The organism is Corynebacterium sp. CCUG 51687 (assembly GCF_024453995.1).
Lineage (GTDB): Bacteria > Actinomycetota > Actinomycetes > Mycobacteriales > Mycobacteriaceae > Corynebacterium > Corynebacterium pseudogenitalium.
Window position 1 is genome coordinate 1 of sequence record NZ_JAGPYT010000001.1, and the last position, 115,343, is coordinate 115,343.

Genomic DNA, 115,343 nt, shown 5'->3' on the forward strand with positions numbered 1-115,343 from the left:
TCGCCGACTTCCTTCAGCCAGGTGGTGATAGTGCCTTCCGTGACGGATTCGCCCAGCTCAGGCATGGAGACATCGGTAGCGTCGCCGGAGGCTGGCTTGTCAGCCTTCTCTTCCTTCGGGGCTTCCTTCTTTTCTTCCTTGGGTTCTTCCTTTGGCTCTTCGGCCTTTGGAGCTTCCTTTTCAGCTGGCTTGGCGTCAGCGTCGCCGATGCGGGCGATGACTTCGCCGACCTCGACGGTGTCGTCTTCCTCAGCGAGGATCTCTACGAGGGTGCCTGCGACAGGGGAAGGAATCTCAGTATCGACCTTGTCGGTGGAGACCTCGAGCAGTGGCTCGTCGACCTCGACGGTGTCGCCGACTTCCTTCAGCCAGGTGGTGATAGTGCCTTCCGTGACGGATTCGCCCAGCTCAGGCATGGAGACATCGGTGGCGTCGCCGGAGGAAGGCTTGTCAGCCTTCTCTTCCTCCGGGGCTTCCTTTGGCTCCTCTTCTTCCTGAGGCTCCTCGTCCTTTGCCGAGTCCGATGCCGAGGCTTCGCCTTCTTCGCCGATAATCACAATCACGTCACCGACATCAACGGTGTCGTCTTCCTCGGCCTTAATCTCGAGGATTACACCGGCGACAGGGGAAGGAATCTCCGTGTCGACCTTATCGGTGGAAACCTCCAGCAATGGTTCGTCGACCTCTACCTTGTCGCCGACTTCCTTCAGCCAGGTGGTGATAGTGCCTTCCGTGACGGATTCGCCCAGCTCAGGCATCTCGACAGAGTGCGCCATAATTTAGTCTCCTCGCAGATACATTTTCGTAGAAGCTATACAGGTCAATAGCGTACCTGTCACCGAAGACTTTCGTGCCTTTCGGGGGCAACTAATTTGTTGAAGGCCACCAAACGCAGAATTGGGGCGTCGAGAAATATCCGTATGATGAGAGAAGTGTTTAACCTGTTCGGCAAGCGGAAGAAGCAGACCACCTTCAAACCCCCACGCGCGCCCGGCGAAACCATCCGGCCGGAAGACGCTGCCTACCTCCAGGAATGGGTTGCGAAGCGTGCCTTCGTTGAGGGGTTTGTTGAGCCGGAAACGATGGTCAACGAGATGTCCGTCGTGCTTGTCGATGAAGAGGGCAACTACACCCGCCGGCGCATCGGAGGTCCCAAAGGTATCGACGCCGTCGCTACGCTGCTGAATATATCTCTTTATGACGTCGAAGAGACCGGGTACCCGGACCGGATGCGTCGCAAGATGGAGCAAGAACGCATCCTGCGAAAGCGAGCGGAACAGAAAGAACGCCGCGCCAAGTTTGAGCGCGGCGAACATCCCTTTTCCTAAATCCGGCGACTAGTTGGCTTCAGCGATGCTGCGAAGCGTTGCAACGATCGTGCGCAACGGGGCGCCCGTCGCACGCTTCGGCGTGTAGCCGCGTGGCGAGCCACCGTTCCACGCCGGGCCGGCGACGTCGATGTGCACCCACTCGGTGTCCTCGCCGACGAAGCGGGACAGGTACAGGCCAGCGAACAGCATGCCGCCGGTACGGGCATTGTGGACGTTGCGGATATCGGCGACGGGGGACTTCAGCTCTTCTTCCTGTTCCTCCAGCAGCGGCATCGCCCAGGCCTGCTCGCCAACCTCGCGGCCCAGCGCAGCGACGCGGTCGCGGAACTCATCAGAGCCCATGACGCCGGCAGTGCGGTTGCCGAGGGCGACGAGCTGAGCGCCGGTCAGCGTGGACGTCTCAATCATGAAGTCAGGGTTATCTTCAGCCGCGCGTGCCATCGCGTCCGCCAGCACGAGGCGCCCTTCAGCGTCGGTGTTGAGTACCTCGCTGGTGATGCCGCCGTAGTGGCGAATCACGTCGCCCGGGCGGGTGGCAGTGCCGGATGGCATGTTCTCCGCGAGTGGCAGCCAGGCGTCGACCGCAACATCCAGGTTGAGGCGGGCAGCTGCAACAATTGCGCCGAACTGAGCAGCAGAGCCACCCATGTCGGAAATCATGTCCTCCATCTTTGCACCCGGCTTGAGGGAGATGCCGCCGGTATCGAAGGTGATGCCCTTGCCAACCAACGCGACAGAGGACTTCGACGCGGAAGGCGTCCACTTCAGGTGCACCAAGCGAGGTGCGCGGGCGGAGCCTTTGCCGACCGCGAGGATGCCGCCGAAGCCCTGCTCCTCAAGCTGCTTTTCGTCGAACACCTCGACCTCGAGTCCAACCTGCGTGCCGACGTTCTCGATGAGCTCCGCGTACACGGCAGGGTAGAGGTGGTTCGACGGCGTGTTCACAAGATCGCGCGCCAGCATGACCGACTCGGCGAGAATCACTGCCTGGTCGAATGCTTCCTTTTCGTCGTCCTTGCCTACAACGGTGACGTCGGTAAGCCCGTGCTCACCGTCGCAGCCGCACTGGCACGGGGCTTTGAAGCCCTTGTACTTGTACGCGCCGAGCAGCAGGCCTTCCACGACGGGGGTGACGCCGAACTCAGTCGAGATCACCGCAGACTCCGTGCCGTACAGTGTGCGAGCCAGGGAACCGACAGCGCGACGGACAGTCTCATCATCAATCTCATCGGCGTTGCCCAGGCCAAAAGCGATGACCAACTTCCCATCAACGACCACGCGGGTGATCTCGCCGGCGGTGCCCTTCGCGCCGACTGTCTCCAGCGCCTCGAGTGCACCCTTTGGTGCCAGAGAGGTCACTGGGACCTCAACCTTCGAGTCATCCGAGGTCACGGGTAGCAAGAGGGCAGCGGTGTCGCTCGGAGCGGACGTCGAAAAGTTGAGGGAGACGGAGTCGCCCCGGACCGGGAGCAGCGATTCAGGAACCGAAAAAGTCATGAGTACATGCGCCTTTCTTAAGATTATTGAACATCGCCAAGGGTACCTGGAATAAGGGACGCGTGGCGCGGGGCAAGCTATTTGTGCGTGGAAGAAAATATGGAATTCCGGTTCCAAAGAGTGGAATCGGGGAGTAGGGTGGTCTGCATGACTCAAGGCACACCATTTGAAATTATCCCGAATCCGAACAAGGCAACTGACGAAGAGCGCAATGCAGTGCTCGCAAACCCAGCCTTCGGGCAAGAGTTTACTGACCACATGGTCTCCATCGACTGGGACGAGGCCAACGGTTGGCATAACGCGCAGGTCCGCCCGTACGGGCCGATCTCGCTGGACCCGGCGACCAACGTCTTCCACTACGGGCAGGCGATCTTCGAAGGCCTGAAGGCATACCGCCACCACGACGGCTCGATCACGACGTTCCGCCCCGAGCAGAATGCGACGCGTTTTGCCCATTCCGCGCATCGCCTGGCAATGCCTGAGCTGCCGGAGGATCTGTTCATCGAGTCGCTGCAGCAGCTGGTGACGATTGATAAGGGCTGGGTCCCCGAAGCTGGCGGGGAAGCGGCGCTGTACCTGCGTCCATTTATGATTGGCACCGAGAAGACGCTCGGGGTGAAGCCCTCGAGCACCTACACCTATTACCTCATTGCATCCCCAGCTGGCGCCTACTTCTCCGGCGGCGTCAAGCCCGTCAGCGTGTGGATCTCCGAGGAATACGTCCGCGCGGCGCCCGGCGGCACCGGTGACGCCAAGTTCGCTGGCAACTACGCGGGTTCCCTGCTCGCGCAGGCCGAGGCAGAAGAAAAGGGCTGCGACCAGGTTGTCTGGCTCGACGCCATTGAGCGCAAGTACATCGAAGAGATGGGCGGCATGAACCTCATGTTCGTCGAGGGCAGCGGGAAGGACGCGAAGTTGATCACCCCAGCACTGTCCGGTTCCCTCCTGGCTGGCATCACCCGCAAATCGCTGCTGCAGGTTGCGGAAGACCTCGGCTACAGCACCGAGGAGCGCAAGATCACGGTGGAGCAGTGGCACAAGGGCGCTGAAAACGGCACCATCAGTGAGACGCTTGCATGCGGTACCGCAGCGGTGATCACTCCGGTCGGGCGCGTGCTGAGCCGCCACGGTGAGTTCACCGTAAACAACAATGAGGCCGGCACCATCACCATGCAGCTGCGCGAGCGCCTGCGCGGTATCCAGGACGGCTCGGTCGAAGACGTCCACGGCTGGAACCACACGCTCGTCCCAGCCGAGAACTAGAGGGATCTCAGGCCGGGGCGCCCTCTGGGGCCTCCGGCCCGAGCACTGTAGTAACGAGCTCAGAAGCCAGGTTGATTTGCGGCAGCGCTGCGAGCGCGCCCACTCCCTGGTTGAGCGACAAGTCCAGTGCCAGCACCGGAATGATATCGAGGGCCTGGAGCGCCAGCATCTGGGCGGGTTCCGGACTGAGCTGGCCCGCCATGATCCACTGCTTCGTGCCGGGTGCGAGGCGCTCGGCGGCGTAGGCGGCGACGGTGGCGTAGAGGCCGTCGAAAAGTACGGGGGTTCGACGAACCGCGGCCTGCGCGAACATACCGACAAGGAACGCGAAATCTGGCCCCGAAAGCTCGGCAAGGACGCGGGGGACGTCGTCACTAAAGGTGCGCACCCGGAACATGGCGTCCCGAATTGCCGCAACTTTCACTTTCCAGATGTTGTCGTCGATGCCCGAGCCGCGCCCGATGACCTTGACCGGCTCGGTGCGCGACAGTGCGCCATAGACGGCGGCGGCGACCGTCGAATTGCCGACGCCAATGTCTCCAGGAATGAACAGGTCAACTCCACTGTCTACGCCCTGGTCAACGACGCGAGCACCGTGCGCGACTGCCTGCTCGAACGCCTCGGGCGTCATGGCGGCTTGCCGGTCTATCGCGCCTGTCGGCAGCGTTAAGTAGTCATTAATCTGAATAATCGACGCGCCCGCGGCTTCCGCAGCAACGCGAGCGACACCGTTACCTGCCGCAATCTGCTTTACAGTGGTCCAGGCGGCGTCGTGTGGTTGCGCGGAAATACCGCGTGCTGCGACACCGTGGTTACCGGCGACAAGCACGCACTGCGGCTGACGGAACGCAACCGGGCACGTACGGTTTTGCACCGAGGCAGTCCACTCCGCAATCGTTCCCACGCGACCGAGACCGCGCCCCTCCGGGCTGCGCTGTAGTTCGCGGGCAAGCTCGCGGCGCAGGGTTTCGCTTGGATGCTCAATCGGGTCGAATGCAACAGCCATGAAACGTCCTTTGTCCGTTTAGTTCACGGTCTCGCCGATGCGCACCTGTGGCTTCGGCGAGCGCCACTTCCGCGGCTGCGACGCGCGCGAAAACGCGTACATACCAAGACCGAAACCGGTATCTGCAGTGCCCGGGAACTTCGCGCGCACAGCGTTGTTCGCACGCTTGCCGATCAGGAATGCCTCACCAAGAATCAGCACGATAAACACCATCGGCAAAATGGCGATGGCTCCGGCAATCTCGGGGTACCAAGAGCCGATAAAGAGGATGAGGAACAGCAGGATCGCCAGAGGCATCGCGTAGTTGTTCATGAATCGGCGCGAATCTACCCAGTCGCGGACGAAGCGGCGGGTCTCGCCGCGGTCGCGGTCCATGAGGTAGCGCTCGTCGCCAGCGTCCATCTTGGCTTGGACCTCGCGATTGTGCTTCTTCGCCTCTTCGCGCTGCTGCTTCTTGTATGCCTTCCACTCCTCCTTCGACATCGACTTCTTCAGCTCTTTGTTCTTCTGGTACTGCTGAGCAGGAGTCGTCGCGTTGGGGTCGCGGACCACGCCGCGCTTAATCTCCTGATCAAGGCGCTTCGGTGTCGGCCGACCCTTCGGAGGGGTGTAGCCCTTCGGGTACTTCTTTGCGGGTTCCGCGTCGGTTTCGGGAGTCTCCGCTCGATTCGCTGCGGCAGCAGCGGCGGCTGGAGCCTCATCAGATTTCTGCCAAGGAAGTTTCACGCTATACAGGCTACAAGGCCGTCCCCGAAAGTGGGGAATAAGCGCCCGCTCCCATACGCTGTAGACGATGACGGTGTGATGCGAGTACGCTAGTGCCACACTCCGAAGCACGCATCTTGCGTGAAGATATTCGCTAAGCAAGGAGAAAGAATGACTGCACCTACCTCTGCCACGGGCGTGACCCTTACTGAAGCAGCGGCTGCAAAGGCGAAGGCTCTGCTCGACCAGGAAGGCCGCGACGACCTTTCGCTTCGCATTGCTGTTCAGCCAGGTGGCTGCGCTGGCCTGCGCTACCAGCTGTACTTTGACGACCGCGAGCTCGACGGCGACAAGGCTGACGTTGTCGGGGGTGTGCGCCTCGTCGTGGACAAGATGAGCGTGCCGTACCTCACCGGTGCAACGATCGATTTCGCTGACACCATCGAGCAGCAGGGCTTCACCATCGATAACCCGAACGCTGGCTCGGCCTGCGCGTGCGGCGATAGCTTCAACTAAGCAGTAGCTTTTCGACGCCAACACCCCGCGCCCACCTCATGATTGAGGGGAGCGCGGGGTGTTTCGTCTGCGCGGACTATTTACAGCCGTACTCGGTGTCGAGCCACTGCTTGGCCTCCTCGAACGGCACATCGGTTTCGACGTCGGGCTGCACCGGATCTTCGGCGAACTCCTCGCCAGTGCGTGCCTTGTCCTTCGCGATAGTCAGCATCAGCAGGCTGCCGTCCGGGAAGTCGTACACCATGTTTGCCGACGCGTAGCCCGCAGTAGGGGACCCGAAACTGCGGGAGTGCTCGAGCCCCCGGAACGACAGCATCGTGGCCTCGCCCGACGAAGCAGTGTCGCCATCGACTAAGACCGCCACCGGCGCATCCCACTTCCCGCCAGAAGTCGTGATCGGGGTGCCGCCACCGGTCACCGAGTTCCCCTCAACCGTGACCTGCGTGGTGTTCGTCCGCGATACGAACTCGAGTGCCGTGCCGTCCGGCAACAGTGAGGAGAGGCCTGCGACCATTGGACCCATGTCGCCTCCGTCGTTGCCACGCAGGTCAACGACCGCCCCGCATGCCCCGGCATCACGTGCGGAAGCCAGGCCAGTCGCGAGCGTGTCTGCGTAGCCCTGCACATCATCGTGCCGATCGACGCCAGGCACGGTTGCCACCGCAACGCGGCCCTCGACGCTGACTGAGGCTTCCGACTTCTCTTCCATAGTCCAGCCGAGGTTAGGGTTACCAGGTTCAATCAGACGGGAGTGCTTCCCGCCAGCAGCTTTGACTGCGTCCTCGAGGGCGGGGTAAACGTCGTGAAGTGTATCAGCCTGCTTTGCGGCCTCCTTTGCGCGGGCCTTCGCCTCCTCGAACTCCTTCGAGTCGGCGTAGATGCCCTGCTCGGCGAGCGCGAGCACCGTCGCGCTGTACCGCTTTGGTGTTTGTGTCCCTGCGAATCGAGCAGTGCCTGTGAACATCGCGGTGAGCGTCGGACCGTAGACGAACGCCACGGCGCCGACTGCGAGGAGCAGCGCACTGAGCATCGCCACGATGGTGGTCAGTACTCGTTTCTTGGTCCACATGAGCAGGTCCTCCTTAAAGCTGAACCGGGTATTCCTTGTGCTCGATGCCCGGATCAATGCGATGCTCGACAAAAATGCCGTGCCAGATCATAAACGCAAGCACCGTCCAAAGGCGACGCGAATGATCGGAAACACCGTCACGGTGCTCCTTGAGCATCTCCAGCACCTGGTCCTTGGCGAAGATATGGTCGGTCTGCGAATCGCGGATAGTGTCCTGCGCCCAGCCAAAGAGCTCATCGCCGGCCAGCCAGTGGCGCATCGGAACAGGGAATCCCAGCTTCTTGCGGTGGAGAACATGCGGCGGAACGATCTGCTCCATCGCCTTACGCAACGAGTACTTGGTGGTGCCGTGCGCGATCTTCTGGTCGTACGGAATCGTCTGTGCGACCTCAAAGACCTCCTTATCCAGGAACGGCACGCGCAACTCCAGCGAGTTCGCCATGTTCATCTTGTCCGCCTTGACCAAGATATCGCCGCGCATCCAGGTAAACAGGTCCAAGTTTTGCATCCGGGCAACTGGATCCATCTCTGTCGATGTGGCGTAGATCGGCGCGGTGACCTCGCGGTGGTCCCACTCATGCTTCGCCCAAGGCAGCACACGCTGTAGTTGCTCGAAGTTAAAGGAACGAGCGTTACCGTAGTAACGGTCCTCCATTGGGGTCGTACCGCGTTCGAGTAAGCTCTTGCCCTTCATGCCTTCCGGCAGCACACGGCTTAGCCTGTTCAGTCCTCGTAGAAGAGGCGTCGGCAACTTCTCGAACGGCGCGAGCGACAGCGGTTCCTTATAGATGGTGTACCCGCCAAACAGCTCGTCGGCACCCTCACCCGAGAGCACCACCTTGACGTGCTTGCGGGCCTCCTGTGCGACGAAGAACAGCGGGACAAGCGAAGGGTCCGCAACCGGATCATCGAGGTACCACATGATCTTCGGCACCGCGTCCGCGTACTCTTCAGGCGAGACAATCTTCACGATGTGCTCAACGCCAATCGCCTCAGCGGACTCCGCAGCCACGTCTACCTCGGAGTAGCCCTCGCGCTCGAAGCCGGTGGTAAACGTCAACAAGTTTGGATTGTGCCTCTTCGCCAGGGCAGCAATCGCTGTCGAATCAATGCCGCCCGAGAGGAAGGAGCCGACGGTGACGTCCGCTCGCATATGCTTCTCGACGGAGTCTTCGAGCGCCTGAGCGATCCTGTCGTAAAGCTTCTGTTCTTGACCTTGTGGGACTTGCTGTGGTTTGAAGTGTGGTTTGAAGTAGCGCTCCGATGTGACTTCACCGCCAGGCGTCAGTGACACCGTGCAACCAGACTCCACGCGTCGAATGCTCTCGTGCAACGTTTCTGGTTCGGGAACATACTGCAGGTCAACGTAGTGCTCGATAGCTCGCCGATCTAACTCGAGACCAATCTCCAGCTCTGGAGCCATTTCTAGGATGGACTTCTTCTCGGAGGCGAACACGGTACCGACCGGGGTAGTGGCGTAAAACAAGGGCTTAATGCCGAATTGATCACGTGCCGCGAACATACGCTGTGTCTCGGTATCCCAAATGACAAACGCGAACATGCCACGCAGGTGTTCGACAACCTTCTCTCCCCAGTGGTGGAAGCCGACTACGATTGGCTCACCGTCCCCCGAGGTATTGAAATCGTAGCCTGCCTCCTGCAGTTCCTCGCGAAGCTCGATGTAGTTATAAATCTCGCCGTTGAACGTCAGCGCGTAGCGCCCCGGATTCTCCTTCGGGCCCCAGCGTAGGGGTTGGTGAGAATGCTCGAGATCGATAATGGCAAGGCGGTTGAAACCAAAAACGGCGTGGTCGTCGTTCCAGGTGCCGGCGGCATCAGGGCCACGGTGATACATGCAGGGCAACGCACGTTCCGCGGCTTCCACGAAGCTTGCGGCATTGCTGTTTGTGGTGAGTAGAGCCAACAGGCCACACATAGACTTGAAAACCTCTCCTATATATAAGGTGTACGCAGCCGTGCGGAGTGCTGGGCCACGAAGCATTTCTTCCAATCAACAATAGGGTTTTCTGTAGGAGATGCGCGAACCAACGAAACCAGCGCCAAAATGCGGAAATTCTTCATCCTTTATTCGGTCCCCAAAAGGGGGCCAACTTATGGTTGAGCAATTTGAGTGAAAAATAAAGCTCTTACCAGGACGTTTGTACCGTTTTATGCAAAACCCGTTGAGTGCACGGCTTTTGCATACACGGTAAAAGACGTCAGCTGACTACGAATGCTTACCTCGACTCAAAATCTAAAGAATTCAGAGGCGCTGCGCCTTATCCACTATTCTGACGGAGTAACAATGCTTGGGCGCACCTGTTTGTGCGTCCTGCCGTAAACAGCGAGTGTGGACAGGAAGGCAGACACACGTGGAAAAGGTAAAGGACCGCAACTTCGCGAAGAAAATCGCAGTTGCCGGATCGCTCCTGCTGGGCGGTCTCGCGCTGACGGGCTGTGAGGTTGCACCGCCAGAGGCGCTCTCGAAGGTGCTGGATATGGGTTGGCCAGATCCTGTTACCCCTGAGGGTGAGCAGATGTACAACTTCTGGGTATGGACCTGGGTTGCAGCATGGATTATCGGCATCATCATGTGGGGCTTGTTCCTCACTGCGATCTTCAAGTGGAACGCGAAGAGCCAGGAGAAGCGCGGCAAGTCTGAGTTCCCGAAGCAGCTCCAGTACAACGTGCCGCTGGAACTTGTACTGACGATCATTCCGATCGTCATTGTTATGGTGCTCTTCTTCTTCACCGTCCAGGCGCAGACGAAGACTACAGCCCTCGGCAAGGACCCGAAGGTGACGGTTGACGTAACCGCATACCAGTGGAACTGGAAGTTTGGCTACGCAAACGTTGACGGCGAGTTCACCTCTAACGGTCAGGCATATGACGGTGTTGACACCGAGCGTCAGGCCAAGGCCGAGGCAACGAAGTACGACGACGAAAACATTAAGAACCCGAACCCGATCCACGGCACTTCTACCGGTGACCTCTCGTACCTCAATTTCAATGAGATTGAGACTCTCGGTACTACCGAAGAGGTTCCGGTGCTCGTCCTGCCAACCGATCGTGCGATTGAGTTCCGCCTCGCGTCCGGTGACGTGAACCACGCATTCTGGGTTCCTGAATTCCTCTTCAAGCGTGATACCTACGCTCACCCAGAGGTGAACCAGCAGCAGCGTGCATTCCAGATTGAGAAGATCGATAAGACTGGCGCATTCGTTGGTCGCTGTGCCGAGATGTGCGGTACTTACCACTCGATGATGAACTTCGAGGTTCGTGCCGTGACCCCAGAAAAGTTTGCTCAGTACATTCAGTTCCGTATTGACAACCCTGAGGCGCCAAACTCCGATGCGCTCGCATCCATCGGCGAAGCGCCGTACGCCACCTCCACACGTCCGTTCGTGTCTGACCGCCACGGCACCCGCGACGGCAACAACACCAACGACCCTAACGCGACGGTATAGAAAGAGAAGGCAGAGAAATGGCAACTGGTTCAAAAGTTTTCTACGCAATCGGTACCTTCCTGGCGCTGATGGCAGTCTTCTACATGATCAGCACAGCGTGGATTGGTGAAGATGCTTACCTCTACGGGCTCGAATGGGTCGGTGGCGTTGGCTTGGTTCTCGCTACTGCGCTCTGCTTCATGCTCGCTGTCTACCTCGACATCACCGAGCGTCGCATGGACGTTGTTCCGGAAGACTGGGAAGAGGCAGAGGTTGAAGATGGCGCAGGCGTGCTCGGCTTCTTCTCGCCAAGCTCCATCTGGCCGTTCGCAATGTCTGGTGCGGTTATGTTCCTCGGACTCGGAATTGCATTCTGGCAGCTGTGGCTCGTCGTGTTTGGCGCAGTATTCCTCGTGTGGACCACTACGCAGCTGAATCTGCAGTACGGTATCCCGCGCGAGAAGCACTAAAGATTCGCTGACCTCCCCGCCTTCGGGAGGTGTCGGCGAAAACTGATCCCCTTCAGCTAAAGCTGAGGGGGATTTTTGCTTGCTATTTTCATCCTTTCGGTTGAACTCATTCGTAACACTTGGGGGTCATACGAAAGTAGGTCTGCAGCCGGAAACGGCAGCGGTGTAATGTGAGTCCCATCACTATTGGGAACTTTTGAAACACCGCAAAGAATCGATGAAAAAGAATCCTGGATTGCCTAAAAATCAGCCGAAAGTGAGCTGAATGAAGTCGAGAAAGTTGTGACCTGCATTGATGTAGTCGGATGAGTGGCTAGAAAAGTTCCCGGTATTGCAGAAAGTTATTTCCTTCGAGCGCTATTAGGCCAGAAAAGGCAGGTTAGCGCGAAATCTGCCGGAAAGTTTGTGGGTGAAAGGAGATGACTTTGACCCGAAAACAGGGGATAATCACATGCGTGACGACCGCAATTTCTAACCAAGGTATGGCGACACCGCAGAATCGTGTCCCGGCGCTGAACCGACCAAACATGGTCAGCGTTGGCACGATCGCGTTCCTCGCCCAAGAGTTGATGTTCTTTGCCGGTTTGTTCGCGATGTATTTCACCTCGCGTGCAAACGGTATGACCGCAGGCGACTGGGATAACCAGACGGCACACCTGAACGTGATGTTCGGCTTGATCATCACGATCGTGCTTGTGTCTTCTTCCGTGACTTCTCAGTTCGGCGTATTTGCAGCAGAAAGGGGTGACGTTTTTGGGCTCCGCAAATGGTTCACGGTAACTATCGCGCTTGGCGTTGTCTTCCTCGGACTCGTGGCTTTCGAGTGGGGAGAAATGATCATGCACGGCGTGACCATTCAGGCGAGTGTCTTCGGGTCAGTGTTCTTCATCATCACTGGCTTCCACATGGCGCACGTAACCGCCGGCATTATTGCCTTCGTGGTTGTGCTGCTCCGCGTATCTAAGTCGAAGTTCACTCCGGCACAAGCTACTGCAGCAATGGTGACCTCTTACTACTGGCACTTTGTTGACGTAATTTGGGTCGGCGTCTTCATTACTCTGTATATCGTTCAATAGGTATCTGATACGTAGAGTCGCCGTCGAAATGACGGAAGGCCATTTATCTGTATTAGACACTGACGCTCAAAGGGAACAAGATGGAAAAATCACCTAAGAAAAAGCGCAGTCGGCGCAAGGCGCAGCGCACCTTTGCTGGTGCAGCAGCCTTGACGCTCGGCCTCACGGGTGCGGGTTTCCTCGCATCGGCGCTTGCCCCGAACGCGCAGGTCGCTACTGCGCAAAAAGATGACCAGGCAATGATTCAAGAAGGCAAGGACATTTACGACGTCGCTTGCATCACTTGCCATGGCGCAAACCTCCAGGGTGTTGAAGGCCGCGGCCCGTCCCTGATCGGCACCGGCGAAGGTGCTGTGTACTTCCAGGTCAACTCCGGACGTATGCCGATGATGTCGAATGACGCTCAGGCTGAACGCAAGCGTCCTCGTTACACCGAGTCTCAAGCACTGGCGCTGGCAGCCTATGTTGCTGCCAACGGTGGGGGACCGGAGCTGGTGTACAACCCAGACGGATCACTCGCGAAGGAAGAGCTTCGCGGTAAGAACTACGATGGCCAGATTCAGGCTGGCGACGTCGCACGTGGCGGCGAGCTCTTCCGCTTGAACTGCGCGTCTTGCCACAACTTCACCGGCCGCGGTGGCGCACTGTCTTCTGGTAAGTATGCGCCGGAGTTGGACCCTGCGAATGAGCAGGAGATCTACCAGGCGATGCTGACTGGCCCGCAGAACATGCCAAAGTTCTCGGACCGCCAGCTCAGTGCCGACGAGAAGCGCGACATCATTGCGTTTATTAAGTCCTCGAAGGAAACCCCAAGCCCTGGCGGTTACGCCCTTGGTGGCCTTGGCCCAGTTTCTGAAGGTATGGCTATGTGGATGATCGGCGTAACGCTCGTTGCTGCCGCAGCTATCTGGATTGGATCGCGCTCATGAGTGAAGTAAACAAGAACTACACATCCCAAGATTTGGACCGCATGAATAATGCGGAGCTCGCTGCTCTGGGCACGGAACTCGACGACGTCACCGTTGCGTACCGCAAGGAGCGGTTCCCAGTTGATGGCGACCCACGCGAGAAGTCTTCCGAACTCGGAATCAACATTTGGTTGACTATTTCGGTGCTCTGCGGAATCGCGTTCCTCGGTGTCTACCTCTTCTGGCCATGGGAGCCACGCTTCCACGGCGATGAAGGACTCTGGGTTTACACGCTTTACACGCCACTGCTCGGCCTTACTTCTGGTGTCGGTTTTGCCGCCCTGGGTATCGCGATTGTCCAGTACGTGAAGAAGTTCATCCCTGAGGAGATCTCCGTACAGCGTCGTCACGACGGCCGTTCTTCCGAATTGGACCGTCGCACGACGACCGCTCTTCTGAATGATGCCTGGGAGACTTCCACCCTTGGTCGTCGTAAGGCAATGAAGGGTCTGCTTGGCACCGCTGGTGTTCTCGCCGGCCTCATGGTCGTTGCACCCCTCGGTGGCATGATCAAAAACCCGTGGAAGAAGCGCCACGACCTTAACTACTTAGGTGATGGCACGCTTTGGACACACGGGTGGACCATGCAGGAGAAGGGCGTCAAGGTTTACCTCGGTCGCGACACTGGTGCGATCGCCGAGCTGCACGAAGGTGTAGCTGGCTCGCACTACTCCACGGCAGGTGTTTCCCGCCTGGTGCGTATGCGTCCAGAAGACCTCGCTGCTGCTTCCATGGAGACGGTATTCCCGCTCTACCCGGAGGATGTCAACGATGGTGACATTTACGACCCAGAGCGCGACGTATACGAACACCACATGCACTCGCTGCATGGCCCTCGTAACGCAGTTATGCTGATCCGCCTTCGCTCTGAGGACGCACGCCGCGTCGTTGAGCGTGAAGGTCAGGAAGATTTCCACTACGGGGATTACTACGCATACTCCAAGATTTGTACGCACATTGGCTGCCCGACCTCGCTTTACGAAGCGCAGACGAACCGCATCCTTTGTCCGTGCCACCAGTCGCAGTTCGACGCACTGCAGTACGGCAAACCGATCTTCGGACCGGCCGCCCGTGCTCTGCCTCAGCTTCCTGTGACTGTTGACGAAGACGGTTACCTCATCGCCAACGGAAACTTCATCGAGCCCGTCGGCCCGGCATTCTGGGAGCGTAAATCCTAATGAGTACTAAACTTGCACAAGCCGCGGACAACGTTGATTCGCGGTACACGGTAGCCGGTTTCCTCCGGCCACAGTTGAATAAGGTCTTCCCGAGCCACTGGTCTTTCATGCTCGGTGAGATGGCGCTGTACAGCTTCATTATCTTGCTGCTGACAGGTATTTACCTCGCACTGTTCTTTGACCCTTCCATTACGAAGGTGATCTACGACGGCGGGTACCTACCGCTCAACGGCGTGGAAATGTCACGCGCCTACGCCACGGCTCTGAATATTTCATTCGAGGTCCGCGGTGGCCTGTTCGTTCGTCAGATGCACCACTGGGCTGCGCTGATGTTCATGATGGCGATGTTCGCCCACATGATGCGTATCTTCTTCACTGGCGCGTTCCGTCGCCCACGTGAGGCTAACTGGGTCATCGGCGTTACCCTGATTCTCATCGGCATGGCCGAAGGCTTCATGGGTTACTCCCTGCCAGACGACCTGCTCTCTGGTGTTGGCCTCCGTATTATGTCTGCCATTATTGTTGGTATCCCGATCATCGGTACCTGGATGCACTGGGCAATCTTCGGCGGCGACTTCCCGTCTGACCTGATGCTGGACCGCTTCTACATCCTGCACGTTCTGATCCTCCCGGGCGTGATCCTGGCTCTGATCGCAGCGCACCTGCTGCTCGTCTGGTTCCAGAAGCACACCCAGTTCCCAGGCCCCGGCCGTACGGAGAACAACGTTGTTGGCATCCGCATTATGCCGGTCTTCGCAGTCAAGGCGATCGGCTTCATGATGGTTGTCTTCGGTGTCCTCGCTGCTATGGCTGGTCTGACCACCATCAACGGCATTTGGAACATCGGCCCATACAACCCGTCGCAGGTCTCTGCCGGTTCGCAGCCTGACGTTTACATGCTGTGGACTGACGGCGCAGCTCGTGTCATGCCAGCGTGGGAGCTCTACCTCGGCCCGTACACCATTCCGGGTGCCTTCTGGGTTGCCCTCATGTGTGGCGTGATGGTCGTCCTGCTGATCAGCTACCCGTTCATCGAAGCGAAGGTGACCGGTGACACGGCGCACCACAACCTGCTGCAGCGCCCTCGTGACGTTCCAGTGCGTACCGGCCTCGGTGTGATGGCACTCGTGTTCTTCCTGTTGCTGACCGTTTCCGGTGGCAACGACCACGTTGCTCACTTCTTCCAGATCTCGCTGAATGCGATGACCTGGTTCGGTCGCATCGGTCTCATTGTCTTGCCGCCGTTCGCATACTGGCTGACCTACCGTATTTGTGTTGGTCTGCAGCGTTCCGACCGTGAGGTTCTGGAGCACGGTATCGAAACGGGCATCATCAAGAAGCTGCCTAACGGTGCGTTTGTGGAGATCCACCAGCCGCTTGGCCCAGTCGACGAGCATGGACACCCAGTGCCACTCGATTACGCTGGTGCTCCGGTTCCGAAGCGACTCAACCAGCTCGGCTTCGCTGACTCCGAGACCATCGGTAAATTCAAGCCTGCTGAGCTTGGCGTTTCCGAGCGCGTCCGGGACGCGCAGCGCGAGAACCACCATGAGGAGATCGAGACGTTGCGCAAGCTCGAGGAAACCAAACACCTCGATGACCGCAATGCTTCTGAATAGGCTCTAACACACTAGCGGTCGCTCAAGGCGCCCTGGTTGGTTGTACGAGAGTACAGCTGGCCAGGGCGTTTTTGTATGTCTGGTCAGTTCACTTTTGGAACTCAGCACCTTTATCTCGCCCGTGCTATGACACGAGCCCACTTCTGACCTCGTTCTGTTACGGCACTTGGTATAAATGCGGAGCAATGGCTCACCGCTTCACGTCTGAAGGCGGAGGAATTTGAAGCCATTTCGAAGCGTTATGGAAGCGTTACACAATATTAGTGAGTAATGTCACATAAGAGTGATTTAGTGCATTCTTACCAAATCGGCACTCTGTGCACAGGTGAGGAAGGTTCGCAAAAGCGCAGGTAGAAGGTCGTTCGTCAGGTTCGGTACATTGTGGCGCTCTGCTTGTAGTTCTCAGGAAAATTCGCGCGGAATGAGGGGAGGGAAAAATAACGGAACGATAACGGCCGTGTCGTTGGACAAAGATGTTTCCGTTTCGTAACCTAATCGAGACATTGCAGCAACAGCCGTTGAAAGCAAACAGTAAGTACATATAGCGCCTAATTCCCTGAGCCTTAGTGGCTTCGGGAAGCCGGGGACCCAAGCAGGATTTTCTCTCTGGGGTGAATGCGAACGAGAGCGGAGTTTTCCGTGGAAGTCGTAAGGCTGGTTCTCTAGCCCAACCCGTCAGCTAACTCGGTCGGCAAAAGAGAAGATATGGAGTTTTACAATTATGGCTAAGCACCGTCGTCAGGCACACAGCACTGCACGTAACGTCGCGGTAGTGACCGCAGTAGCTGCAGGTGCCTCGCTGCTCTCGCCAATCTCTGCAGAGGCGGCTGAGGTTCGCGTCCCGAACTCGCCGGTAGCTGTTCAGGTTCCAGGTATTGAGAACGTGCCGGGCATCGCTGCGATTCCTGGCATCGAGGCTTGGATCCCATCCCTGGCAGGTCAGAAGTCCAATGCTGATGTCCCAACGGCAATTGCACAGGTTCGTGCGGTTCCTGGCGTTAACAACGTACCTTCGTTTGGTGCATGGCTGGCAAACGTCGAGGCTCAGTTCAAGGCGCCAGTCGCGAAGGCATACTCCGCAAACGTTGCTGCGCCGGCAGTTGCTCCAGCGCCGCAGGTCTCCGCAGGTCAGCGCCTGGTCGATATTGCACGTACAAAGATTGGTGCTGCATACGTATACGGCGCTGCAGGCCCGAACGTGTTCGACTGCTCCGGTTTCACCTCCTGGGTATATGCGCAGGCTGGTAAGTCCATCCCTCGTACCTCGCAGGCGCAGGCGGCTGCGGGTACTCCGGTTCCGCTTGATCAGCTTCAGCCTGGTGACATCGTGGCTTACTACGGTGGCGCTTCCCACGTTGGTATCTACACCGGTAACGGCACTATCATTGATGCACTGAACACCAACGCTCCGGTCGCTGAGCGTCCACTGCACATGATGCCAGTGCACTCCGCTGTGCGCTTCTAAGCTCGGTATTTATCGGCCGATCCAAACGATTGTGGTGGGGGTCGGCAGAAGAATTACAAGATTGTAACTTTAAGCCCCTCTCGCTATATTGGTGATAGTTTTTCTTGCCAGTGAAGGGGCTTTAAGTGGCTAAACACTCTTTACATGCGCGTCATGTTGCAAATGGGCGTTCCTGGGGGAAGCGCGTGGCGCTGGGTGCATCGCTCTCTGTCGTTGTGGGCAGTAGCGTTGTTGCTCCGTCCGCAGTAGCGGATGATGTCGAGGAACTGATTCATCAGGTTGATGAGCTTTCGCATGAGGTCACCGCAAAGGTAGAAGAGCTCAAGGGCGTCGAGGATGATATTGCCGCGAAGTCGGAGGAACTTGAGCGCTTGCAGTCTGACGCGGCGGATGCGCGTACCCAAGTCCAAGCTGCGAAAATCGCTCGTGATGATCTCCAAAGGGAAGTAGACCGCCTCGCTGCGTCCCGGTACCGCAACGTCCAGGCCGATGTGATCCTTACAACGCTGGACTCTGGTAGTCCCCAGACTGCTATTGACCGTGCTGCGTACCTGGATTCGCTGTCCCGCAAGCAGCAAAGTGTGCTCCGCGAGTACGAAGGCGCTGCCCAGGACGCGGCAACGAAGGCGAATGCTGCAAACGTAGCCCTTGCGGAAGCGCAGTATCTCCGCAATGACCTTGATTCAAAGCGTTCGAAGCTCGAGCGTGAGCGCGAGGCGCTGCAGGGACAGATTGAGGAGATTGAGGCGCGCGTCGATAATTTGTCGCCGGAGGCGCGTTCGTTGTGGGAGGGACGTCTGCACCCCGTTGATGCTGGCTCGTTGCCTCCGGTGGGGGATGGGGTTGTCGGTGCCGCGCTCGCGCAGGTTGGCAAGCCTTATGGCTGGGGCGCGACGGGGCCGTCGGCGTTCGACTGCTCTGGGCTCATGGTGTGGGCTTACGGGCAGAACGGTAAGGCGATCCCGCGTACCTCGCAGGCTCAGCTTGCTGGTGGCATGCCGGTGAGCATGGGAGACCTGCAGCCAGGTGACATTGTCGGTTATTACCCGGGAGTGACGCACGTTGGCATGTATATCGGCGACGGCATGGTTGTGCATGCCTCTGACTACGGTATTCCGGTTCAGGTTGTCCCGTTGAATTCGATGCCGGTCCAGGGCGCTGTCCGTTATTAAGCACCATGACTGTTTTATTGGTGACGAATGATTTCCCACCGACTGTCGGTGGGATTCAGTCGTACTTGCGGGATTATGTGCAGGAGGTCGTTCACCGTCGGGGGGCGCAGAGCATCATTGTGTTTGCCTCGATGCAGGATAAGGCGGCTGCTCTCGCTTGGGATGTGGAACAGCCGTACACGATTATTCGTTGGCCTTTTCCGGTGATGTTGCCTACTCCTGCTGTCCGGAGGATGATGCAGCGAATTATCAGGGAACAGCACGTCGATACGGTGTGGTTTGGTGCTGCAGCTCCTCTTGGAGTGATGGGGGGTGCTGCGAAGCGTGCGGGTGCTTCGCGGGTTGTGGCGACGACGCATGGCCATGAGGTCGGGTGGTCAATGTTTCGCATTGGTCGTCGACTGCTGCGAACGATTGGCGGTAGTGCCGATGTAATCACGTACATTTCGGAGTACACACTGGGGCGATTCAAGGAAGCATTTGGTCCGAATCCTCAGTTCGTTGCGCTTCCCTCAGGCGTATCGACGTCCCGCTACGCGCCCGCAACGCAGCAGGAGAAGTTGGAGACCAGAGCTTCGTTCCGAATCGGCGCGGAGTCTCCGCTGATTGTGTGTGCGTCGCGTCTGGTGAAACGCAAAGGGCAAGACCGGTTGATCCGCGTCCTGCCTAGGGTGCGCGAGCAGGTGCTGGGTGCACAATTGGTGATTGTTGGGGAGGGGCCGTATGCCCGTCGGCTTCACGCGATGGCGGAGGGCGTCGACGGTGTCAGGTTCACCGGGCGGGTCAGCGACGATGACCTGTGTCGAATCGTTGCGGCTGCAGACGTGTTCGCGATGCCGGTTCGTACCCGCGGCGGAGGCCTCGACGTTGAGGGTCTCGGGATTGTGTTTCTCGAGGCCCAGGCGTGTGAGGTGCCGGTGGTCGCTGGTGATTCGGGCGGTGCGCCGGAAACGGTGACGGACCACAGCGGAGTGGTCGTCGATAAGAATGATGATGCACTTGTCGCGGCGTTGGTGCGTCTGCTGCGTGATCCCCTGCTGCGGGAATCGATGGGGGAGGCGGGTCGACGCCATGTGCAGCGGGAGTTTTCGTGGCAGGTGTTGGGGGAGCGGTGTGAGAAATTATTATTTTCTCAGGCTCTCGGCGACTAGCATGGTCATGTATGTCTACTGAATCCAAGCTGACTGTCGGTTTTGATATCGGCGGGACGAATACTCGCGCAGCAGTGGTTGATGACTCTGGGCGCATCGTTGCATCGATATCTACTGGTACTCCGCAGACTGGTGATGAGCTTATCGACGTCATCGTCGATATGGTGCGGCAGCTGCAGCGGGAGTACGTGGTTGATGCTGTCGGCTTGGCTATCGCCGGTTTTCTTGACCCGGACTGCGAGATCGTGCGGTTCGCCCCGCATTTGCCGTGGCGCAACGACCAGCCGGTTCGGGCGCAGCTTGAGGAGGCTCTGGGGCTACCAGTCCGCCTTGAGCACGACGCGAACGCGGCAGCCTGGGGTGAATACCGATTTGGCGCAGCAAAGGATGCGGATATCTGGGTGTTCTTTGCCGTCGGTACCGGTATCGGCGCAACGTTGATGATTGATGGCAAGATTTACCGCGGATCGTTCGGCACTGCCCCCGAGTTCGGGCACTTGACTGTTGTGCCAGATGGGCGCGTGTGTTCCTGCGGTAAGCAGGGCTGCTTGGAGCGGTACGCCTCGGGCACGTCGTTGGTGGACTGTGCTTTGGAGGTCGCAGCGCACGGCGGTTTTAAGAAGTGCGGTTTGTACCGGAAGGTCGTCGATAAGCGGGCGACGGGCCATGACGTGATGGAGGCTGCACGCGAGGGCGATGAGCTTGGCGTGAAGGCGCTTGCGAGTTTTGCGGAGTGGCTGGGCCGTGGTTTGTCGATAGTGGCTGACGTTATGGATCCGGGCCTGGTGGTTCTTGGCGGTGGCGTGAGCGCCGACGCAGATCTCTTTATGGAAGATGCCAAGGATTCGTTGCGTCGTAACATGGTTGGCTCCGGGTACCGCCCTGTTCCGGAGATTCTATGCGCAGAGCTGGGCCCGCAGGCAGGTATGATCGGTGTCGCAGACTTAGCTCGTGAGGATCTAGCAGGGAGACACCGTGCATAACAAGTGGTATTCGGCGTTTAAAGCGTTGCTAGGTCCAGCGCTGCTCGTGTGGAACCGTCCCACGATTGAAGGCGCGGAGCATGTGCCGGACGAAGGCGGCGTCATTCTTGTCTCGAACCACCAAGCGGTGATGGATTCGTTCTATCTGCCGCTGATGCTGCGTCGGCAAATCACGTTTCCGGCTAAGAGCGAGTACTTTACGCAACCTGGCTTGAGGGGCAGGTTCAAGCGGTTTTTCTTTACCGCTGTTGGTCAGATCCCTGTGCATCGCGGTGATTCGAATGCGGGCGCGAACCTGCAGCAGGCTGCGCGCGAGGTGATTGTTGATCGCAACGACGTGTTCGGTATCTACCCGGAAGGCACGCGTTCACCGGATGGTCGCATCTACAAGGGGCGCACCGGTATGGCTCGTGTCGCGATGGACACGGGAGCGCCGGTGATCTTGGTGGCCATGATTGGCACCCGCGAGGCGAACCCGATCGGGTCGGTACTTCCGCGCCCGGCGAAGGTCCGCATCAAGCTCAGCGAACCTATTGACCCGCACGCTTGGGCGACGGAGCACGGATTTGATCCGCACTCGCGGGAGGTGATGCGTCCGTTTACGGACTTCGTGATGCACAAGATGTCTGCGTTGTCCGGGTACCCGTACGTGGATGTGTATGCTTCGGACGTCAAAAAGCATCTGGAAGAGACGGGGCGCTATCCTGAGGGCGCCGAGCCCGAAGAGGATTAAGTAAGGACGTTTGATGGACCGGGACCTCGTTACTCGTATTGTGCTCGTGTGCTGCGCGGTGGGAGCGTATCTCGTCACGAGTGATCTTGAGATAGCCAGGAATGTGATTTCGCCGCTACTCGTACTGTTCGTTGCAGCGGTGATGTTTTGGCCACGCAAACCTGAGGGCCCGGAGGGTGAGGCGAACTAGTGCGTTACTTTTACGACACAGAGTTCATCGAAGACGGCTCGACCATTGAGCTAGTCTCCATCGGCATCGTCGCGGAGGACGGCCGTGAATACTACGCGGTGTCCAATGAGTTTGACGCCGCGCGTGCGAACCAGTGGGTGCGCGACAATGTCTTGGATAAACTGCCCGGTGCTGGTCACCCCGCATGGAAGTCGCGGGAGCAGATCCGCAGTGAGGTCTACGAGTTCTTGACGACGCCCCGCTCCGCCCCGGAGCTTTGGGCATGGGTGGGGGCGTACGATCACGTTGTGCTGGCGCAGCTGTGGGGTGACATGACCGGGTTGCCGAAGAACCTTCCGCGCTTTACTCGAGAGCTGAAGCAGTACTGGGAAATGGCGGGGCGGCCGAGGCTGCCACAGGTGCCGCGCGGGAACCACGATGCATTGGTAGATGCGCGCCATAACCTGAAGAAGTACCGCGTATGCGCGGAATATTTGCCGCTTGACCGGCTTGGCCGCGCGTCTAGATCGTGAGACGCGCGTTTCACACTTTGAGTCTGTGCAGGTATTCGCGCCGCAAAGTTGTGGTATTCGTCGCAGCTTCGTGCTAAACATTAAGTGTGAGTTGGACAGTAGATATCCCCAAAGAAGTTCTCCCCGATTTGCCACCACTCCCGGGAGACCTCAATGCACAGTTCCAGGACGCGTTGTCGCGTGACGCGAAGCAGCAGCCGAGCTGGGACCGTCATGAGGCTGAGTATGTGCGGAAGATTCTCGAATCTGTACCGCCGGTAGTTCTTGCCCCAGAGGTTGAAGAACTCAAGCAGAAAATGGCGAAGGTCGCTAACGGTGAAGCGTTTTTGCTTCAGGGTGGTGACTGCGCGGAGACATTTGAGTCCAACACAGAGCCTCATATCCGCGCGAACGTGCGTACACTCCTGCAGATGGCGGCAGTGTTGACGTACGGCGCGTCGATGCCCGTAGTGAAGCTCGGGCGTATCGCCGGGCAGTACGCAAAGCCACGTTCATCCGATCTCGACGGCAACGGCTTGCCGAATTACCGCGGTGACATCGTCAATGGCGTCGAACCGACTCCGGAGGCGCGTCGCCATGATCCCGCTCGCATGGTCCGCGCGTACGCAAATGCGTCTGCGGCTATGAACCTGGTTCGTGCACTTACTGCGTCCGGTACCGCAGACCTGCACAACATCAACACTTGGAACCGCGAGTTTGTGACCAACTCTCCGGCGGGTGCACGCTACGAGGCGCTCGGCCGTGAGATTTCGCGCTCGCTTGCGTTCATGGATGCTTGTGGCGTGAGCGACGAACACCTCCGGACCTCGGAGATTTACGCCTCCCACGAAGCTCTGCTTGTGGACTACGAGCGCGCAATGCTGCGCCTCGCCGAAGACGATCAGGGGGAGACGCGGCTGTATGACCTGTCCGCGCATCAGCTGTGGATCGGCGAGCGCACCCGCGATCTCGATGACTTCCATGTGAACTTCGCCGCGATGATCGATAACCCGATCGGCATCAAGTTGGGGCCGACGACCACTCCGGAAGAAGCCGTGGCGTACGCGGATAAGCTCGACCCGAATTTCGAGCCTGGCCGTTTGACGATGGTGATCCGGATGGGGCACGACAAGATTCGCGAAGTGTTGCCAGGCATCGTCAACGCCGTCGAGGCATCTCGCCATAAGGTGATTTGGCAAAGCGACCCGATGCACGGCAACACGTTTACGGCGTCAAATGGTTACAAGACCAGGCACTTTGACAAGATTCTGGATGAGGTCCAGGGCTTCTTCGAGGTGCACCGTCAGTTGGGCACGCACCCGGGTGGCATCCACATTGAGCTGACCGGCGAGGCGGTCACCGAGTGCCTCGGCGGTGCGCAGGACATCACTGACGTTGACCTGCCAGGCCGCTACGAATCTGCCTGCGACCCGCGCTTGAACACTGAGCAGGCACTCGAGTTGGCCTTCCTCGTAGCGGAGATGTTGCGCTACTAAGATTGCGCGCGGCGGTGGCGCCTTAGGGCATCGGTAGGAGGATCTGCGGAATCTCGCCGTACATGCCGGACCCGAGCCACCAGCCGCCCACCGCAACCAAGCCTGTGCAGATTGCGCTGAACACTAGGAAAACTGCCAGGCCGATTCCCGAGCGGTTGCTCACCGGCTTGCGAGGTCGCGCCGGGGAAAGCGGGGCTTGCGGTGGAGCCGGGGCTGGCACCTGTGGTGGTGGCGGTGCAGGCGCCGGGGGCTGGATTGTCGGCGCATCCACACGTGTTCTCGGGGAATCATCTGTTGAATTCGGCCGGAGGCGAAACTGCGTGGGGTGAGCTGCGGCACGATTCGCTGCGGAATGCCTTGGTACGGGTACCGCGTAGGGTGGTAGCTCAAGCGCGTCCGCTACGTCGTTGAGCGCAGCGAGGAACTCCGATGCATCATGGAAGCGGTCGTGGGGGTCGGTCGCGGTGGCGGTGGCCACGAGTTCGTCGAAAAGCTTTGGTACGCCTCCGATCCGAGAGCTGGGCGCGGGCACCACATCATGTAGCCGTGCGAAGGCGTGCGCGATGGGGGTATCGCCGTTGAAGGGCTGCTGGCCGGTGAGTAGCTCAAAGAGCACGATGCCTGCGGAATAGACGTCGGAGGCCTGCGTGATCGGTGAACCGTCCACTTGCTCGGGGGAGAGGTAGGCGACCGTACCTACGATCTGGTCGGTGGAATGCGTGATGTCTGAGACCGCACGCACAAGGCCGAAGTCCGCAAGCTTGACACTGTGATCGCTGTTAATCAGGATATTGTCCGGTTTGATATCGCGGTGCACCATTCCTTTTTGGTGCGCGACCGCGAGGCCAGTGAGCACAGCCCGCATTACCTCGGCGGCGGCGTGCGGCGGCATGGGACCGCGCTCGGCGAGCAGCTCACGCAGTGTTCCACCGGTGATGAGCTCCATGATTAAAAATACTTGGTTCGTGGGTTCGCCTTGGGCAGCGAAGTCGTACACGTTGACCAGGTTGGGGTGGGAAAGCTGGGCCATCGCCCGAGCTTCTCGACGAAACCTCTCACGAAACACGCTGTCATGCACATAGGACTCGTGCATCACCTTGGCGGCAACTTCACGGCCTAAACGCGTATCGACGCAGCGGTACACCGTCGCCATGCCACCGCGTGCGATGGGGCGATCGATGATGTACCGGTTGTCCAGCGTGTCTCCAACTGCGAGCTGTGCCATGCGCTCCAGTATGGCCCAAACGTGCTCTCGACGCGTAAACTGTCGGTCGTGAGTGCTCAACAGACTATTGATTCTTTGCTCGAACACGATGAACTGCTGACCTTCCCCGAAGTTGCGGAAACACTCGGCGTTCCAGTCACAAAAATCCACGACTATGTTCACGCCGACAAGCTCCTCGTTTACCGCAAGGACGGCGTGAATTACATTCCTGCGCTCCTGCTGGCGGACGGCGAAATGTCAAAGTTCATCAGCGGTGCAATCACCGTGCTTGCGGACGGCGGCTTTTCCCCCGAAGAGTCGCTCCAGTACCTATTCACCCCCGATGAATCACTGAGCGGCCGTCCAATCGACGCGCTGCACGGCCATGGTGCCCGCGAAGTTATTCGCCGAGCACAGGCGATGGCGTTTTAGCCTGCTTGAACGGCCACACCGCAAGCACTGCTGCAAAGGCCACGAACGGTGCCGCGACGAGGAACCAGGCATCGTAAAAGCGGTGGTTACCGCCGCCTGTAAACGCCAGCACGATGATCACGCTCGCACCCACGGCGACCTGTTGCACCCACCGCGGTGCCCGGAAAGTTCCCACGAGTGCCAAAATCGACGCGTAGTACCAGGGGAGCGTGACCGCATTCGTGATGAACGCGGCGACGTACGCGGCGGTCGTGCCCTGGACAGCGCGCACGTCGTTCGCTGCACCCGGTTTCGGGCGGAACCACCACCACACCACGGCTAACGCCACCAACATCAGGATGGAAGCGGCCGCGCGCACGACAACGAGCAGGCTGTTGTAGTAGAAGTGGTCGTCGAAAAGCTGGAAACCGGGAGTGAGTATCTCGGTGACCAGCGTGGGCCCTGCCAACGGGTTGATCACCTTCGAGTTGCCGGAGATCTCAGCCAGCCATCCCCACGACGCGCCAGACGCCGTGGTGACAACATAAAGCACCCCGCCTGTCAGCGCGATAGACCAAGCCGTGGCAAGGATGAACACGCCGCACTTCTTAAGCACAGATGCTGATGCACCCGCGAAATGGGCAACCATCAGCCACACGATGAAAGGCATCGCCACGGCAGCCGTGGCCTTGAGCGAGACCGCAACAGCCACCACAGCGATGGCGCCACTAAAAGTGGCGAAGGTTGCTGGGCGGCGTAGTGCCCACACGATGCCGACGCTGACGAGCCCCACCATCACGGCCTCGTTGTGCATGCCGCCAACCATATGCAGCAACATCAAGGGATTCGTCGCTCCAATCCAGAGCGCAAATGCACTGTCGCCGCCGAGCTGCTGCGCAATTTTCGGGACCGTGATGATAATCAGCGCGAAACCCGCCAGCGCTAGGAGCCGATATGCAACAATGCCAGCGCCGACACTATCGCCAGTTACCAGTGTGATCAGCTTGCCTAATCCCAGGTGCAGCGGACCGTACGGGGTGGTGGTGTTGCGCCAGTCGTGCGAGACTTCCCACAGCAGCGGGCCGGGGTTGACGGCCGCACCTTCTGAGTATGGGTCGAAGCCGTCGCGAAGCATGGCGCCTTGCATCAGATAGGAGTACACGTCGCGCGAGAGCATCGGTGCGCTCAGCGCGAGTGGTGCGGTCCACAGCCAGGTGGTGCGCCGTACCGTATCGAAGGTGGGACGCGTACGCCACAGCCACAGCCAGGCAAGCAACAACAAAACGATGCCGACGCTCATCGTGATGTCCATGAGCGCACGCCCGTGCCCGTACGTCAAATTGTCGACGCCCAACATACGCATCACGCCGCCACGGTTGCGGGTGGCGCCGGCCCCAAAGGAGCCAAGGGCCACCAAGAAACTTGCCAGCAGCCCTAGTCGTGTCGGCGAAAGGGACTTCATTGCTACATACGCCTAGCCGTGGCTTTGATAGCTAAGTCACGCATGAACTGCGCAACTGCATCATCAATCCCTGCGTCCGAAAGGTGCTGCAGGCCTGATTCAGTGAGGCGACCGATGCGCGCCTCTACTGCCTCGACGGCGCCACTTTCTTGAATAAGCTCTGCGAGTTCGGAAAGCTCCTCTGGCGATGCTGCGACACCAATCCCGTCGCGAAGGCGTTGCGCTGCGGCAGGATCGGACGCGTCCAAGTTTGCCAGCGCAGTGGCGAACAAGACGGTACGCTTGCCCTCACGGATATCGTCGCCAGCCGGCTTGCCGGTCACCTCAGGTTCACCGAAGACCCCAAGGATGTCATCGCGGAGCTGGTACGCAATGCCAATATCACGTCCGTAACCACGGAACGCGGCGATCGTTGCATCCGGTGCGCCGGCAATCGCGGCGCCAAGGTGGAGCGGCCGTTCAATCGTGTACGCAGCGGTCTTGTACCGATTCACCTTGTCTGCGAGCTCAACAGATTCGCTGCCCTTAGCCTCTAACATGATGTCCAGCAGCTGGCCGCCGATCACCTCAGTGCGCATCCCCAGCCACGGCTTCGCCGCGCGGTCGAGGGCATCATTCGTGAGCCCCGAGTATCGCCACATGTCTTCTGCCCACACCAGCGCAAGATCGCCAATCAAAATGGCCGAGTGCTCGCCGAACGAAGCGGCGTCACCACGGTAGCCTTCGTTGCGGTGCGTAGCCTCAACCGCGCGGTGCACTGTTGGGTTGCCGCGCCGGGTGTCGGAGGCGTCGATAATGTCGTCGTGGATGAGCGCACATGCCTGAATGAACTCGAGCGAGCTCACTGCGCGCAGCACTGCGTCGGGGTTCTCCTGGCTGTGGTCAAGCCCTCCTGCGCCGATGAAGCCAGCCCAGCCGTAGAGTGGCCGTATCCGCTTGCCTCCACCGAGGACAAACTTGCGCAGGTAAGACACTGCGTCTTCCACCGGGGCACCAATTTCCGCGACTACCGATTCCTGGCCGTCGAAGAACACGCGAAGTTGCTCCTCAACAAGCGCGGGGATGGCCTCGAGCGTTGGCCTTTGTGAGGATACTTCAGACACGTTGTGCTCCATTCCAGAATCTGTCGTAGACGTATGCACCTAGAGACTACCGAGTTACCACGACAAACCTACAACATTGGTGAGGCGCTGAGTGGCAGCGATCGCCCAAGAATCGCAAATGGCCGCGGATCAGCGGGGTAGAGGTAGTTACGTGCGACGTCGGAGAACCCAAATTTGCGGTAGAGCTTGAACGCGCCGTTGTCCTCGTGCTCGACCTCAGGGGTAGACAGTAGAGCAAATTTTGCCGGCGCAAGGCGCAGGAGCTCCCGGAGCAACTTCGCGCCGATACCTCTCCCTTGATAGCTAGGGAGCACATGGATTTCAGCGACCTCAAAGTAGCTTTGGAGTAACTCCTTTTCGCTTTTCGACGGCCCCCCTTGCATGGCAAGCGCCCGCCTGAGCTGCTGATCCCACCATCGTTCACGCTGTCCCAACATTCCGTATGCAATGCCGATGATCGTGTCGTCAGCAACTGCCGCGATTGCAGTGAAGCCTGGGGAGAGAGCCTCTTGGCGCCAGGAGGAGATGCGTTGTGCCCGAACATTGACCGGGTAGTCCATGGCCTCTATATAGAGGTCGACGAGTGTGGGCGTTGCAAGAAGGTACTCGGCCGATGTGAGTCGTCGGATTTCGGTCTTCATGCCTTTATCGAACCATGAGTCCGGGAAGTTTCGCCATATTCGAACAAATGAGCGAAGTTCTGGGGGATTTGTCGGACCCATTTTCTATATTCATCTCAAATGCGAAAGGGAAATGAAGGAGAAATCAACATGAACAGCGTTATCTCTGCGACAACGAACGAAGTTTACGGTGCTCGCGTCCGTCAATCGAAGCGTGACCAGTTTCTTGAAACCGCCGATGGCTGCCTCACGTATGCCTATGAGCGATTTGAGGAGGGGGCGTACGACGAGGCTATGGAATATGCCTACCGTGCAGCGCTGCGGACTGCGGGTGCGGTGTGTTCCGATAGTCCGGTAATTCAGAAGCGAAAGCGGCTGCCAAGGAGCGCGTGGAAGAAGCTTGCACTCACGGGGAAGGGTGGTGAGCGGTGGGCGCATGTGTTTGAGTCGTTCTCGCGGGAACGCGGCCGCGTTGCCTCAGGGATTGAGCATATGCCGCCAGCTGACAGGGTTGCGCAGTTACTTGAGCAGGCGGAACAGTTCTACCTCGAGGCACTTCCTGCCGGAAATGGTGTTGCGGCTTAGCCCGGGCAATCTTGCCCTCGTCTCCCGGGGAACAAAGGCGCTAGGATGGCCGTTGTATGGATAGCAACGTCCGCTTTGGAGCTTGGGAGTAGAGCAGTGTCACTTTCTGAACAGGAGCAGCAAGCACTCCGCGCAATTGAGCAGTCACTCATGGCAGATGACCCTTCATTTGTGCAAAGCGTCGGCCGAAACGCCGACTATGCGGCTCCATCGTCCACAGGGCGGATTACAATGCGCAGCGTTGCGTTAATGGTGCTTGGAGTGGTGTTGTTGCTCGGCGGTGTTGCGCTTGCCTCGCTTTCCATTTGGACAGTAATCATTAGCGTTATCGGGTTCGGCGTCATGATGGCTGGTGGAATCATGGCGTTGCGCACCCCAGCGCATGGCCCATCTGTATCGCAGTTGCGGAATGTTTCCCGGAACCAGCAGAAGTCTCCTCGAGTGAGCTCGATGGAGCAGAACTTTAAACGCCGGTTCGAGGATCGGCCTTAATACTAAAAAGGACCACGCCCCCTTTACTGGGGGCGTTTTTTATTGCGTGGGCGAAGCGCCCCACTTTCACCCACATTCTCCACTTTTGCCCACACGTGTATGCGGAGATGGACTTTTGTGGGTATTTCTTTGCGTATCTAGTCGACTGGTGGGGTGATTGTGGCTATTGTGAAGCACGAAGGGGGGAGGGGGCCCCACCGTTTTCTTACTCGTTGACCTGCGGTTATGTTGGAGTCGGTAATCTTTTTTGTGTGTGGTGTGGCATTTGTGGGGCACAGTGGGTTAAAGTGGGGCGTAGCGGAAGGCGCGGTGGTGTGCTGACTACACACCTTTGTCGCACGAAGCAGAGAAAACTACATACATCACGTGTCTGACGGCGTAGAGGAAGGTGGGTCGCCCGATGTTTCTGGGAACCTACACTCCCAAGCTTGATGACAAAGGACGCTTGACGCTGCCTGCGAAGTTCCGAGAGGACCTCGCGGACGGGCTGATGGTGACCAAGGGGCAAGATCACTCTTTGGCGGTATACCCCCGTGCGGAGTTCGCAGCGCGAGCCAAAAAGGCTGCTGCAGCATCCCGCACGAACCCGAAGGCTCGTGCGTTCATTCGTAATCTGGCTGCCAGTGCGGATGAGCAAACGCTTGACGGTTCTGGTCGTATCACGTTGTCGGCGTCGCACCGGGAATACGCAAACCTTTCAAAGGAGTGCGTGGTTATCGGTTCTGTAGATTTTCTCGAGATCTGGGATGCACAATCCTGGGCTCAATATCAAGAAGAGACTGAAGCTGCCTTCTCGGCGGCGGATGACGACGACATACTCTCCGGTCTGCTGTAAGGCTGACTACCTGACAGTGGACATTGACTACTGACGGAGAGCGTGTACGGACTCTATCCCGGGCGTGAAGCGTTCTGGTGTACTTCCCCGACATCAGAGCAGCCGCCCGGGGTAGGGCTCTATACGCTCCCCAAACATGGGTGTAGGTAATTTTCAGAACAACGCAGTGAAGGGAGTGTGCCCGACAATGGTAGAAGCCGCGATGGACTTTGATCCGGTGGCAAACCGTGGCCACGTTCCCGTGATGCGTAACAGGATGGCGGAATTGCTCGCACCAGCAGTTGAGCAATTCGGCGATCGCGCAGTGATTGTCGACGGCACCCTCGGCGCAGGCGGCCACACTGAGTACTTTCTTTCTACATTTCCAAACGCGTACGTTATCGGAATCGACCGCGACCCAAACGCGTTAGCTGCGGCAACGCAGCGACTGGCTCCATTCGGCGACCGTTTTGTTCCGGTGCAAGCCCGTTTTGACGCAATTGGCGAAGTTGCGGCTTCTGACGAGCGGGTGCCTTTCGGCATCGTCCGCGAAAATGGAGTTGCCGGGGCGCTGTTTGACCTTGGCGTTTCTTCGATGCAGCTCGATCAGGAAGAACGCGGTTTCGCGTACAAGATTGATGCCCCGCTAGATATGCGGATGGATACGACGCAATCGCTCACTGCCGCTGACGTGCTGAATACCTACTCGCACGGTGACTTGGCACGCATATTGAAGACGTACGGAGACGAGCGTTTTGCGGGAAAGATTGCTCGGGCGATTGTTCAGCAGCGTGAACAGGAGCCATTCACAACGAGTGCGCGTCTGGTGGAGCTGCTGTACGACACGATTCCGGCAGCCACACGTAGGTCGGGCGGGCACCCGGCAAAGCGAACGTTTCAGGCGCTGCGGGTCGAAGTGAACCGCGAGCTCGAAGCGGTCGAGCAAGTCCTCCCCGTCATTACTGACCTCCTCGGAGTTGGTGGCCGTGCGGTCTTCATGAGCTATCAATCGTTGGAAGACAAAATCGTCAAGGCGGCGTTTCGGGAACTCACGGAGTCGAAAACCCCACCGGGGCTCCCGATGGACTTACCCGGTACGCAGCCGCTGTTTCGATCCATCACAAATGGGTCGGAGAAGGCGTCGAAAACTGAAATTGAACATAACCCTAGAGCGGCGTCCGTACGGGTACGTGGTGTCGAGAAACTAGCACAAGGCAACTAAGGAACTGATCAATCATGGCAGCACGAGAGCACAGCGGATCGAACATGACGCTGACGCGCGGTGATCAGGCGCGCCCGCAGACGCGGCGCTCCGGCCAGCAGCGTAGCGCGAACACTCGGCTGCTCAACCCGGGAATTCGGCCACACGTCCCACACCCGCGTACTCACGGGCGGTTGGGGTCGAAGCAGATTGTGTCCTACCGTGGCAGGAGGATTGCGCAGCCGGCTGTCGCTAAGAAACAGTTGTCGCTGACGTTCACAGTGACGGTGGTACTGCTGGTATTCGGGGTTGTTGCTGCGATGGGGCTCAGCGCTTTGTCGACGACGCAAACGTTTACCATTCAGCGCCTTCAGGCGCAGGAGCGAGAGCTGACCAACCGTGTCGAATCGCTGACCCGCGACCTTGAGGACCGCAAATCATCCGCAGAGATTGCGCAACGTGCAGGTGACGCAGGCCTGTTGGTTCCATCGGCTCCAGGGATCGTTGCGGTGCATGAAGATGGCAGTGTGCATGAGCAGCGTCCGTTCGACCCGAACGCAACTGTCGGTGTGGTGGACGTGAATGAGTCTCACGCACGATCTGAGCGCGCGTCCAGTGACCAGCAAGCAACTCGCGAAATCGGTGATTCTTTGACGCAGCTTCCTGGCAATAACGTGCTTGGCAGCACTTCTCGTTTGGACAACGTGGCGCCGTATGCGCCGAATGTCCCACCTACGCTCTAAGCTCTAAGGGCACGAATCGTTTCTTACCCGTTGAATGCAATTGAGTGAGGTGAATATAGGGCAGTGGTCGAATCGCACCCGGACCGGAGAAAACGAACTGCTCGGCCACGTGCCCTGCAAGCACCTCAAGCGCCTAAGACACGGCGAAGTGTGTTGCACCAGAGGTCCCAATGGGCAGTAATTCTGTTTCTTGTAGTCAGCGTATTTTTGGTCGGCAGGCTGTTTCTTGTGCAGGTGGTGTGGGGCCCACAGCTGCGCGAGCAGGCGCAATCGCAGCGCGCCAGGATTTACACTGACCCCGCGCGGCGCGGTGAGATCGTGGACCGCGAAGGTAACCACCTGGCGTACACGATGCAGGCGCGGTCGTTGACTGTGTCGCCGGTGACGCTTCGTAAGGAATTGCGTGAGCAGGTCATGCTCAATGAAAACATTCCGAATCTCGACGATGACGCGACGCGAGCCATGGTTGACGCGAGAGTCGAGGATATTCTGCGCACGATGGCCAACGAGATTCCCGTCATGATTGGCGAGGCAATGGGCGAAGAGGACGTCGATAGGCGACGAGACAATGACGATATGCGCAGTGTGGGCAAGGTTGACGCACGCGACATCCTCGAGAAGCTGCACGGGGATTCGAACTACGAAGTACTTGTCCGGAACGTGGACCCTGATGTGGCGTCGAACATTGCTGCTGAGTTCCACGGCGTGGCCTCGGACCACCAGGACATCCGGCAGTACCCGAACGGGGCGATTGCTGAAAACATCCTCGGCAAGGTGTCGATGGACGGGCAGGGACAGTTTGGGCTTGAAGCATCGAGTGATGCGGTGCTCACCGGGATCAACGGGCGCAAGACAGAGGACGTGTCGAACGACGGGCAGTCCATCCCCGGTACGCTGCGCGACGTTGTACCCGCGGTGGATGGCGCGAAGATCACCTTGACGATCGACCTGGACCTGCAGTCGTTTGTGCAGCAGACTCTGGAGAACGCGAAACGGAACTCGTTGGCAAAGGACGCCGAGGCAGTAGTGCTCGATGCCCGCAGTGGTGAAGTGCTAGCAATGGCGAATACCTCCACTATTGACCCGAACGGGGACATCGAGCGGCAGCTGCGCGAAGGGAAGGACTTCAGCAATAACGCGATCTCGCACCCGTTTGAGCCGGGTTCCGTGGCGAAGATTATCGCGGCGACTGCGGCAATTGAGGAGAAGGTGACTACTCCGGAAGAAGTACACCAAGTGCCGGGCTCTATCGACATGGCTGGTATTACTGTGCGCGATGCGTGGGAGCATGGTGTAATGCCGTACACCACAGCGGGCATCTTCGGGAAGTCCTCGAATGTGGGCACCTTGCAGATTGCGCAGAAGCTGGGCGAGGAGCGCTATTGGGATTACCTGCAGCGCTTCGGAATCGGAAACACAACCGGCATTGAGCTGCCCAACGAGTCCGCCGGTCTGTTGCCAGTGCTAGAGCAGTGGTCCGGAGGAACGTTTGCGAACCTACCAATTGGGCAGGGAATGAGCTGGACAGCGCTTCAGATGGCCAGCGTCTATCAAACGCTTGCCAACGGTGGCGAGCGGATTACGCCTCGCATAATCCGCAGCATTGAAAGTGCAGAGGGCACACCGCTGGAACAGCCCGAGCCTGAGCGGCATCGTGTGGTGTCGGAGGCGACGGCACGCACAGTCGTGGACATGTTCCGTTCCACGTTCCAAAACGACCCGGCAGGGATCAACAACGGTACCGCCCAGAACAGCCAACTTCCTGGCTATCAGCTTTCGGGCAAGACTGGTACCGCGCAAAAGGTGAATCCTGAGACTGGCGCCTACTCGCAAAACCAGTTCTGGATTACGTTTGCTGGCATCGCGCCTGCGAACGATCCGCGATTTGTCGTGGCCGTCATGCTTGATGAGCCGCAGCGAGGTACACGAGAAGGCGGAGCCGGTGGACAGTCGGCAGGTCCGGTGTTTACTGAAATCGCCAGCTGGCTGATCAATAGGGAGAACTTGCCGCCTAGCCCAGAAGCGGACCAGTACGTTTTGCAAGCCCAGTAGGGAAGTTTCACAATGAATGACATGACGCAGACAACACCGAACGCGCCTACCCTGGAGGCGCTCGCAGCGCTGTCTGGTGGGACGCTCCACAACGCCCCAGATCAGCCGCTGCACATTGAAGAGATTGCACTCGATTCGTCGAAGATTGCCCCAGGCGGACTGTTCGCAGCTTTGCCCGGCACCCGCGTGCATGGTGCAACGTTTGCAAAGCAGTGCCCAGCGGGCGCCATCTTTACTGACAATGCAGGCGCGAAGATCCTCGAGGGCCAAGGGGAAACGCGGCCGGTGCTGGTCGTCGAAGACGTTCGCGAAGTTCTCGGCGATGTGTCAGCCGAGGTGTATGGTCACCCATCCGAGCACATGACGCTGCTCGGGGTTACCGGCACGTCTGGCAAGACTACCGTGACGTACATGCTGGAGAAGGGGCTTGAGGCAGCAGGAGCGAAGGTAGGTCTGATTGGCACCACCGGCACGAAGATTCTCGGCGAGTACGTTCCAACGTCCCTGACTACCCCGGAAGCCCCGACGCTGCAGGCTCTGTTCCGCCGCATGCTGCAGGCTGGAGTGACGCACGTAGTGATGGAGGTTTCTTCCCACGCGCTCATGCTTGGCAGGGTGAGTGGCACGTCTTTCGATGTCGCTGGGTTTACAAACCTGAGCCAGGATCACCTGGACTTCCATAAAACAATGGAGGAGTACTTTGAGGCGAAGGCGCTCTTCTTTGACCCGACGTCGCGCAGTGCCGCGAAACGCGCGGTAGTTTGCGTCGATGACGAGTGGGGCGAGCGCATGGCTGACCGGGCACAGCACCCGGTTCGCGTTGGCACCCACGGCCAAGTTGGGGTCGACGTGAGCGCGAAGCAGCTGTCCGCAGACAAGACTGGCGCGCAAGAGATTTCCTTATCGACGCCCACTTCGACCCACACGTTGACGCTGCAAATGCCGGGCGCGTTCAACGTGGCTAACGCTGCCTTGGCAACCGCTATGGCGTACACCGCCGACGTTGATGTAGATGCATTCATGAAGGGCCTATCAAAAGCGCAGGTCCCTGGACGTATGGAACGCATCGACTGCGGGCAACCGTTTGTTGCAGTCGTGGACTACGCGCATAAGCCTGCGGCCATCGCAGCCGTGCTGGATACGCTCCGAAAGCAAGTGGCTGGACGCGTCGGCATTGCTGTTGGCGCCGGCGGGGACAGGGATGCGTCGAAACGCGTCATTATGGGCCGCGAATCTGCGCAGCGTGCTGACTTCGTAGTGGTGACTGATGATAACCCGCGTACAGAGGACCCAGCATCGATCCGCGCGGAGGTGCTGCGTGGTGCATTGGAACTCGCGGATGCTCCCCACCACCCGGAGGTGCGTGAAATCGGCGACCGCGCTGCGGCGATTGACGCTCTGGTGCAGTGGGCACAGCCGGGAGATGCGGTCATTGTCGTTGGCAAGGGGCATGAAGTCGGCCAGATTGTTGGCACTACGACGCACCACTTCGATGATCGGGAAGAGATGCGTCGCGCCCTAGAAACTTTCGCGAGGTAACAGTAGATAATGATTGCATGTTCGTTGGGTGAGATCGCCGAGGTCGTCGGGGGAACGCTGTCGAAGGAGGCGGACCCCGAGGCGAAAGTATCGGGTGGCGTCGAGTTTGATTCGCGGAAGGTGTCTGAGGGCGACCTTTTCCTTGCGCTGAAAGGCGCGAGGGTTGATGGGCACGACTTCGTCGGCACGGCATTGGAGCAGGGCGCGGTAGCCGCCATAACCACGCGCGACGTGGGTGCTCCTGCGGTGATCGTTCCGTGCGCCGAGGTTCGGCCAGATGACAACTCTGACTTGGCTGCGAGCGACCCAACGGGCAGTGCACTCGGTGTTGTCGCGGGCCTTTCGAAGCTCGCAGCGCACGTGGCTCGCCGCCTAGTTCGCGAACACGGACTCACGATTGTCGGCGTGACAGGATCGGCGGGGAAGACCTCGACGAAAGACCTGATCGCTGCGGTGCTTCGCCACAAAGGTGAGACCGTGGCTCCTCCGGGTTCCTTTAATAACGAGATTGGTCACCCGTACACGGTGCTGCGCTGCACACAGGAGACGGCGTTTTTGGTGGCGGAGATGTCCGCGAGGGGCATTGGGCACATCGCGCATCTTGCAAAGATTGCCCCGCCATCAATCGGCGTGGTGCTCAACGTTGGCTCCGCACACCTTGGGGAGTTTGGCTCGCGCGAGGCGATTGCTCAGGCGAAGGGCGAGTTAGTCGAATCACTCCCTGATGCGGATCACGGTGGAATCGCCATCTTGAACGCCGATGACCCATTTGTTGCAGGTATGCGCCCCCGCACAACTGCGAAGGTGTGGATGTTTTCGGCTGAGGGATCGCCCGAAGCAGACTTTTTTGCTACGGACATCTCATTGGACGAGGTTGCCCGCGCATCGTTTGTGATGCACACGCCAGACGGGCAACAGCACCGAGTTCGCCTGGGCGTGCACGGCGTCCACCAGGTTGGCAACGCGCTTGCTGCGGCGGCAGTCGGTTTCGGTGCGGGCATGCAGCCTGAAGCGATCGCGGCAGCGCTGAGCCAGGCACGGACCGTATCCGTGAACCGCATGGATGTGCGCACCCGCGAGGATGGCGTGACTGTCATTAACGACGCGTACAACGCAAACCCTGAATCGATGCGTGCCGGTATCGCAGCGCTTGCGTCGACGGCTGCCGCACACCCGGGGGCGCGCTCGATAGCGGTGCTCGGTGAGATGGGCGAGCTCGGCGAGGAGTCCGCGTCAGCCCACGCTGAGCTCGCCGGAGAACTGGTAAAGCACAACATCACGGACCTTGTAGCAGTGGGGCAAAGTGACGCGATGGAATCGCTGGCGCAAGCGGCACAGCAGCAGGGCATCGCCACGCAGTCTGTTGCCGATAGTGCCGAGGCAAGCAACGCTGTCGAAGCTACGATTGCCACTGCCACACCCCCGCCAGCAGTGGTGCTGGTCAAAGCGTCGAACGCCCAAAAGTTGTGGGTGGTGGCTGAACAACTCATACGCACCCGTACGCTTGACAGTCAAAGTAAGTCAACCAATGAGAATGAAGCAAGGTAGCAGTCTCACATGATTCAAGTAATTGTCGCAGGAGTTATTAGCTTCCTCGTTTCCATCTTTGTCACACCTTTGTTGATTCGGTATTTCCACCGCCGCGAGATCGGCCAGGAAATTCGGGAGGACGGGCCGCAGTCGCACGCGCGGAAGCGCGGCACCCCAACGATGGGTGGCATCGCTATTTTGCTCGCGATCACGCTGGGCTACTTGGCTAGCTCGATTGTCGCGCTGGCCACTAACCACGCGGCGTTTACCGCGAGCGGCGTCATCGTGCTGGGCTTGACATTGGCGCTTGGCCTGGTCGGGCTTGCCGACGACGGTATTAAACTCTTCATGAAGCGCAATCTCGGTTTGAATAAGACTGCGAAGCTTGTGTCCCAGTTTGCAATTGCCATTGTTTTCGGCCTGCTGATCACGCGATTCCCTGACGAGAACGGCTTGACGCCAGGCTCGACCCTGCTCAGTTTTGTGCGCGATATCGAAACGATTGACATCGCGGTCGGCGGCGGAATCCTTGGCGCAATCCTGTTCCTGATCTTTATTTACATTCTGCTGGCTGCTTGGTCGAACGCGGTAAACCTCACCGACGGGCTCGACGGGTTGGCCGCTGGTACGACTGCTCTGGTGATGGCCGCGTACACCATGATCACGTTCTGGAAGTTCCGGAATTCTTGCGAGGCAGCGCTGGCAGCGGGTTGCTACAACGTCCGCGACCCGCTTGACTTGGCGGTGCTTGCGGCTGCAGGCTTCGGTGCCTGCGTTGGATTCCTGTGGTGGAACGCGTCCCCGGCCAAGATTTTCATGGGTGATACGGGTTCGCTGGCGCTCGGTGGTCTCGTTGCGGGCCTGTCAGTGGCATCCAAGACCGAGCTTCTGATGATCATCATCGGCGCACTCTTCGTACTCGAGGCAGCCTCGGTGGTCATCCAGGTGGCATCGTTTAAGTCCACCGGCAAGCGCGTGTTCCGGATGGCGCCGTTCCACCACCACTTTGAGCAAGGAGGCTGGGCGGAGACAACCGTGGTTGTGCGTTTCTGGCTCATCGCTGCGATGGCGGTCGCGCTCGGCACCGCAATTTTCTACGGTGAATGGCTCACACAGAACGGAGTGACGCTGTCATGATCGATACGAGTGTGATACCCGCAGAGATTTCCCGCGGCGTGCTGCTGGCCGGTGCGGGCGTTTCGGGCCGAGGGGTGCTCGGCATGCTCCAGCAAGTCGGCGTTCCATGCATCGTCGCGGACGACAGCGAGGAAAACCGCGAGTTCGCTGAGCGCACGTGGGGAGTGCGGGCCGTCGATACGCAGCTGGCACACGAGTACTTCGGTGAGGTCGGGGTAGTAGTGACGTCTCCAGGGTGGAGGCCCGACACGCCGCTGCTTGTCGACGCCGCCTCGGCCCAACTCGATGTCATCGGTGATGTCGAGCTGTGCTACCGGTTGGATCGCGCGGGCGTGTTCGGGCCACCGCGCGAGTGGCTCGTTGTGACAGGCACGAACGGTAAAACCACCACCACTGGCATGCTCGCAGCTATGATGCAGGAGGCATCTGCCCGCACTGGTAAGCGTGCGTTGGCGTGCGGCAACATCGGTACCGCCGTGGCTGACGCGGTGGTGGATCCCCAGCGTGTCGATGTGCTCGTGGCCGAGCTGTCCAGTTTCCAGTTGCATTGGTCGAGCCAGCTCGTTCCCAACGCGGCAGTTCTACTCAACCTTGCGGACGACCACATTGACTGGCACGGCTCATTCGAGGCGTACGCGGCTGCGAAGGCGAAGGTGCTCAAAGCTCCCAACGCCGTGGTCGGCATCGATGACGAGCACGTGCAAGCGATCGTGGCACAGAATGACCGCAAGCAATTCTTCGGTTTTACGCTCGGCCAGCCCGAAGAGCGCCAGGTCGGTGTTATCGACGGCAAGCTCGTTGCGCGCCGCGACGGCTCGGTCCTTGAACTGGCAGATACGAATGGCATTGAACCCGCGGGTGCTGCAGGCGTGCTGGACGCATGCGCCGCCGCTGCCGTGGCGTTGCTGTGTGGTGCGACATCCTCTGAGATTCGTGAAGCACTCGCAGGCTTCCACGTTGCGGGGCATCGCGGAGCCGTGGTCCACGAGGCGAACGGCGTTCGGTGGATCGACAACTCGAAGGCGACGAACCCGCACGCGGCTGATTCGGCGTTGACCGGGGCGGGCACCGTCGTGTGGGTTGCAGGTGGTCAGCTGAAGGGCGCTGCGATTGATGAGGTCGTCGAAAAACATGTGGGGCACATGCGTGCCGTAGCGCTGCTTGGGGTCGACCGCATGGAAATTTACGACGCCGTCAAGCGGCTGGCACCTGACCTGCCTATCTTTGCGACTGACTCGACTGACCCCGAGGTGGCAATGGACGCCGTGGTTCGCTTTGCTGGAGAGCATGCGCAGCCTGGCGATAGCGTTGTGCTGGCACCGGCTGCCGCGAGCCTGGACATGTATCCGGGTATGTCTGCGCGCGGCGACGCGTTTCGTGCGGCCGCCAGGCGACACTTTTCACTACAGTAACTTGAGACACAGCAGTGTTCGAAGCGAAGGGTAATGAGGTGCCATGAAGCGAAATCGTCGACAGCAACCGCCGGCGCGTGCGCCAAAGACTGGCACCCGCGACGTGCCTCAAAGCGCACTGGGCCGGGCACATACGTCGTTCATTGCGGCGCTTGAGCAGCGGCCCCTCATTGACTACACCGTGATTCGGACCGTGGTGCTGGTGCTGGCTGCGTTGGGCATCGTGATGGTGATGAGCTCGTCGATGGCGTCATCGTTCGCTGCTTCGAGTAGCGTGTGGTCGACTGCGCTTCGGCAATCCCTGATGGTGCTGGCGGGCCTTGTCTTGTTTTGGGTTTCGCTGTTGGTCCCGCCCGAGCGCATCCGGAAGCTGGCCACGCCACTATTCCTCTTCGCGGTGTTCCTGCTGGTACTGGTGCTGCTAATCGGTACCGGACGTGAGGAAGTCGGTTCGCAATCGTGGCTGATGTTCGGCTCGTTGACGATGCAGCCTTCTGAGTTCGCCCGTGTGGCTATTGCAATTTGGGGTGCTGCGGTGCTGTCGAAGAAGCAGCCGCCAGCATCGGCGCCTGCGTGGCAGTCGCCGACCGCACAGTTCTTGCTTGGCGCGGGCGTGTGCATCCTCCTGATTGCGAAGCAGGGTGACGCCGGCATGACCATGTCGTTTGCCGCCATCGTGATCTTTGTGCTGTGGTTCGCAGGCTTCCCGCTCAAGGCCATCGGCATCCTCTGCGGGCTCATCGGTGCTGCAGCGGTCATGTTGTTCCTGCTTGGCGGCTTCCGCTCGCAACGCTTCCACGTCTACTTCGAGGCGCTGTTCGGAAACTTCAGCGATACTCGCGGTGCTGCGTTCCAGACGCACCAAGGATTCCTTTCTCTTGCCGACGGCTCCCTCTTCGGCGTCGGCCTCGGACAGTCCCGCGCGAAGTGGTTCTACCTCCCAGAGGCTCGAAACGACTTCATCTTCGCCGTCATCGGCGAAGAGCTCGGTATGTGGGGCGGCATTATGGTGATCGCCCTGTTTGCTGCCCTTGGCTACTTCGGTTTGCGCACTGCGCAACGCGCACAGACATCGTTCCAGGGACTCGCCGCTGCCTCGTTAACAGCAGGCGTAGTTTCGCAGGCGTTCATTAACATCGGGTACGTCGTCGGCCTTGTGCCGGTGACGGGTATTCAGCTGCCGATGTTGTCCGCCGGTGGTACCTCGGCAGTGATTACCTTGTGGTCGATGGGCATACTGGCCTCCATTGCCCGCCACGAGCCCGACGCAGTCTCGGCCATGCAGAACTACGGGCGCCCACGCTTCGACAGAATGCTGTTCGTCCCGGAGCCGAAGGCGACGGCACAGCTGCGCGCGACTCGCGCGGAGCGAACTCGTACACATGAGCAGTCACGCCGAGAGCAACGGTACGGAGTGCCTGTTGCTCACCGAGTTGCCCCAGACGACCGTGCTCAGCGGCACTCGCCCCGGCCCACGAGGAATGTCGAGGTAACGCAACGGAGACCACGACCGAACCAATCAGAGCGACGCCGGTACCGTTAGGTGGCCGTCGAAAAGGAAAGGACGGGATCCATCATGGACAAGATCCAACACACAGTGGTGCTCGCAGGGGGAGGCACCGCGGGCCATATTGAACCGGCACTCGCGGTAGGCGAGGTGCTTCGTGAACAGTACGGCGCAAATGTGATTGCGCTCGGAACTGAGCGTGGACTGGAAACCACTATCGTCCCCGCGCGCGGCTTTGACCTTCAACTCATTGACCCTGTGCCGATCCCGCGCAAGAAGCCATGGAAGCTTCTTGGCGTGCCGTTCAAACTTGCGCGTTCCGTGCACCAAACACGGAAGGTGATGAAGGAGTCGAAGGCTGAGGCAGTCTTTGGTACGGGTGGCTATGTGTCGGCGTCTGCGTACCTTGCCGCCGCATCGTTGCGCCTACCATTTTTCGTCTTGGAAACGAACGCGTTGGCGGGCATGGCCAATAAGCTTGGCGTCAAGCTAGGTGGTGTCGGGATTAACGCCGTGGCGAACTCGGGGATGCCGGGTGATGTCGTGGGGATCCCGGTGCGTCCGGGAGTGGGCGTCGATACGGATGGAGCGAAAGCGCTGCGTGGGTACAAGATGTGGGACCTTGATCCGGACAAGCCGGTGGTTCTGATTACCGGTGGGTCCCAGGGCGCGGTGAGCATCAACCGGGCTGTTGCCGGGGCCATCGAGGACATCGCGGCGCGCGGGTACCAGGTGTTGCACGCCTACGGCAGAAAGAACGACGCCCCGAAGCCACACGAAGGCTACACGGCGGTGCCGTACATCGACGACATGGAAGCTGCGTATGCCGTGGCGGACATGGTTGTGTGTCGCTCCGGCGCCATGACCGTGGCGGAAAACTCAGCCGCTGGCCTGCCAGCCGTTTACATCCCACTGCCGCACGGCAACGGCGAGCAGGGGCTCAATTCGGCGCACCTGGTAGCTACCGGGGCGGCAGTACGTATCGACGATGCCGAGCTCACCCCAGACGCGCTTGCCCGCAGCGTCAACGAGATTTTGGGCCGGCCAGAGCAAATGCAGTGCATGCGAGAAGCGCTCGAGCACTCTGGCGCGGGTAGTGTGGCAGAAGATCTCGCTGCACGGATCATTGCGACTATCACAAAGGAGTAACACCGTCATGTCTTCCGAACACACCACCGCGCCTGGTTCTGTGGATCTTTCCCGCGTACATCTGGTTGGTATCGGTGGCGCTGGCATGAGCGGTGTCGCCCACATCCTGCTTGACCGTGGGGCAGTAGTGACCGGGTCCGATGTGAAAGACTCCCGTCCAGTGCGTGCGTTGCGCTCGCAAGGTGCACAGGTCGCAGTCGGACACGACGCCGCGAACCTCGAGCTGACGGGGCAACTTCCGACCGTCGTGGTCACCAGCTTTGCTGCGATTCCGAAAGATAATCCGGAGTTGGTGCGTGCGAAGGAGGAGGGAATTCCTGTGATTCGCCGCTCAGATCTGCTCGGCGAGTTGATGGACGGTTACACACAGCTCCTGCTAGCAGGCACGCACGGCAAGACGTCCACGACGTCCATGACCGTGGTGGCGTTGCAGGCTGCGGGGGAGGACCCTTCCTTTGCGATTGGTGGCCAGCTCAACAAAGCCGGCACCAATGCCCACCACGGTGCGGGCGATATTTTCGTGGCGGAGGCGGACGAGTCCGATGCTTCGTTGCTTCGCTACAAGCCAAATATCGCCGTTATCACCAACATTGAGCCTGACCACCTGGACTACTTCGGCACGCACGAGGCATACTTCAAGGTGTTCGACGACTTCGCTGATCGCGTGCAGCCCGGCGGTTTCCTCGTCGTTTGTATGGATGACGAGCACGCTGCAAGCTGTGGTGAGCGCGCATTGCAGCGCGGCATCAACGTCGTCGGCTACGGCACTGAAGCAGCGGCTGCAGCGCACCCAGATATTCCCGCAGGTGCAGTTGTTGTAGAAGAGCGTATCGACGGCTCCTACGTCGACGTGCGTGCTCGACTCAACACCGGCGGCGCATCTGCTGAGTACTCCTACCGCCTGTCGATCCCCGGCCGCCACATGGTGCTCAACTCCCTGGCCGCGCTGTTGTCCTCGACGCTGGCGGGTGCGGAACCTGAACGGATCGCAGCGGGGCTGAGCGGGTTCTCCGGTGTCCGGCGCCGCTTCGAGTTTAAGGGCCTCGTAGAGGACGGGCCGTTCGCAGGTACCCGTGTCTACGACGACTACGCGCACCACCCAACCGAGGTCACCGCTGTGTTGACGGCGGCGCGGGAGAAAGTCGAGTCTGAGGGCAAGGGTGCGCGTGTCGTTGTGTGCTTCCAACCGCACCTGTACTCGCGCACACAGAGCTTTGCCCAAGAGTTTGCTGACGCCCTCTCACTCGCGGATGTCGTCATGGTGCTGGACATCTTCGGCGCACGCGAAGCGCCCGTTGAAGATGTGACCAGCAGGCTCATTACTGACAAGATGGATAGCTCGGTGCCGGTAGTGCTTGAGCCCAATTTCCTCGCAGTACCGGTGACACTGGCATCAATGGTTCGTCCTGGGGACGTCATCCTAACGATGGGCGCTGGGTCGGTGACAATGCTCGCCGATGAGATCCTCGCACAACTTCGGCAGGCGGAGGTGTAGCGTGACAGAGCAGACAGAGCATGAAGCCTTCGAGTCGGACCACCTCGACGAGTTTGGTGATGAGGACGCTCAAACGCGTAGCAAGAGCAAGCGCAAGCGTCGCTTCGCTATCGCGGGAGCTGTCATCGCTGGTCTCGCTGTGTGCGGAATTGCGTTGCCGTTTACACCGTTGATGCCGGTGAAGGGTGTGGTTGTTGATGGCAACGACGTGCTCACGCCCGAGGCGGTGCAAGCCCAGTCCGACATTGAGCTGGGCACGCCTATGGGGCTGGTCAAGGTGCGCCGTGCTGCTGAGAACATCGTGCAGGACCCGTGGGTTGACGTTGTTACGGTGCACCGCGACTGGCCAAGCACTGTGAGAATTGACCTCAAAGAGCGTGTCGCAGTGGCGTACTTGCAGCAGCCGGACGGGGCGCATCTGATTGATACTGAGGGCAAGGATTTTCTGATCGCTGAACCGCCGGTTGGGGCTATGGAGCTCGTGGGGGTCGACGTCGAGAACAAGGAGCAGATGCGGGAAGCTGTGGCGATCGCGGCGTCGATAAGCAGTGGTGCGCGTGCGCAAGTTGCCGCTTTGGAGGCGAATGGCCGCTACTCATTCGTGCTGCGGTTACACGACAACCGCCGCGTGGTGTGGGGCGCCTCAGAAGACAATGCGAATAAGTCACTGGCCTTTGAAACCGTTTTGCAACGCGAGGGCGCCGAGTTCAATATTTCTAATCCGGAGCTCATCACTGCGCGGTAGCGGTGTAAAACCCCAGGTCAAAACCCTAAAGTAAAGGTTTAGGGTCGAGACACGCCGAGGGAAACAATAAATTTTTTCGTGTTTTCGCCCATGATGGGATGCGTTACCGCAATTGTTGAAGTTCTAAGAAGTTTTGAAAGGCGAGACACTACCCATGACCTCTCCCGCAAACTACCTCGCCATGATCCGCGTCGTCGGTGTCGGTGGCGGTGGCGTTAACGCTGTCAACCGCATGATCGAAGAGGGCCTGAAAGGTGTGGAGTTCGTTGCGATCAACACGGACTCGCAGGCACTGCTCTTTACGGATGCAGACACCAAGCTCGACATCGGGCGTGAGGCGACTCGCGGACTTGGCGCCGGTGCAAACCCTGAGGTTGGCCGGACCTCTGCTGAGGACCACAAGCAGGAAATCGAAGAGTCGCTGAAGGGCTCGGACATGGTCTTCGTGACCGCTGGCGAGGGCGGCGGTACGGGTACTGGCGCTGCACCAGTTGTCGCGGGTATCGCGAAGAAGATGGGTGCGCTGACCATTGGCGTTGTCACCCGTCCGTTCACGTTCGAGGGCAAGCGGCGCACCCGTCAGGCGCTCGAGGGCATCGCGAACCTGAAGGAAGTGTGCGACACCGTCATTGTCATTCCGAACGACCGACTGTTGCAGCTGGGTGATTCGGACCTGTCCATGATGGATGCATTCCGCGCTGCGGATGAGGTGCTCTACAACGGTGTTCAGGGTATTACGAACCTGATCACCATTCCGGGCATGATTAACGTCGACTTCGCAGACGTGCGCTCGGTGATGGCCGACGCCGGCTCCGCCCTGATGGGTGTCGGCTCCTCCCGCGGTGAAAACCGCGTGATGAATGCGATGGAGCAGGCGATCAACTCGCCACTGCTGGAAACCACGATGGAGGGCGCGAAGGGCGTGCTCATTTCCGTTGCTGGTGGTTCCGATCTCGGCCTGAACGAGACGAGTGCCGCAGCGTCCATCGTCGAAGAGAAGGCAGACGACGACGCGAACATCATCTTCGGCACGATCATCGACGACAACCTCGGTGACGAGGTGCGCGTCACGATTATCGCAACTGGCTTCGACGAGAAGGCCAACGCTCGCCCGGATGCCCAGCAGCCGGTCGATGCTGCAGCCGCATCGGCGGAAGAAGGCGCGGCGCCGTCTCCATCGCGTGGTTCACTGTTTGAGGATCGAGCTCCGGAGACGGAACGCGACGACTCCTACCAGGCGCGTCACCGCTACGAGCCGCACCGCTCGGGCCTCTTCACCGGCGGGGAGTCCGAATCCTCCTATGAGCGTCGTGGACGCGAGGAGCGCGGCGGCGATGATTTTGACGTCGATGTCCCTGATTTCTTGCGTTAGTCTGGGAGCATGACTGACTCTCTTCTCGACGTAGAACAACGCCCCGTCCGCATGGTGTTTACAAGCCGTGCGGGCGGGGCGTCGTCGTCCCCATATGACTCTTTCAATCTTGCGCTGCACGTCGGGGATGACCCGGAGGCCGTACGCGCGAACCGCGCGCGGCTTGCATCGCTGCTCGGGGTTGATGTGGGGCGCTTCGTGTGGATGGAGCAGCTCCACACGCCGAACGTGACGGTGGTGGACGGGCCGCAGTCTGAGCCTGTCGAGGCTTCTGATGCCATCGTAACCACGACCCCGAACCTCGCCCTGTGCGTGCTGGTCGCTGACTGTACGCCGGTGCTGTTGGCAGACCCCGTCGCTGGAGTGATTGCCGCGGTGCACGCTGGGCGTCTTGGGGCGCGAAACGGCATCGTGAAGAAGACCGTTGAAACAATGCGTGACCTGGGTGCTCAGCCTTCACAGATGCAGGCGCTGCTCGGCCCTGCAGCTGCGGGAGCGTCATACGAAGTGCCTGCTGATATGGCAGCGGATGTTGAGCGCAAGCTGCCAGGCTCCCGGACCACTACGCATGCAGGGACCACTGGGCTTGACATCCGTGCCGGTATTCGGCGCCAGCTCACTGAGCTCGGTGTGCAGCGAATTGACGTAGATCCGCGCGATACCATCGCGGACGAGGACTTCTTTTCGTACCGGAGAGAATCCACAACTGGGCGCCAAGCAGGCGTTATTTGGCTAACTGGAGTGAAATAAATGAGCACAACTGATATTGCAAGCAACCTTGCCAAGGTGCAGGAGCGTATCCGCTCCGCGGAGCGTGCCGCGGGTCGCGAGCCGGGAAGCGTGGAACTGCTACCAGTGACGAAGTTTCACCCGTGCTCGTCGATTGAGATACTTGCCGCGGAAGGTATTCGCCTGGTGGGGGAGAACCGCGAGCAGGAAGCGAGCGCCAAGGTCGCGACTCTGCGCGAGCACGGGGTCGACTGTGGTATCGCGATGATCGGGCAGATCCAGTCGAAGAAGGCGAACGCAGTGGCGCGATGGGCGAGTGAGGTTCACTCGGTGGATTCCTTGAAGTTGGCGAAGGGACTCGAGCGTGGCATGGCGCTCGCCCTTGAGCGGGGTGATCGGACGTCCGAAATCCTGCCGTGCCTTGTTCAGGTTTCTGCAGACGGCGACGAAAGCCGTGGCGGTGTCGCGGTGGAGAAGATCGCCGAGTTGGTTGAAGCGCTCGAGGGGGCTGAGCACCTCCAGTTCGACGGGTTTATGGTTGTGCCACCGCTAGATGCAAACGCCAGCGAGGTATTCGACCAGGTCCGCGAGCTGCGAGACACCTACGCGGCCAAGCTTGGGCGGCCCCTGCGTTTCTCGGCGGGGATGTCCGCGGACTTTGAAGAAGCCATCGCGCATGGCTCGGATGTCGTGCGTGTCGGAACGGCGGTGATGGGGCCGAGGCCCGTAGTCTAAAAACCTAATCCGGAATTACATAGAGGTAATTTCTGCCCCGTCAGCACAGGCAACAAACGAGGAGCACCCAGATGTCTATTATCGGCAGCGCGAAAGAATTTTTCGGTCTTGGCCCGTTCAACGAAGATGACCCCTACTTCGATGAAGTGCAGTACGACGAGCGCGAGAACACTCGCGAGGAATCGACGAGACCTTCGCGCACATCTGAGTACGGCAGCGAGGACCGCTACCGCTCCTCAGCTACCCGTGACTACGCGGATCGCGCACCGAAGTCCTACACTCCCCAGGTCGTGTCCACTGCTCCGCGCAATTACAACGATGCGAAGGATATCGGCGAGCCGTTCCGTGATGGCGATGCCGTGATTATGGAGCTGACGGATCTCGACCCCCACGATGCAAAGCGCATCGTCGACTTTGCCGCTGGTCTGTGCTTCGCACTTCGTGGCAACATGTACAACCTGAGCAGGGGCGTTGAGACCCGCCGACGAGTCTTCGCGATCGTTCCGGAAAACGCCCGTTTGACCGAAGTTGAGCTGCAGCACACAGCGCGTCTTCGCTAATCGACGTCCAGCTCTGCGAAACATCAAGAAGAACAGGTAGTGTGTGACCCGTGTCTTTATTAGGAGCAATTCTTTACGCCGCGCTTGGGTTGTACTCCCTGATTGTGGTCATCCGCATCATTGTCGAGATGGTGCAATCCTTCTCGAAGCAGTTTGATCCACCAAGTTGGTTTATGGTCGTTGCGGAAGGCATGTTCGTGGTCACGGACCCGCCTGTGAAGTTCTTCCGCAAACTCATTCCGCCCATGCGTATGAGTGGCGGCGTTGGGATAGACGTCAGTGTGATCGTACTGTTCGTGGCGATTATGCTGCTCCAGATGCTGGTACGGGTCACCATGTTGTAATAGTGAGCTTGGATTGAGGCACCTACATTGGTAGGTGCCTTTTTTGCTTAATTTTCCCGTAATTTATGCCCGGATCGACATCAATTATTGGGCATCGGGGGCAGAAAAGGGGTATAACTGGCGGTGATGCCTGGTGCGTGTGAACCTATGCGTTACTATGGATCGATAAAAGAATGACGAACTATTAGATTTTAGGGTTCGCTTCCCGTAGCGTGGGAGGCAATCTGTGTTCGCGACATTGCGGACACAATATCGACATCGAAGGGAACGCCAATGCCGCTGACACCAGCAGACGTGCACAATGTCGCTTTCAGCAAACCACCAATTGGTAAGCGGGGCTACAACGAGGACGAGGTTGACCAGTTCCTGGACCTCGTGGAAGACACGCTTGCGCAACTGCAAGATGAGAACGATGACCTTCGGGCCCGTGTCGAAGAGCTCGGTGCTGGTGGGTCTGCTGCCCCGGTTGCTCCTGCGGCCGCGTCCAGCGATGTCGACGAAGCTGAGATTGAAAAGCGAGTTGAGAAGAAGGTTCGTGCTGAGTACGAGCAGAAGCTCCGTGCTGCGCAGGAGGCAAAGGTAGCGGCTGAGAAGGATGCTCAGGCTGCGAAGCAGGAAGCGGCAAAGGCTCGCCAGGACGCGGAGCAGGCTGCAAAGCAGGCTAAGCAGGCGCCAAAGGCTGCCGCCGCACCGCAGCAGGCTGCGGCTGTCGACCAGAATGCAGCATCCGCCGATACGCACATGCAGGCGGCGAAGGTGCTTGGGCTCGCGCAGGAGATGGCAGACCGCCTCACCAACGACGCGCAGGCAGAGGCCCGCTCGATGCTCGACGAGGCCCGTGGTTCCGCAGAGCGTCAGCTGGCAGATGCCGAGGCACGCTCGAAGAAGCAGCTGTCTGAGGCAGAGACGCATTCCCGCGAGCAGATCCAGGCGGCTGAGCGTAAGGCTGCTGAGACGAAGCAGTCGGCTGAGGCTCGTGCACAGCAGCTCGTTGCAGACGCCGAGAAGAAGGCTGAGGAAACCACCAACGAAGCTAACTCGCGCGCTGAGGCGCAGATTCGCCAGGCTGAGGAGCAGGCAACGAAGCTGCGCACCGAGGCTGAGCGTAAGCACACCGAGATCATGAACACGGTGAAGCAGCAGCAGACCGCCCTCGAGAACCGCATCGCTGAGCTGCGCACCTTCGAGCGCGAGTACCGCACTCGCCTGCGCACACTGCTCGAGTCCCAGCTGGAGGAGCTTGAGACCCGTGGCACGTCCGCTCCGAGCGGCGACGCTGGCAATAAGTAGTTTCTTTCAAGCATCAGCCACCATTCACTGCGGTGAGTGGTGGTTGTTGCCATTTCTGGGGGACAAAGGGCTAGAATGAGACAAGCTACGTGCTTCACCACCTGGTGGTGCGGTAGCGCGTGATGATCCGACCATCATCGGGGAGCGTTTCCGGAAGAACAGCTGTTGCGCTACAGCGCGCTATTGCTTAGTAGAACCGGACGTAATTAGGAAGCGTTATTTCTTTCACCGCAAATGAAGCGGAAGTTCGTCTCACGGCGGACTTCAAGCAGGGTGGTACCGCGTGGCGTTGTTCGCTGCGTCCCTGTGACAAGGTAAGCATTGTGCGTGAAGGAGAGACGGAGATGAGCAAGGTCGGAAGTGTCTACCCAAAGGTAGATCTGACCGGGGGAAGTGCCGCGTTTCCAAAAATGGAGGAGCAGGTACTGAAGTACTGGAACGAGGATGATACGTTCCAGGCCTCGCTGAAGCAGCGTGAAGACTGCGAAGAATATGTGTTTAACGACGGACCTCCGTTCGCCAACGGTTTGCCGCACTACGGCCACTTGCTGACGGGCTACGTCAAGGACATCGTGCCACGCTACCGCACGATGGCCGGCTACTACGTTCCGCGCGTGTTTGGTTGGGACTGCCACGGCCTTCCCGCGGAGCTCGAGGCTGAGAAGCAGCTCGGCATCAAGGATAAGGCCGAGATCGAAAACATGGGTCTGGCACAGTTCAACGAGTACTGCGCCAAGTCCGTGATGCACTACGCCGATGAGTGGAAAGAGTATGTGACTCGCCAGGCTCGTTGGGTGGACTTCGATAACGGCTACAAGACGATGGAACTGCCGTACATGGAGTCCGTCATGTGGGCGTTTAAGACCCTGTATGACAAGGGGCTGATTTACCAGGGCTTCCGCGTGCTGCCGTACTCGTGGGCGGAGCATACGCCGCTGTCGAACCAAGAGACGCGTCTGGATGATTCTTACCGCAACCGCCAGGATCCGACCGTAACCGTAACGATGCCGTTTACGGGTGGGCGTGAAGGATTTGCTGCTGCGGAGACCTGGAAGCAGCACCCTGAGCTGCACGACGCAGCTGCGATCGCCTGGACCACTACGCCATGGACGCTGCCGTCGAACTTGGCGCTTGCGGTCCATCCGGACGTTGAGTATTCGCTGGTCCGTGTTGGTGCGGACGGTGAAGAGGTGGTCGTCGGCAAGAAGCTGCTGCTGGCGACGGAGCTCATCGGCGCGTACGCGAAGGAGCTCGGCGAGGAGCGCGAGGTTGTCGCCACCTTCAAGGGCTCCGAGCTCGAGGGCTTGGAGTACGAGCCGGTCTTCGACTACTTCCGTGACCAGGAAAAGGCGTTCATGGTGTTGAACGCGGACTACGTGACCACCGAGGACGGCACGGGCGTTGTTCACCAGGCGCCTGCGTTCGGTGAAGACGATATGTACACCTGCCAGGAGTACGGGATCGACCTAGTCATCCCGGTTGATGCTGATGGTAAGTTCACCTCGCTGGTGCCGGAGTACGCAGGCAAGCTGGTTTTTGATGCGAACCGTGACATCATCCGTGACCTTCGTGCGAAGCACCGCGTGGTCCGTGACCAGACGATTGAACACTCCTACCCGCACTCCTGGCGTTCGGGCGAGCCGCTGATCTACATGGCGCTTCCGGCGTGGTTTGTGAAGGTCACTGAGTTCCGCGACCGCATGGTGGAGCTGAACCAGGAGATCGACTGGATCCCATCGCACATTCGCGACGGCCAGTTCGGTAAGTGGTTGGAAGGCGCGCGTGACTGGAACATTTCGCGTACCCGCTACTGGGGCTCACCGGTGCCGGCGTGGGTGTCGGATAACCCGGAGTACCCGCGTGTGGACGTCTATGGGTCGCTCGAAGAGCTGGAGAAGGACTTCGGCGTTCGCCCGAAGTCGCTGCACCGCCCAGACATTGATGAGCTGGTCCGCCCGAACCCGGACGATCCGACCGGGAAGTCGATGATGCGTCGCGTGCCGGACGTGTTGGACTGCTGGTTTGATTCTGGTTCGATGCCGTTTGCGCAGTACCACTACCCGTTTGAGAATGTTGAGGAGCACGACGCTCGTCAGCCTGCGGACTTCATCGTGGAGTACTCGGGCCAGTCGCGTGGTTGGTTCTACGTGCAGCATGTCTTGGCGACGGCACTCTTCGACCGCCCGGCGTATAAGAAGGTCGTTGCGCACGGCATCGTGCTGGGCAATGACGGTCTGAAGATGTCGAAGTCGAAGGGGAACTACCCGAACGTCAACGAGGTCTTCGACCGTGATGGTTCCGACGCGATGCGTTGGTTCCTCATGTCTTCGCCAATTCTTCGTGGCGGCAACCTCATCGTGACGGAGCAGGGCATCCGCGAGGGCGTGCGCCACGCGTTGCTGCCGATCTGGAACGCGTACACCTTCCTGCAGTTGTACTCCTCCGAGGAGGCGAAGTTCAGCGTCGATTCGCAGGATGTGCTGGACCGCTACATCTTGGCGAAGACGCATGACCTCGTGGCTGCGGTGAAGGAGGCGCTCGACGACACTCGCATCGCGGACGCCTGTGACGAGGTCCGTCGCTTCGCTGACTCGCTGACGAACTGGTACGTGCGCCGGTCACGCGACCGTTTCTGGGCGGGTCAGGAGGAGCATCCTGAGGCGTTTGACACGCTGTACACGGTCCTGGCGATCCTGACCCGTGTGACGGCCCCGTTGCTGCCGTACATCAGTGAGGTCATCTGGCGTGGCCTGACCGGTGGTCGCTCGGTGCACTTGGCGGACTTCCCGTCCGCGGATGCAATCCCGGCGGACCCTGCACTAGTCAGCGCGATGGATGCAACGCGCGCGGTGTGCTCCGCTGCTTCGTCGGTGCGTAAGTCGAAGAAGCTGCGCAACCGCTTGCCACTGCCGAAGCTCACGGTGGCGCTGGCGGGCTCGGACCAGCTGCAGGACTTCGCGTCCGTGATCAAGGATGAGGTCAACGTGAAGGAAGTCGTGCTGACTGACGACGTCGACTCCGTTGGTTCCTTCGAGGTTGTGGTGAACGCGAAGGTCGCGGGTCCAACGCTGGGCCGTGACGTACAGCGCGCTATCAAGAACGTCAAGGCAGGCAACTACGTCCGAGAAGGCGAAAACGTTGTTGTCGACGGCGACATCGTGCTCACCCCGGAGCTCTACACCGAGCGCCTAGTGGCTGAGGACCCGACGAGTACCGCTCGGGTTGACGCTACCGATGCCGTCGTTGGCCTGGTCGTGCTTGATACGGAGCTGACCGAGGAGCTCGAGGCCGAGGGCTGGGCAGCAGACGTGATTCGTGGTCTGCAGGATGCTCGTAAGCAGGAAGGATACGAAGTCTCTGACCGCATCTCGGTACAGCTGTGCGTACCTTCCGACAAGGTCGAGTGGGCGCAGCGCCACGCTGAGCACATCGCGCATGAGACGCTCGCGACGTCCTTCGAGATCGTCGAGACGCTCAACGGCGAGGCGCACACGATTCACGAAGGTGTGAGCGCAGCGATTGCTAAGCAGTAATTTGCGATGAAACGTTGGGTCCTGCACATCGACATGGATGCGTTCTACGCATCCTGTGAGCAGCTCACACGCCCAACGTTACGTGGACGCCCCGTCCTCGTTGCTGGTGTCAACGGGCGGGGCGTTGTCGCGGGCGCAAGCTATGAAGCCCGCAAGTATGGGGCGCGTTCCGCAATGCCGACCCACCAAGCTGCGAAGCTGGTGGGTCCGCGAGCGGTGCTCGTTGCCCCGCGGCGCCCGGTGTACAAGGTGGCGTCGCAACGCGTGTTTGAAATCATTGAGCGCAGGGTCAGCGTCGTGGAGCAGCTCTCTATCGACGAGGCGTTCATGGAGCCCGAGGAGCTCGCGGGAGCGAATCCGGAGACCGTGCTTGAGTGGGCCAACGAGCTACGTGGAGACATTAAGGATGAGACAGGCTTGCCAAGCTCGATTGGTGCGGGCAGTGGTAAGCAATACGCGAAGATCGGCTCGGGCCTGGCAAAACCCGACGGGGTGTACATTTTGCCTCACGAACAGCAGGAAGCGCTGCTGCACCCTCTGAACGTCAACGAGTTGTGGGGCGTTGGGCCTGTCACGGAGGCGAAGCTTGCGCAGGCCGGGATTGAAACGATCGGGGACTTCGCGGCGCTGAGCGAGAAGGAAGTCGATATCGCGCTCGGAGGGGTCGTCGCGAAGCAGTTGTGGCAGCTGGCGCGGGGGCACGATGATCGTCCGGTGGCGCCGAGGGCCGTGGCGAAGCAGATTTCTTCCGAGCACACTTTTCCCCAGGACCTGACCACTGCGGCCGAGGTTGACGCCGCGGTCGAGCGCGCCGCCGAGGAGTCGCACAGGCGCTTGCTGAAAGATGGGCGCGGTGCGAGGACTGTGACGGTGAAGCTAAGGATGGCGGACTTCCGCATTGAGTCGCGTTCTGCGACGCTGCCTTACGCCACTGACGATGCGGAGACACTGCGCGCGACGGCGTTTCGCATCGTGCGCTACCCGGACGAGGTCGGCCCGATCCGGCTCGTAGGCGTGTCCTACTCAGGACTCGAAGATGCGCTGCAGGACGTACTCTTTCCGGAGCTAGACCAGGAAATCATCCGGCCTGTACCCGCTGACAGTGATTACGAATCCGGGGTCAGCGACCACGTGGCCAGCAGCGATGTTGCAGTCGAGCTATACGACGGGCCTACCAACGGCGTGTGGCGCGCCACCCAGGACATTTACCACGAGGATTTCGGCCACGGCTGGGTCCAAGGCGCGGGCAAAGGCTGGGTGAGCGTGCGTTTTGAAACGAGGGCCACGGGACCTGGGAAGATGCACACATTGCGTATCGACGACCCCAAGCTCCAGCCAGCGGACCCGGTGGATTCCCTTGCGTGGCAGGACTGGCTCGACTCAGAACACTGACGCCGGATCCACGCCGTTGGCCAGCGCTGTCGCGAGCGCGATGCGCGCCTGACCAGCGCGTAGGAACCCCGCGGCGATCGCCCCTTGGGAGCCGAGGGTAGCGCCACCACCGGTGCCGCCGTAGGCGAAGGTGACCTCGCCGTAGGGTACGGAACTGGTGATTACGACGGGGATACCCGAATCGAGTGCGCGGGTGATTGCCTTACCCATGCCGGGGCCAACATTGCCGGATCCGAGCGCCTCGATCACGATGCCATCCGGGTTCATACTGGTGACGGCATCCACGATCTCGCCGTCCGCGCCGGGCCATGCGCGCAGGATGGGAATGTGAATGGCTGCCAACGGCTTGCTGGCAAGTGCTGCGGGGCGGGGAAGTGGGCGTTCGCTGCTCAAGGTGAAGGCTTCGAGGGCGTGTGTGTCGCGCTTCAACAGCCCGCGGGCGGGCAGGGTGGCGCCGCCGAAGTGGAGGAGTACGCCGTTGTTGCGTCGAAGCGGATCTGCGGCGGCGGCAATTGCGCCCGCGAGGTTCCCGGGGCCGTCGGGGTGTTCGTGGTCGGCGGCGTGCTGGGCACCGGTAAGCACAATAGGGCGGGGGTCGTCGTGCACGATGTCGAGTGCGAATGCGGTCTCCGCCATGGAGTCGGTGCCGTGGCTAATTACGATGCCACTGATCTGCGGGTCTTGCAGTGCTTGTGCAGTGAGGGAGCGAAGCTTGTCGATGTCAGCGAAGGTGATCGCGGACGAGTCGAGACGCAGCGCGTCATACACGCGGACGGGCTCGGTGGTGCCACTGGAGTGGACGAGGTCTTCAGCGCTAAGGCTTGGAACGAGTGCGCCTTCAGAGTTTGCGGTGCATGCGATGGTGCCACCGGTGGCGATGAGCAGTACGAAAGATTCCATAACTCACAGCGTGCCAGAGTGGCGTATTGGTGCCAAGGTAAAAACGCCGGTAACGTTGGCAAGGTTAGAGCGGTGTCGGATCGCTAACTGTGACCGTGAGCCGCTGAAGACAATGCTTCAAGGAGAAATCGTGAAAGCAGCACCGATCGTAGCTGTCGCCGCCGCGCTGGGCCTCGGGCTCGGCGTGAGCGCATGCTCTGGCGACAACAGCCAGGATGATCCCGCGACCACGGCAACGCAGGCCACCAGCGAGTCTGTCGCGCCCGCCGCGCAGCAGCCAACCGCTGAAGAACTCAACGCAGTGCTCATGCGCGCAACCGATGCAAGCCTGCCGATTGAGGAGCGCGTGAACACGGTCCAGGGCGGAGAGAACGTCCCTGAACTGTTCGACGTGATGGCGCAGTCCCAGGAGGAGTCCGGCGCGAACTTCCAGGTCGTACCGCCTGTGCTTCCTGGCTACACCCCGGATACCGTTCTGGCAACGGTCAGCTTCACCCGTCCCGACTCCCAGCCGCAGCTCGCGGAGGACGTGGAATTCGTCTTCGAAGACGGCGTGTGGAAGCTTTCTCAGGTCTGGGCATGCACCCTGATCAACAACACCCTGCCGCCTGAGCAGGTGCCAGAGATGTGCAAGAGCTCCGCTCCGCAGCCGGCAGCCCCGGCTGAAGAGCAGCCAGGTGAGCAGCCTGCGGAAGGCTACCAGCAGGCACCGAACCTCTAAGCAGACACTACTGCTTATCCGCGCGCCAGAGCTCCTCAGTCCACAACGTGGCGAGAGTCAGAGTTCTGGCGCGTGCGTCTTTCTTGGCCTGGCGCTCGTGCCACTGGCGGCGTACCCAACGGTCATGGCTGGTGATGATGACGGTGCCCTCGAACGCGAGCAGGGCGTGCTCCAGCTCTTCGGCCAGTGCGAGCGAGAGGTGGTTTGTCGGCTCGTCGAGCAGCAGCAGGTCAGGCGGGCACGCCAGGATGATGCCGAGTGAGACGCGGCGACGCTGGCCGAGCGAGAGGTCGTCGAGCTTCTTCGCCGCCTGCTCCTCGGTCATCAGGCCCATTTCTACGAGGTCTGGCACACCCTCTGGGGTGAGCTCCGCGAACACTTCGCCCGCGGTTTTGTCGAGGTCCGTCCACGAGTCGTCCTGCTCGAGGCGTGCGACGGTCATCTCTTCCGGCATGATGATCTCGCCCTCGTAGTCGCGCAGCTGGCCGTCGATAATTTTCAGCAGCGTGGACTTGCCGGAGCCATTTGGGCCTTCAACGAGGAGCTGCTGGCCGGGCTGCACTTTGATACTCAGTGGGGCGAGGCGGTCAGGAACGGAGAGGTTCTGGGTGACCAGCGCCGGGAGCCCAAGCGAGGTCGCGGTATGCGGCGGAAGGCCGCGGAAGCGCAGGCGAGCCGGCGGCTCCGGAATCTCCGTTCGCTCAAGCGCTTCGAGGCGTTGCGACGCCGAGCGCCTGCGGTTGCCCACCGTCTTCGCCGCGCGGTCCGCCTGGTACTTTGCCGCCATTCGGATGTCAGAAGAGGCTTCTTGGGAGTGGAAGATGTCCTCGCCGGTTTGCTCAGCGGCCTTCTCAAGCCTGGCGCGCTCGTGCTCTTGCGCTGCGTAGTCGCTTTCCCAGCGGCGGCGTCGGTCCTCGCGGGCCTTGAGGTAGTCGCTGAACGCGCCACGGTAGCGGGTGCCCTGGCGGGTCTCCTCGCCGAAGCCGCCCTCGGCTCCAAGGCCGGGGTCGAGGTCGACGATGCCGTCGCACGCGGTGTCGAGGAAGTAGCGGTCGTGCGACGCGGCGAGTACAGGCCCCTTGAATGCCTCGAGCTCGCCGATGAGGAAGTCGACGGCTTCGTCGTCGAGGTGGTTGGTCGGCTCGTCGAGCACCATAGCGTCCACCGGGTGTAGCAGCAGCGTGGCCAGTGCAAACCGTCGGCGTTGCCCGCCAGACATCTCGCCCAGTGGGGTGGCCAAGTCGACGTTCGCAAGGCCGAGGCCAGCCAACACGGTGGCGATGCGGGCATCCAACTCCCACACACCTGAGTTTTCCGCGCGGGACAACGCCCGGTCGTATGCGTCGGCCGCCTCCTGGTCGTCTGGGTTGTCGACCATGCGCTGCGCAAAGGTTGAGATGTCTTCCTCGACAGCGCGAAGCTCTTTGACGGCTTCGTCGATAAGTGATTGGGCGGGCTCGCTGAACGGCAGCGAGGTTTCCTGCGGGATGAAGCCCGTGATCGGGGGCGTGATAAGCACCCCTGCGTCGGGTTTCAGCTCTCCGGAGATGATGCCGAGCAGCGTCGATTTGCCGGCGCCGTTCTCTCCGATGAGCCCGGTGACAGACCCGGATGGCACCGCGAAAGAAATGTCAGTGAGGACGCGGTGTCCGCCTGGGTACGAAAACGAAATGCCGTCAAGGCCAATATGCAGTGGGGCAGTCATGGGATGTTCCTCGTCATCAAATGTGGGCCGTCTCTTATACGTTATAGTCCACAACGCTCGTGGTGTCTTGGGCCACACGGGTATCGGCTTCGTCACTGCCGTAGACAAGCCGCGTAGCGGTAAGCACAGAACCGCCCACCGGAAGTGGCGAATGCAGGTCCACCGTCAGCGAGCCCTCCGAGTGCGAAGTGTTGCTCACCACGTGCAGCGTCGTTCCGTCCAAGGCGCCAGCGACCTCGTTATCAATCGTGATGGATCGCTTGAGTGGGCGTTCCTGGACATCTACTTTCAGCTCGAGTGTTGCGTCCTGTGCGGATTCCAGCGTGTACGTGGTGGTCCGTAGCATGTCCGAGGTGCCAAATCCTCGCTGCTCAACTTTCCAGGAGCCGCCTACGCCGACTGGCTCATCCGGGAAGACAACTTGCCACGACATCAACTCGAGCAAGTTCTGCTCGGCGATGGCCCGGCCTTCCTCATCGGAATCCGCCGTAGGCATCAGTTGCACCGCCGATACTGTGCCGTTAGGGTCGCTGTGCCAGCGCATCTGGAAGCCCTCGTTTGACGTCAAGCTGTTCTGCATCGCTAAATCCGAGTGCTCTAACCCTTCTGCGACAAGGTCTACCTGGCGCACAGCACCCTCGCTGTTGCTTTCTGAAGTGTGCGTCGAAACGGTCAGCGTGACTGTGTCGCGCTCGTGCTCGCGCGCGATGACCGGCTCCGAGCCCTCCTCGCCGGGGTACTGCGCAATCGCGTGCGACAGCGCGACCCGCTGCGGCGCCGTAGTTTCGCTGTCTGCTGATGCGCCGTCCTCGTACTTCCACACCTGCGGGTTTTGTCCTTGTGAAAGTACCTGCACGACTGGTGACTCAACGGCGAACTCGGGAATGTCAGCGAATGGATCCGGCTCCTCGGCGCTGCATGCAGTGAGCGCAAAAACCGCGGCGGTGATGGTCAGAGGGCTGAACAATGAACTTTTGGGATGAGCGGAGTACAACACAACTTCACAAGCTACAGCATTTGCATACTACAGTTATCTGCGATGGGTAATTCAAAGGAATCACGTGTGCGCGGTGGAGCGTCAGCGAAGCGTCGCTCGCTCGGTGTCATCGTCGGCGTCATGCTCGCTATTGCTGCTGTGGATCAAGTAGTCAAGCAGATTATGGTGACATCCTTGACACCCGGTGAGCCCATGCCAGTGATCGGTGATTGGGCTCGACTGTATTTATTGTTTAACCCTGGCGCGGCGTTTTCGATGGGGCAGAACTCGACGTGGCTGTTCACGACGATCCAGCTTGCGTTCGTTATCGGTGCGTTGATCTATGCCCCACGCCTTGCTGGCAGGTGGGAGACACTTGGGGTGGCGTTGATCGCGGGAGGGGCGCTTGGCAACCTCATCGATAGGCTCGTGCGCGAGCCGGGCTTTTGGTTCGGCCATGTCGTTGACTACATCTCCATCGGTTCGTTTGCAGTGTTCAACCTTGCCGACGCCGCCATCACCATCGGGGTGGCCGTCGTCGTCATCTCGATGTTCGCAAAGGAGGCGCGGTCGTGAGTACGGGGTTTCGCGCGCTTCCGGTGCCTGAGGGGCTGTCGGGGATGCGCGTTGACGCGGCAATTGCAAAGCTCTTTGGGGTCTCGCGCAGTGTTGCGGCAGAGATGATCGCCGACGGCAGCGTACTTATCGACGCCTCCCCAGTACAGAAATCCGATCGTGTTACTGCGGGCGCCCTGCTGGAGGCCACGCTGCCACCGCCGAAGCGCGCGCCGGAGCCTGTGGCCGAGCACGTCGACGGACTCGACGTGATCTACCACGACGCGGACGTCATCGCTGTGGACAAGCCGGTAGGCGTTGCCGCCCACCCAACACTGGGTTGGGAGGGGCCAACCGTGGTCGGTGGGTTGCAGGCGATGGGTTTTACACTGCCAGATGCTGGCCCCCCGGAGCGCAAGGGGATTGTGCAGCGATTGGACGTCGGCACGTCCGGAGTGATGGTTGTCGCAAATAGTGTGCGTGGCTATTCTGTGCTGAAGCGTGCGTTCAAGGACCGAACGGTGCACAAGACGTACCACGCGGTGGTGCAGGGGCTGCCTGACCCGATTGTCGGCACGATTGACGCGCCGATCGGGCGCCATTCGTCGGCGGGGTGGAAGTTTGCTGTCACGGCGGATGGGCGCCAGAGTATTACGCACTACGAGGTGCTCGAGGCGTTTCGCCAGGCAAGCCTGCTTGAGGTCCATCTGGAAACAGGGCGCACACACCAGATTCGTGTCCACATGTCTTCGGTAGGGCACCCGTGCGTCGGCGACCCAATGTACGGGTGTGACCCGAACCTTGCCGCCAAACTTGCGCTCAACCGACAGTGGCTGCACGCCACCAGCTTGACGTTCGACCACCCAAGTACCGGAAAGCCAATGACGGTGAAATCTTCCTACCCGGACGACCTGCAGCATGCCTTGGACATGTTACGATCGGCGAACCGTGGCTAACCAGGCAAAGGGATGGCGGGGCGCAATCGCGGCGTTGCTCGCCGGTGCTTTGCTTTACGGATGCTGCTACCTTGTTGGCGTCAATAATCCACCGGAGCAACCTGTGCTGCAAGGGGATGCCCTTGGGGTGGAACAAGGTGAGACGGCGCAGGCGTACGCGGCGCGCGCGGAGCAGAGCCTCGAGGAGGCAGCGCAGGCAGGTGAACAGGCTCATTTCGCGCTTGTATCGTTTAGCCATCCTTTAGACCCAGAAGAAGCAGACGCAGTGCTACGCCCGATTGGGCGTGTGAATGCCGTGATCACCAAGTTAGGTGCGAATCCAGTCGGAGAGCCTGCGCCCGGAGCGTCGCGCGCCGAAATATTCCGAGAAGTCTCAGCGCACATTGAAGGCGCAGTCGTCTACGACACTGTTGCCCATTTGGCTGATGTGAATGATGTGAACGATGTGTTTGCTGTGGAAGTTTTACCAGCTGACGCAGTGTGGGGAGCATTTGCAATCCGGCCCGTAAGTTTCATAGACGCACAGGGCGGGCGTGTATAGTTTTTCGGGATTGCACCTATACGCGCGCCCAAATGATGCGCGGAAAACAACACGAGGAGAGACATTGGTTTCCGATCCTGGAGTCAACGCCCGAAGCCCGCAGCGTCAGCGATTTTCGAAAACGCGAATTGTGGGTGCCACGCTGGCTACAACTGCAGCGTTATTTGCAGCCTCGTGCGGCGCTATTGGCGGTGGTGAAGACGGTGGGCACGATGGTTTGCTCGCCGGAGATTACACGATTGCTGCAGAGGAAAACCTCACCAACAGCATCGTGGTCAACGGCAACATCGCGCCGATTCGCTCTGTCAGCATCACGACCCCGCTGCAGTCCGAGGTGGAGCGACTCGCAGTCCAGCCCGGTGACCGCGTCGCGAAAGACCAGTTCTTGGTGCAGATGAACACCGACGCGCTGCAGCGCCAACTGGCGAAGCAGGAAAAGCAGCAAGCGAGCGCCCAGGCAGAAGCAATGCAGGGCGTTGAGCAGGCCAAGAGTCAGCTCAACGCGTACGACCAGGCGATGGCAAACGGCTCCAACCCGGCCGTGGCTCAGGCGCAGGCCCAGGTGGATCAGGCGCAGGCAGCGCTTGATGCTGCGCTTGCCGCGCAGGGTGGCGCACGGATGATCGCTTCGCCGAAGATCGCAGCCCACGTTCAAAAGATGGCCGGCGATTTGTCCTCCCGTCTGCCAGGCGGTTCCGGCCACGGCATACGCACGGCACCTCCTGCAGCCCCGGCCGCGCCGGGTCAAGTTCCGGGTGGCGGCCAGGGTGCTGTCCCGATGCTGAACGTGGAGCAGGCTCGAGCTGCACTTCAGGAGTCGCAAGCCGCGCTGGAGGCCGCCAAGGCGCAGGCCGGGCAGGAGCGGCAGCAGCTCCAGGCACAGGTTGACTCCGCGTGGCGCGCAGCAGAGAATGCTTCTGCCGCTGACGACGACGGCACGCTGCAGCTCCAAGTGCAGGAAGCAACGATTAACGCTCCAATGGCTGGCGTAGTCACCAACGTTGACGTGCAGGTAGGCGATATCCCGCAGGGTCGCGTCCTTGGCATCGCAGATGACTCCCGACTGTTGATCCGCGCGAGTGTGCGCGAGGCGGACGTCCCGGCGATCAAGCAGGACAACCGCGTTGAGTTCACCTCGACTGCGACGGGTAAGAAGAAGTTCACTGGGCGCGTCACGCGAGTTTCCCCGGTCGGTTCCACAGGCGCGAGTGCTGGTAGTGGGGCAGAGGCTGCAGCCGCAATGTCCGCAGGTGGCAGCGGCGGAGGCTCCTCGGTGATGTTCCCCGTTGAGATCGAAGTCACCGGCGACAAAGAAGGGCTGTTGCTTGGCGGCAGCGTGCGCGCGGAGATCATCACGGAAGAAGCAAAGAACTCGATCAACATTCCACGCGATGCCGTCTACGACGAAAACAAGGTCTTGGTGCTGGCAACGGAAAACCCAGGAGATACCAGCGGCGTCGTAGAAGAGCGCACTGTCAAGACCGGTGCGAAGAATGACGTTGACGTCGCTGTCACGGGGGGCGAGCTCAAGCCAGGCGACATCGTGATCAACTGGCCTGAGAACTTCAAGGACAAGGTTGGCTCCACGGTGAAGGTCAACGATGAAAACTTTGATCCTGAGCAGGTAAAGGACGCAAAGGACAAGAAGCCGACAGGCAGTGCCGCTGCAACCACTCCGGCGACGTCTTCTGCAGCGCCGAAGTCTTCCGCGCCAGCGGAAAAGGAGGGGTAGGCGATGGCACGGAATCCCTTCCGAAAGCACTCCCGACAACGCGTACAGGACGATGCCACCGACGCAGAGTTCGACGAGTTGTTTGAGGCCGCCGAGCCTTCGACGGAGGAGCTCGAAGTACCAACGCCGACAGAGCCAGTTGCGCAACCTCAACCAGCACTGCACACACCTGCAGGGCAAGAGGCGATGTCGAAGAGCGGTCTGCTCATTGACATGCGCAGGATCGTCAAGACGTACAACGTCGGAGAGCCCAGCGAGCTGACCGTGCTGCATGGCATCGACTTCCATGCAGAGCAGGGCGAATTTGTCTCTATCGTCGGCCCGTCGGGTTGCGGCAAGTCGACGCTGATGAACCTGGTTGGCATGCTCGACCGGCCGACAGACGGCGCGTACGCGTTCAACGGCGAGCCGGTGTACGCCAAGTCGGACAACGAGCTGGCCGCGTATCGTAGCCAGAACATCGGCTTTATCTTCCAGAACTTTAACCTGATCGGTCGAATCGACGCGTTGCAAAATGTGGCGATGCCAATGATGTATGCGGGCGTCGATAAGAAAGAGCGCGAGGAGCGCGCCGCTGAACTTTTGAACATGATGGGCATGGGCGACCGCTTGCACCATAACCCGAACGAACTGTCGGGTGGGCAGAAGCAGCGCGTGGCAATTGCTCGCAGTCTTGCCAACGACCCTGACCTGTTACTCGCCGACGAGCCCACAGGCGCGCTTGACTCCAAGACGGGCCGCATGGTGATGGACCTCTTCCATGAGCTGCACGACGACCTTGGTAAAGCCATCGTCTTCATTACGCACAACCCTGAGTTGGCAGAAGAAACCGGCCGCATTGTAGAGATGATGGACGGGCGCATCGCGCAGGTTCGCGCCCCACTGGGGGCGAGGCCATGAACGTAGGAGAGTCAATCAAGCTTGCCTCCTCGTCGCTTCGGAAGAACAAGCTTCGCTCGTTGCTGACGCTGCTGGGCATCATTATCGGCATTATGGCAGTGGTCATTATTATGACGCTGGGGCGTGGTCTGGAGCGCCAGGTGATGTCGGGGCTTGAAGGCGTCGGCACTACGACGCACCCGGTGATGGTGCATGAGCGTCCCGATGACGCGGATGCATCCGAGGATCCCTTCGCGGCGTTTTCTTACGCGCCACCATCCGATGAGCGCAACGCAGTCACTCCCGAGCAGCTCGATGAGCTGCGTCAGGCATTTGGGGACCGTATCCAGGGCGTGGACATCGATGTTTCCACGAGTGGGGAAGTGGTCTCCGATGACACAACTGTGTCCACGAACGTCAAGCCGGTCCTTGCAGACTCGATGAAGGTGCGAAACATCGAAGTGCAGTTCGGCCGCGAGATTTCCCAGGATGACATCGATGGGCACCGGCCGCTCGCAGTCGTGAGCCCCTCGCTTATCGACGCCCTCTTCGACGGCAACGCCCAAGCCAGTTTGGGCAAGCGCATCGATGTGGTTGTAGACGACCAGCCGGCAGTGTTCACTATCGTGGGCGTGCTCGATGGCGAGGAAGATTCCCGAGGCGGCGGAATGTTTGGTGCCGCAGAACAGTTTGCGGACATCTATATCCCGCTCACCGCTGCAGATCGCGTTGGGCTTGACAGCGACTGGTTCACGTCATTTTCGGTGCAATCGGCGCCGGATGAAGACGCGAAGACCTTCCAGGCCGACCTGCAACACTACATGGACCGTTGGTACGCCAATAACGAGGATTACACCATTGAGGTGGTGGATCTTTCCTCGAGCTTGGAAGAGCTGACGAGCGTATTCCGCATCATGTCGACGGTGCTTTCCGCGATCGGCGGTATCTCTTTGCTGGTCGGTGGTATCGGTGTGATGAACATCATGCTGATCACCGTCACTGAGCGCACGCGGGAGATCGGTGTGCGCAAGGCGTTGGGAGCCAAGCAAAGCGATATCCGTACACAGTTCATCGTCGAGGCGATGCTGGTGTGCCTGATTGGCGGCATCATCGGTGTAATTCTGGGCGGGGCGATTGGCATGATCGCGACGGCCGCATTCGATGCCTTTACTTGGCCGCCGCTCGGCGCAATTGTGCTGGCGCTCGGGTTTTCGCTGGCAACCGGTATTTTCTTCGGTGCCTATCCGGCCGCGAAGGCTGCAAAGATGCAGCCTATTGATGCTTTGCGTTACGAATAAGTTCGCTGGTTGCTGGCTCTTTTGGCCGTGTCCGAAGTCTGGATAAGATGAAGCGCATGGCCAAAAAATCTTCCTTCGTCCACCTGCATAACCACACCGAGTTTTCGATGCTCGACGGCATGGCGAAAGTCGACATGCTTGCGGAGGAGGTCGTGCGCCAGGGCATGCCCGCAGTGGGCATGACTGACCACGGTAATATGTTCGGCTCGAACGCGTTTTACCGCCAGATGGAGGACGCGGGGGTGAAGCCGATCATTGGCATCGAGGCCTACTTGGCGCCGGAGTCGCGCCTGAATAAGAAGCGCGTGCTGTGGGGCACCCCTGACCAGAAGCGCGACGATGTGTCCGCCTCCGGTGCGTATCTGCACCAGACGATGCTGGCAGAAAACGCGACCGGCCTGCGCAATCTGTTCAAGCTCTCGTCGCTGGCTTCGTACGAGGGACAGCTGGGCAAGTGGCCGCGCATGGACGCGGAGCTTGTCGCCGAGCACGCCGACGGCATCATCGGCACCACGGGTTGCCCGTCGGGTGATGTGCAAACCCGTTTGCGTCTTGGCCAGTACCGTGAGGCCCTTGAGGCCGCGGCGATGTGGCAGGACATCTACGGGCGCGATAACTACTTCCTCGAGCTCATGGACCACGGTCTGGATATTGAGCAGCGCGTACGCAATGACTTGCTGCGCATCGGCAAGGAGCTCGACCTTCCGCCACTGGTGACGAACGACTGTCACTACGTCCTGGAGTCCCAGGCGCCGGCGCACGAGGCCATGTTGTGTGTGCAGACCGGCAAGACGCTGATGGACCCGGACCGCTTTAAGTTCGACGGCACCGGCTACTACATCAAGTCAGCTGAGCAGATGCGCGACCTGTGGGACTCTACGGTGCCTGACGCCTGCGATAACACCCTGTGGATTGCGGAGCGTGTCGGTGACTACAGCGAGCTGTGGGAGGAACATCCGCACGACCGGATGCCGGTGGCTGACGTGCCGGAAGGGGAGACCCCAACAACGTGGCTGCGCAAGGAAGTGATGCGTGGTTTGCAGGCGCGCTTCGAGGGCAGGGAGGTGCCGGAGGAATACATCGAGCGCGCGAACTACGAGATCGACGTCATCGATATGAAGGGCTACCCGTCCTACTTCCTCATCGTTGCCGAGCTGATCAAGCATGCGCGCGAGGTCGGCATTCGCGTCGGGCCGGGCCGTGGCTCCGCGGCGGGTGCGCTTGTGGCGTACGCGCTGACCATCACGAACATTGACCCGATGGAGCATGGCCTGCTCTTCGAGAGGTTCTTGAACCCGGAGAGGCCGTCGGCACCTGATATTGATATCGACTTCGACGACCGCCGACGCGGGGAAATGATCACGTACGCTGCAGAGCGCTGGGGCGAGGACAAGATCGCGCAGGTGATTACCTTCGGCACGATTAAGACGAAGCAGGCTATTAAGGACTCGGCCAAGGTGAACTTCGGCCAGCCCGGCTTCCAGATGGCGGACCGTATTAACGCGGCGCTGCCTCCTGCGATCATGGCGAAGGACATTCCGCTGGCAGGTATTACGGATCCGGAACACCCGCGGTACAACGAGGCGACCGAGGTGCGCTCCATGATTGAGACTGACCCGGATGTAGCCCGCATCTACGAGACTGCGCGTGGCCTTGAAGGTACTGTGCGCCAGGCAGGCGTGCACGCTTGTGCCGTGATTATGGCGTCGGTGCCTTTGATGGACCACATCCCGATGTGGAAGCGGCCTGCCGACGGTGCGATCATTACTGGTTGGGACTACCCAGCGTGTGAGGCCATCGGCTTGCTGAAGATGGACTTCCTTGGCCTGCGAAACCTCACCGTGCTTGGCGACGCACTGGAAAACGTGAAGAAGAACCGCGGCGAGACCATCGACCTTGAGTCGTTGAGTACTGATGACCCGAAGGTATACGAGTTGCTCTCTCGCGGCGATACGCTTGGCGTGTTCCAGCTGGACTCGGGTGGCATGCAAGAGCTGCTCAAGCGCATGGGCCCGACTGGTTTTAAGGACATCGTCGCCTCGCTTGCACTGTATCGCCCAGGCCCGATGGGCATGAACGCCCACTGGGACTACGCGGACCGTAAGAACGGCCGCAAGCCGATTACGGCCATCCACCCGGAACTTGAGGAGCCACTGAAGGACATCCTGGACGAAACCTACGGTTTGATCGTGTACCAGGAGCAGATCATGGAGATCTCCCGAAAGGTTGCGAACTACACCGCTGGTGAGGCAGACGGCTTCCGTAAGGCCATGGGTAAGAAGAAGCCAGAGGTGCTGGCGCAGCAGTACGAGAAGTTCTGGTCGGGGATGCAAGACAACGGCTATTCCAAGAGCGCGATGGACGCACTGTGGCAGATCATTGAGCCGTTCGCCTCGTACGCGTTTAACAAGTCTCACGCGGCGGGCTACGCGCTGGTGTCCTACTGGACGGCGTACATGAAGGCGAACTACACCGCTGAGTACATGGCGGCGTTGTTGACCTCGGTGGGCGATAAGAAGGACAAGTCGGCGATCTACCTTTCCGACTGCCGCCACCTTGGCATTTCCGTGCTCCAGCCAGATATTAATGCTTCCGAAGAGAACTTCATGGCTGTTGGCGAGGACGTTCGATACGGCCTCGCGGCGGTGCGTAATGTCGGCGTCGAAGTTGTTGAGTCGATTAAGGAGACGCGCCGGACGAAGGGCGAGTTCACGAGCTTCTCTGACTACCTCGACAAGATTGACCTACTGCCATGTAATAAGCGAATTACTGAATCTCTAATTAAGGCCGGTGCGTTTGACTCGCTTGGGCACCCGCGCAAGGGATTGATGCTCATCCAGGAGGATGCCGTCGATTCTGTGCTTACCACGAAGAAGGCTGCTGACAAGGGGCAGTTCGACCTGTTCGCCTCCTTCGGAGGTGACGACGCAGTTGCTGCTGACAACGCGTTTGCGCTGCAGATCCCGGATGAGGAGTGGGACAAGAAACACAAACTTGCTCTCGAGCGTGAGATGCTGGGCTTGTATGTCTCGGGCCACCCACTTGACGGCTTCGAGGAAGCAATTGACGCACAGACCGATACTCAGTTAACGACGATCCTCTCCGGCGAATTGCGAAACGGCGCCGAGGTAACGATTGGCGGTCTGATCTCTTCGGTCGATCGGCGTTTCTCGAAGAAGGACGGTTCCCCTTGGGCGATCGTCACGATTGAGGATCACCACGGCGCCTCCGTTGACGTGTTGCTGTTTAACAAGGTGTATTCGCTGGTTGCGCCACAAATTGTGGAAGACAATATCATCCTTGTGAAGGCGCACGTCTCGATCCGTGACGAACGCATGAGCCTGTTCGGCGACGACGTCAAAACGCCGGAGCTCGGGCCTGGCAACGGTGCTGGGCTGCCACTGCGTCTCACGCTTCGCACCGAGCAGTGCACTGTGGATAATATCCAGCGTTTGAAGGGCGTGCTGCAGAACAACCCGGGCGACTCGGATGTGTACCTGAACCTTGTACATGGCGACGAGACGCAAATGATGGTGTTAGGCGACCATCTGCGGGTGGAGCGTTCGGCGAGCTTAATGGGCGATCTGAAGGCGACGATGGGGGTTGGGATCCTCGGCTAGTGGAGGGGAGTGAATATATTCCCCGGTGTGAAAATCAGCTTGGCTACACTCTGTCGTTGGAATCAATACCAGCTAAGAGGCGAATGAGTGGAGCATAATATATGTCCGAGCACAAGATTTTGACAACACACGTTGGGTCCCTGCCGCGCACCCCTGAGCTGCTCGAAGCGAACCAACTTCGTTCGGAGCAGCAAATCAACGACGAGGACTTCAAGGAGATCCTTGAGCGCGCGATCGACGAGGTTGTGCAGCGCCAGGTTGACCTGGGCATCGACATCATCAACGAGGGTGAGTACGGTCACATCACCTCTGGCGCGGTCGACTACGGTGCTTGGTGGAACTACTCTTTCTCTCGTCTTGGTGGACTGACCATGACCGACGAGGACCGCTGGGCCTCGCAGGAGATCAAGCGTTCCACGCCTGGAAACATTGAGTTGACCAGCTTCGCTGATCGCCGAGACCGCGCACTCTTTTCCGAGGCGTACTCCGACCCGCACTCCGGCATTTTCACTGGCCGTGCGAAGGTTGGTAACCCGAAGTTCACGGGTCCGATTACCTACATTGGCCAGCAGGAAGTTGAGACGGACGTTGCACTGCTGAAGCGCTCCATGGATCGCGCCGGTGCCACGCAGGGGTTTGTCGCAGCGCTTTCGCCAGGCTCCGCCGCCCGTCTGAAGAATGAGTATTACAACACCGACGAAGAAGTCGTACAGGCGTGTGCTGCTGCGATGGCACACGAGTACAAGGCAATTACCGACGCCGGTTTGACCGTGCAGCTCGACGCACCTGACCTTGCGGAATCCTGGGATCAGATTAACCCCGAGCCGACCCTGGAAGACTACCGTGCGTGGCTGCGTATTCGTATCGACGCCATCAATGAGTCCATCCGCGACTTGCCGAAGGAACTGACTCGCCTGCACATTTGCTGGGGTTCGTGGCACGGCCCGCACGTTACCGACGTACCGTTCGGTGACATTATCGAGGAGATCCTGCGGGCAGAGGTTGGCGGCTTTTCCTTCGAGGGGGCATCGCCGCGTCACGCGCATGAGTGGCGCGTTTGGCAGGACCACGCGTTGCCAGAGGGCAGCGTTATTTATCCGGGCGTTATTTCGCACAGCACGAACGCTGTCGAGCACCCACAGTTGGTTGCGGATAGGATCGTTCAGTTCGCTGAGGTCGTCGGCCCAGAAAACGTTATCGCTTCGGCAGACTGTGGCTTGGGTGGGCGCCTGAACCACCAGATCGCCTGGGCGAAGCTGGAATCACTGGTGAAGGGCGCAGAGATCGCGACGCGCCATCTGTTTGGCTAATCGCAGTAGCCAAATGAGCTAAGGCCGGTGCCCACTCTGTGAAAGGAGGGCACCGGCCTTAGCGTTGTGTGCTACGCAGCTACTTAAGCATGGACTTCAGCTTGTCCTGCGCTCCAGGGATCGCCTTGATCGCCGCGGTGATCATCTGAATCAGCCCGACGAAGAGTGCGATGCCAGCCGAGATATAGCTGAAAATCTCGCGAGTTTCATCGGTCATGATGCCTTTGTTGATCGCTTCGGAGCTTGGGCCTTCAGCTTTTCGTGGCTCCGTGGTCTTTGGTACTGGCGAAGCGGTAACCGTCACGGTCACAGCAGGTGCTGTTTCTGTGGCAGTAACACGTGATTGCGTGGTCGGCGTGTCTTGCTTCTCTTGTGCCATCAGTGGGCTTGCCGTGAGGCATGCTCCGCCGAGTGCGGTAGTGATTGCAAGCGCGACCAGTGAGCGTGTATTCACGTTCAACTCCCTGTTTGTCTGAAGTAGCGGTGAAGCTTAGAACACCTTCGGCACGTGGACGTGTCCGAGACCCAGGTGGAACTGCGCGTTTGCCATGTCGATGAGCTTGTTGAGGCCAGTCGGGTCGGACAGGACGATCAAGCCGGTGGTCAGGACCGCAGCGAGGATACCTGCGAAAGCGCCGAGGGCGTGGCCCTTGGAGCTGCCGGACGTCTTCGTGTTGTTGTTGGTGCCAGGATTCGTGTTGTTGTCGCCTGGTTTCTCGGTCTCGCCTGACTTTTCGGTCTCGCCTGGCTTCTCCTCGTCCTTCTTGTCGGACTCCTTGCCGGTATCAGGGGTTTCCTGGGTGTTCTGATCCTTGGTGTCACCAGGGGTCTGCTCGGCGGTTGGAGCCGTGGTGTCCTTCGCTGGGGCGTTCTCCTCTGCGAACGCAGGGGCGACGGTCAACGAGATTGCGGTTGCGGCGGCAACGGCAACGGTGGAAATGCGCTTCATGAAATCTCCTGAAGTTGTTTGAAAGGATAGGAATTCGAGGCGAAACCACAGCAATGTCAATGAAATGCCACGGTCTCCACGAATTGTTGCTAGAAAATCTAGCAGATAATTGACGCTTTTAATAGTTAGAACGCCTGGACTGGCTACGGCAAAGTATCACCTAGACGTGGTGCAGCGGTATACACTTTGCTGTTATGAGTGAACAGGAACAGCCAGCTTTCCACGCGGTACACGCCGCAGACGTTCAAGCAGCGCAGTCGAAGATTTCTGCGGTGATTGAGCCGACACCGTTGCAGTACTGCCCCCGTTTGTCGCAGCAGTACGGTGCCGAGATTTTCCTCAAGCGGGAAGATTTGCAAGACGTTCGTTCCTACAAGATTCGCGGTGCGTATTACAGCATCTCACGGCTCAGTGACGAGGCGCGTGCAGCCGGCGTCGTTGCGGCGTCAGCGGGCAACCACGCTCAGGGTGTGGCCTACGCATGTCGGGCGTTGGGGATCCATGGCAAGATTTTTGTGCCGAAGCCAACGCCGAAGCAGAAGCGAGACCGAATCCTGGTGCACGGTGGCGAAAACATCGAGTTGGTCGTCGTGGGGGATACGTTTGACGCCGCTGCGGAGGCCGCCCGCAAGGACGCTGCTGAGCGCGGTGCAACCATGGTTGAGCCTTTTGACGCCCGTGATACCGTCATCGGGCAGGGGACAGTTGCGGCGGAGATCGTGTCGCAGTTGTCAGTTATGGGCCGCGAGCTGGACACCATCTTCGTGCCAGTCGGCGGGGGAGGCTTGCTGGCTGGCGTGCTTTCCTACGTGTCCGACATGGTGCCTGGCACTGCGGTCGTAGGCGTTGAGCCCGAGGGTGCACCGTCGCTTGAGGCCGCCCTGGAGGCTGGTCACCCTGTGACGCTCAACGAAATTGAGTCCTTCGTGGATGGCGCGGCTGTGAAGCGCACCGGCGATTTCCCGTTCGCTGTTATTGAGGAAAACCTTGCTCGCACGCACCTGCTGCGTTGCAAAGAAGGCGCGGTGTGCACGTCGATGCTGGAGCTGTACCAAAACGAGGGCATCATCGCGGAGCCTGCGGGCGCGCTGTCTGTGGCGGCACTATCGCAGATGAAGCTGCAGCCGGGCAGCACGGTGGTGTGCATCATCTCTGGTGGCAACAACGACGTGTTGCGCTACGCAGAGGTCATGGAGCGTTCGCTTGTGCACCGCGGACTGAAGCACTACTTTTTGGTGAACTTCCCTCAGGAGCCAGGGCAGCTGCGCACGTTCCTTACCGACATCCTCGGCCCCAACGATGACATCGCGCTGTTCGAATATTTGAAGAAGAACAACAAGGAAACCGGCGCCGCGCTCGTCGGCCTGGAGCTGTCTTGCGCGAGTGATCTTGAGCCGTTGCTTGAGCGGATGGAGGCGTCGGTCATTGATTGCCGACGCCTCCTCCCAGGCACACCAGAGTATGACTTTATTGTGTCGGCATAACCAGGGCGAATGCCCACGGTTCTAAGCGGGTTTCGTCGGCGGAGACCTCGGCGCCACCGAAGGTGTACAGCAGGGTTCCGCCCACTGGGGCGACGGTGCCCTCCGACCCAAAGTTTGCCACCAGCACTGCCTGGTCACCCATGGTTAGCCACGCGTCGTCTGCGCCCTGGGCTGGGCCGTGATCTACGGTCAGCTGGCGGAGGTCGTCGCGCGCCATCGGGTACTGCTTGCGCAGCTCGATGAGTTTCTTGTACGCGCTGAGGATCTCGAGCTGCTCCTCGTCGAAGTTCCAGTCGAGCTTCGCGGAGGTAAACGTTTCCTCCGCGGCAGGATCCGGGACGGTTGAGGAGTCCCACCCCATGCGGGCGAACTCGTTCATGCGCCCCTGGCGGGTCATTTCCAGGAGCTGTGGATCGCTGTGCGAGACAAAGAATGGGAACGGCGTGCGTGCACCGAACTCTTCGCCCATGAAAAGCATCGGGCTGAATGGAGATAAGAGTACGACGGCCGCCTTGAGGACCTGCTTGCGCGCACTGAGATACTGCGACGGGCGGTCACCCTTCGCACGGTTTCCGGTCTGGTCGTGGTCGGTGGTGTAGGTGACCATCTGCCACGGTGCGACGCGGTCAAGGTCGAGCGCCTTGCCGTGGGTACGCTGGCGGTACACGGAGTAGTCCTCGCGGAAGCGGTAACCGTTGCGCAGTGTATCCGCCAGGATTTCGAGCGTGCCATAGTCGGCGTAGTACCCGGCACGCTCGCCGGTGACCAGCGTGTGGATCCCGTGGTGGACGTCGTCAAGCCAGTGTGCGTCGAGCCCGTAGCCGCCGCGCTCCGGGGACTCGAGGAGCCGTGGGTTGTTTTGCTCCGATTCGGCGATGATGGTGCGGGGGATGCCGGTGGAAGCTTCAACTTCGTTGGCGACGTTCTTGATTTCCTCCATGATGGAGAAGGCCAGGCGATCGTCGTAGGTCTGCACCGCGTCGAGTCTCAGGCCATCGACGTGGAACTCGTCGAGCCATTGGAGCACGGCGTCGAGTACATATGCGCGGACCTCATCCGAGTGGGCACCGGACAGGTTGATCACGTCACCCCAGTCGGTGTGCCCTGCGGTTGTGTACGGACCGAAGTTGCCGTTGTAGTTACCTTCGGGGCCGAAGTGGTTGTACACCACGTCGAGGATGACGGCGATACCGCGGGCGTGAGCAGCGTCGATAAGGGTCTTGAGGCCCTCGGGGCCGCCGTACGATTCCTGCACGGCGAACCAGTCCACGCCGTCGTAGCCCCAGTTGCGGGCACCCGCGAAGGGCTGCACCGGCAGCAACTCGATGGAGTTGACGCCAAGTTCGGCAAGGTAATCAAGCTTTTCGACGGCTCCCTCGAACGTCCCCTGTGGCGTGAAGGTGCCCACGTGGAGCTCGTAGAGGACTTGGTCGCGAAGTGCGATGCCTTCCCACGAATCATCCGTCCAATCGAACGTGCTGCTGGTCACCTCTGATGGTCCGTGGACGCCCTCGGGCTGGAAGCGTGATCGCGGGTCGGGAAGAGGCTGTGACCACTCGCCGTTGCGCAGTAGTGAAAAGCTGTAGCGCGCTCCCACCTCAGGATTTGCGACTTCGCGTGGAACCACCCACCAGTCCCGGCGGGCATCGTCGCGCTGCATCTCGAGCGTGCGGGGCCCTTCGCTGTCGTGGAGGTGCAGGCGCGCGGCGCGCGCGTTCGGAGCCCACACCCCAAATTGTTCGGGCATCGGAGTTTGCTTGCTAGACATACCACCAACTGTATGGAAGTACCATAACCGTCGCAATGGATTTAGAGTGGAAGCACTATGCGCACATCGTACGAACTGCCTGCCGCCGGTGACATCACCACCCACGAAATCGAGATCAAACGATCCCGATTCATCACTTGGATCGGCCGCACCCAGTGTGAAGCCGAGGCACGGTCCCTGATCCAGCAGGCCCGTGAGACTTACCCGGATGCACGTCACCATTGCTCCGCATATATCCTGCACGTCGACGACGCCCTGCCCGTCGAGCGCTCATCTGACGATGGTGAGCCCTCCGGCACCGCAGGCAAACCGATGCTCGATATGTTGCACGGTTCAGGGATGCTCGACCTCACTGCGGTGGTCATCCGGTACTTCGGCGGTATCAAGCTGGGCGCCGGTGGGTTGGTCCACGCCTACTCGGATTCCGTTGGCCAGACGCTTCCACTGGTACCGCGGGTGCTGCGTAGTACAAAGGAACTCGTGCGCGTCGATCTGCCGCACGCGGAGGCAGGTCGCATCGAGGCCGAGCTGCGCAACGCAGGCTTTGACATTGTCAACGTCGAGTACGGTGCCGCCGCCACGTACACGCTGGCGCACGACCCCGGACAACGCGAAGCACTCGACGCGCAACTCGCAGCGAGCACCCAGGGCCGCGCGGAGGCAGAAGAAGCAGGTCGCCAATGGATTGAATCTGCACGCTAAACTGTGTGCCATGACTATGCAGCCTCGTCCATCGAATCCGATTGAATCCCGCAAGCAGGCGGTACGCCGTTACTCTAAGAACGCAGTCGTGTGGGCCGGCGGTGGCCTCGGCGCTGGTGTAGCGCTCGGCCTGATTGCCGGTTCGTGGCAACTGTTTATCGTGTGCCTTGTCATTGGCGTGGTTGGCGGCTATATCAACTGGAGCAAGGTGCAAAAGATCGTAAACCATCACGACAACTACTAAACAAGCACGATGACTAGCCCAAATACCACCGCGACGAGGATCGACGTCTGGCTCTGGGCTGTCCGCATCTTTAAGACGCGCTCGTTGTCCGCAGAGGCGGTTCGCGCCGGACATGCCAAGCTCAATGGCAAAGCAGTCAAGCCCTCAGCACAGGTCGTGCCAGGGGATCGGCTCAAGGTGTGGAAGGACCATCGCTACCTTGACCTGGAAGTCACCCAGACGCTGCAGAAGCGCGCCGGAGCGAAAATCGCCACGACCTGCTATGTAGACCACTCCCCACCTCCTGTGACATCGGAGGTGTTTGGTGCGCTGCCCGTACGGGATCGTGGGGCAGGTCGGCCGACGAAGAAAGAGCGCAGGCAGCTCGACCGCCTGCGGGGGCGCAACAGCTTCTAGGCGTTCTCGCCCGAGTTTGTTTGCGGGGCGCCGCCCTCACGGAGTTGGGTGAGCCTGCGTGTAAGTTTGCGTTTGCGTAGTAATGGCCGGTTTCCGCTTTCCCACGTGCGGTTGATGTGCTCCTGCCCGTACTTGTTCAGCAGGAGGTCGTCGACAAGCCTGACTTGGCCTGGGGTGAACCGCGTCTGCAGCGTGTTCTGCACGGCTTCGATGTCTGCCGGGTTCGCTAACTCCGCGAGAGCAGAGACTGTCTCGATGCCGTCGGCGCTGAGTAGCTCGTGCAAGAATCTGTAATCATCAACGCGGGACAGGGGAAACGACGCCCCAAGGATCACGGTGAGCACGCCGGGGAGCGTCTCTGGTGCCAATGCCGCTGCGGTATCGGGAGCGCTCGGGCTCTGTTTTTGCGGGTTGGACAGCTCTGCGATTTGGTCGAACTGCTGATCCGCAAGTTCGATAAGCCCGGCTGCGAGCGTGAACGCGCGATCAATTTGTGGGTCCAGCTCGCCGTGAGAGCGCTTGTAGCGCACATCGTGCTCGAACTCCGCCCACGCGTGCTGTAGCACCGTCCGTACTTGCACCTCGAAGACTTGCCCGCGGTAGTGTTCGAGCTCCTCGTTATGCTCACCTACCTGGAGCACCAGGTGGTGCGAGCCGTATCCGAACGTGCCCGACACCCTCGTCTCCTGCGCCTTGTCCACGCTACGAAGCACGTCGAACTGATCCGCAAGCAAGCGAAGCACTGCTGGTATTTCGGTGGAATGCATCACGGTGATACGGGCCCCGATGAGGTCACGGATGTCGTTCCACGGGTCCGGGTACACAATCTTTCCACCACGACGCTTCTTAGCTTTCTCTTTCAGCGAAGGCCAGCTTTTGATACGCACATCGACGCGGTCAAAGTTGATACCGGCGTCGATCATAAGCTCGTGGAGCGCATGACGAAACTCCTCGGCAACCCCTTCGTGTTGCCGTAGCCACGCGAAGTAGGTGTTGCCGAGTTGCGCGATTGTGTCATTGTGCTTCGTGTTCATCGGCACAACAGTGTACCCACCGTTGCTATTCGACGGCCTCTCGACGCTCCAACAGCGCAGTAGGAAGGTACTCGAGCAGGACTCCGACCGGGACTGTGCCGTGAAACTCTCTACCGGTGAACCGCTCGAACCAGGAGCCCTGCGGCAACGTCAGTGTGGTGTCCTCCCAGCCACCCCGGCGCGCAAGTTCAAGGGGCTTTCGGGTTGCAACCGCAATCACACCAATCTCGGCCGTATCCCGGTGCTCACGAGCGAATCCGACAAAGTGCTGCTGGGATGGGCCGACCGCAAACACCGCGCGGTGCTTCCCCTCGGTAAACAAGGTCGGCGTGGTCTTTCGTGCCGTAAGGCATTCACGGATAACCAGCTGCTTGGCGGCGTCAACAGACTCGGATAGGCCGGGCCAGGACCGGCCCGGCGAACCGTCTTGCTCGCAGCCCAAGAAGTCACCCAGATTGAACTGCGGTTGCTGCCGTGCATCGAGATACCGGTGCAGCGTTTGCGTGCGTGCGGTGTAGTCGATGAAGCTTCGGTTATCTGGGTCGACAAGCGTCGTTTCGAAGAACTCCATGCCCTGGTAGGTATCAGGAATGCCAGCGCCGGCAAGCTGGAGAACTTTACGCCCCAGCGTTACTGCGACCGCCCCCTCATGGATGGTTGACACGAAGTCCGTGATCAGTGACGTTGCAGGCCCCGCCAGCACTGCGTTTACCCAATCGAGCACCTGCTGCTCATACGCCTCATCAGCGTCGAACCAGCTCGTATGCAGCGCTGCCTCACGCACTGCTTTGATCGCGTAATCATGCAGCCGCTGCGAAAGCGACTCCGTAACAATCCCATCCGCAGGCCAAACCCCCACGATATTCTGCAGTAAGAAATGCGCCGTGGCGTGGTCTGGCGGAGGCAACAGCGCTGTCGTCGTGTTCACTAACTCCGCAAACGCGTTTGGTACTTCGGCGATCTCCAGCATCCGCGCGCGCGTATCCTCGGAACGCTTCGTGTCGTGGGTGCTTAACGTCGTCATCGTCTGCGGCCACAGCTCAGCACGCTCTTGCTGTAGCAGGTGAAACTCCGCCGCGCCCACTCCGAAGCGGCCAGGAGCGCCGCCTACTTCCTGCAGCGCCACCAACCGGTTCGCCCTATAGAACAACGTGTCTTCGACCCCCTTCGCCATGACCGCACCACACACCTGCGCAAAGCGGGTGCTTGCCTCACCTTCAGCGAGCAGGGCAGCCGCGATGAGGTCGAGGGCGTCGCGCCGGGAAGGGAAGCGTTGTGCCATATCGGCCACCACGGTGGCCGTGATCCTCGACAGTGATCGGTAATCGGCGCGGTAGACGGGGATGGCTGCGACTAATGCAATGACGGTGTCAACGAGGATTTCGTCAGAGACGGCGGAGCCGGCCGTCGAAAAGTTATCGCGCCGAATAGCGCGCGTGAGACGGCGAACCTCCGCCTGAAGCTCGTGCGTTGCCACCTCACGCTTGAGCTGTAGCGCCGCGGCATCAAGCGCCGCCTGATCCCACGTGGAGCCCGATTGGCGCAGTGCGAGCATACTGAGTGTATCCTCGGCCGTCTGGTTGACGAAGATGCCGTCGAGCTCGCGAAGCGCGTCGTAGCCAGTTGTGCCGTTGACGCGCAGGCGTGGGTCGAGCGGCTCGTCGGCCTCCAAGATCTTCTCGACGACCAGCCAGCGATCGGGACCAACAACATCACGAAGCCGTGACAAGTACCCGAAAGGATCCGTGAGTCCATCCGGGTGGTCGACGCGGACGCCGTCAATCAGATCCTCAGCCACAAGCTGGCGGATGATCGCATGCGTGTGTTCAAAGACCGCGGGGTCCTCTTGTCGGATGCCCGCAAGCCCGTTGACAGAGAAGAATCGGCGATAAGAAATGATGCCGTCGCGCCAAAACATCAGCTTGTAGGACTGACGCTCGTAGACCTCCTTCGGATCGTCGTCGAGGGAAGAGCAGGTGCCTGGCTTGAGTGGGAATACGTTGTCGTAGTAGGCCAGCACGATGCCGCTTTCGGGGTTGTCCTGATCTAAATAGCGCAGCGTGAGAGCATCTTCGTCGTGTTCCTTCCCGAAGATCGGCAGGCCGAGCTTCCCGCCCGCCCCGTTGTCAGCGTGCCAATCGATATCGAAGTAGCGCTCGTACTCAGAGTCGCGACCATGCTTGAGAACGTCCCACCACCAGCTATTGAGCTGCGGGGAAGCGACACCCAGGTGGTTCGGCACGATATCGATGATCACGCCAAGGTTGAGTTTTCTGGCTGCCTCCACGAAGCGCCGGAAGCCTGCTAGTCCACCCAGTTCCGGGTTGACCACAGTCGGGTCAGTGACGTCATAGTTGTGATTCGATGTCGGCAGTGCCTGCAAGATAGGAGAGAGGTACACATGGGAAATACCGAGTGACTCCAAATAGGGCAGACACTGCGCTGCCTGGTCGAAGCCGAACGCGCGACCCGACGGATCGGCTTGTGGGCCACGCTGCTGGAGACGGTAGGTTGATGTAATTGGGGCTTGCAATACGTCCTCCTTGAAGTTACCAGCCACCCTAGTAGCTCAAGACGCACTTAGCTGCGGACGCGAGAATCACAAGAGAGAGGGAAGCCAACCGAATAGCGCATGACGTGCTCCGGATTGGCGAACGCCAGAACTTCCTCCAAGGTGGCGTCGAAGACGAAGAGTTCTTGCTGATCGCGGGAATAGAACAGCAATTCGTTGTGCGGCATGAGTACGCGATCAACGTGAGCATAGAGCGTCGAGAAGAGTTGCGGGTGAGCGAGCCAAGACGCCGCATACCCAGCAGAGCTTTGCACCTGAACTCCCTTCGGTGCTCCGAACCCTAGCGAATTTTCCGCTGGCAGGTAGTCCAAGATCACTCGGCCCTCGAGAAGATCGGTGCTCAGCATGCGCGCAGCTGAGTTCCATGCCTGGTGGACCGTCAAGCCCATCGCGCCAATGGACTGGTGCGTCAGGCCCTCCACCGAATCTGAGTCAAAGACGCACACCAACCCGGGCGCCAAACTGATGTAAGCGGTCGAAGCCCCGAAACCTGGCGTGAGCCACGCACGCGAAGAACTCGACGTGACTTCACAACGTCGGGCCAGACGGGGGAAAATGGGTACAAGCATTGAAGGGGCGCACGGAGCGGGCATATGAGTAGTCATATGTACTTAGACCGTTCAAACCCGCCGATGGTTCCCAAAAAGTTTTAAAACGGTGGTTGCTCGTTCAATCCTAGGGCATCCAGTAATTGATCGGCCTTCCAGATTGCTATGTCTTGGCCCTGCTCAATAAGCTGCCGAGCCCGCTTTTCCTTCGAGGTCATTGACCCCCATTCGCCAACAACGAGGATGGTGGTCTTCTTCGTCACGTTCTTGCCCACCTGGCCGCCCTGAGCAGCAATGCCTTGCCACAGCGCACCCTTATCAAATGGAGAAAACTCACCGGTCAGCGTGACGTGCTGCCCAAACAATGGCGAGGAAGCATCAGCATCGAGCGCCGGTTCTGGCACCGTGTCCGGGGTTGCCACCGCTTGCCACGGAGCTGGCTTGCGACCCTTGCTCTGCTTCTGTGTGCTCTTTCTAGAGGGGCCCGCTTGGTTGCTTCCAGCAGGTGCAGGAACTGCAGCGGCAGCTGCCTGCATGCCTCCCTTGGCGATGCTTTCTGCTTGCAGTGCACGGCCCGCGCCGGATCGGTCCCTGAGCACTGGAGTCACCCGATGGGAATCGATCGAGCCCAAAGTGAAGCCTGCGTCATGGACAAACCCAACAAGTGAACCCTGGTAGTGCGCCCGACGGGCCAGGCCAACCATGATGCCCGCACAGGCTGCAGCATCCGCGCAGGCGTCGTGGTGCTGCTCCAGCGGCACGCCGAAGTGAGACGCCAAGGTGGGCAACTTGTGGTTCTCAACATCAAGGTCGCACGAGCGTGCCTGCGCCAACGAGCATGCGAAGAGCACCTGTGGCGCATCCATCCCGACTGCACCAGCAGCTTGAAACAGCGCAGTGCTATCAAAATGCGCATTGTGAGCCACAAGGGGGAGGGAACCAGCGAACTCGACAAGTTGCGCAATACAGTCAGCCACACTTGGTGCGTCTGCCACGTCCTCCCGACGAATCCTATGAATAGCGACGTTGTGGGGGTCAAACTCGGCCCACTGCTCCGGAGGCATACACAACCAAGAAACGCGGTCAGTTTCTACACCATCAATGACTTTCACTGCACCGATCTGACAGATAGAACCCCACCTCTGGTTGGCAGTTTCCACATCAAACGCAACGAAATCAAAGCCAGGCAAACCGCTTGAACCGCTTCGCTGCGCGTCCTGCGTCGGGGCGTCGCCACGCTGCGCAGCAGAAATAGCATCCTCGAGCTCGCGCATCGCAGCGCCCGCGCCAGGCGCAAAAACAACGTTTACAACGATGTCGCTACACGTGATACTGACGGTGCCCGTGCTCCAGTCATCGCCTTCGGTCAAGTCAACCTTTGTGATTGCCTCTATCGGAATGCGCGTGGGCTCGCTGGAGCCAGCCAGCGCCGCCTCCAAGGGGGTTGGGGTGACGACCAGCTCCGTATTCGAAACACTCAACGTCGCACGGCTAGCAGTAATCACAGCGTATGGCTCCAATCAAAAATCCGGTAGGCGGGTAGCACACATACTACTCACCCACCGGACATGAAACTGACGGCGGTCAAGCCCCTGGAGTTAGGCGTCCTCGCGAACCGGGGCACCTACCTGTTTCAGCACAACTGTGGACCGCGCCGGGACGACTGTGGTCTCCGAGGCGCCGATTGTCAGCGTGCTCGCCGGGTAGCCAAGTTGCTCAGTTGTATCGATGAGCACCTCCCAGCTTGATCCGAACTCCTGTGGCAGAAGCGTGAATTCGATGTCTTCGTAGTGGGCGTTGAACATCAGAATGAACGAATCATCTCGCACACGCTGACCGCGAGCATCCGGCTCCGCGATAGCGTCGCCGTTGAAGTACACCATCAAGGCCTTGCCGAAGGCGAAGTCCCAGTCGGACTGCGTCATGAGTTCGCCGGAAGGAACTAGCCAAGCAATCTCGCGGTCGACCACATCCGCGCCAAGCGCACCACCTTCCAAGAACCGACGCCTGCGGAAGACCGGGTGAGCCTTGCGGATCGCGATCAGGCGCTTTGTGAATTCGTGCAGCTGCTCGCTGTCGTCGAGCTGTGTCCAGTCCATCCACGCGATTTCATTGTCCTGGCAGTACACATTGTTGTTACCGCCCTGGGTGCGGGCAAGCTCGTCGCCGTGGGAGATCATCGGTGTGCCCTGGGAGAGCAGGAGCGTCGTCAAGAAGTTGCGACGCTGCTGCGCACGCAACTGATTCACCTCGGCATCATCCGTCGGGCCCTCGACGCCACAGTTCCAGGAGCGGTTGTGGCTTTCGCCGTCGCGGTTGTCCTCACCGTTGGCCTCGTTGTGCTTGTGGTTGTAGGAAACCAAGTCATTCAACGTGAAACCGTCGTGGGCCGTAATGAAGTTAATCGAGGCAGTAGGGCGACGTCCGTTGTGTTGGTACAAGTCAGAGGAGCCGGTCAGACGGGATGCGAACTCACCAAGCGTAGCGGGTTCACCGCGCCAGAAGTCGCGCATCGTGTCGCGGTACTTACCATTCCATTCGCTCCACAGCGCAGGGAAGTTGCCAACTTGGTAGCCTCCCTCACCGACATCCCATGGCTCGGCGATCAACTTGACCTGCGAGACTACCGGGTCCTGTTGGACCAGGTCGAAGAATGTTGCCAGACGATCGACGTCAGAGAACTCGCGTGCAAGGGTCGAAGCTAGATCGAAACGGAAACCATCGACGTGCATCTCAGTGACCCAGTAACGCAAAGAGTCCATGATGAGCTGCAGTGAGTGAGGGTCGCGCACATTGAATGAGTTTCCGGTGCCTGTGTAGTCCATGTAGTGGAACTTGTCGTTGTTCACCAGGCGGTAGTAGGCCTCATTGTCGATGCCGCGGAAAGCAATGGTGGGGCCGAGGTGGTTGCCTTCAGCAGTGTGGTTGTACACGACGTCAAGGATGACCTCCATGCCTGCCTCGTGGTACGCCCGCACCATGCCCTTGAACTCGGCGACGGCGTCGCTCGGCTGCGCAGTAGCTGCGTAGTTGTTCTCGGGTGCGAAGAATCCAAAGGTGTTGTAGCCCCAGTAGTTACGCAGCCCGAGATCACGCAGTCGGTCGTCCTGTAGGAACTGGTGGACCGGCAGGAGCTCGACAGACGTCACACCCAGATCCTTGAGATAATTGACCACTGCTGGGTGTGCCATGCCTGCGTAGGTGCCGCGGAGGTTTTCGGGTACGTCAGGGTGCGTCTGGGTCATGCCTTTGACGTGGCATTCGTAGATGACTGTTTCCTCATCTGGGATGCGTGGTGCACGGTCATCGCCCCAGTCAAAGAACGGGTTGATGACGACAGAAAGCATCGTATGGCCCAGCGAGTCTTCTTCGTTGCGGCCCGTTCCGCGGACCTCTGCATTGATGTCATAGGAAAACAGCGAAGAATGCTGTGAGAACTCGCCGTCGAAAGCGCGCGCGTAGGGGTCGACGAGCAACTTGTTCGCGTCGCAGCGCTTGCCGTTCGCTGGATCCCACGGACCATGGACGCGGTAGCCGTAGCGCTGTCCAGGTGTAATTCCTGGAAGGTAGGCGTGCCACACGTGGTTGTCTACCTCTTCAAGTTCGATGCGAGTTTCGGCGCCTTCGTCGTCGATAAGGCAAAGTTCAACCTTCTCCGCAACTCCTGAAAAGAGCGTGAAGTTTGTTCCGGCACCGTCATAGGTAGAACCTAGCGGGTATGGGGAACCAGGCCACACGACGATATCGTTCGCGGGCTTTGGGGAAGTAGAGCTTTGAATCATAAGGAATCACCATAGTGCACCCCCGGGGGTTCCCGCATTGCGAAACCCTCACCAGCCTGGCAATCAGCAGCCCGCTTGCAGCCCCCGAATGATGAGATCGACGGAAAATGCGAACGAGTCGTCCCTCTCAATGGTCTGTGATTGTGGCAATGTTTCGCTTGCATTCGTAGCCGCTACCAGCTGGGATTCAGTTTGCTGGACGAGGGCACTGCCAAGGATCAGGTGTAGGAGAGCATCGGCGGTTGCGCGGAGCTGAGGTGTCGACGCCCCTTCGACTTCCATAGCCAATGATGTGATGAAAAAGCGCTGGAGTTGGGAGTGTATCGGAGACTCCGGATTGCCTACCGCTGTGACCGTCACCTCAGCACCATCTCGAATGCTGAGCAGGCAGTTACGGAGCATTCTGGCTGCTTCACTCGTGGATGTGGCTGGTGAGGAGGAGGTTGTGAGGGGCGCAACGATGTGCTCTGCCAGGCGAGCCACAAGGTCCTGTTTGCTTGCCACATGCCAATACAGCGCTGACGGTGCGACGTCGAGCTCCTTGGCGATCCTGCGCATTGACACATCGGCTAAGCCATATGACCTGAGTAAATCCATCGCAGTGATCGTGATCTGATCCACGGACAGGTGCATGTGTGCCCATGTTACCTGTCTCATGGTGGAGAGGGGGTGGACGTTTACAACGAGTTCACAGAGAGTGTTCAGATACTTTGTACCGGAGCGTAATTGGGCCAGCAGAAACGAGTGGTTAAAATTGGCATCAACGATTTTTAACGTAACAGGCCGGGTACAACCGTTGTGCTGGTCGCTGTAAGGAGAGATACGTCGTGAGGATTTCCACCACTGGTTCCAAGGTTGCTGCAGCTGCCGTTGTTGCATTGGCAATGTCATTGACTGCGTGTGGCTCTGATGACGAGACCGCGGGCGGCGGACTGTCCACCGCTGCCAGCGCTCCGAATTCGGCGGCTTCTGAGAAAGATAAGGCCGAGAATTCGGCGAAGGAAGAGCCGAAGAAGGACGAAAAGGGCGAGAAGAAGTCCGACGACAAAAAGCAGACGGAGGCACAAGGGGAGCCCGGTGCGATCCCAACGATTGCGAATCCGTTTGAGGACGGAGAGTTCGCTGTTCCAACCTTCGAGCCAATCGAGGGCGGTAAAGAAGGCACCGAAGAGCAGCGCAAGGAAATGGAGGAAGTGGTTCGCAAGGTGACCAACCCGGAGTCCTTCGAAAAGTGGACGCGCGTCATCTTGGATAACTCCTGTAAGAAGATCACCGAACCCGCACTGGAAGAGATGGAGCGCCAAGGCGTTTCCCTCGAGGTGATTGAGCAGGCTGCCCGTATGCAGGAAGAGGCCGGTCAGGCGATTGAGATCCCGAAGACCGAAATTTCCCTGAGCGACGTCCGCGTTGATGGCAACCATGCTTCGGCGACAGTGAAGTCGAATAACTCCGAGGGCGAAAAGACCCAGACCCAGCTCTTCACGCACGAAGACGGTCGCTGGAAGCTGTGCAACTAGCACAGCAGCTCGACTCCAAGCCGCGCGCCACGATCCACGCTGGCGCCGGCCTGCTTTTCGTTGGGCTTGTCAGCGGTGTAATCGGTGGGGCAGCGTGGGCGTGGTTGCGTCCCCCGATAGTGACCGTTGTGTCGGATGGATCGTTCATGATCGATGAAACGGAAACGATCCAGAATGCGCAGTTTGCTGGACTCGGCTGGCTAGCGGTGGTGTTGTTGGTAGTCGGGTTGGTTGTCGGTGCTGCGGGTCGAGCGCGTCGAGGCGGGGGCCAGCTCGCATGGTTTGTCTGGCAGCTCATCGTTGCCGCGCTCGCCGGATACGTTGTATTGGCGGTTGGCGGAATGGTCTCGGGCTGGCTCACAGCTTTGCCTGAGCATGCAGACGGCTTCCAGGACGGTCAACGCTTCAGCGTGTTTCCGATAGTTGCCCCGGGAGTGGCGTTGTGCCTCGCTCCATTCGCCACAGGACTCGTCGCGTGGTCGAGGATGGTGATCCGCGCAGTCGACACCCCCGAAATAGTGTGAACTACCTTATTCCCTTGGTGAAAGCTCTGGGGTGACGCCTTTTTTGGCCTGAACAGCGTTTTCGCGCCTGTCGGAGAATACAATGGCTGCGGTACGTATTGTGCTCATTTGTTGAATCTGGGAGACACGAAAATGCTGAGAGTTACCGACCTCCGGGGGACAACCCCAACGACCGCCGAACTTCGCAGGGCACTGCCACGTGGTGGCGTTGATGTCCATGCCGTGCTTCCCGCAGTTACGCCGATCGTTGAAGAGGTTCGCGTAGGCGGTGCCGAAAAGGCACTCGAATACGGAGAGAAGTTCGACGGGATCCGTCCAGCATCCGTGCGGGTGCCGTCGGAGGTGATCAAAGAGGCCGTCGACAAGCTTGATCCTGCGCTGCGCTCCGCGCTTGAAGTCGCGATCGAGCGGATTCGCAAGGTACACGCTGAACAGAAGCCGCAGCCACACACTACGACGCTTGCGAATGGCGCAACTGTCACCGAGACATTTATTCCTGTTTCGCGCGTGGGACTTTATGTTCCAGGTGGAAAGGCGGTGTACCCCTCGAGCGTGCTCATGAACGTGATTCCTGCGCAGGAGGCGGGGACGGACAGCATGGTGGTCTGCACTCCTCCTCAGGAGGAGTTCGGCGGCTGGCCGCACCCAACGACGCTCGCCGCGTGCGCGCTGCTCGGCGTCGATGAAGTGTGGGCAGTCGGTGGAGCCCAGGCGATTGCATTGCTGGCGTACGGCGATGATGCCCACGGCCTGGAACCAGTTGATATGGTGACCGGACCGGGGAACATCTACGTTGCTGCCGCGAAGCGTGTAGTCAACGGCACGGTGGGCATTGACGCGGAGGCCGGCCCGAGCGAGATCGCGGTTATCGCCGATGATAGCGCGAATGCGGAATACGTGGCGCTCGATCTGATTTCGCAGGCAGAGCACGACGAGCAAGCAGCTAGTGTGCTTATCACCGACTCAGAGGCCCTGGCGCAGGAAGTCGGCCAACTCGTTGAGCAGCGCTCGAAGGAAACGCTCAACGCTGAGCGCGCCTCTACTGCGCTGGGCGGTAAGCAGTCCGGCATCATCCTGGTCGATGATATTGAGAAGGCTGTCGCAGTCGCAGACGTTTACGCAGCAGAGCACCTGGAGGTGCACACGCGCGATGCTCGCGCGGTTGCGGAGCGAGTTCGAAACGCGGGCGCAATTTTCGTCGGGCCATACTCACCGGTCCCACTCGGTGACTATGCGGCTGGCTCGAACCACGTCTTGCCGACATCCGGGACGGCGCGCTTCAACCCCGGCCTGTCCACCCTGACGTTCCTGAAGCCTGTCAATCTCATCGAGTACGACAAGGCAGCGTTGGCGGAAATTGCTGAGGACATCATGGTGCTGGCTGCGGAAGAGCAGCTTCCTGCACACGGTGAATCCATTAAGGCACGAGGAAACGGAGCTAAGTAAGTATGTTTACTGATCCCTCGACGATCGCGAAGGGCGTCACGCTCGAATCGCTACCACTTCGCGACGAGCTGCAAGGAAAGAACCCATACGGCGCCCCACAGTTGAAAGTGCCTGTCGCGCTGAACACCAACGAGAATCCGTACCCGCCCTCTGAGGCGTTGATTCAGGACCTGGTTGCCGAGGTTGAAGCTGCGGCACGGTCGCTCAACCGCTACCCAGAGCGCGACGCCGTGTTGCTTCGGGAAGACTTGGCCGCATACGTGTCGAAGCAGACGGGGGTCCAAGTCAGCAAAGACAATATTTGGGCCGCAAACGGTTCGAACGAGATTTTGCAGCAGCTGTTGCAAGCTTTCGGTGGCCCCGGACGCAGTGCCTTGGGGTTCGTGCCTAGCTACTCGATGCACCCAATCCTTGCGGCGGGCACGCAAACCGAGTTTATCCCGATTGATCGCAACGAATCTTTCGATATCGATGTGCAGCAGGCCGTGCAGGCCGTCGAAAAGCACGCGCCGGACGTCATCTTTATCACTACGCCGAACAATCCAACTGGCGGTGAGACTGCACTCGAAGACATCGAAAAGATTGTTCAGGCTGCACCTGGCATCGTGATTATTGACGAGGCGTACGCTGAGTTTTCGGATTCCCCGTCCGCAACGACGCTGCTAGCAACGTATCCAGAGAAGCTCGTTGTGTCGCGCACGATGTCGAAGGCGTTCGATTTCGCAGGCGCGCGCCTAGGGTACTTCGTTGCAGCACCGGCGTTTATCGACGCCGTCATGCTGGTTCGCTTGCCGTACCACCTCTCGGTGCTCTCCCAGGTCGCTGCACGCGTGGCGCTGAAGCACGCCGGGGACACGCTCGCGACGGTTGACAAGTTGGCGCAGGAGCGCGTGCGCGTGCAAGCAGCGCTGGAAGAGATGGGCTACAAGATTGTGCCGAGCTCGTCGAATTTCATCTTCTTCGGCCCGTTTGGCGATGCCACTTCGACCCATGCAGCGTGGCAGCAGTTCCTCGACTGTGGCGTACTCATTCGTGACGTTGGCGTCGCAGGTCACCTGCGAGTGACGGTTGGACTTGATAGCGAAAACGATGCCTTCCTAGAGGCAGCAAGAAAGGTACTTCATGGCGAATAGGGTAGGGACCGCACACAGGAAGACGTCTGAATCCGACATCACTGTGTCCATCGATCTCGACGGCACAGGCGTGACTGACATTGACACCGGATTGCCGTTTTTCGATCACATGCTCACCGCATTCGGAGCCCACGGTGCTTTCGACCTCACGGTGAAGGCGAAAGGCGACACGGAGATCGATGCCCACCACACGGTGGAAGACACCGCCATCACGCTCGGGTGGGCGCTACTGGATGCGATCGGGGACAAGCGTGGCATCCGCCGCTTTGGCTCGATGCTGTTGCCGATGGACGAAACGCTCGTTGAGGCAGTTGTAGATCTGTCTGGGCGTCCGTACTTTGTGATGAACGGTGAGCCGGAGCATATGGATTGGCAGGTCATCGGCGGACACTACGCCACGGTGATAAACCGTCATTTCTTTGAGACGCTTGCGTATAACTCCCGAATGACCTTGCACGTGAATGTGCGCTATGGTCGCGATCCGCACCACATTACGGAAGCCGAATTCAAGGCTGTGGCCCGCAGTTTGCGAGCTGCAGTGGATGCAGACCCAAAGATTACGGGTGTGCCGTCGACAAAGGGTGCGTTATAGGTGGGAGGCATTCCAGCAAGTATGGGGGTGCTTGGCCTCTTCGTGTTGGCGGGTGTGCTCGCAGGCGGAGTGTGGTCAACGTACCAGCGTGGATTGAGGGTGCCGACTGCAGTGTTAGCCTTGGCTACTGCGCTGGCGCTCGCATTCGCGATTATGGCAATGATGGAGGTTATGTAGTTTGAAGTTCTTCCCACCAACACCGCTTACTGTTGAGGAAATCAACTCGGTCTCGAGCGTTTGGAAGGCACGCGGCATGAAGCCCGTTCTGCTCGCGGTGATGGCAGCGTTCGCCGCATGGGCGGTGCTGCTGCCGGTGATTCCTACGGCGGTGCTCGATGCAGGAGGAACCGAAACGCTGGCCGGGCTTACCACCGGTGTGTTCATGCTCGCTACAGTGCTTACACAGATGGCGACACCTGCGCTGCTGCGCAAGTTCGGGTTTGGCCTGATTATGGGGCTGTCTTCTTTGCTCTTGGGTGTTCCGGCGTTCGCCTACGCGTTGGGAATGGAAGCCGGAACAGTGCTGACTGTGAGCGCGATCCGCGGTGTTGGGTTTGGCGCGCTGACGGTAGCGGAGGCAGCCGTCGTCGCTGAGTTGGTACCGCGTCGCTTGCTGGGGCGGGCGACCGGCACGCTGGGCATCATGGTGGGCTTGTCTCAGATGGTCGGCTTGCCGACGGGCCTCGCCCTGGTCAACGTCATTGGGTATAACGCGGTGTATTACATTGCAGCGGGCGTAGGCCTCATTTCGTTGGTGGCATGCATGTTCATCCCAGCTGTGCCACAAGCGGACCGCGATGAGTTGAGCGTGGCGCACGTGCACGTACCGATGTGGCGGCTTGTGTTTGTTCCGGGCATGGCCTTGATGTTCGTCACCTCAGCGTATGGCGCAATTACTAACTTCCTTCCCGCGGCGATGCGCGATCTCGATCCGGCCAAGGGAGCGGCGCTTGGCGGTGTGATGCTGGGCGTGATGAACTTCGCTTCTATGTTGTCGCGCTACGCAGCGGGTCAGGTCATGGACCGCAAGGGATACCCAGGCAGCATTCTCATTCCGTGCCAGTTCATTGCTGCAGGTGGTGTCTTTCTCATCGCGCTCATTCTGCTTCTTGATCTGCCGGTGTGGTGGATGGCGTTGGCAGCGTTGATCTACGGTGTTGGATTCGGCGCGGTACAGAACGAGGCGCTCACCTTGATGTTCTATCGCTTGCCCCGTTCGAAGAGCTCTGAGGCCTCTGCGATTTGGAATATTGCATTCGACGGAGGAACAGGTCTGGGGTCGACGATGTACGGCATGTTGCTGACAATGATGATGTTTACTCCGATGTTTGGTCTGGCGGCGGCCGTGATCCTTATTGGCGTAGTTATTACGTTGCTGGATAGGCAGCTGGGCAAGCACCGTGTCGTCGAAGTTAATAACTTGTCCGTGCGGCTGAAAAATGTTCAGCCCCCGCGCCTTTATCGGCGGAACGGGCGCTAGAATTAGTCTTCATGACTGCTAACGACATGCCACAACCCCATGTTGCGCTGCTCGACTACGGGGCAGGAAATATCCGATCCGCTCAGCGTGCGCTAGAACAAGTTGGCGCGCGCGTCAGCGTTACTGCCGATCCAGCGATCGCGGTGGAGGCTGACGGCCTGTTAGTGCCGGGGGTTGGCGCGTTTGATGCATGCATGCGTGGGTTGCAGGCGATGCAAGGGGGGCGCATCATCGGACAGCGTCTTGCAGGTGGTCGTCCTGTGCTGGGTATCTGCGTTGGTATGCAAATCCTTTTTGAGCATGGAGTCGAGCATGGCATTGATACCGCTGGATTAGCAGAGTGGCCGGGGACCGTTGAAAAGCTCCAGGCTCCTGTGCTTCCACACATGGGGTGGAACACCGTCGACATAGTTCGCGGCTCGCGCATGTTCGACGGCATTAATATAGACGAGCGCTTCTACTTCGTGCATTCGTACGGCGTTCGCGAATGGACGCTGAAAGCGGATGAGTTCATTGCGCCGCCACTTGTGCACTGGTCGGAGCACGGTGGAGATAAGTTTGTGGCTGCCGTCGAAAATGGCCCGCTCTGGGCGACGCAGTTTCACCCTGAGAAGTCTGGTGACGCAGGACTTCATCTCTTGGAAAACTGGGTGAAGACTCTGTAGCGGGCGCCGAACCTGGCTGAGTTAGATTGGATAAGATGAGCACCATGACTTTTACTTTGTTGCCTGCTGTTGATGTTGTTGAAGGTCAGGCCGTGCGGCTGGACCAGGGGGAAGCCGGGACGGAGAAGAGCTACGGGGATCCCCTGGAGGCTGCTCGCCGTTGGGAAGAGCAGGGGGCGCAGTGGCTGCACTTCGTGGATTTGGACGCTGCGTTTGGGCGTGGCTCGAACCATGAGTTGATGGCGGATATCACTGCGAAGCTGGGTATCGCTGTCGAGCTCACGGGTGGTATTCGTGACGACGCCACGTTGGAGCGGGCCCTTGCCACCGGAGCGAAGCGCGTCAATATTGGCACCGCGGCGCTACAGGATCCGGAGTGGACCTGTAAGGCAATTGAGCGCTACGGCGACAAGATCGCGATTGATATCGCGGTGCGTGAAACTGATGGTGAGTGGCGTACGAAGGGGAACGGCTGGACGTCCGACGGCGGTGATCTGTGGGAGGTTCTGGAGCGGTTCGATGCCGCTGGTTGCAGCCGTTTCGTGGTGACCGACGTGAGCAAGGACGGCACGCTAGCGGGGCCGAATGTTGCACTGTTGCGGGAGGTCGCCGCAGCGACGGACGCTCAGATTACTGCCTCGGGCGGAATCGCGACTCTCGACGACGTCGTAGAAGTGGCCCGGTATACCGATGAAGGGATCGACTCCGTCATTATCGGCAAGGCTCTCTACGAGAAGCGCTTCACGCTGAGTGAGGCGCTGGAGGCCGTCGCAAAGGTATCGAAGGGCGAGTAAACAGCGTGCGGGATCTGCAGGCATACCGAGCTATTGCGTTAGAGGCGGTCGATGAAGCCGCCGAGCTGTTTCGAACACATATCGGTGCAGCTCCAGCGCTCTTTAAGGGCGAAGGTGACTTTGCCACGGAAGCGGATCTCGCCATTGAAACGTTGCTGAGGAAACGCTTGACGGAAGCGACCGGTATCCCCGTGTTCGGGGAGGAACACGGCGGGGACCTCAACGCTGAGGCGTGCTGGGTGCTCGATCCTGTCGACGGCACCTCGAACTACTCGTGTGGCAACCCGATGTGCGCGATCTTGGTAGCGCTCCTTATCGACGGCCAACCGGTCGTCGCGGTGACCGACATGCCTTTGCTGGGGCACCGCATGCATGCGATCTCGGGTGAGCCCGTTGTGCTTGACGGCGACCCATTGCCTGCGCTCCCACAGGGCGTTGATCCTTCGACGACGGCCGCTCAGGTCGGCGTTGCAACCGTTGGTTCGGATGATCGCGCTGCGTTTCCAGCGGAAGGCCGCTTGGCCTTCGTCGGTGAATTGGCTGCCACCTCACTGCGACCACGCATGACCGGCTCGGTGGGCGTGGACTTGGCGTTTGTGGCGTCGGGTGTGTTCCAGGCCAGCGTGAGTTTCTCCCCGCATGTGTGGGATAACGCGGCCGGTGTCTTGTTCGGTCGCTGCGCGGGCGCGACGGTGACTGACGTGTACGGGCAGCCGTGGGAGATGTCGTCGATGGGGGCTGTTATTGGTACGAATGCTGCCCATGCGACTGCGCTCGCGACGGTCCAACGGTGCTTTGAAAGCCCTGATAGGCAGAGTGCTTCGCGGTAGTATGTAGTTTCCGGAACGTATTTGCGGGCTGGAGTAGCGTGGCACAAAACATGTATGGAGGGTAATTACCTTGTCTGTTGCAATCCGTGTGATTCCTTGCCTCGACGTGGACGACGGGCGGGTAGTAAAAGGCGTAAATTTTGAAAACCTGCGGGACGCTGGTGATCCCGTAGAGCTTGCTCAGCGGTACGGTCTGGAAGGCGCTGATGAGCTTACTTTTTTGGACGTAACCGCGTCGCGTGAGGGCCGTGGAACGATGCTTGAGGTCGTCCGTAAGACCGCAGAGCAGGTATTTATCCCGCTGACCGTTGGCGGAGGCGTTCGAAGCGTCGAAGACGTCTCTGAGTTGCTGCGTGCTGGCGCGGACAAAGTCAGTGTGAATACAGCGGCGATTCACCGGCCAGAGCTACTGCGTGAGCTCAGCGAGAAGTTTGGAGCGCAGTGCATTGTCTTGTCTGTCGACGCGCGTCGCGTGCCGAATGGTGGGCTTCCGCAGCCGTCTGGGTTTGAAGTGACCACGCACGGAGGTACGCGTTCGGCTGGTCTCGACGCGGTGGAGTGGGCTCGCACTGGACAAGACCTGGGTGTGGGGGAAATCTTGCTGAACTCGATGGACGGAGATGGGACCAAGGAAGGGTTCGATCTCGAGCTGTTGGAGAAGGTTCGAGCAGCGGTAAGCATCCCGGTGATTGCTTCCGGTGGCGCTGGCAAGGCTGCAGACTTCCCGCCAGCAGTAAAAGCGGGCGCAGACGCCGTACTTGCGGCGTCGATCTTCCACTTCGGCGAAGTGAGCATCGCGGAAGTAAAGGATGCGCTTCGGAATGAGGGCTTTGAGGTTCGCTGATGACTGAACTACGACCAGAAGATGCCGTATTGGATCCTGCAATTGCTGCTCGGCTGAAGAAGAACGACCGCGGCCTGGTTCCCGCCGTGGTGCAGGCTGCTGACACCGGTGAGGTCCTCATGATGGCCTGGATGGATGAGCGGGCGCTGGCGTACACGCTGGAAACGCGACGAGGGACGTACTTCTCTCGCTCCCGTAACGAATACTGGGTAAAAGGGCTCACCAGTGGCGCTGTGCAAGAGGTCCGCGAGGTGCGCCTCGACTGCGACGGCGACACCTTGCTGGTGAAGGTGACCCAGACGGATGGTGCCTGTCATACGGGGGACCGTACGTGCTTCGATGCAGATCTGCTGTTGGAGGATATCTAGGTGAATACGGCGAACCGCGTCGGCGCACTGCTGGTGGGCGTCGGTGGCGCGCTGGCGTGGGTGGGGTCCAGGATGGACTGGTTTACTGTCGAAGTTTTCGACGACCGCGCTGGAGCCAGTACCACTACCGTCGATGGTTCAATGTGGTCTACGGAGATCGCGGCAGTGGCGCTCATTCTGATCGTTGCAATGATTGCGATATTCGCGCTGCGGCGAGTTGGGCGTCGAATAGTAGGTGTGGTGGCCGCACTAGGCGCCGTGGGCGCCGGCGTATCGGGCTTGCGAACCTTATTAGCCGAGCCTGACTTGGAGCGTTTGCACACACTGCTGAGTGCCGGAAGCGGGGAGCAGGGAGGAGCAGCCAGTGACGGGGCGATTGCCGCGTGGGCGGAGATCACACAGGTGCAGCAGCATAGCGCTGGCATTTACCTGGTCATCTTGGGGGCGCTTCTGGGGCTTATTGGAGCGCTCACGGTTGTAATGCGGCCCGGTGTAGATTCCGCGAAGCTCAACAAGTATGAGACAGAGGCTGTGCGCCGTGAAAAGCTAGGTGAAGATCTCGAAGCTCGGCCGGACTCTGGGCGCGTGATGTGGGACGCCTTGGACTCCGGAATTGACCCTACGGATGATGAGGCACGCCGATAAATATTCGGTATACCCCCGTGAAATTTCATGAAATAAATACGCGCGGGCTACGCTGGCAACTGCAACAATAGGCTTTCACCTCGGAGTCACGCGGGAGGCGAGTATGTGTGCCACGGATGTACACAGCGATCTCTTCGCTGCAGTGCAGCGGCAGGTCGCGCGCCGTGAGTCCTTGGTGTCGTTCCAAGAGGTGAAGGATCGCTCGCGGGCAGCTGCATCTGCGCGCGACGCATACGCGGCCGTTGACTCAGACGGATGCGCAATTATTGCCCAGGTACAGTACAACCAGCACGGCGTCCGGACTACGCAGCAACGGATTCACCGAGCGGCACTTGCCGCAGTGGAGCTTGAGATGCAGGGGGCGCAGCTGCTCGCGTGTTCGGGTGCGCTGTTTGGCCGTGAGGTCGCGAACATTGAGATGGACGCAGCGAGGGCAGCAGTGCATATACCGGTGGTGAGCTTGGATACGATTGTTGATCCGTACCAAGTGCACGAGGCTCGCTGCTATGGAGCCGATGCGCTTGTGCTTCGTGCAGATATTCTTGAGCAGCCGCGACTGGAGGCGTTGCTAGATAGAGCGGAGACGCTTGGCATGTCGGCCTTCGTACAAGTCGGAGACGCTGAGGAGGCGGCACGTGCACTTCGGGCGGGTGCATCGGTGTTGGCTGTTGTGCCACCGAAACGTCCATCGGGGGAGACTGATCACTTCGCACTGGGTGAGCTTGTTGCAGGCCTTCCGAGCAAGATCCGCGTGGTGATGATGGCGGATGTGTTGACTCCGCGTGATCTGTTTAACGTCGCTGCCGCAGGAGCAGACGCCATTTTGGCGAATGCCGAAGCGGCTATTCCTTCACTTGCTACCGCCGGGCGACACCCCGCGTGCGCTTCCCGCCGATAATCAGGCACACTAGGGGGCGTGCAAACTACGATTCTGGCAAACATTCCCTCGCCACCACAGGGTGTGTGGCACATTGGCTGGCTCCCGGTGAGGGCGTACGCGCTGTGCATCATCACCGGCATTCTGCTTGCAATGTGGGTGGGCACGCGACGCTATCGTGCGCGTGGTGGTGATCCCGACGTGATTTGGGACGCGGCAATTGTCGCTATCCCCATGGGCATCATTGGCGGTCGGCTCTACCACGTGCTGACGGATCATGATAAATACTTCGGCCCCGGCAAAGATCCACTGCAGGCGCTGAACATTACTGCGGGTGGTTTGGGCATCTGGGGCGCAGTCGCACTGGGCGCGGCGAGCGTGTGGTTGCTGCTGCGGTGGAAGAAGATTGCTGTTGGGCCTGTTGCCGATGCGCTGGCGCCAGGCATCGTGTTGGCCCAGGCCGTGGGACGCCTTGGGAACTGGTTCAATCAGGAACTCTATGGTGCTGAAACGACGGTACCGTGGGCGTTGGATATCTACTACCGCGTTGACGAGCAAGGGGCGTTCGCTCCGCTGACAGGGCGTTCTACCGGTGAGGTCATCGCGAGCGTTCACCCGACGTTCCTCTACGAGTTGGTGTGGAATCTGCTTGTGTTTGCTTTCCTGCTTTGGGCAGATAAGCACTTCAGGCTCGGACACGGCAGAGTATTTTGGCTATACGTTTCTGGCTACACGATGGGCCGATTTGCAATCGAGTTGATGCGTACTGACGCCGCAACACTAATTTTGGGGTTGCGTGTGAACACGTGGGTTTCAGGGCTGCTTTTTGTTGTTTCACTTGGGATTTTCTTCCTATTGCCACGTGGGAGAGAAGCCGAGAAGGAACTCGCTCACAACGATAATGATGATACGAATCGTGATTCGGGGTAGGGTGGTATCCGAAGTGGAAGATAGGCCACACGATACGGCAGTGGAGAATTCACACACTATCTGGCCTTGAAACCACCGGTAATTGTTGAATCGCTACTAGGTTGGATCTCGTGGATAGAAGAACAAAGATCGTATGTACGCTTGGCCCTGCTGTGGCCAGCAAAGAAGCAATCCTCGGACTTGTGCGCGACGGCATGGATGTCGCCCGCCTCAACTTCTCCCACGGCGACTATCCGGACCACGAGCAGAACTACCGCTGGGTCCGCGAAGCCACCGATGAAACGGGACACGCAGTTGGCATCCTCGCCGACCTTCAGGGTCCGAAAATCCGTCTTGGGCGTTTTGAAGAAGGCGCCACCGTCTGGGAGACGGGCGAAACGGTCCGCATCACAGTCGATGACGTGCCAGGCACGCACGACCGAGTCTCGACGACTTACAAGAACCTCGCCAAGGACGCGAAGCCGGGCGACCGCCTGCTCGTCGACGACGGCAAGGTCGGTCTGGTCTGTGTCGAAGTCGACGGCAACGACGTTGTCTGCCGCGTGACCGAAGGTGGCCCTGTTTCCAACAACAAGGGTGTTTCCCTGCCGGGGATGGACATCTCCGTCCCGGCGTTGTCCGAGAAGGACAAGGCGGACCTGCGGTTCGCACTCAAGATGGGTGTCGACGTCGTCGCGCTGTCCTTCGTGCGCTCGCCGGCAGATGTTGACCTGGTTCATGAGATCATGGACGAAGTTGGCCGTCGTGTCCCAGTCATCGCGAAGCTGGAGAAGCCAGAAGCAGTCGACGCCCTGGAGTCAATCATCCTGGCATTCGACGCCGTGATGGTTGCCCGTGGCGACCTCGGCGTTGAGATTCCGCTTGAACTTGTTCCAGGTGTGCAGAAGCGCGTCATCCAGATCGCTCGTGAAAACGCGAAGCCGGTCATCGTCGCTACGCAGATGCTGGATTCGATGATTGATAACTCGCGTCCGACGCGTGCAGAGGCTTCCGACGTTGCGAACGCCGTGCTCGATGGTGCAGACGCCGTCATGCTCTCCGGTGAGACTTCCGTTGGCGTTGACCCGCACAACGTGGTCCGCACGATGAGCCGCATTGTCCGCTCCGCTGAGGCAATGGACAAGGTGCCGCCTCTGAACCACATCCCGCGTACCCGCCGTGGTGTGATCTCCTACTCGGCGAACGATGTGGCAAACCGTCTGCATGCACGCGCAATCGTGGCGTTCACCGCGACCGGCGATACCGCTCGACGCGTTGCGCGCCTGCGCCCAGACCTGCCGCTGCTCGTGTTTACTCCGAAGCAGGAGGTTCGCTCGCAGCTCGCACTGACCTGGGGCGTGGAGACCTTCCTGTGCCCGCCGGTGCACAGCACGGATGACATGATCGCCACCGTTGACAAGTACCTGCTGGCGATGGATGAGTACCAGGAGAATGACACCATGGTGATGGTTGCAGGTACCCCTCCAGGAGTTGCAGGCTCGACCAACACGGTCCACGTCCACCAGCTGGGCGAGGAGGCTTACTGGTCGAAGAAGAAGGAAGAGGAACAAGACTAAGTTCCAAATCGGAGAACACCCCGGGCAGCTGCTCCGGGGTGTTTTGCATCTCGGCTTGTAGCTCGCTAAATCCATGGGGACATATAAAAGGCCTGCCGCGAAGCAACAGCGGCAGGCCTTTTGTAGTAGGAGCTACAGGCTAGTTAATCGGCGTCGGCTCGATCTTCCAGACCTCGTTCGCGTAATCGCGGATCGTGCGGTCAGAGGAGAAGCGACCGGATTCGCAGATGTTGATCCAGCACTTGCGTGCCCATGCATCTGGGTCCTCGTAGTACTCCTTGGCCATGCGGTCGCGGGTCGCGCGGTAGTCCGCGAAGTCGCCCAGCACGTAGTAGACGTCGGCTTCGTCGAAGCCGAAGCCCTCGAGCAAGGAAGCGCGGATGTTGTGGAACGCGCCGGTGCCGCAGTCGTCCAGGGTGCCGTCGACCAGTGCGTTGAGCACACGGTGCAGGCCTGGGGTCTGCTCGGCGGTAGCCTTCGGGTCGTAGGAGCGCTGCAGCTCAGGCAGATCCTCCTCGAGAGCGCCGAAGATGTAGGCGTTCTCTTCACCGACAGCGTCAACGATTTCCACGTTTGCGCCGTCCATCGTGCCCAAGGTCAGCGCACCGTTCATCATGAACTTCATGTTCGAGGTGCCCGACGCCTCCTTGCCGGCCGTCGAGATCTGCTCGGAAACATCCGTTGCCGGGATGATGTGCTCAGCAGGGGAGACGTTGTAGTTCTCCACGAAGACCACATGCAGGTACTTCGAAACGACTGGGTCGTTGTTCACCAGCTCGCCGATGGCGTTGATGAGCTTGATGATCCCCTTTGCCATCGTGTAACCAGGTGCAGCCTTCGCGCCGAAGATAAAGGTGCGCTTCGGTACGTCGGTCTCGCCGTCTTCCTTGATGCGGAAGTACAAGTCGATGATGTACAGCGCGTTCATCAGCTGACGCTTGTACTCGTGCAGACGCTTGATCTGCGTATCGTAGACGGAGTCCGGGTCGAGGACCGAACCCTGACGCTGCTCGATCCAGCGAGCGAAGTCTTGCTTGTTAGCAGCCTTGATCTCCCGCAGTTCCTTGAGCACTGCAGGATCATCAGCGTACTTGCGCAGCTCCTTCAGCTTGGACAGGTCCGTGGTCCACTCATCAGAACCAGACAGGCGGTCGAGCAGGGATGCGAGACGCGGGTTGCACATACGCAGCCAGCGACGTGGGGTGACGCCGTTGGTCTTGTTGTTGAAGCGCTCTGGATACATGGAGTACCAGTAGTTGAGCGTGTCGCGCTTCAGGATCTCGGTGTGCAGCGCAGCCACGCCGTTCACGGAGTACGAAGCGTAGCAGGCGATCCACGCCATGTGCACCTTGCCGTCGTGGACTGGGGAGTAGTGGTGTGCGTCCTCCGGGCCAATGCCACGGGACTCCATGTCGAGGCGGTAGCGGCGGTCAATCTCCAGGACAATTTCCCAGATACGCCAGAACAGCTGCTTGAAGATGGACTCGTCCCAAGTCTCCAGAGCCTCCTGGAGCACGGTGTGGTTCGTGTACGCGAAGGTCTGGGTGGTGACGTTCCACGCCTCTTCCCAACCAAGACCGTGCTCGTCCATGAGCAGGCGCATGAGTTCCGGAACCGCCAGCACCGGGTGGGTGTCGTTGAGCTGCACTGAGTTGTGCTCGTGGAACTTGCTCAGATCCTCGCCGTGGTGCTCGATGTAGTTGTCAATCATCTCCTGCAGCGAAGCGGAAACGAAGAAGTACTGCTGGCGGACGCGCAGTACCTTGCCTGCGTACGTGGTGTCGTTCGGGTAGAGCACGCGGGTGATGTCGTGGACAGCCTCGCGCTCCAGGATGGCGTCGGAGAAACGCTGCGAGTTGAACGCATCGTAGTCGAACTCGTGGATTGGGGATGCGTCCCACAGACGAAGGGTACCAACGTTATCGGTGCCGTAGCCGGTAATCGGCATGTCGAACGGTACTGCTCGAACCGTCATGTCGTCGAACTTCACGATGCGCTGCTGGGAGGTGCGCTCAACAACGAACGGGTAGAACGATTCCTTCCAGGAATCTGGGTGCTCCTTCTGGAAGCCATCGACGAACTCCTGGCGGAACAGGCCGTAGCGGTAGAGCAGGCCATAGCCGGTGACCGGGTAGTCCTGCGTCACTGCGGAGTCCAGGAAGCACGCTGCGAGGCGGCCAAGGCCACCGTTGCCCAGCGCGGCGTCGTGCTCTGCCTCGAGGACATCGGTCAGGTTGTGGCCGAGCTCTGCTGCTGCAGCCTCAGCCTCTTCCACCATGCCCAGGTTCGTGAGGTTGTTCAGCAGTGCGCGGCCTTGCAGGAACTCTGCGGAGAAGTACGCCTGCTGACGAGTAGCCGAGTAGGCCTTTTGGGTTGCATCCCACTTGTCGGCAATCTGCTCCACAACGGCGGCCGAGAGGCCAGTCCAAAACTTGTTATTGGTGGATGCCTGCGGGCTGCGTCCAGAGAAACCACGAACATGGCCGGCGACAGTGTCCTGCAGTGCCGGTACCGATGTTCCTACAGTGTTCTTCATAAAAACCTCAGATCTCTTGATGTATCGAATTGGAATGCGTCAAGCTCAAGCGTAACGGCGTTACGGCTGAGCAAGATACGTCAGAACCGCCGTGAGTCCGGCGTTGGTAGCTGCCTTCACCGTTGGGGCGTAGTCCGGCAAGAAGGTCGGCATGTGGTTGACAGGAATGTCTTCCGCGACCCTGTTTGCCGTGACGGCCGCGTCCCACTGCGCCTTTGGGGTGCACCCGATAAGCCAGTAGAAGTACGGCACGTCAAACGCCAGGGGAATGACTGGGAAGTCCTCAGACACTGTCTTTCGGTCGGCTTCAGCAGACTCATGCTTGAAAACCTCGTCGAAAGACTGGCGGACCTTTGCGTACACCTCGGCGTCATTGCTCATAAGTTCTCCGTGAGCGAAGTACTCGAACGTAGGCGCTTCGGTGGCACCCGATGCTTGCACCTCTGCGCGAACAACCCGCTCGATGGAGGCGTACATCTGCTCTTTTGTCTTGTTTTGATAAAAGCGACAGTTGAATACGAGTTCCGCGGAGTCGGGGATAATGTTGTTCGTCGTTCCAGCGTGCAAACTGGCAACGGTGACGACTGCGAAGTCAGAAGGATCGACTTCCCGGCCCACGAGACCTTGCAGGCGGGCAATGATCATCGCTGCCGTAAACGTTGGGTCTATGGCGTTGTGTGGCATAGAGCCGTGCGCACTTCGCCCCGGGATCGTAATCCTGATGGAGTCACATGCCGCGAACTGGGGACCCGCTTTTGACATCACGGTTCCCGCAGGTCCGGGCATTACATGCTGGCCAAAGCAGACGTCAGGACGCGGGATGCGTTCCAGAAGTCCGTCATTGACCATCGCTTCTGCCCCTACCCCCGGCTCTTCTCCTGGCTGAAACAGCGCAATGAACGTCCCACGCCAGGCGTGGCGGGTGTTGTCCATAAAACTGCACATACTGAGAAGTGCCGTGGTGTGCATGTCATGGCCACAAGCATGCATAGTGCCGACGCTCGTGCCGTCCTCAAGACGCACCTTTTTCTTTGAAGCGTATGGAACTTCGGTAGATTCCGTAACTGGGAGCCCATCGAAGTCGGCACGGAACAGTACAGTTGGCCCGTCACCGTTGCGGAAGACCGCACAGATTCCGTAGCCCCCAATCGGTGCAATTACTTCGCAGTCGAACTGGGTAAGTTCGGCGAGGAGCCGTTGGTGCGTCTCCTCTTCTTGCATCGATAGCTCGGGCGTGGTGTGCATGAATTCGTAGAATGCACGCTGCCACGATTCGTCAACGACGTAACTGTTGAGAATATCGTTGATGTTGATCATGTACGTCCCTCTGTGCGTCACTCCGCACGTGCTTGCTTAACTACCATCACATTAAGTAATACCAGTCTTTTGGGAGGAAGGTATAAACAACTTTGGTCTAAAGGACTGGGTTGTAGAGGAGAGAGTTGCGTGACGGGGCACATTCTGTGGCAATACGCAGCGACTTTGTCACATTCCCGGCATCGCGGAGTCGGTAGAGTTTGTCCACCATTTTGTCACGAACATCAAACGGGGAAAGCGTATTGACGTAAATTTTAGTGCCGCCTTCGAACCCGGCGAGTGTAGAAATACGCCACTTAATGTTCACCCTCCATGGCATCGGAAGGTCCAGATCCACAGGCCGGTAGTGCCACTCCTCGTTGCACGCGACCTCGGGTCCCATCGCTGCGTGGATCGCGTGTACGAGGTCCGACAGACCGCGCACTTCCTGCTCCGACTGCTCCCATGGTGCGCAGGTTGCGGACTTGGAATAGATGGAGACGGTGGGGTAGCGGTGCCCGATGCCTGCGATGGCGATTGCGAAGTCGTTCTCCGCGATCACCAGGTTGTGGTAGAACGCGTAGTTCACTCCCCATTCGTTATACATGTTGATGTTCTGGCGCAGCTTTGCAATCTCCATCTCGGCCTGCACGCCACGCGCGTCGACGGTGACGAGCTGCTTGTGCAGGTGGTCGAAGGAGGCGCCAGCAGGCGCAAGCCAGTTTTGGAAGACCACGACGTACGGGGAGTAGGGATTCTTTACGACGAGGTCGTGGAGGGAATCAACTGTGAACTTGAAGAAGGCCCCGTGCTCGTCTTCGGTGAGTGTTCCGGAGCTTGCTAGCTGTGTGTCGTCGGTGGCACCGTCGACGAAATGGCGTCGAGCAATAATGACGTCGTGGCCGCCGCCGAAATACGCGGGCGCGATCTCCAAAAGTGACGCCTCGTCGCGGTCGGGATTCTCCCCGGAGGCCTTGAGGCGGGTGCGAACGATGTCGAGGACGTGGGCCTTGCCGGCGGGGTCCGCGAGGTAGCGGTCCATGTGTTCCTGCTGGGACTGGGGCATGCTGTAGCCGTAGTTCTTTGCCCAGTAGTCGTAGGAGACTATCTCGAAGAGGTTCGGTACACGGCGGAACTCGGCGGTGGTGGCGTCGAGCTCTTCGGGCATCGCGTTGCGGACGATCTCCCAACCATCCCGGGTGCGAACCATGCGTGACTTCTCTGGTGGGGTGCGAAGCTGGTGGGCGTCACAGAAGTTGCAGTGCTCGTGAAAGTCGGAATCGCTGAGCGGGTGCGGGGTTCCTGAGGGGTGGGAAAGGGGCCGGTTTCCTCTGCCTGGGACCGTCCAAACCTCGGTGCCGGAAAATGGGTTGACTTGCTTGATCGTGCCGTCAGCCATGGTCGTCAGGGCGTCACGATACGAGTGCACTGGAAAAGTCATACCTGCTACGTTACTCCCCGGTGTATTAGCCTGTTCGGCATGGCGATCATTCAGTTCCATGTGCTGGCCCCCGATGCGTCGGCAGAAAAGTTGGCGGAGGCGTACCAGCGCGCAATCGATATTTTGGTGCGGCGCGAAAAACTCACTGCCGGAAATGTTGTGTACACCCCGCATGTAGCGTTGCCTAGCGAGGTCACCGAGGAACTGGAAGCAACATACGTGCAGGACAGGCAGGTCTCGGCTGAAGAAGAGGGTGCCGCCCTCCAGCGCTACGACATCGAAGTTGAAGGCGCGAGGAGTCTGAACAGCCTGGCGATGGGCCTGTCGCGGATTCTGACCCCGCGAGCGCAGCTTCCATCAGACCCCGTCGCGTTGGAGCAGCAAGACCAGTTTGAGACGCCTGCGCTTTACCCCTGGACCGTCGAGGTGTTCAGGTAGCGAATCGCCGCCTCGCGGCCTGCGCGGCGGAGTTGCTCACTGGTGTCAGCGATGTTTTCAAGGGGGACTGCGATTGCTTCACCAGCGGGTTCGGCGTCGAAGCTACCCGCCACAATTACGCAGACAGCACCCGCATCAGCGGCAAGGTCGCTTACTGTGCTGGCAACCTTGCCAGCGGCGGTTTGGGCGTCATAGCGGCCCTCGCCGGTGATGACGAGTCCGGACTGTGCGATAAGATCTGCGAGCCCGCTGGCGTTCGCGATGACGGGCGCACCGGGGGAGATGGAGACGTGGCTGGCATCGCCGTGCAGGAGCGTTGATAACCAGGTGATGCCGATCGCGATTCCGCCCGCAGCCCCGAAGGCCGGGGTAGTGGGGTCGAGACCTGCTACTTCGCACAGCCTGGCCAGCCCGCGGTCGAGCTTGGCCACGTCTTCTACGGAAGCGCCCTTCTGAGGTCCAAATACAGCGGCGGAGCCTTCCGGTCCCGTAGCGGGCGAATCCACATCGGTGAGTAGTACCCAGTCGAGCGCGCCTGCGGGAATGTTGACCTTTGCGGTATCAAGGTCCGCGAGGCGCTCGAGGTCGCCGCCGCCAGGCTTGAGTTGATAGCCCTCAGCGTCGACGGGGTTGGCGCCAAGGGCTACGAGGATGCCGGTGCCACCATCGGTGGTTGCCGAGCCGCCCAAGCCGAGCATGATCCGTGTTGCGCCACGGGTTTGTGCGTCGGCGATGAGCACTCCGGTGCCGTAGGTATCGCCGGTCAACGGAACTGGTGAATCTGCGACGGCGGGTAGCCCAGAGGCGGCAGCGACGTCGATAAACGCTGTGGTTGAAGCGGCATCATAGGTGTAGGTAGCCTCCGTGAGGCGCCCCGCGGCGTCCGTGGTGGGCAGGGTGATGCGCTCGCCCTTGAACAGTTCGGAGGTGCCTTCGCCGCCGTCGGCCATTGGGGCGAGTTTGATGGTTGCGTCCTTTAATATCTCGCGGACGCCTTCTCCGATCCACGTTGCGGCCTGCTCAGCCGACGCCGTGCCTTTGAATGCGTCTGGGGCGATGGTGACTGTGGTTGGGGTACGCAATGCTTCATCCATGAGGGCAAAGTGTAGTGCATACCTTCCGTTGTGTTGCACACTCAGCGCAGTGGTTCTCGGGTACGATGACCGACATGTATCGCGTTTTTGAAGCACTTGATGAACTCGTCCAAATCGTCGAGCAGGCCTACGGCGTGCCAATATCAAGCTCTTGCCTCGTGCCGCGCAACGAAGTGCTTGCGCTGTTAGACGATATTCGTGACGCAATCCCGAATGAGATGGACGACGCTCAAGATGTCCTCGACCGGCAGGACGCTATCTTGCATGGTGCACAGGAACGCGCGGACGATTTGGTGGCTCAAGCCAATGCAGACGCGAAGCACATTATGGATGAGGCAAACGAGCAGTCTCAAGAAATGATTGACGACGCCCAGTCCCACGCGACCATGCTGGTGACCAACGCTGAAGAGGACTCCCGCGATATGGTCAGCCGCGCACGCGAAGACGCGGAAGCCACCGTGGCGCGAGCACAGGAAGAAGCTCAGCGCCTGGTTGAAAACGGTCAGAAAGAATACCAGCGCTCAATTGATGAGGGCTTGGCGCAGCAGGAACACCTTGTTTCCGAGGCAGAGGTCATGCGTCGCGCAGACGAGGAGGCGCACCGCCTGGTCGAGCAGGCGCACGCGGAGTCCTCGCGTCTGCGCGGGGAGTGCGACGAGTTTGTGGATTCCAAGCTTGCGGAGTTTGAGGAGTCACTTTCCGCAGTGCTTCGCACAGTATCTAAGGACCGTTCTGCGCTCCGGCGTGGCGCCGGCGTCTCAGGCGGCAGCCAACGCGCGGAGCGTTACGACTACGGCGAGCATTAGGAACGCACAAGAGAAAACCAGGTAGCACTTCCGGAAGAAAACCGATGTAGAGTTTGGGTTGCTATGGCTAAAAATCCTTTCATTATTCAAGTAGCTGACGCTCTGCACGGCGACGGCATGCCGGTAGTTGTCCACAACGTGGGCCCAGCTCCTTCCCGCATCGGGCCGGAGATGATAGCAATTCCGGAAGGCCAGGAGGTGGCCGTCGACGCTACCGTGACCCCGCTCGGTTCTGGCGTGATGGTCGACGCCACCGTGACCGCGGTACTGGAAGGGCAGTGCGTACGCTGCCTGCGCACCCTGCAGCCGACGGAAACGCTGCGTGTCTCCCAGGTGTTTTCTAACGGCGACGACTTCATCCAGGGTGATGAAGAAGTAGAGGAAGACGCAGGATCCGGGGATGAGATCATGCGCATCGTGGAAGAAACGGTTGATCTCGAGCAGGCCTTCGTCGACGAAGCTGGCCTCACACTGCCGTTTAACCCGACCTGCCAGCCTGCATGCCCCGAAGACAGCGACGTTCCGGCACCAGACGGCATCAGCGGCGAAGCAACCGACGCGGTGGATCCGCGCTGGGCTGGATTGGAGAAGTTCCTATGAGCCGGCGTTCAAAGAAGAATCGCGTCAGCGGCGAAGAAGCGTGGAACAGCGCGTTCTCCGAAGTAGACCATGCGCCTCTGCTCGAGTGGCTGGGTGTGGATCTGGACGACGAACTGTTGCGACTCGCCTTGACACATCGCTCCTTTGCCAACGAGCACGACTACCTGCCAAATAACGAGCGGCTTGAGTTTCTCGGAGACGCAGTGCTCGGTCTGACCGTAGCCACGAAGCTCTTCGAGATCTACCCTTCGAGCTCCGAGTCGGTGCTCTCCCCGATGCGGGCCTCAATTGTGTCACGCTACGGGTTGGCGGATGTCGCCCGTGGCATCGAGCTTGGTAAGTACGTGCTGCTTGGAAAAGGCGAGTTGCATACCGGTGGCAGGGACAAAGAGTCCATCCTCGCCGATACGACGGAGGCGCTCTTTGGCGCGATCTATCGGCAGCACGGATTCGAAGCAGCCCGCGACGTAATTCTTAAGCTCTTCCACGAGAAGCTCCACAACGCGACGGCACACGGCCACAGGCAAGACTGGAAGACTGTGCTGCAGGAACGCCTCGCGGAACGTGGCATTCCAATGGTCGAGTACGAAACGACGTCTGAAGGCCCCGAGCACGACCTCGAATTCACGTCCTACGCCATGATCCTTGGGAAGAACCGTGGGCGCGGGGTAGCGCGGAATAAGAAGCTCGCCGAGCAAGAAGCAGCCAGGGAAGCAGTGGCGTTCCTTCAGAAGCACCCGGAAGCGCTCGTTCTTGAGCAGCAGACCCAAGACAAGGCGTAGCTGATGCCCGAACTGCCGGAAGTTGAGGTCGTGCGTCGTGGCCTGAACGAGCACATTGTTGGCAGGACATTCGACAGCATCGAGGTCGCACACCCCAGGGCGGTCAGGGATAACACCGTCGATTTGGCAACAACTCTTCCCGGGCTCCGCGTCACGGGCACCGGACGCCGTGGCAAGTACCTCTGGCTGACGCTGTCCGACGGAGCCTGCCTCCTGGTGCACCTTAGAATGAGCGGACAGATGCTGGTCGGCGCGCCGGGCAGCGTGGACAGTCCACACGCGCGGATTCGCGCCAGGATGGGCGACGTGGAACTGGTCTTCGTGGATCAGCGCACGTTCGGCTCGTGGCAATACTGCCAGCTCGTCGACGGTATCCCTGAACTCGCGAGCCACATCGCGATGGATCCCTTCGAGGCGGGTTTCGATGTTGACGAAACTGCGGCGTTGATGCGTAAAAAGCGATCGGCCGTCAAAACGGTGCTGCTCAATCAAGCCGTGGTGAGCGGTATTGGCTCCATCTACGCTGACGAGGCAATGTGGGCCGCGCGAGTCGCGCCGTGGCAACGGGCAGATACACTCGCTCAGGAGAGTGCGGTCGAGCTTCTCGACGCATCACGTGACGTCATGGAGCGTGCACTCGCCCAAGGCGGAACGAGCTTCGACTCCTTGTACGTGAACGTCAATGGTGCCTCGGGGTATTTTGCCCGCTCGCTGAATGCCTACGGGCGCGCGGGTGAACCTTGCGCCCGCTGCGGGGACGCCATTGTGAAGACGGTCGTGAACCAGCGGTCGAGTTATTACTGCCCAACATGCCAGGATCCTGAGCAAAATCGCGAATAATCCTGTCATTGCGACTAGGATTCTCCGCATGGAAAAAGCAACCGAGTTCATTGACGGAACTCTCAACGGCATCATCTGGGACATTGTCCCGTGGCTCCTGCTTGCTGCGGGTGTCTACTTCGGGCTACGTACCTTGTTCGTACAGGTCCGACTGCTTCCGGAAATGTTCAAGGCGGTCACTGAGACCCCGAAGGGCAAAGACCGCGACGGGCGCGATTTGGACGAAGAATACGGCGGTATTTCTGCGTTCAAGGCGTTTACCATTTCCGCTGCTTCCCGCGTGGGCACGGGCAACATCGCTGGTGTCGCTCTCGCGATCTCGGTTGGCGGGCCTGGCGCAGTGTTCTGGATGTGGATGATCGCCATCGTGGGTGGCGCTACCGCGTTCGTCGAGTCCACGCTGGCACAGCTGTGGAAGACGAAAGACGAAAGCGGCAACTACCACGGTGGTCCCGCCTACTACATGACGCGCGGACTCGGGTGGCGCCCGCTCGCCGTGATCTTCGCTGTTGCGCTCTCGTTCACCTATGGCTTTGTGTACAACGCAATTCAGACGAACTCCATCGTTGAGGCCGTCGGCGGTTCTGTTGGCTCCGACTCGATGACGCTGAAGCTGATTGTGGCAGTGATCCTTGCTGCCCTGACTTCTGCCATCATCTTCGGCGGTGTGACCCGTATCGCGAACTTCACGCAGGTCGTCGTTCCTTTCATGGCGGTCGCCTACATCCTGGTTGGCCTGCTGGTAGTCATTCTGAACATTCAGGAAGTTCCAGGGATGATCGCGCTGATCGTCGGCCACGCCCTGGGGCTGAAGCAGGTTGGTGGTGCGACGCTGGGTATGGCGTTTGTCTGGGGTATGCGCCGTGGTCTGTTCTCGAACGAGGCCGGCCAGGGGTCCGCTCCGAACGCAGCGGCTACTGCGACGGTATCGCACCCGGTGAAGCAGGGACTGGTGCAGACGCTCGGCGTGTACTTCGACACCCTCGTTGTGTGCTCGATTACGGCGTTCGTCGTGCTGCTCGGCCCTGAGATCAACTACGGCTTGGATGATGTACAGGGTGCATCGTTGACGCAGTCCGCCTTGGCGGCAACGGTGGGTGCGTGGGGCACGCACTTCATCACGTTCATTCTCTTCTTCCTGGCGTTCTCGTCAGTGATCGGTAACTACTACCTTGCGCAGGCGAATATTGAGTACCTCTCGGACTCGAAGACGGTGCTGAACATTTTCCGCTGCGGTGTCATCGTCTTTGTGTTCTTCGGAGCGTTCGGCTCGATTCCGCTGGTGTGGTCGCTTGGCGACACGATGGCGGGCACGATGGCCATCATCAACATCATCGCGATCGTCCCGCTTGCGGGTGTCGCCATCAAGCTGCTCAAGAACTACAACGAGCAGCGCGTCCAGGGCATCGACCCGGTGTTCCACCGCGACATGATGCCTGAGGTCAAGAACGTAGAGTTCTGGGACGGCTCCGACCCGGTCACGCGCCGCAGCCTGGAGGACCGCATCACGGCTTCCGAGGCCCGCGCCGTAGGTGAAGACAACGAGCAGGGCGGTTTGAAGTAGCCGATGGCCGCCATTCGTATGACCGCGTTTGTGCACGGGCACGTTCAAGGCGTCGGGTTCCGCTGGTGGACCCGCTGCCGGGCCTTGGAGCTCGGCCTACAGGGGTATGCGAAGAATCTTGTCGACGGCCGCGTTGAAGTAGTCGCGGAAGGCGACGAAGGGGACGTCGATACGCTGAAGCGACTACTGGAAGAACAGCCCTCCTCAACGCAACGACCGGGCCACGTGGACATAGTAGTCGCGCAGTACGGTGAGCCTCGTGGGGCGGAAGGCTTCCACGAACGGTAAACTCACCACAATGCATTTGAAATCGTTGACGCTGAAGGGCTTTAAGTCCTTCGCTTCTTCGACGACGATGAAGTTCGAGCCCGGCATCTGCGCTGTTGTCGGACCGAACGGCTCAGGTAAATCGAACGTCGTCGACGCGCTTGCCTGGGTGATGGGGGAGCAGGGTGCGAAGAATCTACGCGGTGGGAAGATGCAGGATGTCATCTTCGCGGGAGCGGGGGATCGCAAGCCACTAGGGCGCGCAGAGGTAACACTCACCTTCGACAACAGCGATAAGCACCTTCCAGTGGACTTCACGGAGGTTGCGATCACGCGACGTATGTTCCGTGATGGAGCCTCCGAGTACGAAATTAACGGCTCGAAAGCCCGGCTGATGGACATTCAGGAGCTGTTGTCGGACTCCGGTATTGGCCGCGAGATGCACATCATCGTCGGGCAGGGCAAGCTGTCTGAGATTTTGGAATCGCGCCCAGAAGAGCGCCGTGCGTTCATCGAGGAAGCCGCCGGCGTGCTGAAGCACCGACGTCGTAAAGAGAAGGCACAGCGCAAGCTGCAGTCGATGCAAGGCAACGTCGACAGGTTGCAGGATCTGACAGATGAGCTTGGCAAGCAGCTCAAGCCGCTGGAGCGCCAGGCCGAAGCCGCGAAGCGCGCCGCGACTGTGCAAGCCACGCTTCGCGACGCCCGGCTCCGCCTCGCCGGCCACCAGATGGTCACGCTGCAGGCAGCGCATGCGCAAAGTGACGAGAGTGCGAAGCTGCTCGAAGAACAGGTCGAGGCCGTGACCGCGTCGCTCGAGAGCGCTGAGGAGCAGTACGCGCAGCTCGAGGAAGAACAACGGGAGGTACAGCCGCGTGCCCAGGAGTCACAGGAAACTTGGTTTGCACTGTCATCTCTCGAGGAACGGGCGAACGCGACGTTGCGCATCGCACAGGAACGCGCGCACAACCTGAACACGCAGACTGAGTACCACGGGCAAGACCCAGAGGAGCTGCTCGCTCGGGCAGCAGCAGCGGACGAAGAATATGAGGTGGCCATTGAGGCTGCCGAGGAAGCCGCGGAGCGACTTGAGGTTGTTCGGGAAGACGTTGCCGAATACCAGGCTGCGTTCGATGAAGCTGAACGCGAACACGTGGCGCAGATTCAGGCGGTAGCGGATCGCCGTGAGGGCGTTGTGCGGCTGGTGGCGCAAGAGGAGGCGCACCAGCAGGCCGTGCTCGGAGGTGAGCAAGAGGCAACCCGGCTTGAAGAGCAGCTTTCACTCAGCAGCGAGCGGGCCCACAGCGCCCGCGGCGAAGCCGAGGAGGTAGCGGAGAAGATTGCTGAGCTTGAAGCCCGCCGAGGGCCACTCGTCCATGAGTACGAGCAAGCAAGCTCAGAGCTCACTGCCGCCGAGCAGCGCTTTCAGGAGCTACAGACGCAGCAGCGCGAGCATGAGCGGGCGGTGTTTACGCTGCAGTCGAAGATAGAGACGCTGCAGCACCAAATGCCAACACGTACCGCGGAGGAGATGCTCGGAGGTTATCCCGCGCTTGCATCACTGGTGAAGGCTCCTGCTGACCTGGCAGGAGCGCTGGCTGCCGCGCTTGGTGGCTTCAGTGAGGCATTGGTGGGCGAGCGTGACTTGGACGTTGTGGAGCAGCTGCAATCCGCAGATCGTGCCAGCATCGTTGAGGCAGTCGGCGGCGCGCTGTGGCGTGTTGAAACCGACGGGTGCTATGACTGGCTCCTCGACCACCTCGACGTCGACGTTTCGGTCGCGGGCCCCGTGGCGCGCCTGTTAGCAGACGTTGTTGTAGTGGAGACGCCGCAGGAGGGCGTGGACGTCGTGAAGGCAGACCCACGACTGCGTGCTGTGACGCGAGAGGGGGCACTATTCGGCGAAGGCTGGATGTCGGTAGGCATCGCGAGCGCGTCTACGGTCGAGGTGAGTGCGCAGGTTGAAGCCGCACAGCGAGATCTACACACCGCAGAGCACGCGTTGGCGGAGCTCTCGGGCACGTTTGAGGGAGCGCAGCTCGCAGCCGAGGACGCGCGGGTGAATGTTGCGGCGGCGAAGGCAGCGTTGCGCGAGCACGACACGGTGGTTGCGTCGTGGCAGCGTGAGCATCAGCGCTTGGCTGCGCAATCGGACACGGCCGAGCAAGAGCGCGTCCGTGCCGCGCAGCAGCTTGAGGAGGCAGAGCAGCGGCTCGCTCAGCGCCGTGAGCAACTGCTGGAAACCCAGGAGCGTCTTTCTCGCATCGACGACACTCCTGCTGCGGAAGGCCCTTCGCCCGAGGCCCGTGATGCTGCATCCCAGCAACTGACGCAGGCGAAGGCGATCGAACTGGAAGCGGTTCTCGCTGCTCGTGAGACGCAACAGCGCGCTCAGACACTTGCGGGGAAGGGCGATGCGTTGCGGCGCCAGGCGGAAAACGAGCGCCAGGCAAAAGCGCGTCATGACGCAGCCGTTGCACGTCGGCGGTCCCAGGCCCTGCTCGCCGGAGCCGTGAAGGAACATACGGAGGTTCTGATCTCGCGAGTCCAGGATGCATTACAGCGAGCCACCGCGCAGCGCGATGAGCTGCAGCGCACGCTTGCTGCGCTGCAGGGCAGGATTCAACAAGAGCGATCGCAGGTCAGCGCTGCTCGTCAGCAGCTGAATCGGTTGAGTGACCGCGCGCACGCCGCAGACATTGCAAGGTCGCAGGCGAAGGTGCGTCTTGAGGAAGCTCAGCAGAAGATCGTCGAGTCGCTCGGTATTTCGGTCGATGACTTGCTCGCGAACTTCACGCCGGGAGAAGACTTTGACGAGTCCACTGAGACCCAGCGACTGCGCCAGGCCGAAAAAGACTTGCGCTCTTTGGGGAAGGTGAACCCGCTGGCTCTCGAAGAGTTTAAGGCGCTTGAGGAACGCTATACGTTCCTCTCTACCCAGCTTGCCGATGTGATTCAGGCTCGAAAGGACTTGCTCGACGTCATCGAGGATGTCGACGCCCACATCCTGCAGCTCTTCACGGATGCATGGCATGACGTGGAGGAGGAGTTTCCACGTGTGTTCCATACGCTGTTTCCCGGTGGGGAAGCCCGCCTGATACTCACGGAACCAGATGACATGCTGCTCACCGGCATCGAGATCGAGGCGCGCCCACCGGGCAAGCGCGTCAAGCGGCTGTCACTGCTGTCAGGTGGAGAAAAGTCGCTGACTGCTCTGGCGTTTCTGGTAGCGATTTTCCGAGCGCGCCCGAGCCCGTTCTACGTGCTGGACGAGGTGGAAGCAGCGCTCGATGACGTGAATCTGCGCCGATTGATCGCGCTGCTCGAGGAGCTGCGGCAGGACTCGCAGCTCATTGTGATCACCCACCAGAAGCCGACCATGAATGCGGCGAACGTGCTCTACGGTGTCACCATGCGCGGTGATGGTGTAACGAGGGTGCTCTCACAAAGAATGCGCCCGGCGGGGTCAGCTCCTGACTCCGATCCGGACGCATAAATAGGGGTGCGGGGCTTAGTTCTTTACAACAAGCTCCAGTGTTCCCTCAGAACCAACTGCGAAGAGTTTATCCTGGCCGAGCACTTTCAGGCTCGTGGTCTGCTTCAGCAAGTCGCTGGTGGTATTTTCCCAGATGGTGTCCTCAGACGGGCATGCCTTCCTCGTCGTCGGCGTCTTAAACGTGGAGACCGCACCAGTTGCTTCGTCAATGGTGAAGCCGACGCCGTAGCCGTTGCATGGACCGCCTACAAGCACGTAGCCCTTATCTTCCTTGACAAATTGGACAGTAGCGCCGTCATACAACGGCAGCGGTGCCCAGGTGGTGTTCAGCGCGGTGGTGAGCGCCTCACCAGTCGCTGGCACTGCCTCCTTCGGCGCGTCGGTGCCAACGCTCGGCACGTCTACCTTTGAGCTGCCAAGCTGGCCACTTGAGGCAATGATGCCAAGTCCGACGGCCAGCGAAATCAGCGTTGTGAGGACTGGCAGGATCCATTGGGCAACGTCTTGTGGCAGATTCTTCAAAAATGGGGGAGTATTCATAAACCTTATTCAACCACGTTGTTGGCATAAATGGGGTATTCCACACAGCTTTTGAGCGCCTTTGGCACTATGGAAGTCATGACTACGTACTCGTTATGGATTGCAATCGCAGCTGTGGTGCTCGTGATTCTCATTGTGGGCATCATCATTGTTGGCAATAAACGGAAATCGGCAAAGTCTGTTTCCTTTGAAAAGACCGAGGAGCCGAAAGAACTTACCCAGCAGGAGAAGTCTGGAAACTACCAGGCAAAGGGGGGTTTTAATTTCGCTCAAGCAGGAGTGAAGGAAAAGGAACCTATCCCGCGTGTCGACGCCCCCTCCGATCCGAAGCCCGCTCAGGCTGTGCCAATGCCGGAGCCTGAGCCGCTTGTAGAGGACGGGTCGGCGCCTGAGCCTGAGCCTGCGCCTGAGCCGGAGCCAGTTGAGGAAACTCAGTCCGAAAAGCCTGAGCCGGTGGTTGTACCGGAACCGCAGGCCGACCCTGAACCTGCAGTAGAACCGAAACCTGAGGTTGAGAAGGAGCCGGAACCGACACTGGTCGCGGAAGAGCCAAAGGCGCCCGCGCCTGCAGAACCCGCCTCCGACGAAGCAGACGTCGAACACCAAGACATCGAAGAAGCACAAGAGGCAGCGGACGCAGCCGCAGCAACGGTCGACGGGGCGGAACGTGCCCTGGAAGACGGCGCCGAACCGACCGAGGACGCAATTGTCAGCGAACCAGTCTCCTCCGAGCCTGTCGAGGCAATCGCGCCAGCCGCAGGCCGGATGGGCAAGCTGCGCGGGCGCCTGTCGCGCTCGCAGAACGCGATTGGCCAAGGGCTGCTTGGCATTCTTACCGCGGGCGACCTCGACGAGGACGCGTGGGAAGAGATCGAAGACACCCTCATCATGGCAGATATCGGTGCGGATCTGACCATGCGCATTACCGATGCACTGCGTCAGAAGATTGCCGAGCGAGGCGTGGCATCTGAGGCTGAAGCACGCGCAATGCTGCGGGAAACCCTGATCGAAGCCGCGAAGCCAGAGCTCGATCGTTCGATTCACGCAATGCCGAACGAAGGCAAGCCCGCTGTGATCTTGGTAGTCGGCGTCAACGGCACGGGTAAGACCACCACGACGGGCAAGCTTGCACGCGTACTCGTAGCGATGGGCCACTCGGTGGTACTTGGCGCTGCGGATACATTCCGCGCTGCTGCGGCAGACCAACTGGAGACGTGGGGGCGTCGGGTAGGTGCCTCTACGGTCCGCGGAGCAGAAGGCGCGGACCCTGCCTCTGTCGCGTTCGACGCCGTGGCGACCGGCGTGCAAGAGGGTGCGGATGTCGTGCTTGTCGACACAGCGGGCCGTCTGCACACCTCGACTGGCTTGATGGATCAGCTGGGTAAGGTGAAACGGGTCGTCGAAAAGAAATCCACTGTTGATGAGGTGCTCCTGGTACTGGATGCAACGGTTGGACAAAACGGCATTGCGCAGGCGCGAGTGTTCCGTGAGGTCGTCGATATCACCGGTGTGGTGCTGACGAAGCTGGACGGTACCGCGAAGGGCGGCATTGTGTTCCAGGTACAAGAGGAACTGGGCGTGCCGGTCAAACTTGTGGGTCTTGGCGAAGGCGCCGATGACCTCGCGCCGTTTGAAGTAGAGAGCTTTGTGGATGCTCTGCTGGGATAGCCTGGCGTGATGTGAACAGTTGGGCGGAAAGGCGCTAGGCTAGGTGCGTTCTGTCTCATTACCGAAGAATGAATTAGTTAAGGGAGCAACGCACTGTGTTCGAGTCACTGTCTGACCGCTT

General features: G+C 59.7%; 105 protein-coding genes, 1 pseudogene and 1 riboswitch (1 of these 107 running past the window's edge). Of the genes and pseudogenes, 79 read left to right on the plus strand and 27 right to left on the minus strand.

Annotated features, from left to right (window positions below):
- Positions 1-776, minus strand: a 776-nt coding sequence (locus KBX13_RS00005; protein ID WP_305085949.1) for a biotin/lipoyl-containing protein, incomplete at its 3' end; no start/stop codon positions are given.
- Between the two features lie 156 nt (positions 777-932).
- On the opposite strand from KBX13_RS00005, the gene KBX13_RS00010 reads away from it, so the two are divergent.
- Positions 933-1,328, plus strand: a complete 396-nt coding sequence (locus tag KBX13_RS00010) for an oxidoreductase (RefSeq protein ID WP_070478965.1) — start codon at positions 933-935, stop codon at positions 1,326-1,328.
- 9 nt (positions 1,329-1,337) lie between these two features.
- Here the strand turns inward: KBX13_RS00010 and KBX13_RS00015 are convergent, their stop codons facing one another.
- Complete coding sequence (locus KBX13_RS00015; RefSeq protein ID WP_256020185.1) at positions 1,338-2,828, minus strand: leucyl aminopeptidase; 1,491 nt, start codon at positions 2,826-2,828, stop codon at positions 1,338-1,340.
- Between the two features lie 147 nt (positions 2,829-2,975).
- Here KBX13_RS00015 and KBX13_RS00020 point away from each other — a divergent pair, with 147 nt between their 5' ends.
- A complete protein-coding gene (locus KBX13_RS00020; protein WP_256020187.1) occupies positions 2,976-4,091 on the plus strand; it encodes a branched-chain amino acid aminotransferase in 1,116 nt (371 codons plus the stop codon).
- Positions 4,092-4,098: 7 nt separating this feature from the next.
- Here KBX13_RS00020 and KBX13_RS00025 read toward each other — a convergent pair whose 3' ends face one another.
- Together KBX13_RS00025 and KBX13_RS00030 are read right to left on the minus strand one after the other, a co-directional pair.
- Positions 4,099-5,097: a nicotinate-nucleotide--dimethylbenzimidazole phosphoribosyltransferase gene (locus KBX13_RS00025; RefSeq protein WP_256020188.1), complete on the minus strand. Its 999-nt coding sequence runs from the start codon at positions 5,095-5,097 to the stop codon at positions 4,099-4,101.
- Between the two features lie 18 nt (positions 5,098-5,115).
- The gene (locus KBX13_RS00030; protein ID WP_070362186.1) at positions 5,116-5,823 is read right to left on the minus strand and encodes a DUF3043 domain-containing protein; all 708 of its coding nucleotides are present in this window, start codon (positions 5,821-5,823) and stop codon (positions 5,116-5,118) included.
- 150 nt (positions 5,824-5,973) lie between these two features.
- Between KBX13_RS00030 and KBX13_RS00035 the strand changes: the two genes are divergently transcribed.
- Positions 5,974-6,318 carry an iron-sulfur cluster assembly accessory protein gene (locus KBX13_RS00035; protein ID WP_070362187.1) on the plus strand — a complete coding sequence of 115 codons (345 nt, stop codon included), beginning with the start codon at positions 5,974-5,976 and terminating at the stop codon, positions 6,316-6,318.
- A gap of 76 nt (positions 6,319-6,394) precedes the next feature.
- On the opposite strand, the gene KBX13_RS00040 is transcribed toward KBX13_RS00035, so the two are convergent.
- Together KBX13_RS00040 and asnB are read right to left on the minus strand one after the other, a co-directional pair.
- Positions 6,395-7,387 carry a S41 family peptidase gene (locus KBX13_RS00040; RefSeq protein ID WP_256020190.1) on the minus strand — a complete coding sequence of 331 codons (993 nt, stop codon included), beginning with the start codon at positions 7,385-7,387 and terminating at the stop codon, positions 6,395-6,397.
- Positions 7,388-7,400: 13 nt separating this feature from the next.
- Positions 7,401-9,323 carry an asparagine synthase (glutamine-hydrolyzing) gene (gene asnB / locus KBX13_RS00045; RefSeq protein ID WP_256020192.1) on the minus strand — a complete coding sequence of 641 codons (1,923 nt, stop codon included), beginning with the start codon at positions 9,321-9,323 and terminating at the stop codon, positions 7,401-7,403.
- 436 nt (positions 9,324-9,759) lie between these two features.
- On the opposite strand from asnB, the gene KBX13_RS00050 reads away from it, so the two are divergent.
- The 14 genes from KBX13_RS00050 (at position 9,760) to KBX13_RS00115 (ending at position 23,825) form a co-directional block, all read left to right on the plus strand.
- Positions 9,760-10,854 carry a cytochrome c oxidase subunit II gene (locus KBX13_RS00050; RefSeq protein ID WP_070362189.1) on the plus strand — a complete coding sequence of 365 codons (1,095 nt, stop codon included), beginning with the start codon at positions 9,760-9,762 and terminating at the stop codon, positions 10,852-10,854.
- A gap of 17 nt (positions 10,855-10,871) precedes the next feature.
- Positions 10,872-11,303: a cytochrome c oxidase subunit 4 gene (locus KBX13_RS00055; RefSeq protein ID WP_070362190.1), complete on the plus strand. Its 432-nt coding sequence runs from the start codon at positions 10,872-10,874 to the stop codon at positions 11,301-11,303.
- 455 nt (positions 11,304-11,758) lie between these two features.
- On the plus strand, positions 11,759-12,379 hold the full coding sequence (locus tag KBX13_RS00060; protein WP_176754846.1) for a heme-copper oxidase subunit III: 621 nt from the start codon (positions 11,759-11,761) through the stop codon (positions 12,377-12,379).
- Between the two features lie 80 nt (positions 12,380-12,459).
- Positions 12,460-13,308 carry a cytochrome c gene (locus tag KBX13_RS00065; RefSeq protein ID WP_070362191.1) on the plus strand — a complete coding sequence of 283 codons (849 nt, stop codon included), beginning with the start codon at positions 12,460-12,462 and terminating at the stop codon, positions 13,306-13,308.
- The gene (locus tag KBX13_RS00070) at positions 13,305-14,525 is read left to right on the plus strand and encodes a ubiquinol-cytochrome c reductase iron-sulfur subunit (RefSeq protein WP_256020193.1); all 1,221 of its coding nucleotides are present in this window, start codon (positions 13,305-13,307) and stop codon (positions 14,523-14,525) included. Before KBX13_RS00065 ends, KBX13_RS00070 begins: the two co-directional genes overlap by 4 nt.
- The gene (locus tag KBX13_RS00075) at positions 14,525-16,144 is read left to right on the plus strand and encodes a cytochrome bc complex cytochrome b subunit (RefSeq protein ID WP_070478762.1); all 1,620 of its coding nucleotides are present in this window, start codon (positions 14,525-14,527) and stop codon (positions 16,142-16,144) included. The genes KBX13_RS00070 and KBX13_RS00075 overlap by 1 nt, the downstream gene beginning before the upstream one ends.
- A 535-nt stretch (positions 16,145-16,679) precedes the next feature.
- Positions 16,680-16,851: riboswitch (cyclic di-AMP (ydaO/yuaA leader) on the plus strand.
- A gap of 14 nt (positions 16,852-16,865) precedes the next feature.
- Complete coding sequence (locus KBX13_RS00080) at positions 16,866-17,609, plus strand: C40 family peptidase (protein WP_256020195.1); 744 nt, start codon at positions 16,866-16,868, stop codon at positions 17,607-17,609.
- A 125-nt stretch (positions 17,610-17,734) separates the two neighbouring features.
- Positions 17,735-18,781 (plus strand): C40 family peptidase, encoded by a 1,047-nt coding sequence (locus KBX13_RS00085; RefSeq protein WP_256020197.1) that lies wholly within the window; start codon positions 17,735-17,737, stop codon positions 18,779-18,781.
- Positions 18,782-18,786: 5 nt separating this feature from the next.
- Positions 18,787-19,932 carry a glycosyltransferase family 4 protein gene (locus KBX13_RS00090; RefSeq protein WP_256020199.1) on the plus strand — a complete coding sequence of 382 codons (1,146 nt, stop codon included), beginning with the start codon at positions 18,787-18,789 and terminating at the stop codon, positions 19,930-19,932.
- Between the two features lie 11 nt (positions 19,933-19,943).
- Positions 19,944-20,915 (plus strand): ROK family protein, encoded by a 972-nt coding sequence (locus KBX13_RS00095; RefSeq protein WP_070362197.1) that lies wholly within the window; start codon positions 19,944-19,946, stop codon positions 20,913-20,915.
- Positions 20,908-21,648 (plus strand): 1-acyl-sn-glycerol-3-phosphate acyltransferase, encoded by a 741-nt coding sequence (locus tag KBX13_RS00100; protein ID WP_070362198.1) that lies wholly within the window; start codon positions 20,908-20,910, stop codon positions 21,646-21,648. Before KBX13_RS00095 ends, KBX13_RS00100 begins: the two co-directional genes overlap by 8 nt.
- Positions 21,649-21,661: 13 nt before the next feature.
- Positions 21,662-21,838, plus strand: coding sequence for a hypothetical protein (locus tag KBX13_RS00105; protein ID WP_168156176.1), 177 nt, complete (start codon positions 21,662-21,664; stop codon positions 21,836-21,838).
- Entirely contained in the window at positions 21,838-22,350 is a 513-nt protein-coding gene (locus tag KBX13_RS00110; protein ID WP_070478769.1) for a polyadenylate-specific 3'-exoribonuclease AS, read from the plus strand. Before KBX13_RS00105 ends, KBX13_RS00110 begins: the two co-directional genes overlap by 1 nt.
- Positions 22,351-22,436: 86 nt before the next feature.
- Positions 22,437-23,825: a class II 3-deoxy-7-phosphoheptulonate synthase gene (locus KBX13_RS00115; protein WP_070362200.1), complete on the plus strand. Its 1,389-nt coding sequence runs from the start codon at positions 22,437-22,439 to the stop codon at positions 23,823-23,825.
- A gap of 37 nt (positions 23,826-23,862) precedes the next feature.
- Here KBX13_RS00115 and KBX13_RS00120 read toward each other — a convergent pair.
- Positions 23,863-25,050 (minus strand): annotated as a pseudogene (locus tag KBX13_RS00120) (protein kinase); the annotation flags it as partial.
- A 48-nt stretch (positions 25,051-25,098) separates the two neighbouring features.
- Between KBX13_RS00120 and KBX13_RS00125 the strand changes: the two are divergent.
- Positions 25,099-25,461: an Rv2175c family DNA-binding protein gene (locus KBX13_RS00125; protein ID WP_240492798.1), complete on the plus strand. Its 363-nt coding sequence runs from the start codon at positions 25,099-25,101 to the stop codon at positions 25,459-25,461.
- Here KBX13_RS00125 and KBX13_RS00130 read toward each other — a convergent pair.
- From KBX13_RS00130 to KBX13_RS00140, 3 genes are read right to left on the minus strand one after another with little or no spacing between them, the layout of a single operon-like run.
- Positions 25,430-26,902: an alpha-(1->6)-mannopyranosyltransferase A gene (locus KBX13_RS00130; protein WP_256020202.1), complete on the minus strand. Its 1,473-nt coding sequence runs from the start codon at positions 26,900-26,902 to the stop codon at positions 25,430-25,432. The genes KBX13_RS00125 and KBX13_RS00130 overlap by 32 nt on opposite strands.
- A 2-nt stretch (positions 26,903-26,904) precedes the next feature.
- Positions 26,905-28,017, minus strand: coding sequence for a polyprenyl synthetase family protein (locus KBX13_RS00135; RefSeq protein ID WP_370687306.1), 1,113 nt, complete (start codon positions 28,015-28,017; stop codon positions 26,905-26,907).
- Between the two features lie 56 nt (positions 28,018-28,073).
- On the minus strand, positions 28,074-28,646 hold the full coding sequence (locus tag KBX13_RS00140) for a GNAT family N-acetyltransferase (RefSeq protein ID WP_256020206.1): 573 nt from the start codon (positions 28,644-28,646) through the stop codon (positions 28,074-28,076).
- Positions 28,647-28,775: 129 nt separating this feature from the next.
- Here KBX13_RS00140 and KBX13_RS00145 point away from each other — a divergent pair, with 129 nt between their 5' ends.
- From KBX13_RS00145 to KBX13_RS00250, 22 genes are all read left to right on the plus strand, one after another.
- Entirely contained in the window at positions 28,776-29,210 is a 435-nt protein-coding gene (locus KBX13_RS00145) for an SAV_6107 family HEPN domain-containing protein (protein WP_256020207.1), read from the plus strand.
- A gap of 96 nt (positions 29,211-29,306) precedes the next feature.
- On the plus strand, positions 29,307-29,702 hold the full coding sequence (locus KBX13_RS00150; protein WP_070478970.1) for a DUF3040 domain-containing protein: 396 nt from the start codon (positions 29,307-29,309) through the stop codon (positions 29,700-29,702).
- A 400-nt stretch (positions 29,703-30,102) separates the two neighbouring features.
- Positions 30,103-30,537: a division/cell wall cluster transcriptional repressor MraZ gene (gene mraZ / locus KBX13_RS00155; RefSeq protein WP_070362207.1), complete on the plus strand. Its 435-nt coding sequence runs from the start codon at positions 30,103-30,105 to the stop codon at positions 30,535-30,537.
- 202 nt (positions 30,538-30,739) lie between these two features.
- The gene (gene rsmH / locus KBX13_RS00160) at positions 30,740-31,738 is read left to right on the plus strand and encodes a 16S rRNA (cytosine(1402)-N(4))-methyltransferase RsmH (RefSeq protein WP_256020437.1); all 999 of its coding nucleotides are present in this window, start codon (positions 30,740-30,742) and stop codon (positions 31,736-31,738) included.
- Between the two features lie 14 nt (positions 31,739-31,752).
- Entirely contained in the window at positions 31,753-32,460 is a 708-nt protein-coding gene (locus KBX13_RS00165; RefSeq protein ID WP_256020209.1) for a hypothetical protein, read from the plus strand.
- A 114-nt stretch (positions 32,461-32,574) separates the two neighbouring features.
- Positions 32,575-34,512, plus strand: coding sequence for a peptidoglycan D,D-transpeptidase FtsI family protein (locus KBX13_RS00170; RefSeq protein ID WP_370687307.1), 1,938 nt, complete (start codon positions 32,575-32,577; stop codon positions 34,510-34,512).
- A gap of 21 nt (positions 34,513-34,533) precedes the next feature.
- Positions 34,534-36,051 (plus strand): UDP-N-acetylmuramoyl-L-alanyl-D-glutamate--2,6-diaminopimelate ligase, encoded by a 1,518-nt coding sequence (locus KBX13_RS00175; RefSeq protein ID WP_070363470.1) that lies wholly within the window; start codon positions 34,534-34,536, stop codon positions 36,049-36,051.
- Between the two features lie 9 nt (positions 36,052-36,060).
- Positions 36,061-37,599, plus strand: a complete 1,539-nt coding sequence (gene murF / locus KBX13_RS00180; protein WP_256020214.1) for a UDP-N-acetylmuramoyl-tripeptide--D-alanyl-D-alanine ligase — start codon at positions 36,061-36,063, stop codon at positions 37,597-37,599.
- Positions 37,600-37,608: 9 nt separating this feature from the next.
- Entirely contained in the window at positions 37,609-38,718 is a 1,110-nt protein-coding gene (gene mraY, locus KBX13_RS00185) for a phospho-N-acetylmuramoyl-pentapeptide-transferase (protein WP_256020215.1), read from the plus strand.
- Positions 38,715-40,130: a UDP-N-acetylmuramoyl-L-alanine--D-glutamate ligase gene (gene murD, locus KBX13_RS00190; RefSeq protein WP_256020217.1), complete on the plus strand. Its 1,416-nt coding sequence runs from the start codon at positions 38,715-38,717 to the stop codon at positions 40,128-40,130. Before mraY ends, murD begins: the two co-directional genes overlap by 4 nt.
- Positions 40,131-40,173: 43 nt before the next feature.
- On the plus strand, positions 40,174-41,673 hold the full coding sequence (locus KBX13_RS00195; protein ID WP_256020218.1) for an FtsW/RodA/SpoVE family cell cycle protein: 1,500 nt from the start codon (positions 40,174-40,176) through the stop codon (positions 41,671-41,673).
- Positions 41,674-41,706: 33 nt separating this feature from the next.
- The gene (locus tag KBX13_RS00200; RefSeq protein WP_256020220.1) at positions 41,707-42,786 is read left to right on the plus strand and encodes a glycosyltransferase; all 1,080 of its coding nucleotides are present in this window, start codon (positions 41,707-41,709) and stop codon (positions 42,784-42,786) included.
- 7 nt (positions 42,787-42,793) lie between these two features.
- Entirely contained in the window at positions 42,794-44,281 is a 1,488-nt protein-coding gene (gene murC / locus KBX13_RS00205; RefSeq protein WP_256020222.1) for a UDP-N-acetylmuramate--L-alanine ligase, read from the plus strand.
- 1 nt (position 44,282) lies between these two features.
- Entirely contained in the window at positions 44,283-45,026 is a 744-nt protein-coding gene (locus tag KBX13_RS00210; protein WP_256020223.1) for a cell division protein FtsQ/DivIB, read from the plus strand.
- Positions 45,027-45,180: 154 nt separating this feature from the next.
- Positions 45,181-46,398: a cell division protein FtsZ gene (ftsZ, locus tag KBX13_RS00215; RefSeq protein WP_070362217.1), complete on the plus strand. Its 1,218-nt coding sequence runs from the start codon at positions 45,181-45,183 to the stop codon at positions 46,396-46,398.
- Between the two features lie 9 nt (positions 46,399-46,407).
- Entirely contained in the window at positions 46,408-47,148 is a 741-nt protein-coding gene (gene pgeF / locus KBX13_RS00220; protein ID WP_070478788.1) for a peptidoglycan editing factor PgeF, read from the plus strand.
- On the plus strand, positions 47,149-47,862 hold the full coding sequence (locus KBX13_RS00225) for a YggS family pyridoxal phosphate-dependent enzyme (protein WP_070478790.1): 714 nt from the start codon (positions 47,149-47,151) through the stop codon (positions 47,860-47,862). It abuts the gene before it with no gap.
- Between the two features lie 71 nt (positions 47,863-47,933).
- Positions 47,934-48,422: a cell division protein SepF gene (locus KBX13_RS00230; protein ID WP_070362220.1), complete on the plus strand. Its 489-nt coding sequence runs from the start codon at positions 47,934-47,936 to the stop codon at positions 48,420-48,422.
- A 50-nt stretch (positions 48,423-48,472) separates the two neighbouring features.
- Positions 48,473-48,766 (plus strand): YggT family protein, encoded by a 294-nt coding sequence (locus tag KBX13_RS00235; RefSeq protein WP_070362221.1) that lies wholly within the window; start codon positions 48,473-48,475, stop codon positions 48,764-48,766.
- 273 nt (positions 48,767-49,039) lie between these two features.
- Positions 49,040-50,056 (plus strand): DivIVA domain-containing protein, encoded by a 1,017-nt coding sequence (locus tag KBX13_RS00240; protein ID WP_070478792.1) that lies wholly within the window; start codon positions 49,040-49,042, stop codon positions 50,054-50,056.
- Positions 50,057-50,400: 344 nt separating this feature from the next.
- A complete protein-coding gene (gene ileS, locus KBX13_RS00245; RefSeq protein ID WP_256020439.1) occupies positions 50,401-53,589 on the plus strand; it encodes an isoleucine--tRNA ligase in 3,189 nt (1,062 codons plus the stop codon).
- Between the two features lie 6 nt (positions 53,590-53,595).
- Positions 53,596-54,981, plus strand: a complete 1,386-nt coding sequence (locus tag KBX13_RS00250) for a DNA polymerase IV (protein WP_070976574.1) — start codon at positions 53,596-53,598, stop codon at positions 54,979-54,981.
- Here KBX13_RS00250 and KBX13_RS00255 read toward each other — a convergent pair.
- Positions 54,970-55,881 carry an asparaginase gene (locus KBX13_RS00255; RefSeq protein ID WP_070362225.1) on the minus strand — a complete coding sequence of 304 codons (912 nt, stop codon included), beginning with the start codon at positions 55,879-55,881 and terminating at the stop codon, positions 54,970-54,972. The two genes, KBX13_RS00250 and KBX13_RS00255, sit on opposite strands and share 12 nt — an antisense overlap.
- 130 nt (positions 55,882-56,011) lie before the next feature.
- On the opposite strand from KBX13_RS00255, the gene KBX13_RS00260 reads away from it, so the two are divergent.
- Positions 56,012-56,602 carry a hypothetical protein gene (locus KBX13_RS00260; protein WP_070363472.1) on the plus strand — a complete coding sequence of 197 codons (591 nt, stop codon included), beginning with the start codon at positions 56,012-56,014 and terminating at the stop codon, positions 56,600-56,602.
- A 7-nt stretch (positions 56,603-56,609) separates the two neighbouring features.
- Here KBX13_RS00260 and KBX13_RS00265 read toward each other — a convergent pair whose 3' ends face one another.
- Both KBX13_RS00265 and KBX13_RS00270 read right to left on the minus strand, forming a co-directional pair.
- Positions 56,610-58,307: an ABC-F family ATP-binding cassette domain-containing protein gene (locus KBX13_RS00265; RefSeq protein WP_256020225.1), complete on the minus strand. Its 1,698-nt coding sequence runs from the start codon at positions 58,305-58,307 to the stop codon at positions 56,610-56,612.
- A 34-nt stretch (positions 58,308-58,341) separates the two neighbouring features.
- On the minus strand, positions 58,342-59,274 hold the full coding sequence (locus tag KBX13_RS00270; protein ID WP_256020227.1) for a DUF6263 family protein: 933 nt from the start codon (positions 59,272-59,274) through the stop codon (positions 58,342-58,344).
- A 72-nt stretch (positions 59,275-59,346) separates the two neighbouring features.
- Here KBX13_RS00270 and lspA point away from each other — a divergent pair, with 72 nt between their 5' ends.
- The 8 genes from lspA to KBX13_RS00310 all read left to right on the plus strand — a co-directional run bounded on the left by lspA (position 59,347) and on the right by KBX13_RS00310 (position 70,174).
- On the plus strand, positions 59,347-59,859 hold the full coding sequence (gene lspA / locus KBX13_RS00275; protein WP_256020228.1) for a signal peptidase II: 513 nt from the start codon (positions 59,347-59,349) through the stop codon (positions 59,857-59,859).
- Between the two features lie 44 nt (positions 59,860-59,903).
- Positions 59,904-60,794, plus strand: a complete 891-nt coding sequence (locus KBX13_RS00280) for an RluA family pseudouridine synthase (RefSeq protein WP_256020441.1) — start codon at positions 59,904-59,906, stop codon at positions 60,792-60,794.
- Entirely contained in the window at positions 60,787-61,335 is a 549-nt protein-coding gene (locus KBX13_RS00285) for a hypothetical protein (RefSeq protein ID WP_256020230.1), read from the plus strand. Before KBX13_RS00280 ends, KBX13_RS00285 begins: the two co-directional genes overlap by 8 nt.
- 64 nt (positions 61,336-61,399) lie before the next feature.
- Positions 61,400-63,067 carry an efflux RND transporter periplasmic adaptor subunit gene (locus tag KBX13_RS00290; protein WP_256020231.1) on the plus strand — a complete coding sequence of 556 codons (1,668 nt, stop codon included), beginning with the start codon at positions 61,400-61,402 and terminating at the stop codon, positions 63,065-63,067.
- A 186-nt stretch (positions 63,068-63,253) separates the two neighbouring features.
- Positions 63,254-63,967 (plus strand): ABC transporter ATP-binding protein, encoded by a 714-nt coding sequence (locus tag KBX13_RS00295; RefSeq protein ID WP_070478973.1) that lies wholly within the window; start codon positions 63,254-63,256, stop codon positions 63,965-63,967.
- Entirely contained in the window at positions 63,964-65,244 is a 1,281-nt protein-coding gene (locus tag KBX13_RS00300; RefSeq protein ID WP_070362232.1) for an ABC transporter permease, read from the plus strand. Before KBX13_RS00295 ends, KBX13_RS00300 begins: the two co-directional genes overlap by 4 nt.
- A 56-nt stretch (positions 65,245-65,300) precedes the next feature.
- Positions 65,301-68,864 carry a DNA polymerase III subunit alpha gene (dnaE, locus tag KBX13_RS00305; RefSeq protein WP_256020233.1) on the plus strand — a complete coding sequence of 1,188 codons (3,564 nt, stop codon included), beginning with the start codon at positions 65,301-65,303 and terminating at the stop codon, positions 68,862-68,864.
- Between the two features lie 101 nt (positions 68,865-68,965).
- On the plus strand, positions 68,966-70,174 hold the full coding sequence (locus tag KBX13_RS00310) for a cobalamin-independent methionine synthase II family protein (RefSeq protein WP_256020234.1): 1,209 nt from the start codon (positions 68,966-68,968) through the stop codon (positions 70,172-70,174).
- A gap of 79 nt (positions 70,175-70,253) precedes the next feature.
- Here KBX13_RS00310 and KBX13_RS00315 read toward each other — a convergent pair whose 3' ends face one another.
- Entirely contained in the window at positions 70,254-70,628 is a 375-nt protein-coding gene (locus KBX13_RS00315) for a hypothetical protein (RefSeq protein ID WP_070362235.1), read from the minus strand.
- 36 nt (positions 70,629-70,664) lie between these two features.
- Entirely contained in the window at positions 70,665-71,123 is a 459-nt protein-coding gene (locus KBX13_RS00320) for a hypothetical protein (protein WP_070362236.1), read from the minus strand.
- A gap of 194 nt (positions 71,124-71,317) precedes the next feature.
- Here KBX13_RS00320 and ilvA point away from each other — a divergent pair, with 194 nt between their 5' ends.
- Positions 71,318-72,607 carry a threonine ammonia-lyase IlvA gene (gene ilvA / locus KBX13_RS00325; RefSeq protein WP_256020236.1) on the plus strand — a complete coding sequence of 430 codons (1,290 nt, stop codon included), beginning with the start codon at positions 71,318-71,320 and terminating at the stop codon, positions 72,605-72,607.
- On the opposite strand, the gene treZ is transcribed toward ilvA, so the two are convergent.
- Complete coding sequence (gene treZ, locus KBX13_RS00330) at positions 72,591-74,375, minus strand: malto-oligosyltrehalose trehalohydrolase (protein WP_256020238.1); 1,785 nt, start codon at positions 74,373-74,375, stop codon at positions 72,591-72,593. The two genes, ilvA and treZ, sit on opposite strands and share 17 nt — an antisense overlap.
- Positions 74,376-74,432: 57 nt before the next feature.
- On the opposite strand from treZ, the gene KBX13_RS00335 reads away from it, so the two are divergent.
- Genes KBX13_RS00335 through KBX13_RS00345 form a run of 3 tightly spaced genes read left to right on the plus strand, consistent with a single transcriptional unit; the run spans position 74,433 to position 75,717 of the window.
- Positions 74,433-75,077 (plus strand): YigZ family protein, encoded by a 645-nt coding sequence (locus tag KBX13_RS00335; RefSeq protein WP_252930766.1) that lies wholly within the window; start codon positions 74,433-74,435, stop codon positions 75,075-75,077.
- 10 nt (positions 75,078-75,087) lie between these two features.
- Complete coding sequence (locus KBX13_RS00340) at positions 75,088-75,321, plus strand: hypothetical protein (protein WP_070362240.1); 234 nt, start codon at positions 75,088-75,090, stop codon at positions 75,319-75,321.
- Between the two features lie 9 nt (positions 75,322-75,330).
- Positions 75,331-75,717: an RNA-binding S4 domain-containing protein gene (locus KBX13_RS00345; protein ID WP_071572478.1), complete on the plus strand. Its 387-nt coding sequence runs from the start codon at positions 75,331-75,333 to the stop codon at positions 75,715-75,717.
- On the opposite strand, the gene KBX13_RS00350 is transcribed toward KBX13_RS00345, so the two are convergent.
- From KBX13_RS00350 to KBX13_RS00375, 6 genes are all read right to left on the minus strand, one after another.
- Positions 75,714-76,751, minus strand: coding sequence for a GTP pyrophosphokinase family protein (locus tag KBX13_RS00350; RefSeq protein WP_070362242.1), 1,038 nt, complete (start codon positions 76,749-76,751; stop codon positions 75,714-75,716). The genes KBX13_RS00345 and KBX13_RS00350 overlap by 4 nt on opposite strands.
- 25 nt (positions 76,752-76,776) lie before the next feature.
- The gene (gene treY, locus KBX13_RS00355) at positions 76,777-79,284 is read right to left on the minus strand and encodes a malto-oligosyltrehalose synthase (RefSeq protein ID WP_256020240.1); all 2,508 of its coding nucleotides are present in this window, start codon (positions 79,282-79,284) and stop codon (positions 76,777-76,779) included.
- A 47-nt stretch (positions 79,285-79,331) separates the two neighbouring features.
- Positions 79,332-79,745 (minus strand): hypothetical protein, encoded by a 414-nt coding sequence (locus KBX13_RS00360; RefSeq protein ID WP_252930768.1) that lies wholly within the window; start codon positions 79,743-79,745, stop codon positions 79,332-79,334.
- Between the two features lie 227 nt (positions 79,746-79,972).
- The gene (locus tag KBX13_RS00365; RefSeq protein WP_070976602.1) at positions 79,973-81,376 is read right to left on the minus strand and encodes an exonuclease domain-containing protein; all 1,404 of its coding nucleotides are present in this window, start codon (positions 81,374-81,376) and stop codon (positions 79,973-79,975) included.
- A gap of 93 nt (positions 81,377-81,469) precedes the next feature.
- Positions 81,470-83,653, minus strand: a complete 2,184-nt coding sequence (gene glgX / locus KBX13_RS00370; RefSeq protein WP_070976605.1) for a glycogen debranching protein GlgX — start codon at positions 83,651-83,653, stop codon at positions 81,470-81,472.
- A 63-nt stretch (positions 83,654-83,716) separates the two neighbouring features.
- The gene (locus tag KBX13_RS00375) at positions 83,717-84,310 is read right to left on the minus strand and encodes a TetR family transcriptional regulator (protein ID WP_256020242.1); all 594 of its coding nucleotides are present in this window, start codon (positions 84,308-84,310) and stop codon (positions 83,717-83,719) included.
- 170 nt (positions 84,311-84,480) lie between these two features.
- Here KBX13_RS00375 and KBX13_RS00380 point away from each other — a divergent pair, with 170 nt between their 5' ends.
- From KBX13_RS00380 to pyk, 16 genes are all read left to right on the plus strand, one after another.
- Complete coding sequence (locus KBX13_RS00380; RefSeq protein ID WP_070362246.1) at positions 84,481-85,170, plus strand: hypothetical protein; 690 nt, start codon at positions 84,481-84,483, stop codon at positions 85,168-85,170.
- Positions 85,161-85,694 (plus strand): hypothetical protein, encoded by a 534-nt coding sequence (locus tag KBX13_RS00385; RefSeq protein ID WP_256020244.1) that lies wholly within the window; start codon positions 85,161-85,163, stop codon positions 85,692-85,694. The genes KBX13_RS00380 and KBX13_RS00385 overlap by 10 nt, the downstream gene beginning before the upstream one ends.
- Before the next feature lie 132 nt (positions 85,695-85,826).
- Positions 85,827-87,140 (plus strand): histidinol dehydrogenase, encoded by a 1,314-nt coding sequence (hisD, locus tag KBX13_RS00390; RefSeq protein ID WP_070478832.1) that lies wholly within the window; start codon positions 85,827-85,829, stop codon positions 87,138-87,140.
- Between the two features lie 2 nt (positions 87,141-87,142).
- Entirely contained in the window at positions 87,143-88,273 is a 1,131-nt protein-coding gene (locus tag KBX13_RS00395; protein WP_256020246.1) for a histidinol-phosphate transaminase, read from the plus strand.
- Positions 88,263-88,865 carry an imidazoleglycerol-phosphate dehydratase HisB gene (hisB, locus tag KBX13_RS00400; protein ID WP_070478835.1) on the plus strand — a complete coding sequence of 201 codons (603 nt, stop codon included), beginning with the start codon at positions 88,263-88,265 and terminating at the stop codon, positions 88,863-88,865. Before KBX13_RS00395 ends, hisB begins: the two co-directional genes overlap by 11 nt.
- On the plus strand, positions 88,866-89,042 hold the full coding sequence (locus KBX13_RS00405) for a hypothetical protein (RefSeq protein ID WP_168156151.1): 177 nt from the start codon (positions 88,866-88,868) through the stop codon (positions 89,040-89,042).
- 76 nt (positions 89,043-89,118) lie between these two features.
- On the plus strand, positions 89,119-90,345 hold the full coding sequence (locus KBX13_RS00410) for an MFS transporter (protein WP_083290931.1): 1,227 nt from the start codon (positions 89,119-89,121) through the stop codon (positions 90,343-90,345).
- 11 nt (positions 90,346-90,356) lie between these two features.
- The gene (gene hisH / locus KBX13_RS00415) at positions 90,357-91,010 is read left to right on the plus strand and encodes an imidazole glycerol phosphate synthase subunit HisH (RefSeq protein ID WP_256005147.1); all 654 of its coding nucleotides are present in this window, start codon (positions 90,357-90,359) and stop codon (positions 91,008-91,010) included.
- Positions 91,011-91,054: 44 nt separating this feature from the next.
- Positions 91,055-91,804 (plus strand): bifunctional 1-(5-phosphoribosyl)-5-((5-phosphoribosylamino)methylideneamino)imidazole-4-carboxamide isomerase/phosphoribosylanthranilate isomerase PriA, encoded by a 750-nt coding sequence (priA, locus tag KBX13_RS00420; protein ID WP_071572488.1) that lies wholly within the window; start codon positions 91,055-91,057, stop codon positions 91,802-91,804.
- 5 nt (positions 91,805-91,809) lie between these two features.
- Entirely contained in the window at positions 91,810-92,634 is an 825-nt protein-coding gene (locus KBX13_RS00425; protein ID WP_071572489.1) for an inositol monophosphatase, read from the plus strand.
- Positions 92,635-92,704: 70 nt separating this feature from the next.
- Entirely contained in the window at positions 92,705-93,478 is a 774-nt protein-coding gene (gene hisF / locus KBX13_RS00430) for an imidazole glycerol phosphate synthase subunit HisF (protein WP_070478840.1), read from the plus strand.
- On the plus strand, positions 93,478-93,846 hold the full coding sequence (gene hisI / locus KBX13_RS00435; protein ID WP_256000303.1) for a phosphoribosyl-AMP cyclohydrolase: 369 nt from the start codon (positions 93,478-93,480) through the stop codon (positions 93,844-93,846). The genes hisF and hisI overlap by 1 nt, the downstream gene beginning before the upstream one ends.
- Positions 93,847-94,491, plus strand: coding sequence for a TIGR02234 family membrane protein (locus tag KBX13_RS00440; RefSeq protein ID WP_070362255.1), 645 nt, complete (start codon positions 93,847-93,849; stop codon positions 94,489-94,491). It abuts the gene before it with no gap.
- 103 nt (positions 94,492-94,594) lie between these two features.
- The gene (locus KBX13_RS00445; protein WP_070362256.1) at positions 94,595-95,389 is read left to right on the plus strand and encodes a hypothetical protein; all 795 of its coding nucleotides are present in this window, start codon (positions 94,595-94,597) and stop codon (positions 95,387-95,389) included.
- Between the two features lie 18 nt (positions 95,390-95,407).
- On the plus strand, positions 95,408-96,298 hold the full coding sequence (gene lgt, locus KBX13_RS00450; RefSeq protein ID WP_256020248.1) for a prolipoprotein diacylglyceryl transferase: 891 nt from the start codon (positions 95,408-95,410) through the stop codon (positions 96,296-96,298).
- A gap of 110 nt (positions 96,299-96,408) precedes the next feature.
- Positions 96,409-97,854, plus strand: a complete 1,446-nt coding sequence (gene pyk / locus KBX13_RS00455; RefSeq protein ID WP_070478976.1) for a pyruvate kinase — start codon at positions 96,409-96,411, stop codon at positions 97,852-97,854.
- A 139-nt stretch (positions 97,855-97,993) separates the two neighbouring features.
- Here the strand turns inward: pyk and KBX13_RS00460 are convergent, their stop codons facing one another.
- From KBX13_RS00460 to KBX13_RS00470, 3 genes are all read right to left on the minus strand, one after another.
- Positions 97,994-100,390, minus strand: a complete 2,397-nt coding sequence (locus KBX13_RS00460) for a glycogen/starch/alpha-glucan phosphorylase (RefSeq protein WP_256020250.1) — start codon at positions 100,388-100,390, stop codon at positions 97,994-97,996.
- Positions 100,391-100,450: 60 nt separating this feature from the next.
- Positions 100,451-101,707, minus strand: coding sequence for an amidohydrolase (locus tag KBX13_RS00465; RefSeq protein ID WP_256020251.1), 1,257 nt, complete (start codon positions 101,705-101,707; stop codon positions 100,451-100,453).
- A gap of 97 nt (positions 101,708-101,804) precedes the next feature.
- Positions 101,805-103,127 (minus strand): DUF4921 family protein, encoded by a 1,323-nt coding sequence (locus tag KBX13_RS00470; protein ID WP_176754849.1) that lies wholly within the window; start codon positions 103,125-103,127, stop codon positions 101,805-101,807.
- A 39-nt stretch (positions 103,128-103,166) separates the two neighbouring features.
- Between KBX13_RS00470 and KBX13_RS00475 the strand changes: the two genes are divergently transcribed.
- Positions 103,167-103,565: a hypothetical protein gene (locus tag KBX13_RS00475; RefSeq protein ID WP_070362260.1), complete on the plus strand. Its 399-nt coding sequence runs from the start codon at positions 103,167-103,169 to the stop codon at positions 103,563-103,565.
- Here the strand turns inward: KBX13_RS00475 and KBX13_RS00480 are convergent.
- Entirely contained in the window at positions 103,535-104,659 is a 1,125-nt protein-coding gene (locus KBX13_RS00480; RefSeq protein WP_256020254.1) for a glycerate kinase, read from the minus strand. The two genes, KBX13_RS00475 and KBX13_RS00480, sit on opposite strands and share 31 nt — an antisense overlap.
- A gap of 74 nt (positions 104,660-104,733) precedes the next feature.
- Here KBX13_RS00480 and KBX13_RS00485 point away from each other — a divergent pair, with 74 nt between their 5' ends.
- The 7 genes from KBX13_RS00485 to smc all read left to right on the plus strand — a co-directional run bounded on the left by KBX13_RS00485 (position 104,734) and on the right by smc (position 113,014).
- Entirely contained in the window at positions 104,734-105,465 is a 732-nt protein-coding gene (locus tag KBX13_RS00485; protein WP_070363481.1) for a DivIVA domain-containing protein, read from the plus strand.
- Between the two features lie 63 nt (positions 105,466-105,528).
- Entirely contained in the window at positions 105,529-106,065 is a 537-nt protein-coding gene (locus KBX13_RS00490) for a DUF177 domain-containing protein (protein WP_070362261.1), read from the plus strand.
- Positions 106,062-106,847 carry a ribonuclease III gene (gene rnc / locus KBX13_RS00495; RefSeq protein ID WP_256020255.1) on the plus strand — a complete coding sequence of 262 codons (786 nt, stop codon included), beginning with the start codon at positions 106,062-106,064 and terminating at the stop codon, positions 106,845-106,847. The genes KBX13_RS00490 and rnc overlap by 4 nt, the downstream gene beginning before the upstream one ends.
- Before the next feature lie 3 nt (positions 106,848-106,850).
- Entirely contained in the window at positions 106,851-107,687 is an 837-nt protein-coding gene (gene mutM / locus KBX13_RS00500; RefSeq protein WP_256020257.1) for a bifunctional DNA-formamidopyrimidine glycosylase/DNA-(apurinic or apyrimidinic site) lyase, read from the plus strand.
- A 28-nt stretch (positions 107,688-107,715) separates the two neighbouring features.
- Complete coding sequence (locus KBX13_RS00505; protein WP_256005139.1) at positions 107,716-109,251, plus strand: sodium:alanine symporter family protein; 1,536 nt, start codon at positions 107,716-107,718, stop codon at positions 109,249-109,251.
- A gap of 3 nt (positions 109,252-109,254) precedes the next feature.
- Positions 109,255-109,539 carry an acylphosphatase gene (locus tag KBX13_RS00510; RefSeq protein WP_256020259.1) on the plus strand — a complete coding sequence of 95 codons (285 nt, stop codon included), beginning with the start codon at positions 109,255-109,257 and terminating at the stop codon, positions 109,537-109,539.
- A gap of 10 nt (positions 109,540-109,549) precedes the next feature.
- Positions 109,550-113,014, plus strand: a complete 3,465-nt coding sequence (gene smc / locus KBX13_RS00515; protein WP_256020261.1) for a chromosome segregation protein SMC — start codon at positions 109,550-109,552, stop codon at positions 113,012-113,014.
- Between the two features lie 15 nt (positions 113,015-113,029).
- Here the strand turns inward: smc and KBX13_RS00520 are convergent, their stop codons facing one another.
- Positions 113,030-113,554, minus strand: a complete 525-nt coding sequence (locus KBX13_RS00520; protein WP_256020263.1) for an META domain-containing protein — start codon at positions 113,552-113,554, stop codon at positions 113,030-113,032.
- Between the two features lie 78 nt (positions 113,555-113,632).
- On the opposite strand from KBX13_RS00520, the gene ftsY reads away from it, so the two are divergent.
- A complete protein-coding gene (ftsY, locus tag KBX13_RS00525) occupies positions 113,633-115,222 on the plus strand; it encodes a signal recognition particle-docking protein FtsY (RefSeq protein ID WP_256020265.1) in 1,590 nt (529 codons plus the stop codon).
- A gap of 95 nt (positions 115,223-115,317) precedes the next feature.
- Positions 115,318-115,343, plus strand: partial view of a signal recognition particle protein gene (ffh, locus tag KBX13_RS00530; RefSeq protein ID WP_070478854.1) — the 5' end (the start) only. Its footprint extends 1,576 nt past the window's final position; 26 of the gene's 1,602 nt are visible here — the first part of the coding sequence; the start codon lies at positions 115,318-115,320; the stop codon falls past the right edge of the window.

Bases quoted from the DNA above. Each gene is read 5' to 3' on its own strand.
- KBX13_RS00470 (WP_176754849.1), bottom strand. From the start codon at position 103,127: ATGACTTTTCCAGTGCACTCGTATCGTGACGCCCTGACGACCATGGCT.
- KBX13_RS00105 (WP_168156176.1), top strand. From the start codon at position 21,662: ATGGACCGGGACCTCGTTACTCGTATTGTGCTCGTGTGCTGCGCGGTG.
- KBX13_RS00395 (WP_256020246.1), top strand. From the start codon at position 87,143: ATGTTTACTGATCCCTCGACGATCGCGAAGGGCGTCACGCTCGAATCG.
- KBX13_RS00140 (WP_256020206.1), bottom strand. From the start codon at position 28,646: ATGAAGACCGAAATCCGACGACTCACATCGGCCGAGTACCTTCTTGCA.
- KBX13_RS00225 (WP_070478790.1), top strand. From the start codon at position 47,149: ATGAGCACAACTGATATTGCAAGCAACCTTGCCAAGGTGCAGGAGCGT.
- KBX13_RS00075 (WP_070478762.1), top strand. From the start codon at position 14,525: ATGAGTACTAAACTTGCACAAGCCGCGGACAACGTTGATTCGCGGTAC.
- KBX13_RS00375 (WP_256020242.1), bottom strand. From the start codon at position 84,310: ATGAGACAGGTAACATGGGCACACATGCACCTGTCCGTGGATCAGATC.
- KBX13_RS00250 (WP_070976574.1), top strand. From the start codon at position 53,596: ATGAAACGTTGGGTCCTGCACATCGACATGGATGCGTTCTACGCATCC.
- KBX13_RS00280 (WP_256020441.1), top strand. From the start codon at position 59,904: ATGCGCGTTGACGCGGCAATTGCAAAGCTCTTTGGGGTCTCGCGCAGT.
- murC (WP_256020222.1), top strand. From the start codon at position 42,794: ATGTCTTCCGAACACACCACCGCGCCTGGTTCTGTGGATCTTTCCCGC.
- smc (WP_256020261.1), top strand. From the start codon at position 109,550: ATGCATTTGAAATCGTTGACGCTGAAGGGCTTTAAGTCCTTCGCTTCT.
- KBX13_RS00025 (WP_256020188.1), bottom strand. From the start codon at position 5,097: ATGGCTGTTGCATTCGACCCGATTGAGCATCCAAGCGAAACCCTGCGC.
- KBX13_RS00310 (WP_256020234.1), top strand. From the start codon at position 68,966: ATGTCCGAGCACAAGATTTTGACAACACACGTTGGGTCCCTGCCGCGC.
- KBX13_RS00200 (WP_256020220.1), top strand. From the start codon at position 41,707: ATGGACAAGATCCAACACACAGTGGTGCTCGCAGGGGGAGGCACCGCG.
- rnc (WP_256020255.1), top strand. From the start codon at position 106,062: ATGAGCCGGCGTTCAAAGAAGAATCGCGTCAGCGGCGAAGAAGCGTGG.
- KBX13_RS00040 (WP_256020190.1), bottom strand. From the start codon at position 7,387: ATGTGGACCAAGAAACGAGTACTGACCACCATCGTGGCGATGCTCAGT.
- KBX13_RS00055 (WP_070362190.1), top strand. From the start codon at position 10,872: ATGGCAACTGGTTCAAAAGTTTTCTACGCAATCGGTACCTTCCTGGCG.
- asnB (WP_256020192.1), bottom strand. From the start codon at position 9,323: ATGTGTGGCCTGTTGGCTCTACTCACCACAAACAGCAATGCCGCAAGC.
- KBX13_RS00295 (WP_070478973.1), top strand. From the start codon at position 63,254: ATGTCGAAGAGCGGTCTGCTCATTGACATGCGCAGGATCGTCAAGACG.
- mutM (WP_256020257.1), top strand. From the start codon at position 106,851: ATGCCCGAACTGCCGGAAGTTGAGGTCGTGCGTCGTGGCCTGAACGAG.
- murD (WP_256020217.1), top strand. From the start codon at position 38,715: ATGATCGATACGAGTGTGATACCCGCAGAGATTTCCCGCGGCGTGCTG.
- KBX13_RS00410 (WP_083290931.1), top strand. From the start codon at position 89,119: ATGAAGCCCGTTCTGCTCGCGGTGATGGCAGCGTTCGCCGCATGGGCG.
- hisH (WP_256005147.1), top strand. From the start codon at position 90,357: ATGACTGCTAACGACATGCCACAACCCCATGTTGCGCTGCTCGACTAC.
- KBX13_RS00230 (WP_070362220.1), top strand. From the start codon at position 47,934: ATGTCTATTATCGGCAGCGCGAAAGAATTTTTCGGTCTTGGCCCGTTC.
- KBX13_RS00265 (WP_256020225.1), bottom strand. From the start codon at position 58,307: ATGACTGCCCCACTGCATATTGGCCTTGACGGCATTTCGTTTTCGTAC.
- hisB (WP_070478835.1), top strand. From the start codon at position 88,263: ATGGCGAATAGGGTAGGGACCGCACACAGGAAGACGTCTGAATCCGAC.
- KBX13_RS00445 (WP_070362256.1), top strand. From the start codon at position 94,595: ATGTGTGCCACGGATGTACACAGCGATCTCTTCGCTGCAGTGCAGCGG.
- KBX13_RS00475 (WP_070362260.1), top strand. From the start codon at position 103,167: ATGGCGATCATTCAGTTCCATGTGCTGGCCCCCGATGCGTCGGCAGAA.
- KBX13_RS00465 (WP_256020251.1), bottom strand. From the start codon at position 101,707: ATGATCAACATCAACGATATTCTCAACAGTTACGTCGTTGACGAATCG.
- KBX13_RS00345 (WP_071572478.1), top strand. From the start codon at position 75,331: ATGACTAGCCCAAATACCACCGCGACGAGGATCGACGTCTGGCTCTGG.
- KBX13_RS00165 (WP_256020209.1), top strand. From the start codon at position 31,753: ATGGCAGCACGAGAGCACAGCGGATCGAACATGACGCTGACGCGCGGT.
- KBX13_RS00240 (WP_070478792.1), top strand. From the start codon at position 49,040: ATGCCGCTGACACCAGCAGACGTGCACAATGTCGCTTTCAGCAAACCA.
- lspA (WP_256020228.1), top strand. From the start codon at position 59,347: ATGGGTAATTCAAAGGAATCACGTGTGCGCGGTGGAGCGTCAGCGAAG.
- glgX (WP_070976605.1), bottom strand. From the start codon at position 83,653: ATGATTCAAAGCTCTACTTCCCCAAAGCCCGCGAACGATATCGTCGTG.
- priA (WP_071572488.1), top strand. From the start codon at position 91,055: ATGACTTTTACTTTGTTGCCTGCTGTTGATGTTGTTGAAGGTCAGGCC.
- KBX13_RS00070 (WP_256020193.1), top strand. From the start codon at position 13,305: ATGAGTGAAGTAAACAAGAACTACACATCCCAAGATTTGGACCGCATG.
- ftsY (WP_256020265.1), top strand. From the start codon at position 113,633: ATGACTACGTACTCGTTATGGATTGCAATCGCAGCTGTGGTGCTCGTG.
- KBX13_RS00015 (WP_256020185.1), bottom strand. From the start codon at position 2,828: ATGACTTTTTCGGTTCCTGAATCGCTGCTCCCGGTCCGGGGCGACTCC.
- KBX13_RS00080 (WP_256020195.1), top strand. From the start codon at position 16,866: ATGGCTAAGCACCGTCGTCAGGCACACAGCACTGCACGTAACGTCGCG.
- KBX13_RS00255 (WP_070362225.1), bottom strand. From the start codon at position 55,881: ATGGAATCTTTCGTACTGCTCATCGCCACCGGTGGCACCATCGCATGC.
- rsmH (WP_256020437.1), top strand. From the start codon at position 30,740: ATGGACTTTGATCCGGTGGCAAACCGTGGCCACGTTCCCGTGATGCGT.
- KBX13_RS00065 (WP_070362191.1), top strand. From the start codon at position 12,460: ATGGAAAAATCACCTAAGAAAAAGCGCAGTCGGCGCAAGGCGCAGCGC.
- KBX13_RS00520 (WP_256020263.1), bottom strand. From the start codon at position 113,554: ATGAATACTCCCCCATTTTTGAAGAATCTGCCACAAGACGTTGCCCAA.
- ftsZ (WP_070362217.1), top strand. From the start codon at position 45,181: ATGACCTCTCCCGCAAACTACCTCGCCATGATCCGCGTCGTCGGTGTC.
- KBX13_RS00510 (WP_256020259.1), top strand. From the start codon at position 109,255: ATGGCCGCCATTCGTATGACCGCGTTTGTGCACGGGCACGTTCAAGGC.
- KBX13_RS00485 (WP_070363481.1), top strand. From the start codon at position 104,734: ATGTATCGCGTTTTTGAAGCACTTGATGAACTCGTCCAAATCGTCGAG.
- KBX13_RS00490 (WP_070362261.1), top strand. From the start codon at position 105,529: ATGGCTAAAAATCCTTTCATTATTCAAGTAGCTGACGCTCTGCACGGC.
- KBX13_RS00135 (WP_370687306.1), bottom strand. From the start codon at position 28,017: ATGGAGCACAACGTGTCTGAAGTATCCTCACAAAGGCCAACGCTCGAG.
- pgeF (WP_070478788.1), top strand. From the start codon at position 46,408: ATGACTGACTCTCTTCTCGACGTAGAACAACGCCCCGTCCGCATGGTG.
- treZ (WP_256020238.1), bottom strand. From the start codon at position 74,375: ATGTCTAGCAAGCAAACTCCGATGCCCGAACAATTTGGGGTGTGGGCT.
- KBX13_RS00095 (WP_070362197.1), top strand. From the start codon at position 19,944: ATGTCTACTGAATCCAAGCTGACTGTCGGTTTTGATATCGGCGGGACG.
- hisI (WP_256000303.1), top strand. From the start codon at position 93,478: ATGACTGAACTACGACCAGAAGATGCCGTATTGGATCCTGCAATTGCT.
- KBX13_RS00035 (WP_070362187.1), top strand. From the start codon at position 5,974: ATGACTGCACCTACCTCTGCCACGGGCGTGACCCTTACTGAAGCAGCG.
- KBX13_RS00090 (WP_256020199.1), top strand. From the start codon at position 18,787: ATGACTGTTTTATTGGTGACGAATGATTTCCCACCGACTGTCGGTGGG.
- KBX13_RS00505 (WP_256005139.1), top strand. From the start codon at position 107,716: ATGGAAAAAGCAACCGAGTTCATTGACGGAACTCTCAACGGCATCATC.
- dnaE (WP_256020233.1), top strand. From the start codon at position 65,301: ATGGCCAAAAAATCTTCCTTCGTCCACCTGCATAACCACACCGAGTTT.
- mraZ (WP_070362207.1), top strand. From the start codon at position 30,103: ATGTTTCTGGGAACCTACACTCCCAAGCTTGATGACAAAGGACGCTTG.
- KBX13_RS00320 (WP_070362236.1), bottom strand. From the start codon at position 71,123: ATGAAGCGCATTTCCACCGTTGCCGTTGCCGCCGCAACCGCAATCTCG.
- KBX13_RS00350 (WP_070362242.1), bottom strand. From the start codon at position 76,751: ATGAACACGAAGCACAATGACACAATCGCGCAACTCGGCAACACCTAC.
- ileS (WP_256020439.1), top strand. From the start codon at position 50,401: ATGAGCAAGGTCGGAAGTGTCTACCCAAAGGTAGATCTGACCGGGGGA.
- KBX13_RS00480 (WP_256020254.1), bottom strand. From the start codon at position 104,659: ATGGATGAAGCATTGCGTACCCCAACCACAGTCACCATCGCCCCAGAC.
- KBX13_RS00340 (WP_070362240.1), top strand. From the start codon at position 75,088: ATGACTATGCAGCCTCGTCCATCGAATCCGATTGAATCCCGCAAGCAG.
- KBX13_RS00145 (WP_256020207.1), top strand. From the start codon at position 28,776: ATGAACAGCGTTATCTCTGCGACAACGAACGAAGTTTACGGTGCTCGC.
- murF (WP_256020214.1), top strand. From the start codon at position 36,061: ATGATTGCATGTTCGTTGGGTGAGATCGCCGAGGTCGTCGGGGGAACG.
- KBX13_RS00020 (WP_256020187.1), top strand. From the start codon at position 2,976: ATGACTCAAGGCACACCATTTGAAATTATCCCGAATCCGAACAAGGCA.
- KBX13_RS00195 (WP_256020218.1), top strand. From the start codon at position 40,174: ATGAAGCGAAATCGTCGACAGCAACCGCCGGCGCGTGCGCCAAAGACT.
- hisD (WP_070478832.1), top strand. From the start codon at position 85,827: ATGCTGAGAGTTACCGACCTCCGGGGGACAACCCCAACGACCGCCGAA.
- KBX13_RS00130 (WP_256020202.1), bottom strand. From the start codon at position 26,902: ATGAAGTCCCTTTCGCCGACACGACTAGGGCTGCTGGCAAGTTTCTTG.
- ilvA (WP_256020236.1), top strand. From the start codon at position 71,318: ATGAGTGAACAGGAACAGCCAGCTTTCCACGCGGTACACGCCGCAGAC.
- KBX13_RS00175 (WP_070363470.1), top strand. From the start codon at position 34,534: ATGACGCAGACAACACCGAACGCGCCTACCCTGGAGGCGCTCGCAGCG.
- KBX13_RS00335 (WP_252930766.1), top strand. From the start codon at position 74,433: ATGCGCACATCGTACGAACTGCCTGCCGCCGGTGACATCACCACCCAC.
- KBX13_RS00300 (WP_070362232.1), top strand. From the start codon at position 63,964: ATGAACGTAGGAGAGTCAATCAAGCTTGCCTCCTCGTCGCTTCGGAAG.
- mraY (WP_256020215.1), top strand. From the start codon at position 37,609: ATGATTCAAGTAATTGTCGCAGGAGTTATTAGCTTCCTCGTTTCCATC.
- KBX13_RS00460 (WP_256020250.1), bottom strand. From the start codon at position 100,390: ATGAAGAACACTGTAGGAACATCGGTACCGGCACTGCAGGACACTGTC.